Consider the following 113,693-nt stretch of genomic DNA (forward strand, 5'->3'; position numbering starts at 1 on the left):
GTCGAGATGCTTTTGCGCGACGACTTCGATGCACAATCGTTCGAGTTCGCGCAGATCCCCGATCGCCAACTGCATGGGGAAGGCCATCTTCTGCGAAAAGAACATCAGCGGGATGAGGATGTGCCCCGTCGAGATGTCCAACTTGTAAGCACAGAGCAGATGGTCATCGAGCCTTGCCTTCGGATTTCCGGATTCGATTTCGCGTAGCCAGCGCACGCCCATGCCGAGCTCTCTCGACAGTTCGCGTTGCGTCAGCCCTTCCCGTTTTCTCGCTTCCTCAATTCGCCTTCCCGACTGTTCCTTGATACGCGACAGCGGGCCTTCAGCGACGGAAGCCGCGTCTTCCAGCGACATTTCCGCGTCTCCTTCTCGGGAGATTGCCCCAGCCAAGGCCTGTAACTATTGGAATGCTAGGTGTGCATCACACCACGGTCAAACGGAACTGCCGCAATTCTTGCCGGGTCGCGTCGCGCAAGACCTTGAGAATGTGAAGGCTTCTATCCGGGCGCGCCGCTATGGGCTGTCGGCTTCACGCGCTCATAGGTCGCACGGAGCGTTTTGTGGTCGGTTCTTGTAAGTTGGTGCAGGGCGACAATGTAGATGCTCGCCAGGGTCGGCGCATCACGATCCGGCGCGACTTCAACGACGCGCTCGGCGATACGCGTCGCAATATGATTGAGGCCCTTGGACGCGCCGACATAATGATCCTCGCCGCCCTGAAGACCCGCTTTCGAAAGCGAGGCGAGTTGCTCCAGAACCTTTGGCGCCGGCATTCGGTCGAGACAATCGACTGCGACCTGGAGGGTGGTGCCCCAGGCGAGCAATGCCCGCGTGCTTCGGATCAGGTGGACATGGGAGTCGATGAGCAAATCCATGCCTGCCGGAGAAAGCCGCAATTTGAACGTGCGTGATTGCCGCGTCATCGGTCTGCCTCCCAGCACACAGAAAACCAGCGTGGTGATACCATCAGCATATTAACCATTTGCGGCGGTAAGCCGAAGTGCAATTTTCGGTCTCCCGGGATCAATTGTGACCCCGCGGACCGCCAATTGTGAATCAGGGCGCCGTTCAGGCAGCCTGGGCGCGGAATTTGCACAATCGGCACTTCAGTGCCCTCACCATTGTGCGCTCTTCGTTTCATCATCATTCCTCGCCTCGTTCCGGTTTGAGGAGACCAATGGGTCTCGGTTCATCAGGTCCGTTCCGGTCCACCGATCGCTAGTCACGGTGCAATTTGCGCCACGAGGAGACATGTCATGACGCCGTACAATCGGTGCCTTGCGGGCATCGCAATCCTGTTATCCGGCGGCACGCCGGCATCGGCCCACTCTGATGCGGGTCGCTGCGCCGAGCAGACCGAACCGTCCGCCAGACGAGGTGAACTGATCGTCACCCAGGACGCGAGCGGTTTCTCGATCGAGCGCCGTACCGTCCCGATCCTGGATCCTCGCGAGCCTTTGGCGAAAACGCCGGTCACGCTCGGCGCGACGCACCGGATCGACAGGTCGATCTTCCTCAACGCGGTCACGCCCGCCGGAGAGAAATTCGATGCGCGCCGCTAGTGCGTTGTGCTGCGCCGCCATGGCGATCGCGTCCCCTGCGCTTGCGCAAGCCTCATCGGCGGACGCTTCCGAAGAAGCGCTCGGCAACGCCGCCGTGCAGGCGGAACGGGAGCTGCGACAGACCTTCACCAACCTCCAGTTCGAGGAGTTCGGACCGGCGCCTGTAAGGGGGCCAATATATCAGGCGATCGCCGGCGGGCGAGTCCTCTATTTCGCGCCGGAAAGCGATCACCTGCTGTTCGCGGCGATTTACGACAAGAATGGCGTGAATATCACCGCGATGGCCCAGGATGCTAGTGCGCGAAAGCGGCTCGGGGCGATCGACGAACGCGATGCCCTGGTCATCGGCCCCGCCGGCGCACCCAAGGTCGTCGAGTTCACGGATCCCGATTGCCCCTATTGCCAGGCGCTCGATCGCTTCTGGGCGGCAAAAGCCGCGGAAGGCAAACCGGTCCAACGACTCGTCTATTTCGTGAGCGGCATCCATCCGGACGCGGCCGCCAAGGCCGAGCATATCCTGTGCTCCTCCGACAAGGCGGCGGCGTTCAAGGCTATCTATGCGGGCACGAGCCCTCGCGGCCTGGCAAAATGCGGGGCGGGCGCGGAGACTGTCGCACGCCACGCGGCAATGGTTCGCAAGATGGGCATTTCAGGAACCCCCACCCTCTTTGTCGATGGGAAGCTCGTGTCTGGCTTCCAGCAGGCGGAACTCGAGGCGTTCCTGAATGCGAAGAAGGGAGTCGCCGGAGCCGATCCCTGATCGGCACCCCGCCCCAAAAGCTCTGGCGGGCCCCGACCGCTCCCTGCCGCTCGCATGAGGGCGCCCGGAGGGGATCGAGGACCGGAATGCCGGCGGCATCGGCTTTCGTCGGAGGCCGTCCACCGCTGCCGTCGGCCGGAAACGATTTTCGTCGTGCCGGCAGGCAGTTTCGGACGGTCTCCCTTCAAGGAGAATGGACATGGTGACAATGTTTCGGGGAAGGACGTTCCGCACGATCGACGCGGTAGTGCTTTTCCTCCTGGCCGCAGTCGCGTTCGCTGGCGTGGCCCACGCGTTCCAGGCGCCCGCGGCCGGCGACCTCGGCTACGACATTTACGACATCGTCGTGAACAAGGGCGTGAAGGGCCCGCTGGGCTTCGTTGGCGGCGTAGCCGCCTTCCTGTTCGGCGTCTCGCGGCTCTTTTCCAACATCATGATCGGCATCCCGACGATCGTGGCGGCGGTCTGCCTCATCAAGGCGGATTCGATCCTCCAGACCTTCGGCATGGTGATCTGACATTCGGCGCGCCGCTCGCCGGTGGCCCCGGCGATCGACGCGTCATCCGGAACCGGGAGTGGTGGTCATTTCCGGGATGTCACGCCGACGCGTGATGAAGCATGGGAGAAGGACGTTGGATGAACGTCTGCCGCAGTTCCTGCATCGACCGGTCCAGATTCTCTGGTTCGACGCCCAGGAATTTGTCGTCGTCATGAGCACGATCTTCGTCGCGGTCATCGTCGGCGGCCTGATCGGCTGGGGACTCATCGGCGCCCTTCTCCTTTTCCTTCCGTGGAAGCGCACCAAACCGCGCGGTTTCATTCCGCACCTCGCCTGGCGCTGGGGTCTCATCCGCTTCCGCTTCTACCCGGGTCCGACTCAGACCCGCTTCTTCGAGTAGGTCCGATGGCAGGTTTCTTCAGACGCAAGGACAGCGCCGACATGATTGGCGACACGCGCCCGAGCTGGCATTTGCACCGCTATCTCCAGGGATCGGCCAATCTCTTCGAGGAGAACCGGTTGCTGAAGTTCGCGATCGCCGGCCTCTTCGGCGTAAGCATGGTGCTTGGCACCGTCATCTATTCGACGAACCAGGGTCAGCGCACGGTTATCGTTCCGTTCGGCGCTGCCGGTGACCTTTATGTCACCGGCAGCAAGCCCTCGGAAACCTATCTCCGCACGATCACCTTCAATATCGTCAGCCTCGCGGGAACCTATTCCGCCTATTCGGCAGACCGGCAGTTCCAGGAACTGCTGACGATCGTCCATCCAAGCGCCTACAACGCGCTTCGCGACAGTCTCAGCCATTTGCTTGGCGAGCTCGAGAATAATCCGACACTGTCGATCTCGACCTATATCCGGGGCGACCAGCCCGTCACCTACACGGCCACCGAGATATTGGTGCCCGTCGAAAAGGTCCGTGTGATCGGCGGCGTAATCCGCAAGTTCCGCGGCAATCTGCGCATTCGCTACGCGACCGAAAATGGCCGTTTCTGGCTGACCGCCCTCCAGGAGGAGAATTTCAATGCCGATATCCGGTAAGCGCCGGAGGCTCACCTGCCTCCTCGGCGTCCTGCTGACGCCGTCAGTTGCTCTCGCCCAGTCGGTCTCGGCGCTCCCCGACCAGACCAGCCGCATCCGACTCTCCAATCGCGACGTGAACCATGTCGTATGCCTCGGCGGCGAGATCGAGGATGTGAAATTCTCCACCGAAAAGGGTCTCGCGGTCGAGCGCGGCGGGTCCGACGCCTGGATCAAATTCCTCGTGCAGGAAATGGACGATGCCGGCGCCAAGACCCGCAGCTATGTGACGACGCCATCCGAGTTCTTCGTGTCCTGCAACGGTGCGATCTATCCGCTCTATGCGGAACCCGCAGACATCCCGGCGCAAACAGTGACGCTGGTTCCTGGGTCCGCCCAGCGCGCCCGCGCCAATGACGCTCTCCTCGCGCCGCTCGTCGAAGAAGAACGCGCCGTGGGCATCGCGCTCGCGATCCTGCAGGACCGTGTCCCTGCGTCCTTCACCGAGGTCGCTCCCACACGCGAGGCCATCGCCATCGGCGACCTACCGCAGGTCAAACTGACCGAGCGGCGTCGTCTCGAAATCGAGGGCGCGGGACTCTCGGCCAGTGAATATCTGCTCAACGCAGCCGACGCGGTTTCGCTCGACGAGCGCGACTTTCTCGATGGCGCTTTTGGTGCCGACATCTTCTCGGTAACGCTCGACCGGTTAACGCTCACTGCGGGAGAGACTGCGCGCCTGGTTGTTGTTCGCCGGAGTGCGCAGCCATGAGTGCGGGCACCGACAATGTCGCCCCGGGCAATGAAGCGCACGCCCGCGACACCCTTTCGACCGAGGGATCGCGTGGTCCGGCCCTGTTCGATTTCCGGGCCCAGTGGGACCGCATGACGTCGCGGCAGCAACTCCGCGCCAAGCAGGCGGGGGTGGTATCGGCCATCGCGGTGATCGGGTTCGGGCTTTACACCGCGAGTTCGTCCAAGGATGCCGAGGCACCGAAGCCGCCGGAAGCCTCGAAGCTTGACATGGGCGCGGGCCTGCGCGGCGACAGCCTCGAGGTGAAGCTCCGCGGAGACCTCCAAAAGATTCTCGACGGGCAGACGCTGCTCGGCGACCGGGTCACAGCTATCGAGGAAGGCAAGGTTGCGCCCGACAGCATGTCGGATGGCATGCCCGGGGCGGGCGGCGCGGACGATGGCCTGCCGCCCGCCCTTCCAGGCGAAGCCCCGGCCTATCCACCCGCTCCGTCCGAAGCGAATGCCGAGGCGGGCGCGATCCCGCCCCCGCCCGCGGCGCCGACCGCCCCGGCGCCGCCACTGGCGCCTCCTACCGAACGGCAGATCGGCGCGATCGGCGCCGCGACTTCGGCGCCGGTTCCCGAAGGAGGCGCGGCCAGCGGGGCTCGCTCAAAAAAAGCGAACCGGACGATTTATTTGCCGCCTGGTTTCATGCGGGCGCGGCTCCTGACCGGGATCGACGCGCTGGCGAGCAAGGACGCGACCAATAATCCAGAGCCAATCATCGCGCGCGTCCAGGCACCCGCCGTCCTGCCCAACGACGTCAAGGCGAATCTCGCGGGCTGCTTCGTGATCGGCAATGCGACCGGCAGCCTCGCCAAGGAGCGGGTCGAGGTCCAGCTCGTATCGATCTCATGCGTCGATTTCGATGAGCATGCGGTGGTCGACCAGACCATCAAGGGATTCTTCGTCGATGCCGATGGCAAGAAGGGCCTGTCGGGCAAGGTCGTGACGCGCGCCGGCGCGACGCTCGCCCGCTCCTTCATCGCCGGGACGATCGCGGGAATTTCTCAGACGGTCGAGGGCACCTTCGGCAGCCTGTCGACATCCGCGCTCGGCAGCGTCCGCAGCCTTGATGCCGGCGACGCCGCCAAGGCCGGCATCACCGGCGGCCTCTCGAAATCCTCGGACAAGCTCACCGATTTCTACCTCGACCTTGCCCGGCAAGCCGGTCCGGTCGTTGAGGTCGGCGCCGCCAAGGAGGTCGTCGTGGTCATCCAGGAGGGCATCGCGCTCGAAATCAAGCCGTCCGTGGGGAGCAAGTTCTGATGCGCCCCTCATCCAAGCCCAAGGGAGAGACCGCAATGGCCCTGAAATTCCATATCTCGTCGTCCACTCTGCCTGCCCTGGCGATGGCTGCGGCCCTCTCGGGCTGTGCCAGCGTCGGCGCTCTGATGTCGCCTTATTCGGAAAAGTTCGACTGCAAGAACGACGATCATGGCCAGTGCATCCATCCCGAACGCGCCTATGAGGATGCCGTTGCCGGGGCGCGGTCCAAGTCCGATCCGGCGGTGACCAACGACAAGAAAATGCTGCGCAGCATAAGCGATGGCGTCACAGCCGCGAAAGCGCGCGGCCGGACAGGAGCGACCGCCTATGGCAGCTACAAGGACAGCGTCTACCACGAGCTCAAGGGCCTGATCGATGCGCCCGTGACCCCGATGCTGCGGCCGGCGCGGACGGTGCGGACCTTGATCCTGCCCTATGCCGACCGGCAGCGGCCGGACCGGCTCTATATGCCGCGCTACATCTATTCCGTGCTCGACAAGCCGACCTGGGTTGTCGGCGGCGCGCTCGTCGCCTCGCCTGCTCGCGCACCCCAAACCCCCATTTTGTCGCAGGTCAAGGAGGCTTCTCATTCGGACGCTAGCACGCCCGCCATACCGGTCACCGAGCCCCGGTCATGAGCAGGCAGCCATCGCACCTCAGCTTCTCGCGGATGCGCAGCGCTGTGCAGCGGGACAGTTTCTCGAACTTTCTCCCGATGGTTGCATGGGACGCAGGCAGCGAGGCTTTCCTTTGCATCGACGATAGCTGGGGGCACGCATGGGAGATCATCCCGACCGCCTATATGTTCAGCCATGTCCAGGGTGCGCTGCAGGGATTGCTGAACATCCAGTTCCCGGACGGCACGGTTCTCCAGATCCATACCTTCGCCGATCCGCTCATCGACGAGGCGCTCGACGCTTTTCTCGACCTCAAGACCAGGGACGATCCCCTGATCCAGGCCTCGGCGCGCCGGACGCGTGATTACCTGAGCGCGGGACGCCATGGCCTCGACGCGCTGCATGGTATTCCGGTCCGGAACTTTCGGACCCTTCTCTCGATCAAGACGCGGCGACCGCTCGGCGAGGATCTGCGCCGGCAGGTCGAGGAGCAGCTCTCGAAGCTGGGTATCCGGCGCTTGGCGCCGGAAGAGGTGATTGGCTTCTATCGGCGAATCTTCAACGGTGTCGCCAACGCCGCGCCGGGCGTCTTCGCCGACGGAACCACGGTCGGGGCGCCGCCGATCGCCAAGCAGATCATTGATGCCGGTCCCGACCTCCTATTCGAAGGACCTGAGGTGTTCCTCGGCAACCAGGTCGCGCGGTGCCTTACGCCGAAGGCGCCGGCGCGGCGGATCACCGCCGAGCGCGCCAATCGTTTCCTGGGGGGGATGCGGGGCGCGTCGGAAGACAGCGACCAGATCGGCGGCCCGTTCCTTTACACGCTGAATATCCTTTTCGATCATTCGCAGTTCGAGATTCACAAGCGCGCGCAGATTCTGTCGGCGCAAAAGGCGGCGGGAAGTTTCGCCGTCGAGGTCGGCAAGCAGATCGACGAGATCGGCTGGATTCTCGATGAGGCCGGAAATTCGAAGTTCGTCCGGGTGATCCCATGCCTCTGGGTGTTCGGGCGCGACCGCGGCCACGCTCGCGAAATGGCCGCACGCGCGAAGCGTCTTTGGGAAGGTGAGCCCTTGCCCTTCTCGATGCAGGAAGAAAGCTATCTCAACCCGACACTGTTGGTGATGAGCCTGCCGTTCGGGCTCTATCCCGATCGCACGACGCTGAGGCTCCTCGAGCGCGACTTCCGGATGCCGGTTAAGGCGGCGGTGCTGCTGGCGCCGGTGCAGACGGACTTCCGGGGCGGCGGGCGGCCATCGCTGCTCTACACGGGACGCAAGGGTCAGCTCATCACGCTCGATCTCTTCGACCCAAGGATCAACAATTATAATTTCATCGTGTCGGCCGAGAGCGGCGCGGGCAAGAGCTTCCTCCTCAACAATCTCTGCCAGCAATATTATGCCGGCGGGGCGCTCATCCGCATCATCGATATCGGCGGCAGCTATCGCAAGCTCTGCACTCTGTGCTCGGGCCGCTATATCGACATCGGTGAGGAACGCCTCGTCCTCAACCCCTTCGACATGGGCCTCGCGCTCGACGGCGACGACAAGCAGTCCGCGATCAGCATGGCGGTCGCGATCGTTGCCGAGATGGCGAACGCCGCGACGCGAAAGGGCGTCACCACCTCCGAATGGAATTTGCTGAAGTCGGCGGTCCAGTGGACGATCGACACGGGCCGCGCCGATCATGGCATCGATGCCGTGCGCGATTGGCTCGGCACCTATCCGGAGCGGGTGGAGTCCGGGCTGGACCGCGTCGAGCATCTCGTGCCGACCGCGCGCGAGCTCGCCTTCAACCTGCGCGATTTCGGGTCGGACGGGGCTTATGGCCATTATTTCAACGGCCCCTCCACTCTCGACATTCGGTCCGACGAGTTTGTCGTCCTCGAGCTCGAGCGGCTGAAGGCGATGCCCGATCTCTTCAATGTCATCGTGATGGTTGTCGTCAACGCGGTGACTCAGGAGCTCTATCTCTCGGCGCGCGATCGGCCGCGTTTCGTCCTTTGCGACGAAGCCGCGCAATTCATGACGCGGACCGAGGGCCAGGACTTGTCGCGCCTCGCCGAGGCCTTCGGGCAGGGCTATCGCCGCGCACGCAAATATCGAGGATCGTTCGGAATCGTGCTGCAGAGCATGAACGACCTGGCGCTGTTCGGCGGTACCGGACAGGTGATCCTCGAAAATGCCGCAACGCGGTTCCTGCTCCAGGGATCCACCTATGATCGCGCCGTCGATAACAAGATCCTCGATTATTCAGGATTCGTTCTCGACCTGTTGAAGTCAGTCCGGAACTCGAAACCCAATTATTCGGAAGTCTTCATCGACTCGCCGCTCGGACTCGGCATCGCGCGGCTCGTGGTCGATCCCTTCTCCTATTGGATCAACACCTCGGCGCCCGACGAGGTCGCGGCGTTCGAAGCGCTGATGCGACAAGGCCTTTCGCCGCTCGAAGCGGTTTGCCGGCTGGCCGGGGTCGACCCGGATGAGATCGAGGGCGCGGCGGATAGAAGTCCATCGATGCGGGATGTCGCATGATGGCCGCCCACCCCGCCCCGCCTGCAGAAACGCTCGAACTCACCGTGGCGGACATGGAGATCGTCGACCGGCTGGTCGAGGAACGGCTAGCGGCGCGCTTCGAGACCGAATCCTTCTTTTGGCGCTTCCGGCTCATCTCAGTGGAGACCTTCATCATGGGCGCGCTCGTGCTGGTCGCGGGACTCCTGCTCAAGCAGCCGACGATGATGGTGCTGCGCGCCAGCGTGCTCGTTGCCGCGACCTGCTTCGCGACCGGCCTGACCCTGCTGCTGCTCTCGGCCTGGGCTGCCAGGACCTTGACGCGGCTGCGCCAATGGTGGCGGCGATGAACGGGCTCATCTCGGGGTCCCCGTCACAGCAGGCGGTGCGGATGGCGCTTGGCGGATTCCTCCTCCTGGTGGTGCAGAGCCTGCTTCTGCTTCTCGCGGCGGCTCCCGGATCCGACGAGCGGCAGCTCATCTGGGTGCTGACCCCGCTCGCAGTGGCGGCATTGGCCCTGTCGCTGATCGGATTTCCCGACCCGCCCGCACATCATTGGAGACGGCGCCATGGGCAATAGCCGCAAAGCTCCCGCGCGGCGGCGCACCTGGCTGCTCGTCGCTTTCGCGAGCGGCGCAATCGCGAGCGGCGCGGCTGCAGCGGTCATCGCCACGCGAAACAGCACAGTCGGGCGCACCTGGGCGATCGCGGAACCCGACGCGCTAGCCGAGATCGACGCCAAGGTGGCCACACTGCCCAGTGACATGAGCAAGAACTTCGGGCCGCGTAGCCGCTGGAGCGCCCTCAAGGCGGCCGCGCTGCCTCCGGCACCGGCGGACCGGGTGCGGAAGATGGTGCCCTTCTACACGCTCGAATTCGACATCAAGCTCCCCGATGGACGCATGGTCTATCCGAAGGGCTTCACCTTCAATCCGCTCACTTATGTGAAACTGCCGCAGCGCCTGGTGATCGTCCATCCGCGCGATTTGGATTGGGCGCTCCGGGTTGCGGGTCCGTCGGATTTCATCCTGCTTACGGCACTCGGCTCCGACAGCGGCGATGCGATCGCACTCGGCGAACGAAGCGGCCGGGCAATCTACATCCTCGAAGAGCGGGTGAAGCAGCGTCTCGGTCTTCGCGCCGCGCCAGTGATCGTCGCGCAGTCGGGCACGCAGCTGGTGCTCACCGAATTCGGCCCCAAGAGCCGGGTGCTGGATGGAGAACCCAGATGACGCGCCGCCTTCCACTATTCCTTGTTGGCCTGCTGATCGGTCTCGCCGCCTCGCTCGCCTGGCCGAGCCAAGCCCATGCCTCGAAATGCGAGGCGGGCACCATCTTCAATCCGATCACCAAGGTGCGCTGGACCTGCATCTTCCCGATCACCGTCGGCGGTGTCCGGATCGGGAGCTATGACAAGCTCGACAAGGCGCTCGACGCGCAATCGGCGTCGAAGCCGCTCTGCGCCTGCCGCAAGGGCGTGCAGTTCTGGTTCGGGGTCAAGGTCTCCTACTGGTCGCCGAACCGGATGATCGACGTGGTGACCGAACCCGGCTGCATGATGGCGCTTGGCGCCGACCTGATGCCGACCGGGGGACGCTTGCAAGGCAGCCAGTCGTCGATCGCAGACGGCACCAACACCCGGAAGATGTTCGCGCAGATGCATTATTATATCTCGCCGGTGTGGGCGATGCTCGACATGTTCACCGACCTGCCCTGCCTCGAGAATGACGGGTTCGACGTCGCGCTGATTACCGAGGTGCTGCCGACCTGGCAGTCGGGCGCGCTCGGCGCGATCATCCAGCCCGAGGGCATATTGTTCGGCAATCCCGCCGCAGGCCTCGCCTGCATGGGCGACAGCGCGGCCGCGGCAGCCGGCAAGGTGATCGATCCGCTCTTCTGGTGCATGGGAAGCTGGGGCGCGACCTATCCCGTCGCCGGCGACATCCATTTCGACGACAGCGTCGAGGCGTGGGCGGGTCTCGCCGCGCGCGGCACCTTCATGATGGGGCGCCTCGGTGCGCTGACAATCAGTTCGGCCGACGGTTGTTCCTTCGTCCCCCAGCCGATCTGGACCAAGTCGCGATACAAGCTCCAGATCATGGAGCCGGTCAAGGGCGGCAAGTGCGTCAATATCGGTCGTCCCGGCGCGCTCTGGACGAGCGCCAAGCACGCGCCCGGCAAGGACAATGCCCAGTTCATGCTCTTCGAGAAGGTCATCTGCTGCGCCGGGATACCCGTGCCATGAGGCCGCCGACCTTCCATCATTTCGCATGGCTTTCCGGCCTCGTTTGGAGGTTCGCCCGCCAAGGCCTCGACGGCCGCCGGTGGCCATGCGGAACTGGGGCGGTGCCGCCCTCCCCTCCCGGCATCGCCCCAGACCCGGCCAGCGCGGCTTCCGCGCCACGGCGGATCAGGCCCCCCTCCCTGAACCGGTCTGCTGTGGCGGCCGCGCTGGCCACCCTGATAGGTTCATCTCCAGCCCAGGCGCAGTCGATGGAGGAGCGGGCACGAAGCGCGGCCGAGGCATCGCGCGCCAAGAGCGGCGACAGCGGGGCGATCCAGCGCAATTATGTGACGCCCGGCCTCGCCGGCCAGCCCGTCAGCACCGTCGACAACAGCAAGTCCTTCACGCCGAATCTGGCGTGCCGGAAGACCGCGACCTTGATGGAAGTGCTGGTCCAGCCGGGCGCGGGCGGCGATCTCGCCAGTGTCAGTATCGCCCGCGACAGCGACCTTGATGGAATCCTCGACAACCGCTCGACCCTCGGCGTGCCGGTCTCGGGGATTTGCGCGAACGGGGTCATCTCCTGCGCGCCCGGAACCTGGAACCAGTGCCGGCCCTTCCGCTGGGACATCGACCAAAACCACGGAATCAAGCTGACCGAGGTCGACCTTCCCGAATTGGCCGGATGCTATTGCATCAACAACAGCTGCGGCGCGAACCTCGCCTGGGGCAATCTCGCGTCGGTCCTTCGCGATCTTGGCGGGGGCATGATCGGCGCGCTCACGACAGCTGATCCCCGCTATGGCGTGGCCGAGGCCGTCATCGACGGGCCGGTGATCCGCTATGTCGGCGCCGAAGCGACCGCCTGCACGGGCGCGCCCGCGCTTCCGCAGACCGCCTATCGCGCCAATCCGTCCGCGATCCAGGGCGACGCGTTCACCGCATCGCAGACCAACCCGGTTTTCCAGGCCGTGCTCGCCTCACCAGCCGGTGCCGGCAAGGTCGAGCAGACACGCGCCTGTACCATCGAACGCGAGGTAGCGGTGCAATCCTGGACCTATGACGACATCATCACCGCGTCGGGGCCGTTTGAATATGTGCAGAGCTGCGGGACGGACTGCCGGCGCTACCGGATCGCGGGCGAAGGCAATTGCTCGGCCACGCCGCCGACCTACACCGCCTTGTTCCGCGTGCTGAAGCCTGAGCGCATCGTATCCGCGCGGATCACGCGCATCGCCGGCGACGATTGGGTCCAGGCCCGGCTGAACGGCCAGGTCATCGGCTATGCCGGCAAGCGGCCCTGGCTTGGCGATGGCATCCCGTCCGGCGACTGTTCGGTCGATCTCGATCCCGTCAATACGACCCCGATCGACATGACATCCGCGTTCAAGGCGGGGGATGCCGAGGTCGCGATGCGCGTCCGGGGCGGCAATGGCAAACGCTGGGGCGCCGTCGATGTCGAGGTCCGCGTCGATACGAGCTGCGAACAGTCCGAGCGCGTCGTCGACCTCTGCTCCGGCTATGCCGCGGATCCGGCTTGCCGTCTCGTCGATGAAGATGTCGATGGCGTCTTGACCTTACGGAATGGTGTCGCGACGGGCCTGCGCCCACTTCCCCAGACGCGGCTGTTCGGGAGCGCCGCCTGTACAGTCTCGCTGACACGGCCCTTTTTTCTCCGCGAGCGGCGCTATCGCTGTGCGATCGATACCGCCAGCTTGCCCAAACCGGACATGGGCCGGGGTGCCTATATCATCGATCATTCGAGCGAGACGCTGCTCGCCGACCGCGTGCGGCAGAGCGATGGGACGTTTACGACCTCGACGACTGGCTTTTCGCTGCCCGATCGCGGCAGCGTCCCGGCCTGCGAGGCGATCTGCAAGACGCGCGCGCCCAAGGCGAACAATGGGGTGGCGCCTTCAGGCGTCGTCGGATCCTTGCAGAATGCTCCCACCGGCACCGACATCTTCTATCATAGCTGCGACGGCGCCAATCGCTGCCCGGCGGGGCCCGGTGAGGAAGTTGTATCGGCGTGCGGCTGCCTCGACGATTTTCCCGAAGCGGTCGTCATGATGCAGTCGGTGCGGCTGGCGGGGGCGGATCTCGTTTGCACGGGGACGGTGCGATGATCCCTCACCGGCCAATGACCCTGTCCGCTCTGACCGGCACGATGGCGCTCGCGTTCGCCGCGACGCTCTGGACGCCTGCAGCCTCGGCGCAATCGCTCCAGATGTGCGCCGCCGATCTTAACAATAGCGGCGATGCGTCCGACCCGGGCGAAATCTCCTATTGCCAGCCGACCGTCTCGGGCGCATTTCTGTGCCCGATCCAGGAAGTTGCCTGCGTCTCCGACACGGCCGGTCAATATAGCTGCCCGGCAGGGCCCCAGTTCGCTTGCCTCACCAAGACAAGCGGCGGCATCCCGGCCTGCTCGCCCAATCAATGTGCCGATCCCGCGGTCCATCCGATCGAGGAGGAACCGCCGATCGCCGATCCGGGCGCCGTACCCGACGGAGCGGTCGATGCCGATGGCAATTGCCTTGGCGCAATCGAGATTTTCTCCGGGCGCGGCATGCGGTGCCGCCCGCCCGGGATCAGCACGACCTTGTCCGATTGCTGCAAGGACAAGGGCAAGATCCTGAAGGATGGCATGGGCTCCTCGATCGGGTCGATCGGCACCAAGATCGCGGTCGCCAAGGGCGTGTTCACGGGTATGCAGGCGGCCTACACCGCCTTCCAGGCCGGGGCGACCGCGAGTCAGGCGGCGAGTGCCGGCGCGAACGCGCTCATCGTCGGCATCGATCCGACCTCGATCGCGATCAGCCTCGCGATCAATTTCATGATCGATTTCTTGTTCTCGGGCTGCGACCAGCAGGACATGGAAACCGCGATGCTGCGCGGCTCGGGCATGTGCCATGAGGTCGGCAGCTATTGCGTATCGAGCTTCCTTGGCGTGTGCCTCCAAAAGGCGCGCGGGCATTGCTGCTTCAACACCAAGCTTGGCCGGATCATCCAGGAACAGGGCCGCCCCCAGCTCAAGTCGTTCAACAGCAATCCTTGGGGCACGCCCAAAAAGCCGCTGTGCCGCGGCTTCACGCCGGAAGAATTCCAGGCACTCGATTTCAGCAAGATCGACCTCTCCGAATATTATGCGGACATCGAGGCCCGCGCCCAGTCCGAAATCCAGATTGACATGAAGGATCGCGTGGATGCGTATCTCAAAGCCGTTCAGCCGCAATAGCGCCGCCGCCCTTCTGTCTTTGCTCGCGGCGGGAGGCGCCCTCGCCCAGGATTCCGCCCGAACCCGAATGGAAGAGGAAGGCACCGCTGCCATGGAGCGGGTGGAGGGTGCGATCTCGCGCCAGAAGGCAGACGGGCCACAAACCGCATCTCCCTCGCTTCCGAAGAACAGTCACGATACCGAAAGGCGGCGCGCGTTCGAGAGCCTGCGAAAGCATGTGTCGGACGCCCGGATGGAGATGCGCGCTCGCGCCGCCGCGGCGGCTGGCGCCGCGAGCCTCGCAGTCGAGCGCGAGGCGCAGGCGAAACGGCTTCGCCAGGTGCTGGGACTGGAGCCATCCGAAGAGAAGGCGCTCGCAAGAGCCGCGCCGGCGGCCGAGGTCAATGCCTGGGTACCGGTTCTTTTCGTATCCTCGTCGATGCCGGTCCCTGTCCTGCGCGCCTATGCCGCGCAGCTCGAGCGAGTCCACGGCGTGCTCGCCTTTCGCGGTATGCCCGGCGGCATGCGCAAGGTTGGCCCGATGGCCAAGCTCTCGGCCGAGATCCTCCGGCTAGATCCGGGATGCGAGGGGCCGGGCTGCGCGATGCGCAATGTGCAGATCATCGTCGACCCCATCGTCTTCCGGCAGCATGGCGTCACGCGCGTACCGGCGCTGGCAATGATCCCCGGCGACCCGACCCAGGCTTATTGCGAACGCGACGATGAGAGTCCCCGTGCCGCTTTCCTGGTGTTCGGCGACAGCGCGCTTGCCGGAATGCTCGCGGAATATGCCCGCCTCGGTGGGCTGAAGGAGGTGCGCCATGCTCAGGCTCTTCTTGGCGCTCTTTAGGGCGCTCGGGGCGCTTTGGCCGCATGTGCGAAATCTACCGCGCGACGCGGCGACCGCGCTCGGCGCGCCGGCGCCGGACAGGCCAGCGGCTCCCCGGCGGCTCTGGCTGGCACTCGGCCTCATACTCCCCATCGCGCTGATCGCGGCGCTGGTCCTGCCAAGGATCGCTCTCGTCATGAGCCCGTCGATCGACGCTTGGGCGGTGCGCAAGGCACCGGGTCCCATTCACCGGGGCGACTATGTGATGTTCGAGCTGCGGCATCCGATCGCCGGTCCCGAACCGGTGTCGGTCACCAAGCTCGCGCTCTGCATGCCGGGCGACCGGCTCACCAGGATCGAGATGCCGTCACGCATGTCGCGGACAGCCATGGATGCGCGCTATTTCTGTAACGGCCACCGGCTGGGAACCACCCTCCCCTTTGCATCCAACGGGATGAAGCTCGATCATATGCAGTGGAGCGGCATCGTGCCGCCCGGCATGGTCTATGTCGGCTCACATCACCCGCAGGGGTTCGACAGCCGCTACTTCGGGCTTTTGCCGATCACGAAGCTCACGCGAATGGCCCGGCTGATTTAAGGCGTGAGCTATTAGAATGGGTGAGCTACCCGCGCCGCGCCCGTCGCTTCGCCTCGCGCGATATCGCTTCGTGCATGCCATCAATCGACAAGGGCGGCCCCTTATACGGTAGCGAACCGAATTTAGCCTCGATGCTGCAAGCGGGGAAAACCGGGACCGGCGTGAGAAGCACTCCCTCGGCAGTATCTTCGACCGTTAGCCGCGTGCCAGCAGGCCAACGGCGCTGATCGCGAATGGCCTTCGGCAGAGGGATCTGCCCCTGGGCCGAAACAATTGCGGTCAACGGTTCATGCGCACCCACGGAAACGTCCTTCAGGTAAGACGGTGATAAGATGAGAATGATCGCCGCAGTTGACAAGAAATCTCAGCCGCCAGTCAATTGGCTCAGCCTTGGGCCAACACCGCGGCTGTTCCGTTTTGTGGATCAGCAAGGAGGCAATCTTTCAGAAATCTGACCCGCTCCAACTGAGCGGTCCGATCGGTTTGGCTGCCAAGCATGGCTCAGGCGACCTTAGGAGTTCTCGCTCAAGAGGGTCTCGAAATCGCGGCCACCGTAAAAAATTCCCACGATGACCACCGCGGTTTCGTCGACCGCGAGTGCGAATGGTCACCCGGCGACGCCAAGCGGTTGTCCGCAGACCTTGGCGTAGGTCGTCTCGCATGGTACCGCGGCGAGGATAGTCGGTGAGCTTGTCGATATGCTCGAGAATGCCGTCCGTGAAACGCTGCGCAATAGCCGGGAAGGCGTTGTCTGCGATATAGACATAGATAGAATCGAGATGGTCACGCGCTTCCGGCGTGAAGACAATCGGATATCCCACGTTCAACCGGGCTTGGCGGCTTGCTTGTGTCGTTTAGCAAGGCCCGCTCGCACGTCGTCGAGCGGAATGCCCCGCGACGGGTCGGCCCGATAGGCATCATAAGCAGGAACGACCTCATTTTTGAGCCACTGCTCGACGGCCCGGTCGCGCGCCTGGAGCGCACGCAATCCGTCGCGGATCACTTCGCTTTCGCTGGCATATTCGCCTGAGGCTACCTTGGCGCGCACCTGCGCCGCCATGTCGTTCGGCAGGGTTACGCTGAACTGCTGTGTCGTTCGCATGAATCCATCACTCCTAGCGGATATGATTTAATCCTATTTGCCCGATCGTCCAAGGATGTGTGTGCCCATTTCGATCGTGCCGGCAGAGCCGGCTTGGGACTCCAATGTCGACATAAAAATCCCTATGAACTTACAGGAGTTCAAAAACGCGCGGAACGGCACCCAGGGACAAAATCTTGCCCCCATGAGAAGCGTTTTGATCTCGGCGTCCTTAGTTGATGCAAGCGGCACTTTAGTGCCCACATTCTTGTCGCGCCTTCGATCGATCTGCACGATCTCGGGATGACATATCTCACCTCGAAACACCGCGCTTTCGAAAAGCAGCCACCATCTGGGCCATGGCCGGTCCCCTCGCCGTGCGCAGTCCTGCTTCTCTGCTCCGTTGCTGGCTTGCCGACGGTCGCGGCGGCGCAAACGGCGGCCAGTGCTCCGTCGGCGAAGCAGGGCTATTGGTGGTACGAGGCGCCGAAGCAAAAGGAAGCGGAGGATAAAAATCCCGAGGCGCTCGTCAAACCGGTGATCCCGCCGATGAAGGAACTGGCTACCTGGGCGCCGCCCCGAATTCGCAAGCTGATCGAGCAGCAGCGCGACTATGCCGCGACCGTACTCACCGTCGACGCGGTCGCCGACTTCTGGCGGCTCCAGGATTTTGCCCGGCGCAAGGCGCGCGCCTTCGCCGGGGTAACGCAAATCGCTATGCTCCAGCATCCCGAACTCAATTCGAAATCCGCAAACCCGATGGTCGGCGACGCGCGCTCCGGACTCACCGCCGAGAAAGACGGGATCCGCCGCGGCTATCTGCGGGCCCATGCCGGCGAATTTGCGCTCGTCATGTTCTCGCGCTCGACCTGCGGCTATTGCCGCGTCCAATGGCCGATCATCCAGCGCTTCCAGGAGGAGATGGGCTGGCAGGTCACGCTCGTCGACCTTGGCAGTCGGCCGGAGGTCGGCCGCCGTTTCGGCGTCGAGGTGACGCCGACCACCATGGTGATCCGCCGGGGCAGCCAGCAGCGCATGATCATCGCCTCGGGCGTCGAGGCCTATCCCAACCTGTCGCAGATGGCCTACCAGGCGGTCCGGTTGCTGCGCGGCGACATCCGTCCCGAACAATTCATGACCGGGCCGGGCGAAGATTCAGGCTTCTTCGATGCGCTCGGCAATGGCCCGGTGTCAGCCACGGACCCCCGCGTCATCGGCGGCGATCTCGTCGAGACCAATGCGGGTATCGAGCCGTGACCCCCTTCCATATCCTGCTCGGTATCCCGGGTATCGTAATCGCGCTCGCCTCGGCCGCGACGGCCCAGACTATCTCGCGCGAAGACGCGATGCGTGCGGCGATCCATCCGGTTGGCGATAGTGGCGCGATGCAGGCATGGCTGTCGCGGGTTCCGGTGACCCGCGCCTTCCCGGAGGATTTCACGAGCACATTGAGGGGGCATGGTACGGCCTTCACGATCGAGATGAGCACCGCGCCCGGATGCCTTCCGTGCGCCGACCTCTGGGCCAAGCTCGTTCAAATCGGCCGACGCTATGGTTGGCAGGTCCGGACGATCGGATCCCAGGAAGCGATGCTTCGCTCCGGACGCCTCGGGCTGCCCTGGGTGGGCCATCCGGTAGCCTGGGTTCGCCCGCTAGCGGACACCCATCGCACGATCCCCATCGCGATCGGGACTGATCACGACGCGAACCTCGCCCGAAATCTCTATCTCGCGGCCAAGATGACGACGGGTGTGCGTCCAGGGGTCGGCGTCCGCGCCATGTCCAAGTTCACCGGCATCGTCGGGACGCCGGTGCATCGTCCGGTACGGCGCTGAGCAATGGCGGGCTCAGCGTCGTCCTTCCCCTGCCCTTTCGATCGGAGACCGCCATGTCCTTCGCGTTCAAGCGCGCGCGCCTGCTGTTCGGTTGCGCTATCTCGGCTCTCGCCCTGACGTCCACGCCAGCGTCCGCGCAAAGCTGGGCCGAGAGCTGGTTCGACAATGTCACCTATACCTCACCCGGCAGCTTTGAGGACCAGACGCGGGGCTATGTGACCGCCGGTGGCATGTCGGGGCGCGTCGACGTTCATAACGACTATCTCATGTCGATCAGCCTCCCCAAGGTGCGCGCGGGCTGCGGCGGCATCGACATGTTCCTCGGCGGCATGTCTTTCCTCGACCCCGAGTATCTCGTCCAGAAGCTCGAGAGCATCCTCCAGGCGGCGCCGGCGGTCGCGTTCCAATATCTGCTCGAGACGCTCGATGAGAAAATGGGCAACATCATCTCGAAGATGGAGGCGGCGACCAACTTCCTGAACTCGATCCAGGTCAACGATTGCCGCCTCGCAAACCGCATGGTCCAGATCGCCAAGGGCGACGACAATATGTCGGGGATCATCGAGGAGATGACGGGCTATCGCTCGATCAAGCAAGGTTATGCGAAGAGCTATCAGCAGAGCCGCGAGAAGATCCAGGCGAACAACAACAATCCCACCGAGGATTTGAAGGACGCGCTCGTGAATTGTCCGCGCGAGGTGACCGACATCTTCCGCACCGGCTCGCTGCTCGCCCATGCCGCCGCGCGGGTCGGTGCCGGCGAATGGACCAGCGTGATGCGCGCGCGCGTCGGCGACGTCTATATGCGCTGGGATCCGGCGGACAAGGTCCCGCTCTTCACGGCGATCCCGCAATGTCCCGCGCAGGATAGCGAGAGCGCGCAGGACTTCCTGACGGGCAAAGTCCAGCGCCGCTCGCTCAGCGTTCCGCCGACCGGCGCCGACTGTTCACAGGATGGCGGCGGCCGCGGCGCGCTCCTCCTGGCGCGCGAGCGGATGCAATCGATCGCCACCAAGATCCGGACCCGCGCGGCCCTTAGTCCCGAGGAGCGGCAGTTCGTCGCGAACGTGCGCACCCTCCCCGTCTACCGCATGCTCGAATGGGGTGTCCGCCAGGGCGTCGTCGATTCCGTCATCGCCGATACCGACGAGCTGGTGGCGTTGACCCTTGCCTACCAGATGCTCAACGACCTCACCCGGACGATCGATTATACGGTCACGAACGCCGAGCGCGGGTCGACCGCGGCGGGCGCCGCCGACGCAAGCAACGCCAATGTCTGCCAGACCAGGATTCTCTCCAAGGGCCTCGATCAACTCCGCGACCTTCGCGACGAGGTGCTGCGCCAGCGCGCGCAGATGCGGCAGAGCTACCTCGCCGCCATGTCGGCTGCGAACCTTTCTGCCAGCTATGCAGGGCTGGTGCGCGAACGCGATCGCGATGCGCGCGACGCTGCCGGTGCCGCTGCCTCGCGCAACCAATGAAGGAGATCGCGATGCGCCGCCTTCTCCGCCTGTGTGCCGGACTGCCCGCCCTGCTCGCTGCCGGTCCCGCCTGGGCGATCGACACGAGCTTCCACACCTATAATGGCTTCGCCGAGACGGTCGACGCGTTCCGGCTCGTCTCGATGATCTTCGCCGATCCGCGCTATGAGACGTTGGTCCTGATCTTCGCGACCGCCGGGATCGCGCTCGGCGCGGTGATCGCGAGCGTGCGCGGCTCGGGCACGAGCTTGGTCGGGTTCGGCTTCCAGATGCTGTTCGGCATCGGCCTCTTCGTGGGCCTTATCGCGACCACGGGCACGGTCCATGTCTATGACCGGGTGCGCAACGCCTACCAGCCGGTTGGCGACGTCCCCAATTTGCTGGTGCTGGTGGCGGGCGCCACGAACATGATCGAGCGCGCGATTGTCGAGACAATCGACGACAATACGCTCGATCCTGGTGCCAAGATCGAGTTCGGCGCCGGTGGCCACGGCTTCGACCTGCTGCTCAACGCGGTGAGCCCGCGCGGGCCGATGACCGACACCTTCCTCGATGCCACGGTCAAGGATTATGTCCGGCAATGCTATCCGGTTGCCAGGGTATCTGCGGCCTATGGCGTTGACGACGACAAATTGTTTCACACGGCGACGGATCTGCCAGCGGCCTTCGCCGCGATGGCGGGCCCAGCGACCTTCTCGACCGTCTATACCGCCGCCGACAAGGGCGGCTCGACGATGAGCTGTTCGGACGCTTGGGCCTATATCTCGGATCGCCTGTCCGACCCGACGCTTTTCGATGGGTACACAAAGCAGATTTGCTCGCGAACCGGCTATGACGTCAGCAGCGCGCAGCAGCTGGCGCGCTGCCGACAGCAGCTTGGCGATCTCGGCCAGATGATGCTCGGCCACTCTCTTACCACCCAGACACTCATGACCCATGTGCTGCTCGGCAATACGGTAGGCGATGTCCTGTTCGAGGACTCGCCCGCGAGCGCGGCGCGCGTGATGGCCAATCGCGCTGTCATGTCGAACGGACTTGCGACATTGTCGGTCGCCAATGAATGGATGCCGACAATCCGGGCGACGGTGTTCGGGATCATGCTGTTCATGATCCCGGTCGCGCTGCTCTTCATCCTGACCCCCATCAATCTCCGGGTCGCAAGCTTCGCGCTCGGGCTGTTCGTCTTTGTCGCGCTCTGGGGCGTGATCGATGCCGGCATTCATCAGCTCACGCTGGGGCGGGCTATGGCGGCGCTCGAAGAGGTGCGCGCGAACGGACTCGCGGCGAACGCCTGGTTGCTCGCGCCGTCCTCGGCCATGAAGGCGCTCGCGGTGTTCGGTACCTTCCGGACGGCCGCCGCCGGGATCGCCGGGGCCTTCGTGTTCACGATCTTCCGGTTCAGCGGGAACGTGTTCTCGTCCTTCACCCATGGCGCACAGGGGATTGCCGGCGGCGCTGCGGCCGCAGCCGCACCGATGGCCACCCCTGAAGGCCAAGCCTCGGCGCTAGAGGCGCAAGCCTCCGCGCTCGGGACACGCGCCCGCGCCTCGGCGGCGTCGAGCTTCGGCGATTTCGGCGAGCGCACGGCGTTCAGCGCCAACCGCTCGTTCGGCGAGGCGGGCCGCATCCTCGGCGAGCGCCCCGGCACCCCCGGCGGTACAGCCATGGCGCTAGGCGGGATCGAGGGATCGCGTGCGCTCGGCGGCCTTGCCCCCGCGCTTGGCGGGCGCGATCTCGCCGATCCGGACGTGGCGCGCGCGGTCCAGGCGAGCGCGGCGACCGGCGCGATCCACCAGTTCGCGCAGCAGGATGCGCTTCGTTCGCTCGGCACGACCTATTTCGGCAAGGGCGAGGCAGGTGAACGCGCCTTTGCCTCCTTTGCCCAGAACCTGGTGCAATGGCGCGCGTTCGGCGATCAGCGCGCCTATGGGATGATGCAGCAGGCCGCGACGCGTCATTTCGAACGCAACGGCTATTCGAAGGAGGATGCGGCCCTGAAGGCGTCGGGCGTCATCGGGGAGGCTCAAGCCGATCCCACCTTCGCGAAGCTCATTGCCAATGCCTATGACCAGGAGCAGATGATCACGAACGACCTCACCGCCGCACAGGTCCAGGCCGGCGCGATGGCGGGACGCAGGGACTTCGCAGGGGAAGACGTTGCGGACGTCGAGCGTGCGAATGTCGCGACCGAGCAGGCGTGGCGGACCGGCAGCAACCAGGGCCAGCGTGGAGCGGCGGGCATGCTCGGCCTTCCGCTTGACGAGACTGCCCGGCGCATCTCGTTCATCAACGCCTTATCGGGCGAGGCGCGCAGCAGCGCGATTACGCAGCTCGCGCGGTCGACGGGACGCAATGAAGCGCAGGTCATGCGCGCGCTCGAGCAATATAATGCAGCGGTTTCGGTAGGCACCGCCGACGGGGCAACGGCGGAAGCCGCACGCGAGGGCACGAGCATCTATGGCCGCACCCGCGAGGCAGCCGGCTACGACTTCGCCGAGCGGTCGGGCAAGCTCGACGCGCAGCGCGAGGTCGGGACCAGCGGTACTCGGGCGGCGGCGCGGATCGGCGAGCAGCGGCGGCAGTCGGACAATTTCGGGTTCGCGCAAGGCGCGGCCGCCGCCGGCGTTTCGACCCGCGAGGCCGCGCAGCTCGACAGCTTCATCCAGGCGCTCAGCCGCACGGCAGGCAACCAGGAGGACATGGCCGCGGGAGGAGCCGCCGGCATCGCCGATCGCGCGCGCAACGAGCGGATCACGAGCATCGTCGACAGGGAGCGGCTGACCCGCATGCAAGGGCTGCTACGCGCCCAAGGTATCACCATGTCGAAGCGCGACCTTGCGCTCGCGCAGAATGGCGATCTCGGTCTCAACCTCACGCCCACGCAGGCCGCGCAATTCCACCAGGCTGGCCTCATCAACGACAGCCAATATGGCGCACTCGCCAACGGCGGCCATGCGCGCTTCAGCTTCGCCAACAATGACCTGCTGGTGTCGAGCAGCGCGAGCTATCAGCAATCTGCGCGGAACGACACAAGCACGCGCTTCGAGGCGGGCAAACAGGCCGGACCCGACACGATCGAGCATTTCCTCGGCGGCGGCGCGGAGGGGCAGCGCGCCATGGAAGGATGGCTCAAGGGCGGATTCGAGATGGACCGCCAGGGCAATTGGCGGCTGAAACCGCAGGTTGCCGACACGCTTCAGCGCGACGTGCAGGCGATCATGGTCCAGACAGGCTGGAGCCGGTCCATCGTGCGGAGCGCGAACGACAGCATCACCATGGGTTCGACGGTTGGCGCCGAGATATCGGGGGGAGCCGCAAGCCGGGGTGCGACCGCCGCGCCGCGTGCAAGCGGCCGCCAATCGCCTCGCACCGATCAATATGGCGGATCCGGAATGAAGCTTGCCGCCTCAAGCAGCGACATGGGCAACTCGACCGAGCAAGCCAATGCCAATCTCGATATCGTGAACTATGACGTCCGCGATGCGATCGCCAAGGCCGAGCGTGCAGCTGCCAGGTCGCCCGACCCCGAGAAAGCTTTCAGTTCTGCTCTATCGCGCGAGGTCCTCGGCAGTGATGGCCTGCGGAACCGCTATCTCCGGCAGGCCGATGCGAGCCGCGGGACGGATGACATTACCGGTCCGCTGACATCGATCGAACAGAGATCGATTCTGAGCAGCGGAGGCTTCTCGACTGACCTCAATCATGGCTGGGCGGATGGTAACTCCGAATTCAAGGAGCGCAAATGAAGTAGCGAGCTTTAGTGCCGCTTGTGGCCAATCCAGAAGGGACCGGAGCGCGGGTCGAGCGGATCTGCGTAAAAGGGCAGACCGCTTGGTCCAAGTTCCGGACCAAAACGCTCGTAGGGATGATAATCGCCGGACCAATCGAACGGGCCTATCCGTTCCTGCGCAAAGCCCAGCCCGAGCACCATCAGCGCGGTGGGCGGAAAGAAGAGGACGTTGAGATAGCCGGCCAAGGCGAGGTCGTAGAAATCCGCCAGCAAGGCCACTCGCGATGAAAGGGCCATCCCGATCCAATAGACCGGGATTGAAGCCCACCAGAGCTTGGCATACCAGGGACGCCAGATATGATCGGACAGGCGCGAGCACGGAGCGGTTTCGGGCGGCGCATCCGGCTGAGCGGCCTGCACTTGGGTTTCTTGTTCCATAGCGAACATCCTCGGATGGATCGTAGCATGACGGCGGATCGACCCCAAACAAAACCTCCCCCTCCTCTCCCGCAAGGCCCGAAAATCGCCGCAAGACTTGCGGCATTTCGCATCGCGTACCGGGCGTTAGACGTCTCTATTTTCTGTCGAGAAATGCTCAGATGGCGTCGATTGCCTGGCGGGGCTGTTTCTCCATCAGCCAATGACCGAAGTCTGGAACGACAAGCTCAGTCACGTTGCTGGCGGCAAAGCGCATGATGACCGCCGTGGTCGGACGAGCGCCCTCCGTAGATGAGGTCAACCGAGGCCTTGGCTGGGCCGCAGAGGAAGGCTGTCCTTTTCGGATCTCGCTTTGCGCTCATATATATATATGATCGACATTTAGAAATTTGCTCATACATAGATGAGCGATCTTATTTTCTTTGTTCATATATATATGTGCTAGAATAGTCTAAAATGGACATATATATATGAGCGACAAGCAAGCCAAACTCGCCAGAAAGAACCTCGATAAGCGGCTTTCTCCGCTGCGAGCCGAGCGCATTTTGACGCCCTCGCGCGGCTGGACGAAAGCCATTCGGGAGGCTTTAGGCATGACGACGCGCCAGCTCGCCGAGCGCATGGGCGTGGCCCCGTCCCGTGTATCCGCAATCGAGAAGGCGGAAACCACGGGCGCGATCACCCTCAAGACCTTGCGCAAGACGGCCGAAGCGCTCGACTGTCAGCTCGTCTATGCCTTTGTCCCGACCCAGCCTCTCGACGACATTCTCGTCGAACAGGCCGAGCGCAAGGTGAGGAACGAGCTCGCGCATCTCAATCATACGATGCGCCTCGAAAACCAGGCGGTGAGCGTAGAAGACCTTGAGGGGCAAAAACGTCGCATCGTCGCCGACTATCTCGCGCATTTCTCGCGCAAGCTGTGGGACAAGGAATGAGCGGTCCGCTTTTTGAGGGTGACGATGACGGAAATACGCCGCTTGAAGCCGAGGAGCGCGAACAGCTCATTCCATCCTACATCACGACGCGCGCCGAGTTGAACGAAGCGGAACTCGCCAACATCGCCGACGCCGTCCGCTGGGTCGGACGGCGAAAGCGCATCAAACTTCGATTGCGCCTTTCCTGCCCATGACGTTGATCAACCCTATCTCTTGAATATTTTGAAGATCTATGTATATAGATATCCATCATATCCTAATGGACACGCACATGGCTACGACCTTTCCTACCGAACTGACGACAATCGGCTTCGAAACACTCGCGGGCACGGCTTCCGAGGTCCGGCGGAAACTCGACGCCGCCGGTGACGATCAGGTTGTCGCGTTCACCATGGAACATGGCAACAAAAAGCTAGCGAAAGCGGTCGAAGAGGCGATTCAGGCGATCGCACCTCTGGTGCTTGCTGCCCTTGCTCGCCGCGAGCAGCAGGCGCTGGAGACGATTGTCGACGCGCTGGTACCGCAGGTTCCGCCGCCGCAGCATCTGCTTGCGGAGGCCCGGATGACCGCCGAGGCACGCAAGCATGTGTTTGAGACTGCGGATTGGCTCACGGCCGCGCAGCTATCGGAGATCGCAGGGTTCAGCGGGCAGAATGCCAGCGCCCAGCCGAACAAGTGGAAACGCGAGCGCCGTATATTCGCGATCCGTCGCGGCGGGAGCGATTATTATCCGGGCTACGCGCTCGATCCGGACAGCGGCTATCGGCCGGCCAAGGGGCTCGCGCCGATCCTGGCGCTATTCGATAGCGAACTTGAGGAATGGGACATCGCGATCTGGTTTGCCTCGGTGAACAGCTTCCTTGGCGGCAAGATACCAAAGGATTTGCTGCTGAGCGCTCCGGATCGCGTTCTTGCGGCAGCGCAAGACGAAGTGGACGGTGTGCTGCATGGCTAGGAAGACGGCCGCTTCCTCCACGCCGCCCACTCCCCCTCCTTCACCTCCGGCGAATCTGGATGCACTCGTACGCCGGATGACCTGGCCCAAGACCGACATCATACACCGGGTCCATCCGGAGGCTTATGACGCGGACGTCTTCAATCCCGGTCCGAGGGGCAATGCACGTTTCAGCCCCATCCTTGATATCAGGGGCAAATCGATTCCGACCATTTATGGCGGCGAGACGTTCGATTGTGCCGCCATGGAAACCGTCTATCATGACGTGCCGTTCGCGCCCGGCCTCAAAAGCGTCGCCAAGCGCAAGCTCCGCGGACATCTCTATTCGCAGCTCGCGAGTTCCTCCGCGCTGACGCTGGCGGACCTGCGCGTGACCGCGCTGCGCAAACTCGGGGTCACCCGCGCCCAGCTCATCGATACCGAGAAGGATCGCTATCCCTATACCCGAAGCTGGGCGGAGGCGATCCATGCGCAATGTGCGGATGTTCAGGGATTGTGCTGGGTTTCGCGACAAGATGACCGGGCGCTTGCCATCATTCTGTTCGGCGACCGAATAGATTCCGGGCTGCTGTCACCGCTTACCCCTTCGCTCGACATCGTCAACGATCCCGCAATTTTTGCAGAGATTGTTGCGCTCGCCGACAGAATTGGCGTGAAATTGATTGGGCGATGACTAGGGTCATGCGATGAGATCGCTGCATGATCATCCTGGAACAGGGCTGGAAGTTTGAGATTTTGACGTGAAGGCCGATCTTGAACATCTCCCCGCCAACAAGCAGCGCGAGCTCGAACGCGTCGTCCAGATCCTGTTCGAGGAATTCGGCGACGCCAATGGCCAGGCGACCGGCAGCCGGCGGCTCGGCCGGATCCTCAAGGTCATTCTCTACGGCTCTTATGCGCGCGGCGGCTGGGTCGACGAACCGCATACGGCGAAGGGCTATCAATCCGATTTCGATTTGCTGGTGATCGTCAACCAGAAGGAGCTTACCGACCGGGTCGCTTATTGGGAGCGCGCGGAGGAACGGCTTAACCGTGAGCGCGCGATCACGCAGACCCTGAAGACGCCGGTAAACTTCATCGTCCACAGCCTTCAGGAAGTGAACGACGGCCTCGCCCATGGTCGCTTTTTCTTCATGGACGTCGCACGCGACGGGATCGCCCTCTACCAAGCCGACGAAAGCGAACTCCACAAACCGAAACCGAAGACGCCCCAGCAAGCGCTGGCACTGGCGGAGGAGTATTTCGAGGAATGGATGCCCACCGCGATGGGCCATCATAAGCTCGCCAACGTCGCCGCGCATGATGGATTATCAAAGCACGCTGCATTCTTATTCCATCAGTCAGCCGAAGCTCTCTATCACTGCACGCTCCTCGTGCTGACCTTCTACACTCCCCACGTCCACAATCTCAATTTTCTCCGCACGCAGGCCGAGCGCGCCTCCCCGCGCCTCTTCGACGCATGGCCGCGCGATACGCAAAAGGAACGCGCACGCTTCGAGAAGCTCAAGGATGCTTATGTGAAGGCGCGCTACTCGAAACATTTCCGGATCAGCGCGGAGGAATTGAGTTGGCTCTCCGAGCGAATCGAGGCCCTTGGTCAACTCGTCCATATGGTTTGCACGGCCCGTATCGATGAGCTTCGCCGCTCGGCTTCATCGGAATAGTCGCTCGGATCGCTACCAAGCCGATCTGAGCCGCTCAAAGCGGTTCCGTGATGCGCGGCGCGACCCGAGCGCCACGTTCCATTCTCGCTCTCATTGGGACGATGCTGACCTTAGCATACTCTCCAATGGTCCATTCCGTTCCATCTCCAATTTCCGCTTCTAGCTGCAAATATACCCTGCAGGGCATATCGTTCATCCATACCTTGCAGGGTATAATAGGCAATTATACCCTGCAAGGTATATTGCATTTTTATACCTTAGAGGGTATGTCAGCACCCGGAGACACGGCATGAATCAAATGGTACGAACCGCTACGCAGCTAGGCGCCTATATTCAGGACGCCCGTGCCCGCAAAGGCATCTCACAGCAGCAGCTTGCCGAGATGATCGGCAAGCACCAGAAAACCATATCGAGTATCGAGCAGGGCAGCAGCGGCACGAAGCTCGAGACGCTTCTCCTCGTGCTCGCCGCACTCGATCTCAACATCGCGATCAGCGCCCGCACCAAGGCAAGCCAGAATATCGGCGACATCTTCTGACATGGCGCGCACGAAGACGCACATCCCACTCGACATCCTGATAAACGGGCGTCTTGCGGGCCAGCTGGAAAAAGAGACGAGCGGCGCCATCAGCTTTCGTTACGATGAAAGCTGGCTCACCTGGGAGCATCGCTTTGCGATTTCGCTCTCTCTTCCTTTGCGCCGCGCCATCTACCGCGGCGCGCCCGTGGTCGCCGTGTTCGACAATCTCCTTCCCGATAATCCCAATATCCGGAGGCGTGTTGCCGAGCGCACCAGCGCCGCGGGAACCGACGCCTACAGCCTGCTTGAACAGATCGGCCGCGACTGCGTTGGTGCGATGCAATTCCTGCCGCACGACGAAGGCGGCGGAGATCGCACCATCCACGGCAAGCCGATCAGCGACAAATCGATCGAGAAAATGCTCGCAAATCTTAGCGGCGTGCCGCTCGGTATCGATCCCGAGCACGAGTTCCGGATTTCGATCGCCGGCGCGCAGGAAAAGACCGCGCTGCTTCATTTCGAGAAAAGATGGATGACGCCGGTCGGCATCACCCCGACCACGCATATCCTTAAGCCTCAGATCGGCGAGATACCGACCTCGACCGGCGTCATCGACATGGCCGCAAGCGTCGACAACGAGCATTATTGCCTGACCCTGCTCGAACAGTTCGGCCTCTCCGTCGCCCAGACGCGTATCGCAACCTTCGGCAAGCGCCGCGTGCTCGTCGTCGAACGTTTCGATCGCCAATGGCGCGGCGACAAGGAACTGTTGCGCATTCCGCAGGAAGATTGCTGTCAGGCGCTCGGTATCCCGCCGACCCGCAAATATCAGTCAACCGTCATCGGCCATCAGAATGGGCCGAGTGCGGTCGACATACTGAAGCTGCTTGCCGCGAGCGACGAGCCGGCGAAGGATCGCGCCGATTTCTTCAAAAGCCAGATCATATTCTGGCTGATCGGCGCGACCGACGGGCACGGCAAGAATTTCAGCGTCTATCTACGCCCCGGAGGCGGCTTTGCCCTCACCCCTTTCTATGACGTGCTGTCGGCGCAACCGGCGTTCGACAAGAAGCAGATTCCGAACAATCGCTACAAGCTCGCGATGTCGGTTGGCACCAGCCGCAAATACAAGATCCTCGACATATGGGGCCGGCATTTTGTCGAGACCGCGCGCGAGGCGGGCTTCGGCAAAACCCAAGTAAAGGCAATGATCGACGACATTCTTGCGAAGGCACCAAGCGCCGCCGAACAGGCCCTCGCCCGCATGCCCAAGGATTTTGCATACGATATCCATGAAAGCGTCGCGGGCGCGATCGGCGCGCGCCTATCGCGCCTTGAATATGCGTATCGGTAATTGGCAACGGCTGCATTGTGACGTGCTTGGGGATGGTGGTCCGGACCTATAGTGCCGCTTCGCTCGCCGCCACTCAGCTCTAACACAGCTTGCTATAGACGATAGTCAGTCGATAGTGGGTTAGTTACGGGCTGCGCATCTTCTCCGTCGCCCTCAGCGAAGAAAAGGAGCCCTCAGTCCGCGTGGTTCTTGGCCACTTCATCTTCGTCTATATTCACCCCTATATGGATGGAAATGGACGAACCGGCCGCTTTCTCATGAATCTCATGGTCGCGGCGGGCGGCTATCCATGGACCGTCATTCCCGTCGAACGGCGACAGGAATATATGGTGTCCCTCGAGGAGGCGAGCAGTAAGCAGAATATCGCACCCTTCGCCGAGTTTCTTGCTGGCCTGTCGAACGCGGACTCAAGGGCGAAGCGACCGCGAAGCTTCCTGCAGCAGGCGAATAGCCGGGCGCCATTCAATCAGCATGATCAGGGCCTGAATTATTGATTGCGCTAAAGGCCTGATCAGTCCTGCGGCCTGTCCTGCATCAGGGCCATGGCGTCGGCAAACGCGAGCTACTCGATACATTACAGGATCAGCGAGCAAGAATTGACGTGGCTCGGGACCCTCGGCCAACTCGTGCATATGGTTTGCACAGCCCTATATCGCCCGCCTCGCAATCCGTCGCCAGCGACCCGGCGTTTCTCCGGTCCGGCGCGCGAACGCGCGGCTGAAATGGCTCTGGTCGCAAAATCCGCAAGCAAGTGCGATCTCGGCGAGCGGAAGATTCGTTGACCCGAGCAATTCTTGAGCGCGATGAAGGCGTGAGCGGATGAGCCATTGGTGCGGCGTCAGCCCGGTGGATGCATTGAATGCGTCGATGAAATAGCCGCGAGAAACGCGGCAACTTCTTGCAACCTCGCCGAGATCGATCGGGTCAGCCATATGGTCAGCCATCAGCTTCATAGCTTTGCGCACTTGCCACACAGCAAGTCGCGCGGTCTTTGCGCCTTTCGACGGTCGCTGCCGAGCGCCGAAATGGGAGACTACAAACTCGTCGTGCGTGGCGTTCAACGACAACGGGCTAGTCGACGACGATCGAAAAACGGGGGGCTTGTCGAATGCGGACATTAGATGGGCCCTGGCGCCGCCGATCCGGCAGGAGATGCCAGGCAATGACCTTCGTGGCGAACGTTCAGTGGTCGCCTTGGCGATTCTTCAGTTTGCAACGCGGCCCAGCGCGACCTCGACCGGCCCCTCATGCGGCGCACCGGACCGATAGGAAGCGGAAAGCTGCCAAACCCAGGCGGGGTCGGCGCCATAGCGGCGCAAACGCTGCCGGTGGCGGCAGGTCGCAATCACAAGCATGATCAGCATGGCATAGGCCCAAACCGCGACGACGGTACCATAGGCCCAGGGAATGATCTCCAAGCGCAATCCTGCCAGGTGCGACAATGCCACACAGGCCTGCGTCCCTGCCATCCACGCGGGCCAGTATCGAGTTGTTACCAGCGACAAGAGATAGAGCGCGACGAAGGCGGCGGAGTCGATGGCGAACATAGGCCATTCCACACCGGCGAAGCGGCTTTGCATCGGCTCCACGACCCAGGCACTGAGTTGAAAGTCGACGATCAGGATGACGGCCCCTATCCTCTCCGGCGCTCCTCCGCGGATTAGCGCGAAGAGGCTGGAGACAATGTAAAGGGCGTTGAAAATCAATATCCTGATCATCAGGGCGTACGGTCAGCATTACAGGGCTCCCGGTCAACCGGCAATCGCATCCGGCTCTTCAGGATTTGCCGCCGACTGCACGGCGCTCCACGACGGGAGCGGAATCTTGTCGCCGCCAAGCGTTTCAGGAATCCGCAGATCGCGCCGTATTTCGTCGAGGTTCAGGTGTCCGCTTGTTGCCTTGCCCATAGCCTGATTGACGAGCGAGATGGACGCGACAAAATCGCTGATCACCTCCGCGCCAACGATATCGGAGACGCTGGCTCGCGACCGCGCCTCCGGCAGCAAGCCGACAAGCGCGGAACCGCTTGAAAGGGCGCGCCCAAGATCCTTTTCGAAGGTCTTCAGTCGCGAGACAATTTCTCCCGCGACTTCGTGGCGTTGAATCTGAACCTGACGTTTTTCCATAAATGACATCGACATATAACTCCTCGCGGCCCCAGGCCGTCGCCATGCTGCAATCCGATGTCAGCGTGTGAGGGCAATGGTCAGCTGCGAGAGTTCCGATGCCACGGCCATGATTGCGCCCGCTCCGATGGCGATGACGCCAAAAAGCAGAAACGGCCATGCAAGACGCCATCCAAAACTCAGATCGTTCCATGGCCTTCCTTTCGTTGCGAAAGGAAACAGGCTCGATCGCTCTACCATTACCGGCTCAAACGCCGACGGGTCGGTGGAGTTGTTCTGGACAGGAACCGCCATGGTGGACGATCCCCATTCTTTGGTATCCGAATTAGTGGTGGGGTCCTCGAGGGCGCGTAACAACTGGGCTGCGCTCCAGCTGTCGGTCGTTCCCAGCTTACGCCGCGCGGATTTCAGGTGCTCGTTGACGGTGTTGACCGATAAGCCAGTAACCCGGGCCACTTCCTTGGCACGCATGGGTTTTAGAAGAAGCCTCAGGCATTCCTTCTCACGGGGCGTGAGTTGATCGATGGTCATGGAATGACTCCGGACACGCAAACGAATGACTCAATACAAGATCAAATCAATCTACTGGACTATAAGCATTGTAGGTTTTCCTTCTGATTCCAACTAGCGCCCTCTTGCCAATGTTAAATTTTTCGGGATGGCGGGCGAACCCCGATCGAGCCTTCGCTGAACCATGCAACATGCTCGCCCCGCGGCGAGAAAAAAATCGCACCATATGGAGACCTCGACATTCACGATGACGCGGCACTCCACGGCGTGCTCGCCACTTTTTGCCGAAGGCGACCTCATGATAGCGGTGAACGGCCTGCCGGTCCTCGCCAATGTCCGGAGGGCCGGTACCGCCGAGACACCGGTCGCTTTTGAGACGTATCCCGCCGAGTATTCGCGAGCCCCTCGGCCGAACGGATCGCGCCGACGACCTGAACAGTGAAAATAGCCTGCGTTTGCCGCCGCAACGCATCGATCCTGTCTTGCGCCGTCGTACGGGTTGTTGCCGATCGCCTGATGGCTCCTGCCGTATCGTCGCAGCGCCTGTAAAGATGCCATTGCGGTCCTGATCGACCATCAGGTTGGGACAGAAAAGCCGATGATGGAAAAACGGATCAGGAGTGATGGACGACTGTAGGGCGATAAACGCACGAACAGCAGATTCAGTCGCGAAAGCCGCTCCCGGAAGTTTTCGAAAACGCAAACGATGCGGCGAAGAACCCTGGCGACGAGGTCTTGGATACGCCGGGTCTGCCCAATGCCAATCTGGGCGTTCACCTTGCTCTCTTACGTCATCCCTACGTTACTATCGGTCGTGTCTTGGACTTCACGTCTGCCTTGGAAGAACGGGCCCGACAATGCTGACTAACCGGCCGCGAGCTTAACGCTCCTTCCGGTCTTGAAGAATTCTTCGACGTCGAACCGCGGAATCTCTGGCGGCACGAAATAGTCTGTGACCATTTCCGGCCAGGTTGCGAGATAGGCGATGAAGCTTTCTCCCAGGCCTTCAGCGCGCAGATAGTCCGCAGTTACGGGGAATTTCTGGGGACTGAAATCGGGATTCGCCCTGAACAGCTTGGGGAGATCATGATGAGCGATCGCGGCGCGTCCAATGACGACGAAATCCGCCCCTTGCTCAAGGCAGCGTGTCGCGTCAGCATGCGAATTTATCTTACCTGCGAAACCAAGCCTGACGCCCTTCAGATCAAGCTCCGTGAAATAGGACATCAATGAGCGTCCTTGATATTTGGGGTCGACCGGATCTTTGAATACGTCCCAAAGCGAAATATCAAGATAGTCGATTTTTCCTTCGTCGATCAACTGCTGGGCCAGTTCGCGGGTTTCACCGACATCCTGGCCGAAACGCTCCGGCGAAACTCGAACGCCGATCTGGAAATCCTCGCCGCAGCGCGCGCGAATTCCATCGACAATCTCAAGCAGGAACCGACGTCGCTTCTCAGGGGTGCCGCCGTAATGATCCTCGCGCCTGTTATAGACGCTGCTCAGGAACGCGCTGATCAGGTAACCATGGGCTCCGTGAAGTTCCACGCCATCGAAGCCGGCGCGCTCGGCGCGCTGGGCCGCGACAATGAAGTCCTCAATTGTCGCGCGCACTTCTGCGACGGTCATCGCGCGTGCATGATCTTCCGGAGCGGCGGATGGTCCCGTGCGATCCGGAGTAATCGTGCGAATTCCGCCATGATAGAGCTGCATGCTTGATATGGCTCCCGCTCCGCGGAGGGCACCGGCGAGCTGCTCCAGGCCGGGGATCAAGGCATCAGAATACACGCCAAGTTCGCCAGGAAAGCCCTGCCCTTTCAGATGCACATGCGAGCAACAGGTCATGACCAGGCTGAAGTCACCCGTTGCGCGCATGAGCAACCAGTTCAACTCGTCGTCCGTCAGCGTGCCATCGTCACGTGCCTGCTGATTGGTCATCGGGGCGAGAAGAAAACGGTTCTTCATCGCGGGGCCGCGCGGCAGCGTCAACGGTTCAAATAGCGACACCATCGATCCATTCCTTCAATGACATACGGCCCCGAAAATCGCGGTTGATACCGGCGCAGTACGGGTAAGACATTGACCGTCTTCAGGTCTTCCCGAGCCTTCCGCGATCCGGGATTCCTGGCAATGATGCTTGGGAATCCCGGATCCGACCCACGGCCTAGAACTTGTAGGAGACATCAACGCCGAACCGGCGGAGCGCGCCACCAGCGATGAAGTCGCCTCCGAACTCCGGAGCAATCACCACGTCCTCGACATACTGCTTGTTAAACAGGTTGGTAGCGAACGCAGAAATCGAGAAGTTGCCAACATCCACACCGAGTCTTGCATTTACGGTCGCGAATGTATCCCGCGTCGAGTTGTCATAGGTTGCCGGCAACCCGAAGATGGTGGGTGTCGTATTCCGTTGAACGGTATGGAACGGCGTCGGACCGACAACTCTGAAATCAATTCGGCTGACCAGATTGACGCGGTCGGAAACCGGGGCGTTCATCTGCACGCCGCCGTTGATCGTGAAATCAGGCGTCGCAGGAGATTTGTTGCCGACGGTGTAAGGACGGCCGGAATTGGCTTTGATTTCGCTCTGCGTGTAGTTTCCGTTCACGAAAACCTTGAACACAGGCGATATCTTATAGTCGATCGAAGCATCGACGCCGTAGATCTGCACCTTGTCGATATTGGAGGTACTCCGCAGCAAACCGAAGTCGCCGACGAAGAATTCAAAGAACTGCATGTTTTTCACGTTGGTGAGGAAGCCGGCCACTTCGAAGTTCACGGCATCGAAAACACGTCCCTTCACGCCAAGCTCGAATGCGCTGTTGGTTTCCTTTTTGATCAGATCGGGAACCGAGATTCCGGCGCTAATGCCCGTCGGCGGCGGCGGATTGAAATAGCCGTTGATGATTGCCTCGGTGCCGGCCGGATTGAAGCCACCGGCCTTGAATCCCATGCCCCAGTTTCCGAAAATAGTGAGGTCACTGTTGGGCTTATAGGTGATCGTGATCTTCGGCTGAAGCTGCTTGAACGTTTCCGAAATCGGGGCAATCACGCCCGACGGGTTATAGGCCGGGTCGAGCCCTGGATTGAGGAAATAGTTCGACGGCGTGGTCGCGGTACCGATCGGATATCCTGTGCGCGGATTGCCAACCCAGCGCGTGCGAGCATTTACCGGAACGTTGTTGAAGCGGTCGCGCGCTTCGATATCGTAGCGCAGTGCGACGCCCAGCCGAAGTTTGTCAGTCGCGTCCCAGTCGGCTGCAGCAAACACGGCATATACATTGGTCCGGTAATTGTCATCGGTGAGGTTCTCTGTCGGGAATCGCGGATCCGTCGTGAAGCACTGACGCGTTCCGCCCTGACCAGTGTCGAGGGTGAGGTTCACGCAAACCCGTCGATCGATGTAGATGTAGCTACCGCCCAATTGCCAGTTCAGGGAGGTGCCTTCGCCGCCAGTGAGCCGGATTTCCGAAACCACATCTTTCTGCGTGCGACGATTGCCCTGGATACCGTCGCAGGTGGAAGGTGAGTAGGGCATGGCGAAACCGAACGCAGCATTATACTGTGTAAATGGTGCCTGGTTGACCACGCCCGCAGTGGCTGGGCGGGTGCGGATGCAGGTGGGTTCGTTGTTGAAAAATCCGAACGCCCCGCTCGTTCCGCCGGCGATATATTCATTCCTGTTGTTGTTATAAGCAACGACTCCGATCAATGTACCGAAATCCAGGTCCTGCCGAATTCTCATCGACGCCCCATATGTTTTTTGCCAGTGCTTGGCCTCGGTGTCGTCCGTGAATATGAACTTATGCTTGCTCACCGGCGCGTTGAAAATCGGGTCATTGAACGCTTGCGCGAGCGTGGGAATCTGGAAGACCGCGTTGAAACTCAAAGCGCCACCGTGGCTTCTTCCATAGTTGGCCTTCAGGTCGATTTCGGTGTCATCAGAGGGTTCAATCAGGATGCGCCCAAAGATGTTCAATTTGTTGTAGCTGTCCACCGAAGCCGGGTTGCCGCGATAGCCGTAGACACTCTGATGCAAATCCGTGCCTACAAAGGTGTTGCGATAATATCCGTCCGACTTGGTCCATTCGCCGTTCAGGACGAATCCGACGCCATCTGTGAGAGGGCCACTCAGCAGGCCGGAGACGAGATATGTGTTGTCGTTGGCGACACGGCCCTTGATCTGGCCAGACAGGTCCGGCGTCGGCTTCTTTGTCGTAATGACAATCGCGCCGGCCGACGCGTTGCGACCGTAGATCGCACCCTGCGGCCCCTTGAGAATTTCGACCTGTGCCAGCGCGCCCTGAGGTTCGTTGGTTGACGCAATGCTCGTCTTGAGAACGCCATCGACCACCAGCGCAATGTTGTTTTCCGCATCGCGCGGACTGTTTAGACCTCTGATGTTGATGGAGACGTCCGACGGATCGGTCGTGGCGGTTTGAATGGTGACACCCGAAGTCAAGCTCACGAAATCGACTGCGACGCGCGCTTTGGTGTTTTCGATTGTGTCGGTCGACAGCACGTAGACCGACGCAGGAACATCCTTCAGGGATTCATTCTTCTGCCGTGCGGTAACAATGATCTCGTCGCCATGGCCTTCTTCTGAAGCTTGATCGATCACGGCGCCGGCATCGCTCGCCACCGCCTGGGCGTTCACTTGCCCGGGCAACAGCGAAATGCCCCACGCGCAACCACATAGAAGCCGCGAAATTGCCTTCAGGTTCATTATCTCTCTCCCTCGATTGCCAAGTTCGTCTGCTCACGCCCTTGCCGCAGGTTACGGAAGGGCGAAGTCCGACTTAGTTTCACGTCAGGGCGTAGAGCCCATCGAGGGGCGGCAGTCTTGAAAATCCTTGCTCGCACGGGTTGAACAATCCTGCGAGGATGCAACCGAGATGCCCCCCCTTCGACGGCGAAGCGTCTACCGGCGCGACGCGGCGATCCACGCTCCATTCCCTGCTTTAGGGGCCCGTTAAGCTCGGCAGGCTAGCTGGACGCATGGACCGCGATATCCACAATAGGAACGATGCACTGCGCGACGGGAGTTGGGACGCGCGCATCGCAGAGGTCAACGGCTGGCGCGGCGCCTGCCTTCATCAATTTTCCGCCGCCGAAATGACGGTGACCGAGACGCTGCTGGCGCTCAGCACAGCCGAAGCGGGCGGCGGGAAGGTTCGTCTGCGGCAACTGATCGGGCAGCGCTTCGAGGATCTGGCGGCGGCAATCGGTCCTGACGGTCCCTTCGCCGAGCAGGGCAAGGCGGCCTATCCAGCGCTGGCGCGCTACCGCGAGCGGCAGGAAGTTTTCCGGGCCCTGCTTTGCCATGGCGCGATCAAGGTGCTCGTCGACCAGAGCGGCCAATGGACGCTGATCATCCGCAGCCTCTCCATCCGGAGCCGACATCCCGAGCGCGGCGTCGTCGTTCTCGATCAGCCGGAAGCCGGGATGCGGCTCGCAAGCCTGAAATCAGAAGGCCAGAAACTTGCATCGTTGCTAGGCCAGCTGAGGAGAGCGATGGCGAGCTGAAAAAGCGCCAGCGCACAACATCAATTCAACCTTGCCGCGCACGGACCCGCGAAGCCTCTCCGGATCATATCGGATTCCCTGCTTGAACGGGACCTCCACGTTGCGGACAAGGAAACCACTGTTGAGACCAGCGGTCAGTTCAAGATCGATTGTGCGCTAGCCTAAAGCAAGATCAAGCTTCGATCATTTGCGCCGAAAGGACCCTTCGCCATCGCGCAGGCAAAGCGACTGGTCTGCGGCTGGTACGATCAACCATGACGTGCGTGAAATGCCCTTCCGCGGCAGCCGAGACGCTCCGCTCGCGGAAGATTCCAACGCGATATGTCACGCTTGTTCGACCTAAATGGCTGACGCCAAACCCGAGATCGACAGCTTCGGGGTAACAGACTGCTTCTGCATATCTGCACCCCGTTTCGACAACCAGGCCAATCAGCTTGCCTCCACTTAGGCGAAGCAGGCCATTACCGATCAGCCAGCTGTTGATCGCCGTATCAAACCATCCATAGTGCACGGCGTTGTTGACATGACCATAGACGTCATTGTCTGCCCACTGCGTCTGAATCTTTGCCCACTGCGGGTAAACATCGCGGGGCAAGAGCTTCGATTTTTCCAATTTTCCTCCTTGGGCAAGATGCTCCAGCGGGAATGCCATGCAAGAGAAACTCGGCGGGCTCAGTATGCTTCCTGATATAGCGACAAGGCGTCTTGTTCTGTCATAGTCCTCGGATTATTGACCAGAAGCCGCGTCTGCAGCATCGCATCTCGAGCAAGCAAAGGTAGGCTCTCTTGTGGAACCTCCACGTCCCGAAGCCGCAATGGGCAACCGGAATCGACCAGCAGCTGGCCAATGAAGGACACAAATGCTTCAGCCCTCACAACGGTCGATGCGGTCGTAGGCCCCAAGACCGCGTCGCCAAGTTCGGCGTACAGCGGCGACGCAGTTGCCAGATTGAATTGGAGTACGGGCATCAGCATGAGTGCGTTGGACAGCCCATGCGCGATGTGAAAATGTCCGCCGAGCGGATAAGCAAGTGCGTGGACAGCCGCGACCGGTGCGTTCGCAAACGCCTGCCCCGCAAGATTTGCACCTAGCATCATGGCTTCTCGCGCGTCCCTGTCATTACCAACGCGACAGGCGGTGATCAAATTGCCCGTCATGAGTCGGAGCGCTTCGCGAGCAAACATATCGGACATCGGGTTCTTGCGGTTCTTGCTTGTATAGGCCTCGATGGCATGCACGATCGCGTCGATGCCTGTTGCCGCGGTGAGGAGCGGCGGCATGCCGCAGGTAAGTTCCGCATCCAGGATGACCTGATCGGCGTATAGCTGCTGCGCTACTATTCCTGATTTTGTCGATTCCCCCGTGGTCAGGATCGATATGTTGGTTGCCTCGGACCCTGTGCCAGCGGTAGTCGGCATCTGGACCAGCGGTAGTCTTTTGCCCTTTACCAGATCAATGCCGTATAGTTCGGACAGATGCTGCTCTGAAACAGCAAGGACTGCAACCAGCTTGGCAATATCCATCGATGAACCGCCGCCCAGGCCAAGGACGATATCCGTGCCCGCCTCACGCGTCAGCTGGACAGCGCTGGCGAGCACGGATTCAGGTGGGTCGGCAACAACTCCATCAAAAATCGTTATTGCGAAGCCGGCTCCTTCGAGCGATTGCAAAGCAGGATCTATGACACCCGCAGCGTGCAAGTGACGGTCCGTAACGATCAGGATGCGGCGCTCTGCAAAACGCTCGGAGAAGAATTGCCCCAAGCGGCGATGGACTCCCCATTCGACATGCAGGTTCGGCACTGAACGGAAAATATGCGGCGTCTCGCGACTCCCAAATCTCGTTTCTGCCGCACCTCCAGTTGGCGCGCCGAGCGATCCATCGAGCGGTCGCCGCGCAGAATTCACGTCAAAACTGCTTCGCGATCGAAAATCATTGAATCATATCCCGACTCGCGCACCGCCTGAAGTGCATCGCGGTAGTTTCCAAGCCCGCCGAGATAGAACATCACGGCATTTTTCTTGCCCGGAATATTGGCTCCGAAAATCCACGATTCAGCTTTCGGGAAGAGTGTCATGTTTGCAATTGTCCGGCACGTCTCTACCCACTCGTCTTCGGCAGCCTGCGTAGGCTCGATTGTGGATCGGCCGTCGGCTTCCATGGTGGCGATCGCTTCGGCAATCCAGTCAACCTGGCTTTCGAGACTCGGCGGAAGGTTTGTGAATGGGCCATTGGGGCCGAGGATCATGAACATGTTCGGGAAATCAGCTTCCATCATTCCGAGATATCCCAGGGGACCATCGGCCCATTTTTCGCGAATGGTTACACCGCCTCGCCCGTGAATATCGATCTTCGTATAGTTCCCGTCGACCGCATCGAATCCCGTGGCGAATATCACGACGTCAAGTTCGTGCTCGATACCACTCGCCAAACGAACACCATTTGCCGTGAACTCGGTGATAGGATCTTCCTTGACGTCTGCCAGCGACACGTTCTTCCGATTATAGACGCCGTAGTAGTCCGTTGCGCACAGGGGGCGTTTGGCATAGAGATCGCCAGGCATCAGTTTCCGGGCGATTTCCGGATCCTTTACAATTTTGGCAATTTTTCGCTTGATGAAGTTGGCGGCGGACGCGTTGACGTCATGGCTGGTTGCGACATCGGTGAATGTCTCGAACATGAAGCGGAAGCCGCCACCTCGTTGCCAGGCTTCTTCGAATACTCGGTCTCGTTCGGCTTCGGAGACTTCTAGTCCCGACGTCGTGCTCTCGGCGAAGCCGAAGGCAACCTGCGAGCCCTTAATCTGCTGCCAGATTGCGTCATAATTTGCCTTGTAATTGTCGATCGTCTCGGTGTCTTCGGGCCAGTTTCCGATGGGAACCACATATTGGGCCGATCGTTGGAACACGGTCAAATGTTGTACTACAGGCGCAAGCGCGATGATCACCTGAACACCCGTGGAGCCGGTTCCAATAATGCCGACACGCTTTCCGCTAAGATCGGCGCCTTCCGGCCATGCGCCCGTATGGTAAACCTCCCCGCGATATTTATCGATACCGGCGAATAGTGGCTTGTTTATTGCCGAAAGCAGCCCCAGGCCGGTAATCAGATACTTAGCCGATGCCGACTCCCCCTTGTCTGTCAAGACGTGCCACAAGCCGGTGGCCTCATCGAAGCGGGTTGATACGATTTTCGTATTGAATTGATAGCTGCTGCGCAGGTCAAAGCGATCCGCGACGCCGTTCAGATATTCGAGAATCTCGGGTTGCGTGAGGTATCGAGACTGCCAGCTGCCTTGATCAAGGAGTTCCTTGTCAAACGAAAAGCGGTAACAAAAGCTCTCCGTATCGGAGAGGGCTCCGGGGTAACGATTCCAGTGCCAGGTTCCCCCGACATCGCTCGCATTGTCATAAGCCTTCACGTGAAGGCCCTGCTCATTGCGAAGCTTGTGGACCGCATAGAGGCCACCGAAGCCCCCGCCGACGACAATTGCATCGAAATCGGCACCATGGGTTTTTGTTGCGGTTACGTTGCTGATCATTATTTCCTCCAGAGCGGGATTCCCGCACAAACCATTGCTGCGAAATGGATTTTCGCGCGTGTCAAAGTGAGCGATACCAAGCGGCGATCTTGAGCAGCTCCTCGTCAGCTTCAGCGGCTCGACCGGCGAGGGCTGGAAAGACATGCTGCATGCCGGGGACGACCGAGAGGGCGACTGAAACGCCTTCCCTCCCCGCCTTATCGCACAAGGCCTCGGCGTCGCTTAGCAATGTCTCGGCCCCGCCCGCATTGACGTACAGTGGAGGGAATTGCTGAAAGCTGTTCTCGAGCGGATTCGCCAGCGGATCTAGCGGACTGGTCGCGTCGCCAAGAAACATGGCGATCATACCCTCGAGTATCGGCCTGCCAACCAGAGCATCCGTTGCGGCGTTCGCCTCCAAGGTGGCACCGCGCAACGCCATGTCGAGCCAAGGCGAAAACGCAATGACGCTTCCAGGAAGCTGGTGGCCAAGTTCTCGAAGTTGGAGAACCGTGGCAATAGCGAGATTGCCGCCGGCGCTGTCACCCGCACTTGTTATGTGCCTGGGTTCTATGCCTCTTTCGATCAAGCCCAAATATGACGCAACCGCATCCTCGATCTGGGCAGGAAATGGAAATTCGGGTGATCGTCGGTAGTCCAAGATGAACGCTGATACGCCCATAGCTTTCGCAAGATGCCCCACAAGCTTGCGATGGCTATCTGCTGAACCGACCGCGAAACCTCCACCGTGGGTGTAAAGTATGACCCGAGAGAGATCTGCATCTCGCGGGAACGCCCAGATACCTGGAACACCGCCAATTTCATCTGACTTGTAGCCTACCCCTTCGGGTTCGCGCGCGGGCTTGCCCCACTCGTCGAACATACTGCGCAGCCCTGCAATGGACATTTCGGGATCGGCGGCCATTCGGTCGCTCCAATCCTCGTACAGCTCGCGCAGGAAATCTGCTTCCCGATTTTCCGCCATTTTCCTCTCCATCCAAATTCTTGCGAACGCCGTACTTCGCCGCTGCCCGTCTTATGAGGCCAACAGATGTGAGGCGTGATCAGGAGGAGATGCTAGGTTGCGCTGGTGAGGACGTCTTGAATTTCCCTGCGCGTTCCGTTGTCGTTTATTGCTACCGCCCAAATTCGCTCAAGGGGATCGTGTCCCACGAGGTGATGCAGCTGGGGATTGAGGTGGTCACCGTGATTTCCGGATAGGTTTGGGGTGCAACGCTCGAGCCTGACGGAAGGAACCACGATGACCGATTCGATGATGCACCTGCGCTCGCCGGCCGAGAAGGCGCCTGACGCTGACATTTTGCGCGACATGATTTCGTTTGCCGCCGAGCGGTTGATGGCGATGGACGTCGGCAGCCTGACCGGCCGTGAGCGGGACTAGCAGAACCGCGCCGGGACTGTCGATCTGCGCATCCCCGCTTGCGCAAAGCCAGCTACTTTCCGCGCTTTCTGGAACCGCGCCGGATGGCCGAGCGGGCGCTGACGGCGGTGATCCAGGAGACCTATATCCAGGGCATCTCGACACGCTCGGTCGATGACCTAGTCAAGGCGCTTGGCATGGATGGCATCGCCAAGAGCCAACTGAGCCGCCTGTGCGAGGAAATCGACGAGCGGGTCACCGCCCTTGTCGGACTTCGGATAATGTGAGCAGCATCGGCTATGCGTCGGGATATTCTTCAGAGGCAGCGTTCAGCACTGTCTTTCGTCACACGATGGTGCAGGCACCAAGGCATTACCGGCATTACATGCAAAATGGAGTTCCTGAATTGAAAGACGCCGGAAAGAATGACACTCATACCTGCTGAGCTTGCGTTTCCGCGGCGTTAAACCCTTATCGCCGGTCGCTGCGTTTCGCGGTCCTTGGGGAACCATCGGCGCCAGGCGCGATTGAAGCTGGCGGCGTCTTCGTAGCCAAGCCGAACTGCAATTTCGTCGCGCCTCAACCGTGCCGAACGCAAATGAACGGCGCGTTCTTTCAACTCATCGTCAAGCAGGCTGCGGAAATTTGTCCCGGCCTCTGAAAGCCGCCGCGCCATCGTACGGCGCGAAATTCCTAGGCTGCGTGCAACCGCATCTGCGCCCAAGCGCCCGTCGGGCATTGATTGCAAGAGATGCTCGACCCTACCTTTTAGAAGCGCAGAATTTTCCCGCCGCCTGCGTAGCGCCAGCTCCAGTTCGTTGATTGCGCCGCGGTGCAATATCGGATCGGCTGTGACGGGCCGCATGCTCCACCAAGAACGGGGAAATCGGACGCGATTAACTCCCGCTTCATATTCTACGCCGGGCCCGAGCGCGGCACGGGCGCGCTCGGCATAAGTCGGAATAGGGACCGAAAACGAAAACTCTAGCCCGTCGATATCGCCTCCCAGAGCCGATTGCATCATCGAACGAATGGCCAGAAAATTGACTTCCATCATCGGCAGCCATTGCGTCTGTGTAAGGGGGACGGTCACCTCCCAGTCCAGCGTATAATGGTCTCGCCCCTCCCGGATGACACCGCGCTGAAACGGCGTACGCGCTGGGCCGTAACGCGGAAGCAATTTTATGCCTTCGCCAACGGTTGCCGCCGATATCACGGCTATCGCAACCGCGCCGTGGATAGAAACATTCCAGATTTCTGGCTTTGAGAACACGATGCCGGGGCCATAGATGGCCGTAAGATTGTCGATCACGCGCGCTTGCTGAAACAAGCTGATTTCGCGGACCGGATCGGCCAGATCCTCAGGTACCAGGTCCGCACCTGCCAGAATATCGTGATCCCCCGTGCCATAAACCCGGTGAAGAAGCCGCAAATAGCCCATTGTCATCGGTAGTTGGAACAACGAATCTTGCATTGGCTCAAAATGCCACTTTTTTGGCCGGTCAGCAACTGGCCAAAATCAGCCTCACACCGTTACCCTTTGTTTGCTGACCAACTGGGCAAACGCTCGCGTGCCAGCATCTTAAAAAGAGAAGCCCGACCACGGGATCGTCAGATGCCACCCTCTGACGGCGACAGGAGAGAGACAAATGAACGAGACTGCCAATGCGAACATATTTACCGGGGCGCAACCAGTTGCGGCGAATTTCGATGTCCTCATAATTGGCGCGGGTATATCCGGCTTATGCTCGGCGGTTCGTCTCCAGCAGGAATGCCCGTGGGCCAGCTTTGCCGTACTCGAAGCGATGGAGTCGCACGGTGGGACATGGCTATCCAACAAATTCCCAGGCGCAAGATCGGACAGCGACCTGTTCACTTATGGCTATAGTTTCAAACCGTGGGAAGGCGCGCCAATTGCCCGCGGTGAGCCCATCCTCGAATATATGCGCGAGACGATCAGCGAACATGATCTGCAGGATCGCATCCGCTACGGTCACAAAGTCCTGCGGGCAGAATGGTCCAGTGCCGACGCACACTGGATTGTAACGGTAGAAATCGGTGGTGAAACGACCGCCATTTATACTGCAAACTTCCTGTGGATGTGTCAGGGCTACTATCGCCATCGCGAGGGGCATTCCCCCCAATGGCCGGGTATCGACCATTTCAAAGGTGACATATTGCACCCGCAACGCTGGCCCCAGAATTATGATTATTCTGGAAAGCGGGTCATCGTCATTGGTTCTGGCGCGACCGCCGCGACGATCGTTCCCGCATTGGCCGAAAAAGCCGAGCGAATCGTGCAGATCCAACGCTCGCCCTCTTACTATTTTCCCTCGCCAAATGAATATCCACTGGCGACACAGTTACGGCAGCTCGATATTCCGAGGGAATGGATTCATGAGATCGTCCGCCAGCAATTACTGAAAGAGCATAATGACTGGGTACGCCACTGCCTCGACAATCCGGACGTGGCGACCGAGGAAATGCTGGGCAGCGTTCGTGAGGCACTGGGTGGAACAATCCCGGACGATTTCATTCCAAAATATAAGCCGTGGCGCCAGCGGGTCTGCATGATCCCCGACAATGATTATTTCGGCGCTTTCACCAGCGGAAAGGCAAGCATCACGACCGGCGAGATCGAACAATTCACCGAAAATGGGGTGCGCCTAAAATCGGGTGAAGAGATCGAAGCCGATTTGATCGTTACGGCTACCGGGTTCAACGTCAATGTCTTTGGCGATATGGAAATCGTCAAGGACGGGGAGCCGTTGCCGATGTCCGATACTGTTACCTATCGCGGCTTGATGTTTACCCAAACACCCAATTTTGTATGGGTGGCGGGATACTTCCGTTCCGCCGCCTATACTTTGCGGGCTGAACTGGTGGCTGATCTGATGGGCAAATTGCTGAACCTGATGCATGATCGCCATTATGCGAGCGTTGTCCCTAAATTGCGGGAAGAAGACAAGGGCATGAACCTTCTGCCCTATATGGCGACAGAGGAATTTGCGCCGGGATATACCAGCCGCGCAGCTGATATCCTGCCGCGAAGCGGTGACCATGATCCCTGGCGCCATTCGCAGGATTATTGGGCCGATCGCGCGGATTTCGAAGCGCTGGATTTCTCGAAAGAGCCGCTGGTTTTTGAAGCCGCGCAACAGGCCGCAGCCCTTGAGCTGGCAAGCGGTACCTAGAGTCATCTGTGGACATCCGGCAATCGCGGCGAGTGACTGAGTCGCTGATAGTGTCGCGGTCCGGGCGTTTGGCCCGGTGGTTCGACCATTGGAGGCTATCATGATCCATTATGTCGGTCTGGACGTATCGCAGAAGATGACGGCGATTTGCGCCGTCGATGCGCAGGGACAAAGGCTTTGGCGAGACCAGTGCGGTTCGACGCCGGAGCAGATTGAAGTGGCGGTACGCCGTCGAGCCAGTGCCGATGCGCGTCTGGGGGGCGAGATGGGTCCGATGACGCCGTTGTTCAAAATGAGGAGAGAAAAAATGAGGAGAGAAAGAGTATGATCGCACGACTGAGCGACCGGGTCGCCATTATTACCGGCGCGGCGCGCGGTCAGGGCACCGCAGCCGCCAGGGCTTTCGTGCGGGAGGGTGCGAGTGTGCTCTTGACCGACGTGCAGGTCGAGCCGCTTCAAGAGGTCGCCGCGTCGCTTGGCGCTCAAGCGGATTTCGCCCAGCTGGACGTTTCGGACGAAAAGCAATGGGCGGACGCCGTGCAACAGGCGGTCACGCGGTTCGGCACCGTCGATATCCTCGTCAACAATGCCGGCTACTATAAATCCCAACCGCTCGATACTACAGACGCCGCGCTCATGGAGCGCCATTTCCGGGTGAACGTGCTTGGCCCCTTCCTGGGGATCAAAGCCGTTACGCCCATCATGCGCGGTGCCGGCCGCGGCGCCATCGTCAACACGGCGTCGGTCGCAGGGCTCCGCAATCTGCCGCAGCAACTCGCTTATGCCACCAGCAAATGGGCGCTTCGCGGTATGGGAGGGTGCCTAGCCAGCGAACTCGCGCGCGATGGCATCAGAATCAATACCGTGTGTCCCGGCGTGATCGATACCGCAATGCTCGCCGATACTCCGCCCGAACTGAAGGCGGTGTACGCGGAGATGACTCCTGCGGGAAGGTTTGGTACCGCAGAAGAGGTGGCTGAACTAATTGTGTTTCTGGCCTCCGACGCCGCATCCTTCGTAATGGGCGCAGAAGTCGCCATAGATGGCGGCGGACGCCTGTGAGGAGCGCGCGTCTCCGCCTGGCCGGCACATTGTTCGATACGGCGCACGGTTTTCCGCGATCGTCACTGTTCTGAATCGATGCGATGCGGCGTGTCACTTTTTTGAATCAGGAGAACGATGATGACGGATTTGGAGGGCCGGGTCGCGCTGGTCACCGGCGCGGGCTCAGGCATGGGGCGGGCGACGGCCCTGCAACTAGCAGCGCGGGGGGCAAGCGTTGTCTGTACCGACGTCCGCAAGTCGGCGAACCCCGACGGGTTCGAGGCCGATCTGGAAATCGATACGGACGATCTCATCGCAAGCCGCGGCGGTCGGGCAGACTTCATCGCCTGCGATGTCGGTCGCGGTGAGGACGTAGAAACAGCGGTGGCCCATGCCGTGTCGGCATTCGGCCGGCTGGACATCCTCGTGAACAATGCGGGCGTATTCACCAAGCTGGAGACGATTATCGGTCAGACCCAAGCCGATTACGACCTCACCATGAACGTGAACGCGCGTGGGGTTTGGTTCGGATGCAAATTTGCATTGACACAGATGGTGAAGCAAGAGCCCCGGGCGGACGGGTGTCGAGGACGGATCATCAACATCGCGTCCGTGGCGGCGATGGCGGGCGCGAATCTGGAACCGGCCTATTGCGCATCAAAAGGTGCGGTAACCGCGCTCACGCGCCAGCTTGCCATCGATTTCGCACCGCATTCGATCAACGTGAACGCCATCATGCCGGGTGCAATCCGAACTGCCATGACGAGGGCAGCCCTAGACGACGAAGAAGTATACGCTCGCCTTCGCGCTTGGACGCCCTTTTCGAGACTTGGCGAAGCCGAAGACATCGCCCACGCCGCAGCTTTTCTCGCTAGTGACGCAGCGTCCTTCATCACGGGTATTTCGCTGCCCGTAGATGGTGGCTTTCTAGCAATCTGACAAATCGATGCTGCTCGATTCTAGACGAGTGCTCGAACTTGCACAGTGCCGTCCGCTTTTGGCAAGTTCCAGCTGACGACGTTGATCCAGGAGGCCTATATCCAGGGCATCTCGACACGCTCGGTCGATGACCTAGTCAAGGCGCTTGGCACGGATGGCATCTCCAAGGGCCAAGTGAGCCGCCCGTGCGAGGAAATCGATGAGCGGGTTACCACCTTCCTTGATCGCCCAATCGAGGGTGACTGGACATACCTGTGGATCTACGCCACCTATGTGAAGGTCCGCCAGAACGGACGGATCGTCTCGGTCGCCGTGATCGTCGCGGTCGGCGTCAGTAGCGACGGCCTCCGCGAGGTGCTGGGCATGGACATCGGCGCATCCGAAGCCGAACCTTTCTGGATGGCCTTGCTGCGCAAGCTGGTCTGCCCAGGCCAGCGCGGCGTGAAGCTGGTCATCTCCGATTCCCAAGAAGACATCAACGCGACGGCGGCAAAGTTTGCGGCCTTGACGAACGACGCCGAACCTGACGTGCTGACCTACATGACCTGCCCCCGGGAGCACCGCGCCAAACTGTACGGCACGAATCCCATCAAGAGGCTCAACGGCGAAATCAAGCGCAGGACCGGTGTCGTCGGCATCTTCCCGAACGAAGCCGCGATCACCCGCCTCGTCAGCGCCATCCTCATGGAACAATCCGACGAATGGGCCATCCAGCGCGCCCGATACATTACACTTGGAACGATGGCCCCACTCAGCGACAATCCCATCATCATGCTGTTGGCGGTGCCAGGCATATGATCGACTCAGACTGACGCCGGAAAATGCGGGGACCGACCCCGGCTACACCACCCCGTGGGACACGATCCTCAAGGGGGCAAGGCGCTTGCCCCGCCGACGCAAACACACATCGCTCATGGGTAAACTCCCGCAAACCGCGAAACAAATTTCGTGTTGAGGTAGCCGTCAAAGGTTTCGCTACCGCCTTCCGTGCCGTAGCCGCTGTCACGGACCCCTCCGAACGGGGTTTCAGGTAATGCCAGTCCAAAGTGATTGATGCTGACCATGCCGGCCTGGAGGGCGGCGGCGGCACGATCGGCCCGCTCAAGCGAACTGGTAAAGACATAGGAAGCCAAGCCGAACGGCAATGCGTTTGCCCGATCGACAGCATCGCTGATATCACCAAAGCGGGAAATAACGGCAATTGGCCCGAATGGTTCATCCCGCATCAGTGCGATGCGATCACCCATGGTATCGACGATGGTCGGTGCGAAAAAATAGCCCGCATTTCCCTGTCGTGTGCCGCCAGCCAGGACTGCGGCTCCGCCAGCGCGCGCGTCCTCGACAAGCCGCTCCATTTCCGTAATCCGCCTTGCGTGGCACAGCGGTCCCATTTGAACATCTGCCTCCAGCCCATCGCCAACTTTGACACTCGCGAAGGCGTTCACCAAAGCATCGACAAAGCGTTGATGGACGCCTGCTTGCACGAAGAACCTGGTCGGTGAAATGCAGACCTGTCCAGCGTTTCGCAGTTTGTTGCCGGCCAGTGCCAAAGCAGCGCCCTCTGCATCAGCATCGTCGAAAACCAGGACCGGCGCATGACCGCCAAGTTCCATCGTGGTGCGCTTCATGTGGCGACCCGCGAGTTCAGCGAGATTTTTCCCAACTTCAACCGAACCGGTGAAAGTAATTTTGCGGACGTCAGGATGGGCCACCAGCGTTTGTGAAATCATCGCCGCATTGCCCCACACAAGATTGAGGCACCCATCGGGCAGCCCAGCTTCTTGAAGGTAACGGGCGATGGCCAAACATGCGGACGGAGCTTCTGCAGGGCCTTTCAGGATCATCGTGCAACCGCAAGCTAACGCGGCCGCGACCTTACGTACCGCCTGACTCAGTGGAAAATTCCAGGGCGTAATCGCCAAGCATACCCCCACTGGTTCACGCAGGACCAGCTGTTGTACGGCAGGAGAGCGCGAAGGAATCACTCGGCCATAAATGCGGCGCCCTTCCTCAGCATGCCAATCGACATGATCGGCCGAGGCCCGCACTTCAACGCGCGCTTCAGCCAGCGGCTTCCCTTCATCCAAGGTGATTGCCGTAGCAATTGATTCTTCGTTCTCACGAAGCAGGTTCGCGAACCGCCGCAAGATGGCGCTCCGATCGAGCGGCGAACGTTGCTTCCAATCATCAAAAGCCGCCTGGGCAGATCGAACCGATGCCTCAAGATCATCCGGTGTCGCCATCGCCATCAGGCCTATCTGCTGCCCCGTAGCCGGATTGATCACTGGCTGTGCCTCGCGTTCTCTTGGACCGATCCAGGCGCCGGCAATGAACAATCCGATGTCTGCATACTCATGTTGCGTCATAATGATCCTCTCCGATCCCGAGTGCCAGCGTCCTTGCGGCACGAGCATCTCAAACAATTTATTCCGCTGTGCGGAAATATATTCCGCAAACTTGACACGAGCATTACTCGCTGCTTAGAAGCATTTCAAGCCGGCAGCGACCGGAGCGAGAGGAGTATGCGGTGCGACCGCGCAAGGAACCTTCAAAAGCCGGAGATACAGACCGCGATTTCGTGGTCGCATTGGGACGTGGACTCGAAGTTTTGCGCGCTTTCCGAAAGGAGGGTGAGACCTTAGGCAATGGTGATTTTGCCGCTCGGACCGGCTTGAGCAAGTCGACGATCTCGAGGCTAACTTACACGCTGCATCGCCTTGGCTACCTGAGCTTCAATCCGGAAACGGCCCGATACCGCCTCGCTCCGCCGGTCCTTTCTCTGGGATATTCGTGCCTGGCCGGCATGCCCACCTTGCAATTGGCCAAGCCATATATGCAGGATCTGGCGAATTATTCGGGAATGCCCGTTGCGCTTGCGGGCAGAGATCGCCTCACAATGGTTTACCTCGAGCGCTGCCGCGGTCCGAATCCGGTCACACTCGCGATCGAAGTTGGGGCCCATATCAAGCTGGCGACCACGGCGATTGGCCGCGCATATCTGGCGGGTATATCCGAAGATCTCAGATCTGAAATTCTTCTTGAAATTCAAGAATATGAAGGCGCGAGCTGGCCCGCGATCGAGCGGGGGATATATGACGCTTTCGAATCCTACGCCAAATACGGATATTGCCTTTCGATTGGCGAATGGAAGACGGATGTAAACTCCGTCGCGGTGCCCTTCATCCCCTCAGACGGTTCTCCTGTCCTAGCCTTCAATTGCGGGGGGGCGGCGTCTCAGCTCTCACGCGATTGGATCGAAACCGACATTGCTGCTCGGCTAAACGACGTTGTCCGCAACATCAGCGCGATTTCGCCCTAAACTTTTGGAACCATTTGATGCCTTTGGACGACGATACACTCTCACAGTTCCTCGACACGCTGGATCGCTTTGTCCGCGAGCGGCTCATCCCGTGCGAGGCCGAGGTGGCCGAAACCGATGCAATTCCGCCGGCTCTCGCCGAGGAAATCAGGACCATGGGCCTATTCGGCATGTCGATACCTCAGGAATATGGCGGGCTCGGCCTGACCATGGCTGAAGAGGTAAAAGCTGCATTTGTACTCGGTCAGGCCTCCCCGGCGTTCCGGTCACTGATCGGAACGAACAATGGCATCGGGTCGCAAGGGATCATCATCGATGGCACGCCCGAGCAACGAGAGCGCTACTTGTCTCGACTGGCAACGGGAGAGTTGATCTCTTCATTTGCCTTGACCGAACCCGATGCGGGCTCTGATGCCGGTTCGCTTTCAACCTCCGCCAAGCGCGATGGCGATCATTACGTCATAAATGGCACCAAACGTTTCATAACAAACGCGCCGCACGCTGGCCTGTTCACAGTTTTCGCACGCACCAAACCAGGATCGACCAACTCTTCGGGCGTTACAGCCTTCCTCGTAGAGGGCAATACAGCTGGCATCACATTCGGCGCTCGGGACCGCAAGATGGGCCAGAGAGGGACGCACACCTGCGATGTAATTTTCCAGGATGTACGAGTGCACAAGACCTCGATCATCGGTGGTCCAGATCGCGAAAACCAGGGATTCAGGACGGCGATGAAAGTACTCGACCGCGGTCGTCTGCACATTTCTGCCGTATGCGTCGGCGCCGCCGAGCGGCTTATCCGGGACAGCCTTAGCTATGCCATGGAGCGCAGGCAGTTCGGTGAGGCGCTTGCCGAGAAGCAGCTCATTCAAGCGATGTTAGCCGACAGCAAGGCCGAAGCATTTGCCGCCCGTTGCATGATCGAGGAGACCGCACGTCGACGTGACTCCGGTCAAGACGTGTCGACGGAAGCGGCATGTTGCAAGATGTACGCCAGCGAGATGGTTGGCCGGGTCGCCGATCGCGCGGTCCAGATTCATGGTGGCGCAGGCTATATGTCCGAATATTCAGTGGAGCGGTTCTACCGGGATGTGCGCCTGTTTCGAATTTACGAAGGCACGACACAGATTCAGCAACTCATCATCGCACGGAACATGATCCGTGACGCAGCCTGATCGGAGACCTGAAATGAACCTCGACTTCCGTTCCTGTCCGCGCGTTATCTGCGAAGCGGGATCGCTCTCTCAAATTGGAGCACTTATGCGTGGCCTTGGCGGAAGTCGCGTTTTGCTTGTAACCGACCCTGGAATTGTTGCTTGCGGATTTGCCGAACAAGCCGTTTCCGCCCTCGCCGACATCGGAATCGCGACATCGACGTTCGATCGCGTGGCAGCGGATCCGCCCATAACTGTAGTTAACGATGCCGTGGAGTGCGCCCGGTCGTTCCGCGCCGATGCCATAATGGGCTTGGGTGGTGGAAGCTCTCTCGACACTGCGAAAGTCGTTGCTCTGGCAGCGGCGACGGGCCAGTCGGTCGAGGATATGATCGGCACCGATAAGGCAGTCGGCCAGCGGCTGCCGCTGATTCAGATCCCCACCACCGCTGGCACTGGCTCGGAAGTCACATGGGTTTCGGTCCTGACCAGCGAGAATCACGAGAAGATGGCGGTTTATGCGCCGCAATTGCTCCCGGACGTTGCACTGCTCGACGCAGAGCTTACCGTAGGCATGCCCCGCAAGATCACCGCAGCAACTGCCCTCGATGCGATGGTGCACGCTATCGAGGCTGCGACCAGTCGGACCCGCAAGAACCCGGTATCGGACGGGCTGGCAGACAAGGCGCTCGCACTTCTCGGACAAAATCTACCGCGCGTGCTTGACGCTCCTTCGGATCTGGCTGCACGCGAAGCGGTGCTGCTGGGGGCTACCCTGGCGGGCATGGCGTTCATCAACGCCAGCGTAGGCTCGATCCACGCCCTTTCCTACCCGTTGAGCAGCCATTTCCAGGTACCGCACGGCCATGGTAACGCCTTGGTTGCAGCACCGGTATTGCGCTTCAACCTCCCTTCGGCGGAGGCTGAATACGCACGACTTGCCCGCGTGCTTTTGCCTGGGAAGACGTTCACCGACGACTTTGAGGCGGCCAACAGTCTAATCTTGGCGATCGAGTCCATGTTCGTTTCAAGCGGCCTCGAAACGCGCCTTTCGCAGCTGGGCATCTCTGCCGAAGCTGTTCCGATGATGGCAAGCGAGGTAACGACCGGCCTTACCCGCCTGCAAGCGAACAATCCGCGCGACATGTCGTTTGCCGATGTCGTCTCGCTATACGAGGAAGTGCTATGATTGACGGCGCGCTCGCAGGCATTCGTGTCGTTGACCTCAGCCGCGTACTTGGCGGGCCATACTGCACGCAGGTTCTCGCCGACTACGGCGCCGAAGTCATAAAGATCGAGCCGCCGCAAGGTGACGAAACACGAGCATGGGGGCCTCCCTTCAAGAACGGGATCAGCGCATATTTTTCCGGCGCCAATCGCAACAAGCGCTCGATCTCAATCGATGTGGGCAAGCCGGAAGGACGGGACATCGTATTGAAGCTGCTGGAGGAAGCAGACGTGCTCGTCCACAACTTCAAGAGTGGTGCGCTGGAGAAGTGGGGTTTGGGCTATACCGAGGTGCTTGAAAGGCGCTTCCCGCGCCTTGTCATGTGCCATGTTACGGGCTTCGGTGCCGACGGCCCGTTAGGCGGATTCCCAGGATATGATGCGGTAGTTCAGGCAATGACGGGCTTGATGAGCATCAATGGCGACCCACAACATGGACCGGTCCGGATGGGAACGCCTATCGTTGATATCGGAACAGGCCTCATTGCCTGCAATGCCATCCTTGCCGCCTTAATCGAACGCGGCCGATCGGGGCTTGGTCAACAGATCGAAGTTCCTCTTTACGATTGCGCGATCAGCATGCTCCATCCGCAGGCGGCGAATAGCTTGATGTCGGGCAAGACTCCTGTGGCGACTGGCAACGGTCATCCCAACATCGTTCCCTATGACATGTTTGAGACGAGAACCGGAAATATCTATCTCGCGGTTGGCAACAATAGTCAGTTCGCAAAGCTTTGTGCAGTGCTCGAGCGCCCGGACATTGCCCGGGATGAGCGCTTCGCAGACAATGCTGACAGGATTGCGCATCGAGAGCAGCTTGGCGAAATTCTGGCGGAATGCCTTACTCAATTTGAGGCGGAAGATCTCGAACAGACCCTCCTGATGGCCGGTGTGCCGGCCGGGGTTGTGCGAAACGTCAGCGACGCGCTAGCGCATCCGCATACCATCCACCGCAACATGGTGGTCGAGGCTGAAGGCTATCGCGGTACAGGAATAGCTGCAAAGTTTGGCAGAACGCCGGGATCGGTCCACTCTGCACCGCCCGGCTTCGGGCAGAACAGCCGACACATATTGCTTGAATCGGGATACAGTGAAGCGCAGATTGCGGAGCTGGAAAATCAGGCCATAGTGTTTTGTACCAAGGGGGCTGACGGCGACTAGGCCAAAGGACAAAGGCCAGCTTGCGTGCCATAGATCAACGAGAGCGCCGGGTTGGGGGAGTGAGCGATGACTGACCTAATTCCACCTGAACACATCAAGGAATGGATTCCGGGGCGCAAGACGACCGACAGTTCCGCGATGGGCTGGCGCGGCATTACCTTGATGGGGTATCGATATTCCGGCCTTGAAGTCGAGATCCCGACAATGCGGGACTACATGATCGTAGTCTATCAAGAAGCGGACACTTTCATGCGCCGACGTTGCGGCGGCCCCTGGCAGGCCGAGAAGCTTGGTGCAGGGGCTGTTTCCCTCCTTACACGAGGCGCGCAGTCAACATGGCAGTGGGATGACGCTATCACCGTACAGCATATTTACCTTAGCCATGACGTCATCATCGACGCCGCAGCGCAAATCTTTGATCGGAATCTCGCGACGATAGAGATTGATGACCGCATCCGCAGCAACGACACTGTGATACCTTCATGTCTCGCGATGCTCGAGCGGGAATACCGGGGTGCAGGAGTTGGAGAGACCCTGCTGATTGACGCGCTACGAACGCAGCTCGCCGTTCACATAATCAGAAACTACGCCGATATTGAGATCAAGGAGGCCCATGGGGGAGCCTTGGGGTCGGGCTTGAGAAAGGCAGTTTCCGAATATATTGAGGAAACATTGGCGGATGGTATCCACCTTGAGGATCTGGCGTCTACCGCGGGATTGAGTCCGTTTCACTTTTCTCGCAAATTCAAATTGGAATTCGGCGTCACGCCGCATGCCTTTGTGGTTCAGCGTCGAATTGAACGGGCAAAGTCGTTGCTACTCTTGAGAAACATCCCGCTAAAAGTGGTGGCGGCCGATTGCGGCTTTTCCGACCAAAGCCATCTCAACAGAACATTCCGCAAGGCGCTAGGCGTAACCCCGGCCGAGTTCCGCCGCTGCATTTAATGGCGGCCACCTGACGCCGACTGGTTCCGCGATGCCTTGCAGGAAAAGGGCATCACGCCTTGCATCCCGGGTCGAAAAATACGGAACAAGACTGACCGGCCCCCACCGAGTGGTCCGATCGGATTGTTAGTGCATTGACGCCTCCATCGCCAGTGTCGGCCGTAGGTGGAGCGAAGCGGAACCGGAGGGCGACACTGGCGATGGAACGGCTTCTGGCGCCGGTGGTCGATATCCCAGCGAGCTGTGCGGCCGGACGGTGTTGTAATGACGCCGCCACGCCTCGATCAGGATGCGGGCCTCAGCGAGCGAGTAGAAGATTTCGCCGTTGAGCAGTTCATCGCGCAGCGACCCGTTGAAGCTTTCGCAATAGCCATTCTCCCATGGACTGCCCGGCGTGATGTAGAGCGTCTTCACGCCGACCTTCGCCAGCCACTCCTGCACGGCGGTCGCGATAAACTCCGGGCCATTGTCTGACCTGATATGCGCTGGCGGGCCGCGCGTGACGAACAGATCGGTCAGCGCTGCGAGCACGTCATCGCTCCTGAGCTTACGCGCTACCGGCAACGCCAGGCACTCCCGGCTCGCCTCGTCGATGATCGACAGGACCCGGTATTTGCGACCATCATGGGTGCGGCCCTCGACGAAGTCGTAGGACCAGACATGCCCGGGATACTCGGGCCGAAGTCGGATGCACGATCCGTCGTTCAGCCACAGACGCCCGCGCTTCGGCTGCCTTTGTGGCACCTTCAGCCCTTCGCGGCGCCAGATACGCTCAACTCGCTTGCGGTTCACATGCCACCCCGCATCGCGCAGCAACGCCGTCACCCTCCGATAGCCATAGCGACCATATTGCCGGGCAAGCGCAATGATATCATCGGTCAGAGCTGCTTCGTCATCCGCCCCGCGGGGCGCCTTGCGCTGTGTCGACCGGTGCTGCCCGAGCACGCGGCAGAGCCGTCGCTCGGACACCGGCATCATCGTCCTGATGTGGTCGATACAGCGCCTGCGGCGCGCGGGGCTCAGAAGTTTCCCCGAGCAGCTTCCTGCAGGATCAGCTTGTCCAGCGTCAGGTCGGATATCGCACGGCGAAGCCGCGCATTCTCTTTCTCCAGGTCCTTCATTCGACGCGCCTGATCGGTCTTCAGGCCGCCGTATTCCTTGCGCCAACGATAGTAGGTCTGCTCGCTGATCGCAATCCGACGGCACGCCTCGGCGGTCGTGGCGCCCTGCGCCAGCACAACCTCCGCTTCACGCAGCTTGCCGATAATCTCTTCCGGGCGATGCTTCTTGCTCGGCATTCCATGTCTCCTTCGTCATCCAAAATATCATCAATTTTGGACCACTCAGAAGGGGGCAGATCAGTGCAGGCTTTCGGTGTCCAAGCGCTGGAAGAAGGTGTTCGCCGGAGTGGCCTCAATCGAGCGAATGACCTATTGGATCAGCCGCTGATTACGCGCGCGACATGATGAGATATTCCGACGCGCCGAATAACAGCGTTAGCGCGATGAAGGAGTAACGAATGCGGATCGTCGGTTTTCTCTTCAGCCTTGGACCGATCCTGTTTGGGATCGGGTTTCTAGCGCCCGTTATCGCCTCCGTGATGGGCGCGGCCGGTCTCGACGCTCCTGTCGGCCTCAGCGCCATCCAGTTCGGACTCATAACCGGTATCATATTAGGGGTGATCGCGCGGCAGCGGAAGACCTGGCTGTGGTAACGGAAGCAACGACGCCGGGTCTGAGGACTCGCGAAAAGGCGATCGCCGAACAGTTCATCGGCGGTTTCCCATGGATCATGGTCGTCTGGCCCCTCGTCAACACAAGCCTGTGGCTCGCGCTGTGGCCGCTGGTCATGACACGTGCCCTGCCCCTATGGGCAGGATTTCTGATCGCAACGATCAATATGACCGCCGCCTATCTGCCATCGCACGAAGCCCAACATCACATCATCGTGCCGGAAGGATCGCGCTGGCACTGGTTCAACGAGTTTATCGGCTGGTACGCGCTAATTCCCATGTTCGCCCCCCTTACCGTCCTCAGGGTAACCCATTTCGAACATCATCGGCACACGAACGACCCGCTGCTCGATCCTGACATTCCGATGGCTGCAAACAGCGCTTGGGCCGCAATCGGCAGAGCGGTTGTAAAAGGGCAGCCACGCCACGACCGCTACGGCATGACATTGCAAAGGCTCGGGACATCCGCCGCAAAGACCGCCGCACTCCACGCGATGGCCGCGAAGGCCGTGCAATATTCGATCCTCGCTGCGTTGGCATGGAGCGGACATGCGCTTGACGCGCTGCTGCTTTGGTGGCTGCCGCTGAAAATCGGCTTGGCCTATATCAACTTCTACCTCAGCTGGGCGCCGCATCGGCCGATGACCGGTCGCGGACGGTACAAGGATACCCGGGCCTTCAAGAGCTTCTTTGGCAATATCGGCTCGTCGGGCATGCAGTATCACATCATTCATCACCTCTATCCGACGATTCCGCTCAATCGGCATCCGGCCGCCTTTCGCGCGCTTCGACCAATATTGGAGGAGCGCGGCTGCGATCTAGGCGGATTGTAACTTCCTTCGGTTGCTTGGCCCATCGCCTTGCCGCACTCGACACCGACCGCACTGCATTGCTCGTCGGCATTGCGCACGTTCTTCACACACCGCGGGGCTGAACCTAACTGCGAAGATTGGCCGCCTGCAAAGGGGGGAAGCCCTTCACATCCTGGCGCGCGACCCAAGCTGTCATTTGTCGGATGGTTCGATCGTCAACAGACATCCCGAGAATGAGGATGCGGTAAAGAAGCGGCGCGGCTGCCAGCTCGAGAATCACGCGCGGCGAAACATCCTTGGGAAGTTCGCCCCGCATGATTGCGCGCGTAACAATTTCACCACTGTCCGCAAAACGCTGCTCCCAGAATGCGGATCTGACGCGCGCGGCCTCGGGATCGACCCTTGAGGAAAAAAAGAAGAAAATGCTGCGGATGGCGGGATCGGTCAATATGCTGGCGATGCCCTTCAACATCTGCTCCAGATCGGTTTGGAAACGACCGGTATTGGGCGTTGGCACCCTCGCCCGCATCTCTTCGAGCATGACCGCCAAGAGAAGCGCGGCCTTCGTAGGCCATCGCCGGTATATCGTCGTCCGGTTGACGCCCGCGCGCAAAGCGATCTCAGGAATCCCGACGCCGTCAAGTCCACGCTCTGCCAGCAAATCGAACAAGGCCTGGCGGACCGCCGTAACCACTTTTGTCGAGCGGCCGCCCGGTCTGCTACGCGGCCCTCCCGTCTTCAATTCACTCGACGTCATCATATTGGTTGCCTCTCGGCACTAATGCAACCATAGTTGCCTTTATAGCATGACAGAGGGACTGGCAAGCCAATGACGATCGATCTTGAAGTCTTGATCAACGGCGAGGCCGTATCGCAAGATGCAGTCGAGAGGTGGGAGCGAAATAGCGCAGGCAGGGCGCTCCGGAGACTGGGCCTCCGGGCCAATCATATGGATCTTGAAAAACTTCGCGCAGAGCTGCGCGCCCGCAAACTGCAACTAGGCCATTCTGGCGTCCGCAAGCTGCTGCGGCGCGAGCTTGCAGTCTCGGACAAATATGCACGGCTTGTCGCGTGGCTGTCGCGTGGCGGGCGCCGCTACAGCGTGATTGAGATTGTGTCGCCTGAAGGGTCCGCGGCCGCGTTCGCTAATTGGTTCGAGGAACTCGCGCATCGGAGCCGTGAAGATGTCATGGTTGCGGCGGCGCCCGAGCATTACCTTATTGCCACCGACGCCGCGGGCCGGCAGGAAGTTATCGAGACGAATGGCGGGTCGCCAATGGCTGCTCGTTTCTTCATCGATTACGCCGATCTTTCTACCCTGCGCTCGACACCCGACCCCGATTATCCGTCAGAGGTCGCGGGTGTGGCGCGAACACCGAACGGCACGGCGATAGGGGGAGTTCGTCACCAGTTCCGCGACGAAGGGAGCGGCTTCCGCGCAAAGCTCACGGTTGAATTTCCTACCTTTATCTTGCCGTCCTATTTGGCTCCCGTTTTCTGCAAGATTTCGCCATCTCCATCTCTCCTTCATAGCAAGTAATCGGGCACTATTCGACGTGGGCTTTGGGACGTCTGCGAAGTGGTTGAGGTTTGATACGCCGTGCAGTCCTCCGGGCTCATCGACGGCGTGTTCGATCCGCATTTGAGCGGCGCGCGAACCGTCGCGGCACATGTCGCTATCGGATTTACGGGGCAACTTCACAGGCAATCGCGCGTGGTCCGCTGTGCGCGGCCACAGGCAAGATATCGTGCTTCCCGTTTCCTTGGTCTGTATCATTCCTCTGCCGCTCGCGCGGACCTCCTTGAGCTCGTGAGCCGTCAACCGGCTGTCGATATGGCCGTGTTTGTCATGAGTTCGCGCGGCTTAGCCGATGCCGTTTCGCCGCATTCATGGTGTCGATATCGTCCGCCGACGCGTTCGGATCGCCGACATAGAAGGTGCCGTCGCGCCACATCGCGTGCATGACGACGGCGAGCTTGCGGGCGACGGCGACACGCGCTTTCGCGTGACACTTCGTCTTCGCGAGCTTCAGACCCCAGGTCTTGATCATGTCGCTACCCTTGAACCGGGTGAGCATCGCCGACGCCGCCTCGTAGAGCGCGCGGCGCACATCGGGATCGCCCGCCTTGCTGATGCGACCATGCACATCGATCGACGTGCCCGATTGCCACCGCTTTGCCGTCAGTCCGAAGTAGGCCGCGACATTGCGCGATCGGCGGAACCGCTGAGGATCGTCGATCGCGCTACTGAAGCTCAGCGCTGTCACCGGACCGACGCCGGGGATCGCCATGAAGCGCCGGCAAAGCTCGTCGCGCATGGCGATCTGTACGACCAGCTTGTGCAGCGTCAGATACTCAGCCCACAACGCCGCGCGCGCCCGAAGCATGCAGTCCATGAGTCCAGCGGTCATTGCGTCGCCGGCGACAGACTCTCGAACGGCCTTTTCCATGGCGCCGCGGCCGACCTTGCCGAGCCGGATCCCGAACACCTTCAGCGAGTGTCGGATGGCATTTTCGATGTCGAGGAACTTGCGCTTCAGATTGCGGCGCTGAACGAGCAGCAGCCTGATCCGATAGCAGCCATCCGTCTTGATATGCGCTTGGCGGAACCAGCCGGTCCGCATGATATGAGCGATGCCGAGTGCATCATTGGCGTCGGTCTTGTTGCGCTGCGCCGACAGCGCCGCGCGCACATGGCGCGTTTCGAGGCAGACAGCTGGAACACCTTCCGCCAGCAGCTCGGTGTGCAGCCAAGGTGACAACGACCCGGCCTCGTGGCCGACGCGGCGCATGCGGTCCGCGTAGGGTCGCAGTGCCTCCGCGATCGCAGCGGGATCGGTTTCGACAGCGGCTTCGAACACCACTTTTCCATCATCGCCGACGACACAGATTGCGGTTTCGTCGACCGAGACATCAAGGCCGGTAAAGTATTCCATCACACGACTCCTTCGCTTCCCTTTGACCGGAGCGAGGGTCGCGCCGCTGGCGGGAACGACGCAAGGTTTCTCATCGGCGGCAGCGGCCGTGCTGGTCGGAAGCAACGGCAAGTCCTCGCCAAATACGGCGGCAGTCAGTCGTGAGCGGGCATAGATGGCACCTCGCGTGCGAATTCTCGAACTGGATCAGAACTGCTGTCGCCGAACTTCGCTAAGACCATGCGGACGGTTGCGTTGGCCGGTCGTGCGTGTTGACGTAGCACACGCAGCGCACACCGCGCGTTTCCTCAATGGCTGAGACCTGCATCGAGACGCCACGCAGCCGATCCGCGTGCTTCGAAGATGTGCGGAGATCTCCCCAGATTTGTGACCGATCGTCAAAGGGCGCGGATGCGATTTCGGTCTTGCCAGGCTGCCACACTATTTGCCGAAGCCGAAGACATCCTGCTGGAAACGTCCTTGTGCAATCAGGGCCTCAAGCCAGGCCGAGCCTTGCGCATGCTCGCCGCCGGCCTGCTGCATCCAGATGCGGATCAGTGTATCGCGGACAGCGGGTGCCATGAACTGCCCGTCGCCACACAAATATACATATCCTCCAGCTTCGAGGGCCGCCCAGACGGCCTCCTGCTTAGCCCAGAGGGCATCCTGAACAAAACGCCACGGATGACTTTCGACTGCGGAGAAAGCGAGATGCAGGAAGGCGAGTCCCGTCGTCTCCCAGCGCTCCATCTCGCCGCGGCAAAGCCAATCGTGATCAGGGTGTCGGCAACCGAAGAAGAGATGGCTGGGTTCAGTGAACGCGCCCGTCATGCGCTGCGCCTCTCGCTCCTGTAGAAAGCCACGCAAAGGCGCGAAGCCCGTTCCGGGTCCAATGAGGATCATGGGAACAGCAAGGTCAGTGGGCGGCGCGAACGGCGGATTCGGCTGACGGACGTATGCGAACACCTCGGCCCCAGCCTCCGCTCTCGCCATATAGGTCGACGCAAAACCGCGATGCTCCCCCAGCCCCGACCAAGCGGGCGCCGCGGCGGTGCCGATGATCAGGTCCACAATATCCGGCGCAATCAGGGGGCTCGAGGCAATCGAATAGAAGCGTGGCGCAATCGCCGCCGACAACTCGATGAGCTGAGCCAAGTCGGCCTCGATTGCAGGATGGCTCTCGTAAAGGTCAAGCAGGGTCAGCCGTTTGCCCGCCACCGAGGCATCATAGTCATTGGCGAGTACAGCTAGCTCGGCGCGCGTTTTCGGGCAACGTGTCGCGCCTCCCAAAACATCGAGCGCGCGTTTTGGCGCCGGGTCTGACAGCTCGACGAAGTCAGTAAGCAGTTGCCCAACGGTCAGTGTGCGGCCGAGCGGCAAATGACGAAAGCGGCCACCCTGCCCGTCCACGGTGACCTGCATGGCCGGATCGAGCGCCAACCGGGCCAGCGCGCGGTCGACCAGGTCGGCACGGTTTCGGGCATAGACCGCGACATGATCTCCCGCCCGGTAAGTCTGTCCTTCGGGCAAGCGAAGCCGGATCAACCGTGTCGAGGGCCGGGGCGGTTCTTTCGCGAAATCCCAAAGCCCGTCGGCGGGTCGGACGAGTTCGGTGTTCGACACCACCACCAAGCGCTGCGCATGCTCGGGCAGCGCCGATGCCCGAAGATCGCCGGGTTCAACCAGCCGAATTGCCAGCTGCGCATCGGATGCGACGGGTACGCTCGCAGCTCCGAGCGCCTGCCACAGATCCCGAACGAAGCCGGCGACCGCGCCGTCGAAATCTCCTTGACCATCGGCTTCCGCACGGGGCACCAGCCTCGTCGCACCCACAGCGTCGAGCGCGGCGTCGATACGCTTCGGAAAGGCCTGATAATTAGGCCACTGCGAATTGCCGATACCAAGGACGGCAAAACGCACACCCGCCCATTCCTCCACCGTGAATACCTCCGCGTCCAGCGACTTCTCGACCTCTTTGGCTGAATCGGGAGCACGGCCATTATAGGTGGCGGTGATGATCAAGATCAGCTTGTCTTCGGGCAGAGCGCCGCTTTGCAGCGCCTCGTCCATTGGTCGAACAGCGACATCAAATCCATCTGCCTCGGCGCGCTCGGCGATTTCTTCGGCAACATCGCGCGCCGTCCCGAGGGAGGAACCATAGAGGACCACGAAACGCCGGCCAGTGCCAGCAATGGAGGCGAGAGATTCCTCGGTGGCCGCCTGATTTAATGGCGCGTGCACACTCCGTTCGTGCGCGCCGCGAAGCCGAATGCGCATGCGGAAGTCATCGGGCTTGATTGACAATGTTTCCTTGATCCGGAGCTTGTAGGAGTGCGGATCGCTGATCGCGAACCGGCGCAGCAGCATTGCAAGGGCAATCTTCGCCTCGACCATGGCAAACTGTCGTCCGATACAGGCCCGTTCGCCATTGCCGAACGGCTTGAAGGCGTGGGGATGGCGTGCAGCCTCGGCATCGGGAAGCCAACGGTCGATATCGAATTCTTCGGGATCGTCCCAAGCAAGCGGACTGCGGTGCAGGCCGGGTGTGAAGATGTTGATCGGCCGGTCCTTGCGCATGTGCCATGCGCCGCCGATGATCTCGTCCTTGAACGGGGCGACCTGGAACGCCGGGGCCGTGGGCCACAGCCGGAGCGCCTCCTTGAGGATTCGTTCGATGACTTTGAGCTGCGCGACCTGCGAATAGTCGGGGCGTGCGCCACCCGGCAGCACGCGGTCAACCTCCGCATAGGCCTGGGCGAGAACCGACGGATTCCGGAGCAGGTAGCTGAAGGCGAAGGTCAACATACCCGACGTCGTTTCATGGCCGGCGATCAGGAATGTCAGGACCTGATATCGGATGTTGAGATCGTCCAGCGCTTCACCCGTTTCCGGATCGACTGCATTCAGCATGAGGTTGAGCAGATCCTTGCCGTCGGACGGTTGCCGGCGGCGGTCGGCGATAATGCCGTCGACCAGGGAATTCATCTGGGCGATATCCGCTTCGTACCGGGCCTTCGCGCGCGCTGCAAAGCGCTGCTGAATAGGAAGCCGGGTGATCATGTTGAGCGCCTCTTCGAGGGCACGGCCCAATGCGACGAGAAAGTCGTCAAGCTCGTCGCGGCCGAAGCTGTCGAAGCGATGGCCGAAACCCGCGATCGCGATGGAATCGAGCGTCAACCGCGTCATGTCGTCGGCCACGAGCACGTCGGTGCCGGCCAGCCGTTCCCACTTCGCAACAAGCTCGTCGCAGACGTCGACAATCATGTCGAAATATCCACGCATAGCGCCCTGACTGAAAGCCGGAAGGAGGATGCGGTGCGCCTTGCCCCAGTTCGGCTCGTCGCTGAACGCGGTGAAGAGACCATCGCCGGCAAATTTCCGGACGACTTGCAGCGCAGGACCCGGCATTTTGCGGAACCGCGTTTCGTCAGAGAGTTCGGCAACGAGGTCGGGGTCGGTAACAAATAGCGAGACGCGGTCACCGAAGCGGATCTTGAAGATTCCCTCGGGCGTACCGCGACTGACTTCGAGCAATCGGCCGATCAGTCCTCCACGCGCGATCTGGTGCAGATGTCCCACCAGAGGGAGGCCGGCCGGCGATGGAATGGGCCTTCGCGCTATGGGCATCATGTCTATATCCTCCCTTCGCGGGTTTGACCTTGCTGTGTCGATACACCGGCGCTCGCAGCATCGGCCGAACCGCCGCCTGCTGCGATGTATCCATCACCCAGGCCCATCAGGGCGCGCAGGGTCCGCACGAACGTCAGTTCGGGCGCCGCGCCTGTGTGGCGACGCAATGCAAGGCCGCGCCAAAGGTCAAGGAGGGCCTCGGCTGCCGCCCTCGCGGCGACAGGCGGATCGACTGAAAATCGCTTCGCGAGATCGGCCAGCAGCGCCCCGAACAAGGCCAGCATACGCTCCTCGGCCTGTTCGAACCTCTCTCCGAATAAAGGATCCCTGTTTGCATGAAGCCGCAATTCGGTTGCAAGCGCAGCCCATTCACGCTGCGCGGCGAGCGCTCGAAGCCATTCGGTCAACGCGTCAAGAGTGCGCTCGACGCTGCTTCCAGCCACGGCGTCGGCGATACACGCCAAGCTGGCATGTTGTTCGCCCATATGCCGCTCGAGAAGATCGAGGAGAAGGGCGTCCTTGCTCGCAAAGTTCGAGTAGAAAGCCCCTTGGGTATAGCCTGCGGCGCCGCAGAGCGCGCGCAATGAAAGGCCGGGTATGGACTGGCTCACGACCATGTGTTCGGCGAGATCGAGCAAGCGGGCACGCGTTGCGGCCTGGCTGTCGGCCCGGCGGACCCGCGGCGTCTGGGCGCGTGCCAATTGCATCTCGTCTCTCCCGGTCTTTCAATTTCAGATTTCATATGATATCCGAGTTGTCGCGAGTCAAGCTTTCATCGCCTGCCACAACGCATGGCGGGGAGGCAGCGAGCCTACGCCGGACGCCGGAGAGCGAGGAATTCATGATCATTGCGCGCTTTGATATCTACCATCGTCAGGGCATGGCATTGTCAGCTCCCGCCAGAGCAAGCGGGTTCGCTCCAGACCGATGATCCCTCAGCATCATGGTCAGGCGTTACGCTACCGGCACGAGATCCTCGTGACTCTCGATATGATCGACGAGCTCGGTCATGTGAACAACGCCGTCTATCTGCGGTGGGTACAGGAGGCGATTTCGCATTTTTGGCAGAATACTGCACGACGTGAAGATCTGGAGAGGATCGTCTGGGTGGCGTTCCGGCATGAGATAACTTACCGACGCCCGGTCTTCGAGGGCGAAAGGGTGGACATCGAGCTATGGGTCGCAGATTATTCGGGTCCCCGCGCCATCTTCGAACTCCGGATCGGGCAGCCAGGAGACGTGCGCGCGGAAGTGACCAGCACCTTATGCTGCCTCGACCGTTCGACCCGGAAATTGGTACGCGTGACGGGTGATTTGGCAGGTCTCTTTTTCGCCTGATCTCGATTCCTGATCTCTTCTTTGAGCAATTTTCTCCGCGTTGACGATGAACGAGGCGATGGAATCTCAGGCAAACCGGATCAGCGGCGCTACATGCGATGCGTCGGAAGATCCGAAAAGCCTAGAAAACGAACAATCGGCGCTCCTCCCGCGACCGTTCGCCAAGCACCTTGGGACGGCGCATTATTTCAGCCTCGGCGGTCGACCCTAGGAGACTAAGACATCGGCGGTCGTTGGTTCCGAGAGGAGATAGTCGACACCTCAATGAGGCACGATCTGAGTATTCTTCCGGTCCAGCGATGGCGGAAGGCCGAAGTGCCGGCGATAGGCGGCGGTGAAGGCAGCGGGGTTGGTGAAGCCGACCCGATATCCTGCCTCGGCGATGCCGACGCCATGCTCGACGATGAGGATGCGCCCCATCTCCAGCCGCCGCGCGCGCACATAACCGAAGACCGTGGTACCGAACGCGGCCTTGAAATTCGCCTGGAGCGTGGTGACGTTGATCCCAAGTTCCCTTGCAAGTTCGAGAAGCTTTGGCGGATCGACGAGATTATGATCGAGCATGGTGCGGGCATGGACCACGCGGTCATAATGGCGCCGCCCGATCCGCGCGACCAGTCGCTGCTCTTCCTGGAGCATCGACGCGGTTTCGAGAATGAACCCGAGTGCCTGTGCTTCACGGTGAATGGCTCCGAGCGCCCCGGAATAGGGTTGCCGGAGCGTATTTTCCGCGAGATCAATCAGCTTGCGCGACGGGGGTAACAGCGACGAATGGAGGCCCGGGTCGAGATAGGATCGCAGCACGTCGAGTCCGCCGTCGTCTACAAGATCGGCAAACCGGTCGAAAAAGCACGGGCGGAGGGTGACCCCGAAGGCGCGATTATGCTGCATCGCTCGCCAGGGGCGACTACACGACAGCCTCTCGCCGTACCCGACGACGATGACCCGCCGCGGTGGCGAGACGACAGGAGGATAGCCCATCACTTCGAGCGCGGCGGTCTCCCCTTCAAGCATGATCGCACATGAGATCGAGCGGTCTACTTCGACCTCGATTTGGCTATCTGCGGTATAGACAAGGTCGTACGCCGTTAGAAGCAGCCCGGGCTGCAATTCCTCACCAAAAACCGTCCCGGACATGGCCGGCGTATCGACCCGGGAATCGGGTCGCGCGACATGGCTAATCTTGACGGCGCGCTCGGCGGCGGCCCGGACGAGGTCCGACACGGAAAAGTCGCCCGAAATGGAAGGTATCAGGAAGCCCGCTTCCGATCTGCTTGTGCTCTCATGACGCATCGACCTGCCTCGTACTGTTCCCACGCGACTCATTTCTCGCAATGGAATTTTCGCCTTTCTGCATAGCGCGCGCGATGGCGCCCAGCCAGATTAAACGATAATAGGAATTAGTCGCAAGTGCGTCGCGCTATGCGATGGTCGGCGCACGGCCCGTGGGTGTTTTCAGGAAAAATGACATAAGGTCTGGCCTGTCCCATCGGCGCCAAGCGCCCAAAATGGGGCGATAATCTATATGCGGAAAAATATACTGTTTGTGATCGGCGCGGCCTCCTGTGCGCTCGGCCAGGCTGGAGCGGTGCGAGCCGAAGATGCGCCGACGGCGCCGGATGACATCATCGTTACCGGCGAGCGCGCCAATCGGACCCTGCGTGAAACCGCAGCAAGCGTTTCGGTATCGACGCGGGAAGATATCGAACGAAAATCGGGCGTCTGGTCGGTCAACGAACTGCTCGATCGCATCCCCAACATCATCGCCACCGAACCGGGCAACGACATGCCTGCGGTGCGCGGGATCGACGGCACCGGCCCGGGCGGCGGCCCGACCGCCTTCTTCGCGGGGGGCCGGCCCCGCTTCAGCTACCTGGTCGACGGGCGCACGCTGAGCTTCAACGAGGCGACCTTCGGCGACACCAGCCTCTGGGATATCGAGCAGGTCGAGGTCTATCGCGGGCCGCAGAATACGCTGCTCGGCCGTAACGCCATCGCCGGCGTCGTCGCGATCAAGACCGCCGATCCGACCTTCGACTGGCATGGCGCGGCGCGCGGGGTGGTCGGCAATCGCGACGAGATCCAGACCTCGGCGGCGATCGGCGGCCCGATCGTGTCCGACCTGCTCGCCTTCCGCGCCAGCGCCGACTGGCAGCGCAGCCAGAGCTTCGTCGATTTTCAGGGCTATCCGGGCACCGACAACCCCGGTCGCTACGACACGAAGACCTTCCGCGGCAAGTTGCTGCTGACGCCCGCCACAGGCATTCGGTCGCTCCTCACCCTTTCCTATCAGGATGGGAAGGAGCCGCAGTCGAACTGGGTGAAGCTGCCGTTCGAGCGCGCGATCTCGATCGACGCGGGTCTGCAACAGCCCGTGTTCCGGTCGCGCAATTCGACCGCGACCTCCGACACGACGATCGATCTTGCAGGCGGGCTCAGCCTGCAATTGCTGCTCTCCGCCACCGATTTCCGGATCAACCGCTACGCGCCCGCCGGCACCGGCAATGCACAGATCGACGGCGAAGAATATATGGCCCAGCCGCTGCTGCGCTACGGCACCGCAGACGGCCGCTTTTCGGGCTTCGTCGCCGCCTATATCTTCCGTGCCCGCCAGGACGACACGAACGATCTGCTCGGCGGCGGCGCCTATCGCGACAAGACCGATACGACGGCAGTGTTCGGCGAAGTCACGGTGAAGCCCGCCGATCGGCTTTCGATCATTCTCGGCGCGCGCTACGAAGAAGAGAAGCGCTATCGTGTCGGCGCGACGGGCTTCCTCGTCACCGATTTTCAGGAAACCTATAAAGAGTTCCTGCCCAAGGCGACGCTGTCGCTCGACGTCGCGCCCGATGTGACGATCGGTGTGACCGCCAGCCGCGGTTATAACGCGGGCGGCGCCAGCATCACCCTGTCCCCGCCCTTCCAGGGCTATACCTATCGGCCCGAGCATGTCTGGAATTTCGAAGGCTTCGGGCGCGCCGGCCTCGGCAACGACCTGTCGCTGACCGGCAATATCTTCTACAGCCGCTACAAGGACATGCAGCTTCCGCTCTATCTGACCTCGCTGTCGATCGAGATCCGCAACGCCGAACGCGCGACCACGCAAGGCGCCGAAGTGGGCCTCAGCTGGCGACCGTCGGACAAGAATGAAATCTTCGCGAACATCGGCCTGCTCGACACGAAGATCAATCGCTACAGCAGCGATCCGCGCGCGGTGGGGAATGAGCTGCCGCGGGCGCCCACGTTCAACTTTGCCGCTGGTTTCAGCTTTTCTCCCGACGACCGGTTCGAGCTCGGAGCCGACATCCGTTACAGCGGGTCCTATTTTTCCGAAGTGCTCAACGTCGAGCGCGCGAAGGTCGGCTCATGGGCGGTGGTCAATGCGCGCGCCGCCTACAGCATAGGGCCGGCGAAGCTGTTCCTGACTGCGCGCAACCTGCTCAACAGCAACAAGGTCGTCTCGAAGGGCCTTGGCGCAAACCCGTTCACCGGCATGGACGTGCCCGCGCTCGACAATGCCGTCCTCCTCGAACCGCGCAAGATCAGCGCGGGCATCGAACTCAGGTTCTGAAGGACGGGCGATGGCGCTTTCGCAAACCGGCATCCGGCGGTGGTATCTGGTCCATAAGTGGACCAGCCTCGTCTGCACCGCCTTTCTGCTGATGTTCTGCATCACCGGGCTGCCGCTGATCTTTCACGAAGAGATCGACGCGTTGACCCGCGCGCCGGTGATCGCGGCGACGGCCGAGGGCAGCGCCAGCCTCGACGCTGTCGCCGCCGACGCGCTGAAGGGCCATCCCGGCTGGCACAATATCTTCGTCGCCTATGACGCCGACAAGCCGGTCATCTTCGCCGCGGTCGGGCCGACGCCGCTCGCCGGCGAGGACGAGGGCAAGCTCTATCTCTATGACGCGCGCAGCGGCAAGCGCCTCGACGCGCCGCCGTTCAACGAAGGGGTGATGGCGTTCCTGCTCGATCTCCACGCCCATCTTCTGCTCGGCATTCCGGGCCAGCTTTTCCTGGGACTGATCGGCCTCGTCTTCCTCGTCGCCGTGGTGTCGGGCGTGGTCGTCTACGCGCCCTTCATGCGCAAGCTGGCGTTCGGGACGGTGCGAAAGGACCGCAGTCGGCGGCTGCGATGGCTCGACACGCACAATATGGTCGGTATCGTGACGCTCGGCTGGGTCAGCGTCGTCGGTCTTACGGGCTTCATCATCACAATGACGCTTCCGATCACGATGATCTGGCAAATGGATGAGCTTGCCGAGATGGCGGCGCCTTACAAGGACGCGACGCTGCCCGCTAAGCTGACGTCGGTCGACGCGGCGGTCGCAACGGTTCGCGCCGCGGTTCCGGACGCCAAGGTCAGCCTCGTCTCCTGGCCCGGAAGCCAGTTCAGCACAAAACATCATTATATGGTCGCGCTCGCCGGCGATACGCCGCTGACCGAGCGGCTGATCAACCCCGCGATGGTCGACGCCGAGACCGGCAAGCTTACCGATGTCCGCGACATGCCCTGGTATGTGAAAACGTTGTTCCTTTCAGCCCCCCTGCACTTTGGCGACTATGGCGGAATGCCGCTCAAGATCATCTGGGCGCTACTCGACATCGCGGCGATCGTCGTGCTGTGGACCGGGCTTCGCCTGTGGCTTGGGCGGCGGAAGGTGCCGATCGAAAAACGCGTCGCCGAACTCGAGAGCGGCGGCGTGATTGGGCCCACGGAATGAAGGCGCCGATGAAGGGCAGTCAGTCGGGCTGGCGCATCTTCCGCTGGCCGCTGCTGATGGCGCTCGCCAACGCGGTGGGGCTGGTCGCGGCGCTGGTCGGCGACGGCTGGTACGACCTTGTTTCCTGGGCGACGCTGGGGCTTACGTTGGTGGTCATCGCGGCGTGCTGGCGTGGATGGCGGGCGTCTTGACCGGCGGCCGGTCATGAGCGAGCACCCGCTCGGTACGAGCCGGGCCGTGATCACGCGCGACGGCCGCAGTCTCCATGTCATGGTGAAAGGCGAGAACGCACCCGGCGTTCCGACGATCTTGTTCGAAGCCGGTCTCGCCGCCCCACGCTCCTATTGGGGCCTGGTTGTGCCTGAAGTGGCGCGGCGCGCGCGCGTGATCGTTTATGATCGCGCTGGCCTGGGGCGCAGCGAGACGGATACCGCGCCGCGAACGGTATCGCGCATGGCTGATGACCTCGACGATCTGCTGGACAGCCTCGAAGCCACTACTGTCCTGCTCGTCGCGCATAGCGGCGGGGCGCTCGTCGTGCGCGAAACCGCAGCGCGGCGGCCTGACCGCGTCGCCGGCATGGTCCTTGTCGATCCGTCCGACGAGGGATGCGATCCTGTCTTTTCGCGCAGCTTTCGCCTGATGGAGAAATTCGTCCACCATGCCAGCTACCTGCTCGCACGCATCGGACTGCTCGGGCGGCTCTTCGACAAGCAGCTTGCACCGCTCCCCGCGCTTCTCCGCGCCGAGTTCCGGGCCGAAGCATTCACCAACGGCGCGATGCAGACCCGCGGCACCGAATTGAAGGGCATGATCGAGACGATGAACGCCTGGCGTCATCGGCCCGCAACGTCCGTCGATTTTCCCGTGACGGTGATTTCTGGAGCGAAAGCCGATCCCGGCATGTCGACGACTCTGCGCGCAGCATTCAATGCCTCACACGCGCGCCGCACCAGCCTGTCTTCGTACGGGCGTCACGTCCTTGCCGAACACTCGGGTCATTTCATTCCCCTGACCGAACCCGAAATCATCGTGTCGGAAATCAAAAATTTGGTCGAAACCCTCGAGCCGAGCCATACCCAGGATCAGGACCTACTAATTTGATGAGACGGTTGTGATTCACGCTCGCGGTGAGGAGCCTGGATGATGAGTGTTTTATAGTGGTTGACGGACGAGCAGAGGGAAAGTCTTCAGCCCTATTTTCTGAAGAGCCATGGCCGCGAGCGCGTTGATGATCGGCGTGTTTCGAGTGGTTTCATCTTCGTCAATCGCAATGGGCTGAGGTGGCTCGATGCGCCGAGGGAAACATGCAGAACACCCGAAGATTGCGCCACCGACGAGATGGTCATTGTCTGACCGCGTATCTCATTGACGACGAGCTGCACGGTTACATTCCAAATTGGGCTATCGCGGCCGAGTGGCTGCAGGCGCGGCACGGGCGACCGCGTTTCGGCGAGGAAGTCGACCGGACGCAAGAGTTCGTGGTTGTTCGCGCGGCAAGCCGGCATCACGCTCGCATTGTTCAAGCAGCATGAAAAAGTCCCTCGACCCATGCCCTTGTGCGCGGGCTGCTTCATATCGCTGACGGACGAGTGCGCTGAGCGTCATCGGCACATGATCGGAATTGGCCGAATTGATCGCGAGATCGACATCATTGATCATCTGTGACACCGTAAACGCTGGCGTAAAATCACGCCGGATGAGCATATCGCGCTTGTAGCCCAGAACCGGCGACGCGACCGCGCTTTCGCCGATGACATCGAGCATCGTCTCGACTGATAGACCGCCTTTCTCACCAAAGGTTAGCGCCTCGCCGACCAGCGCTGCGGTACCAGCCAGCATCAGGTTGAGGACCAGTTTCAGGTAGCGGGCTTCCTCCGCCGATCCGACCAGGAACTGGCGCGCCGAAAGGCAGGACAGGAGCGGCAGCACAGCGGCGTAGTCGGCACTATCGCCCGACGCGAGCACGGTGAGCTTCCCGTCCTTCGCCGCGACGGTGCTGCCGGAAACCGGAGCGCGCAGATATCGCGCGCCCGCGGCGGCGAGTGCGGATGCCACCCTCGCAGACAAAGCAGGTGACAGCGTGCTCATTTCGATGATCAGCTTCGATTCGTCGAGCGCGGGCAGAATCCCGTCCTCGCCGAAGATGATCTGTTCGAGCGCCTGGTCGTTCGGAATGGTAATAAATATCAGGTCGCTCGCGTTCACCAATTCGGCCAAGCTCGCCGCCCTCTGCCCACCTTCGGCGATGAGGCGTTCGATTTCGGTCGGTGATGGGTCGAACACCGTTACCGGATAGCCTTGTCTAGCCAACCGATAGCTCATCGATGAGCCCATCTTGCCGACACCGATCCACCCTATCCGCTCCAATCGGCTCATCATTCTTGTCTCCATCCGGCCATTTGTCCTGCCAATGGTGGCGGCCTCGCATCTTTCAACAAAAGATGCAAAATGTCCAAATTGAACATCTGTGCCGTGCTTATTGGACCCTCATATGGTTGCGCGGTCTGGTTGTGGCCAGCCAAAACGATCCCAGCGCGCGGTGTGCTAAGTTACAATTAGAACGCCACGAGCTGTTGCGGCCGGATTTTCGAACGGGGGAAGTCCGCAGGGCTGAATACGCCTCAATCCAAGTCGCCCCCCGCAATTCGCGACGCCCGGAACAACGAGCATGGGCCTACGCTGCTGAATCCACGACTATAGGTCGCGCTGAGACCGCAGCGCTACAGCAAGAGATAACGCGCTGCTCCAAGAGCGACGCCCAAGCGCGAAGGGCCTCTTTGCGCGGCTCGAACAACTCCGACTTGTTGTAGACGCGCATGATCTTGGATCGCGTAGCGGTCGCCACGTGATTGAGAATACGATCCGCTACATGGGGCGGAATTCCCAAAATTTCGCAGGCGTGAGTGTTGAAGGTGGTCCGGAGATCGTGAACTACCCAATGCGGCATCTCAGGCGCCTTTTCGTCCTCCATCCGATCGATGCGTGCATCTTGAATTGCCTTGTCCAATCTGCGCCGCCCCTTGGTGAATCCGGACACAGGCGTGTCGCCCGTCGTCGTGAAAACGAACTTGGAGTCCTTCGGTCGATCCGGATGTTCGATCGCTTCGATGATGATAGACCGCGCCAACGCGGATAGCGGCACGCGCAGTGCGTTGTTCATCTTGGTGCGAGCGCTGGGCAACAACCACACAGCTTCATCAGGTGACTGGTCGGTGGCGAGATCGAGATGCTCAATAGGCATCGCAGCGACCTCTTCGCGTCGATTGGGGAGCACGATCAGCAATCGAAAAAGCTGGTCGAAGGGATAGCCCAATGTGCCAGCCGCGGCCCATATCTCCCTGAGTTCATCAATCGTGTGGAATCGCTCGCGCTCATTTTCCCTGGACGGCTTGCGCACTTTTTTCGCAGGGTTTTCGCTAAGAACCCCTTCATCGACGCACCAGTTGAAGAAGGCCGAGGCGTAAGCCAGGTTTCTGTTCGCGGCGATAGGCGCCGTTTTGGCATGCTTCTTCACGAGATCGGAAATCTCGGCTTGCATGATCGAACCCGGTTCCCGGTTGAGCAGCGTCCGCAGAAGCCCCCTCTTTCCATCGAGCGCCCGCTTGGTTTGTGCTCCACGCCGATGGTGCGAAAGCACAGCCGCGTGATAGTCCTCAATCACTTCGGAAAGAGTCTTGCGATTGAGAGCGGCGATAGCTGCGGTTCGGCGCGCGACGCGCTTGCGTTCGTTGGGATTGCTGCCCTGGTCAATCTGGGTCCGCGCAACCCGGGCTGCGGCACGGGCTTCGGCGATCCCCATGCCCGGCCAGGTTCCAAGCTTGATCCGGCTGCGCTGGCCGTCCTGCAGGCGTACAGCTAGCGACCAGGTCGAACTGCGCTCGCCCGCGCGGAAGACGAGGCCCCCTTCTTTGTCGTCTCGAAGCTCGATCCGTTTTGTCGGGTCCGCGCGGACTTTGCCGATCGCAGCCTCAATACCGTTTTTTGTCAGTGATATAGTCATGAATCGAACTCGGCATGGGGAGAAATCAGAATGCTATGGGTGCCGTATGGGTGTCAAAATAGCCTTGACTGACGGTATTCAAAGGTACATCAAGACGGAAGAATATGGAAGAGGGCTTCTGATATTATTCATTAATGTCAGTAGGATAGTTTATATATCGCGGACTTGGGCGGACGCTGACGGAAGCAGACGGAAAGCGCTGAAAACGACTCTTAATCAGCGGGTCCTAGGTTCGAGCCCTAGTGCGTCCACCATTTTTCACCATATAAAGCAGGTAGTTAGCGGCGTCGTTCGCTGCATCCGCTAGGTGGCCACGCACGCGCTCTAGCGTATTTCTAGCCGCTTGCCGCCCCATTCTCGCGCAGTCGATATTCGATCGGTGTTTGGAACTGGGAGCGATCATGGGCTAACAAGCGAGGCGATGAAAGTTCTACTCATTTCCGTTCTTGCTTGTGCCGGTGTCGGTGCTGCGGTCGTCGCCGCTAGCAACCGTCAAAGCGAGATGCACGAGATTGCAGGACATCGTTTCGAGGTTCCGAAAGACCATATCTTCGACATGACCATTCCGTGGTTGCCGAAGTCGGAAAGTGACTCATTTACATTTCTATTCGAACCCAACCCCAATCCTGACGCCATCCCAAAGCACAGGGTCTTGGTTCAGCGCCTTAGTCGCCTTTGTCCCACCGCCTCTACGACGGATGCCACCCAAATGTTGAGAGTAGTCTGCGGTCAGGAAGCGCCCCGTGCCGACGCACGTCCTCCTTTCGTAAAGGTCCAAAATGACCTCGGTTCTTGGTCGTCAGATTTGTATGCGGTCGAGAAGGAGCCCGGCGAGGATGATATTCGGGGCAGGCAGAAGGTCGCCTATTGTCAGCTCTTCGGGCCGAACCCTGCAAAACCGAAGGAAACGACCCTTTGCACCACTTTCTGGGCGTATAAGGGAATGATGTTGCAGTTCAGCTTCGATGAAGAAGAGTCTTCTGAAATGCCTGCCATGAAAGAGAGGGCGATGGCGCTATTGGACGAATGGGAGGTGCACTAAGGCTTTCACAAGGGGCGATCCCAAGTGCCATCTTCTTCCCAACGGCGAAGGGCGGCGATCACATCAATCATGTCGGCGCGACAAAGGTGTCCCGCTTCGATTTCGGGCAGCACCATTATCTCAACGAACAGATCGAACGACCCGAACAAAACCACGAATGGGGAAGGTTTCGGCTTCCCTTCCCGCTCTATCTTAGCCACGCGGCGCGAAAGTGCCCTGACCGCGCCCATGTGGTTAGGTTAGACCGAGTGCAGTGCGCAGGCTGTCCGGTGACGGTGCAGGCGGTGCCGTTACGGCAGGGACAACAGGCTCCGTCAGTGCTGCGCATGTAGGCATCCTGTCGTCTATCAGCGCCATGACGCGAGGAAGCTCATTCAGAGCATGGTGAAACAGTGCAGCGTCAATGGCTTGGCGTTCGTGACAGACAGTGGCGTGTCGGCGCACGAGAGCTGCGCGGATCGCGCGCTGGTCGTCCTCCTCCATGCGGCGGCGCACCGCCAGTGGCAGGTCAGCTTTCATTGTAGTGTCCCTAGCTTGGCGAGCAGTTCCAGTGCCTGCTCGCGGTCTTCCTGCGTCCCGCACTCGCGCAGCACATCAAGGCAGTTGCGCACCGACTGTTCGTAAAACTCCGGATCGTCCTCCTTGAGCTTTTCGATTGGCTGCGGCGGTCCGGGCACGATGCGAAGGAAGTTCAACAGCTCGTCGCCGGTCATGGGCAGCACCTTGACCTGGCACTGATGCTCGTGGGCAAGGCGCTCCGCTGCTGAACGCCAGCGGGCATGGTCGCTAGCGTGCTGGATCGTCACGCGGCGCCCGTTGATGAGCACCAGAAGGAACAGGTCACGAGCACCCGGCTGTGGGCACATGGCGTTGTAGATGGGTTGCCAACTTCGATAATCGGACATGGTGCTGCCTCCTGCCCCTAGGGCGTCAATTCAGTGTGTGCCGGTCGCATCGCCGACCTTTTCGGTGTTTGTGCAATTTGCGGCGTTTGCACTCACCTGAGCCTCGCCTCTTCGAGAGCCGCGATCCGAGCCTCCAGCTCCTCGGTCGCCCGCACGTCCGCGAGCGCCTTGATAGATTCGATGATGAGCCTGCCGACATCGGGCGCGACAGCACCGGCGGCGATGGCGTCCAGCACCTGAGCAACCTGCTCACTGATCGGCGCGGTGCTGTCGAACTCGAAGTTCACCTTCTCGGCCTGCGCCTTCACCGAGGGTAGCACCTTCGACAGCACAATGGATGCGGCGTTGGTATCGCCTTCCAAGGCGCGCGCCACCAGCATCGCGACGATGTTGCGCATTTCGTCCAGCGCCGCCTGTGTGGCTAGCAGCCTTTTGTCAGGCACGCCCGCCGGTCGCCCCTTGGGGTTTGGCGACGGACACCCCGGCGTCCATGACGGATTACCCGGTCCGCGTGGAGGTGTGGTCACAGACTGGTCGGCGACCGGCGTGGGCTTCCAACCCTCCATCCACGGTGGCGATTGACCTTCGGTCATATGAGCGAACCCCGATTTGATTGGATCAAGCATCGAGGACGAAGGCCTGCTCGGCCGCCGATTTTTTGTCTTTTAGCTCTTTTGCGAGAATGCGCCGGGTGACGATTCCTCGGTCATTCCGCACCTCGATACACCCGACTGCCTTGGCAAGTTGGGTGTGAACGGCCCCGCCTCGGCTTTCGAGTAGGTCCAGACCGGCCTGCGCCGCTCTGAGGCGCTTCGCCTTCACCGGCTCGTGATGCTCATGGTAGATGCGGGTCAGCGTCGCCTGCATGTCCCGGTCGAGACCCGACAGGTAGGATGGCGCACCGAGGATGGCGGTAGCGGTTCGCTGGTCGCCGTCCTTGATTGCGGCCTGCACGAATGCCAACCGCTCGCCAATTTTGAGACCCTTCACATGCGAACGAATTTCAGCGGCGATCATCCCTGCCGCTTTGCTCTCGATGGGCGAAGAAAATTCCTTCTCGATCCCGGCAATAACGACCTTGAGGTTCGATGCAGCGGAATCAAAGCGCTTGGCGATCTGCGCAAATACCTTTTGCCCGAAGGCGTCGGTTTCGATGAGCTGCCGCGCTTCGTTCCACGTTGGATTTGTCGCGGCCTTCTCCTTGGCATCATGAACCCTGCCGATGCCGGTATAGGCCTCGGTAAATGCAGCGACTGTCGGACCAAGAATGGTCTCGGTGTCCTCGTCGTAACTGTCGAGAGCCTTGACCACGCCGGGATGAAGATCGGCTGCGACGCGAGTATCAATATTGTCGGACATATTAGGCTCCGATACGGCTAAGCATGGGCTAGAGCGTATTGGAGCGCGGCGAAGGTCCGCAAGCATTTTTATTATATTTCAATTGGATAGGTCAGTTCACCAAGAACCGGCCAACTAATACCCTGTTTGACGGTCGAGCGGATTTAGCCCCAAATGAGCAGGCCGTTGTGGGGCGAATACAGCCCCGGCAGCGTGCGGGTGGCACCCTAGGGGCGAGCCGAGTGCTTTCGTGCCCCAGCGCGGCGGCTAGCGGCCCGGTTTGCGGAACAGTGCGTGATGGCAGTTGTAGCCACACGCCGATCCTATGCTACGTCGGGTTTTATGGACCCGATAGAGGAAAATCTTGCGAACTGGGGTAGTTCGCTAATGGAGAAAATACCTGTTGGGGGGCTGCTGTCCCGCAACGCCGTTGCCTATAAGTGGAAATCGACGTTCCGCGCTTGGATGGTCCGAGAGCTGGCGTTTTGGCGGGAACACGACTTGATGGTCCAGTCATATGCGCTGCATCAGCAGGGACATGGGCTGGGCGCGCGGATACTTCTGCGCAGTGGGTTCGAAACGTTTGCCATGCTCACCTATCTCAACCTGCTGATGCAGCGCGTGCTGGACGGCCAGCTAGATTTTCATAAGTTTGGCGAGAAAACGTCTCGGCTGTTGCTGGGCGCGCGCGACAACGAGGAGATGCCTAATCCAATCCACATTCTCGACCTATTGAGAGACTGCGACAAACGGTATCCCGGTCTAATGAAAGTTTATGACGGCCTCTCGGAAACTGCTCATCCGAACTACGAAGGGATGATGAGCGGATACTCAAAAACAGACCATGATGAATACGAAACGACCTTCTCGAACCGTTGGGTGGAGTTACACGGCGACCGCCACGTCGATAAGATGATGTTGTGCATGGAGACGTTTCACCACGAATATAATGACGTGTGGCCAGCCCTCATGGAGAAGTTGGAGAAGTGGATCGAGGAGAACGACGAGATGCTCGAAGCGACAAAAAATAATCCGCCAGCGATCTGACACAGACCCCATGTCTGCTATCTCTGCATTACGTAGGCAGTGCACTCTTACAGGAGGGGGCATACAACCTCCCTGTAATGTGCGCGCAAGTAAGAGTTAGCAGAGATGGTGGCCAGTCCTAGAATGTGGTTAGCTCACGTCGCCGATAGCGTCCCGCACCGCCGCCCGGCGTGCCCGCCATTGCTCCCCTTCGCGGGCGAATAGCTGGAAGACCTGCGGGTGAACGGAATACTTGCGCGGCCAGCCGCCATACTGGCGAACCTGTGTCTGCGCGCATAGCCAGTCCGCATCTTCGAGAACTTGCACGCCCTCGCGGCGCAGCCGGTCGTCCGCCTTCTTGAACAACTGGCAGTGCTGCGTCATCCAGTCGCGGCTGACTGTGGTTATCGGTTCCTCCGACGCGACGATTGACCGGGCCAGCGCTTGCGCCAATTCGAACGCGGGGGCGGTGCTGAGGATGCTCGAATACAGAGTATGAGCGTGGCGTCGTGCCTTTCGCAGATAGCGAATGGCGCAGCGCATTGCGTCCTCATCGACCTCATTTTCCGATCCTCTCGATGCGGGCGAGAGGACGTGGAACACCAAAGCAATCTCGGCCAGCATACCAGGGTGCTTTCCCAAGTGGGACGCATACGCTGGCGCAAACTCGTCCGTCGCAATGACTAGTTGCCGTATCTCGCGAACCTCGGCGTCGAACAGGCTTCTGGCACCGGCGCTCAAAACAAGGTTGCGCGGCCAAGCGCTGGTCGTGACGGTATAGACCCATTCCAGCCATTCGCCCCACTTGGCTTCTGCTTCCCGCGCATCGCCAGTCGCATCCAAATTTGGGGAGCCGAGTATGCAAGGGATGAAGCGCTGAATCAGGCCGTCCTCCGGCATGTATTTCATCTGCTTCGCCAGCCCGTTCGGGGTGCACGCTGCCAATACCGAAACGCCCCAGTTGGGAACATAAACCGACCCGCGCTCAATCCGGTCAATCTGGTGCGGTCCGCCATCTCGTAGCTGCAACCAATCACCACGGTTTTTGGAAGCTTCTCCCTTGTCGGCAGCGTCGATAGCACCGATCCACGAGGCGAATTCCTCGGTGAGCATCAGCAGCCCGCGCGGGTTCCCCTGTAACTTTGTGGACAGTGCGGCGATGGTCGTGTCGCTCGTATAGAGCGCGGGGACCGGCGGCCTCTCAAATGGCTTCAGATCTTCGCAATCTGACTCCCATCGATGGTAGAGAACTTCGTGCATCCGTTTGATGGGATTGCTAGCCGCGCGCATGGACGGTGACTTGCCAGCTGCGGACGAACCGCACAGGAATGACCACTGACGGGCCGAAACGTGCCAGTTGGACTCAGGACGAACGGTCAGCTTGAAATTGTCGTCAATGACGGATGCGGCAGCGGTTACACACGACACGATGACGCCGCTTGGGTCGAACCCCGTCGCCTGCGAGTAATACCATGCGAACTCCCCTATGGGCAGCGGCACATCGTCAAACGCATACGGGGGCGGCTCCACACGCCGCAGCACGTCGCGTGGCTTTCGGAATTCGAATTCTGCGTCTCGATTGGCGACAACAGAACCCGCCTTGATCCGTGCCTGCTCCGCTTTGGCTTCCTCGATCCGCGCGAAGTCAGCAACCAGCTTAGCCTCCCGGTCTTCGTGTGCGCGTTTCTCTTCGTGGTTTTTGTAGAGGCCCAAAGTGGGGTCACGGGTTGAGGCTGACGGCTCGACCTTCCGCCAGTCAATATTCCCATTCGCATCTTTTGGCGGGTTCCACGCGCCGCTGACGTCAACCATGACGCGGCCCTCCCCCAATGGGGTCAACTCGAGGTAGCGCGGTCGCATCCGGCCGATTTTCAGCGCAGCACGATTTTTGGGAAAAAACGCTCAGCTTGCGGACCTCTGGCGAGGCCGGGTAAAGTTGCGTGGTCACATTGTTACTCCGGCGGCAGGGTTCGCGCCCTGCCGCTTTTCATGATGTTGGGGATTAGGCGGCTTCGCTCGTGCTCTGGCGGGCACCGGACGCGAGCCAGCGCAGCACATCGAGTTCGGCATACCAAACCCGACGGGTGCCAGGAGGACTGAAAAAGCGCGGACCTTCACCACGAAAGCGGTATTGCTCCATGGTGTTAGGGTGAATACCGAGCAATCCGGCGACCTCGCGGCTATCGAGGGGACGACGCTTCGGGGTGTAGGCAAACAGCTCGCAGAGCTGCTCGAAAGTCATTTCACTCACAGCAGGTCACTCCTGCAATCCAGCGTGGACCGCGAGTGACCCGGAGCGGAAATGGGGTGAACGGCTCGGAAGCCCGAACCCGATAAGGCACACCCCGCGCTGGATGGAGCGTGCTTGCCCCAGCTTATAGCACCGCCGGGGCCGTTTGTATTTGAGAAAATGCAGCCCCAGCTACGGGGCAGGCCGGGTCGGCCATGCGGCTCGATCCAAAAAATAGCAGGTGGGGGAGGCTTCACCCCCGCCGATACCCTTATCAAAAAAGCGTAGGTGGGGTGATACTTTCAGTTGCGGCTCCCGTCGCCGCAACGCGCAGCGACGATGCGCAGCCTCTCTCGCTGTAGGGCCCCGTGGGGCACGATCGCCACCCTGCCGCCCCTAACCCGGCTCAGCACCCCGATCGGGGCTGTGCGCGAGGCTACGCGGCCCCTGCCGCGTGCAACGGGATGACGTTCTTGCTAGCTGCCACCGCCGCTTGCTCCTCGATCCAGTCACCGATGCGCTGAACTTCCGGTTGCAGCCATTCGAGACGGGCAAGGTCTAAGTAGGCCCGCGCGGTGATGTCTTCCTGTGCCGGTTTGTGGCCAGTCAAAAGATCGACGCGGAATTTCTCGATGAGACATTCTCGCATGGCGTAATTGGTGAACGAGCGCCTAAGGTCATGTAAGCTAAGATGTTTACTGACAATACCGCTGATCGTCTCCATCGGAGCGCGGGCATCGCGGATGTGGCCAGCCTTTGACCACGAGGGGAACACGAACGGGCTGGTCTCCTTGCCCTCCGCAATCGCTTCATCGACTACGGCGCGGCGCGCTTTGAGCAATGCCACGGCTTGCGATGACAACGGAAGCCAAATCGGATCGCCACGCTTGCGGTCATCCAGATGCCACCAGCAATTCGACGGGTCGTGGTCATCAATATTGACGTTCGACCATTGCAGCGTCGCGCCTTCATCGCGACGGCATCCAGTGAGCAGCGCGAAAATCGTCAAGTCGATACCGGCGAGCGCGTCCCGGTTCTTCGGGTTTTGGCGGGCAGCTTGCAGCGCGTTCCACACCTCGCCAACCTTGCGGCGGTCGATGTAGCGCTCCGTGCGCGAACCGAGCGGTGCCCAGTGATCTTTCAACACTTCCACAGGGTTACGCTGAATGAGCGGCGTCCCGTCCGCGCGGCGATACTGGCGGCTGGCGTAGTTGAGCAGGATGCGCAGCGTCACCATCGAGGCATTGGCGCTGGCGGGCGCGCCACGCTTACCGTCCAGACCCTTTTCAACCATTTCGCGGTGGCGCTTGCGCACCGCATCCTCGGTAATCGCGACGATTGGCTTGTCCTTCCAAGCGGCAAACACCTTCTCAACATGGCGCTTCATTTCGGCCTTGCTGCTCTCTTTCAGCTTGCCGGGGCGCTCCACATAGGCATCGCAAACCTGTTGCAGCGTCACCTGCATGGCCTCGTCAGCACGCTTGGTGTCGCGCGGGTCGATACCCTCGCGCATGTCCTGCAAGAGCTTCTGCGCTTTCTTGCGGGCCGCGTCCTCGGTCAGCACGCCATACGGGCCAACGGTAAACTGGACCGACTTGCCCAGCACCCTTCCCATCACGATGAAAACGCGTTTGCCCTGCGACGAGACGCGCAGACCGTAGCCCTTTACGCTGTCGTCCCAATGGATTTCATAGCCCTCGGCGGGCGCATTGACCTTGTCCACGAAGGCCTTTGTAATCTTCGCCATGTTGCTCCTCCGCTGCTAGAATCTAGCATATTTCTAGCAAGGAGCTTACAGCTACGACAAAGCCCCACAAAAAAGCAACGGCTTAAATTACTGATATTTCAATGATAAATAAGCTAGAACAAACTGCCGCAAACTAGCGCAAAGACCCGATTCCCAAACTCTTAATCAGCGGGTCCTAGGTTCGAGCCCTAGTGCGTCCACCATTATCTCTTGAAATTGGTCCGACGGTTTCGCCGATAGGGAGCCGTGGGCGTCGCCTTCGACCTGAGGACGAAACCCACGCAATCACCTTCGAACATTCGCGGCCGTTCGTCCGTCACTCGGCGTCGGCCATCTTTTCGATGTCGCGGGCAAAGGCCGAGAAGCCGGCGGTCAGGATCACCGCAGCAAGGGGCAGCGCGATCCCCGTTACGAGCGCGATCGAATAGCGCAGTGCGCCATCGTCCATGAACAGATGATCGGTCAGCAATGCGATCAGCATCGGACCGAAACCCAGCCCGACCAGATTGACGACGAAAAAATAGAGCGCGGTCGCGCGCGCGCGATATTCGTTGGGCGTGATGAACTGCAGCGCCACCGTGCCGACGCCGTGCATTGTAAGCATGGGGAAAGCGACGGCGAGCAGGATGAAAGCCAGCGGCGGGTTCGGCATGAGCACAGCCGCTAAAAGGGGCGGCCCGCCCAGAAGGATAGAAAGGCGCATCACGCGCAGATGGGCGTCGGTCCGGCCCCGCGCGAACATCCGGTCAGCCAGCGTCCCGCCGAGCACGAGACCGGCCGCCCCGCCGGTCGCCATGATCAGGCCGAACCACAGGCCCGCCTGCGACACGTCCATGCCATAGGTCCGCGCGAAGAAGGTCGGCACCCACGCGATCACGCCGTACATGACGAGGCCGATCAGGGACATGCCGGCGAACAGCGCGCCAAGCGCGACCCTCTGTGCCCTGAGATGCGCCACAAAACCGGGCGCCGCCGCCTCGCGCGGCCCGGCGTCAGCCCTGGCCATGCCGCGCCGCAGCGGTTCGCGAAGCGTGAGCAGCAGCAGGCAGACGAGAATCCCCGGCGCTGCAACCCACAGGAAAATGGTACGCCAAGCCTCGACCGGACCGACCAGCGGCAGATGGACCATCGGCGCCGCAAGGACGGCCTGGACGACGAAAGAGCCGAGGATCATCGCAACCCCCGACCCCAGCGGCACGCCGATCGAATAGACCGCCATCGCGCGCGCGAGCCGATCACGCGGGAAAGTGTCGCTGAGCATCGAATAGGCGGCCGGCGACAGCGCCGCTTCGCCAACCCCCACCCCCATGCGCGCGAGGAACAGCGTCGCATAGCTTCCGGCGAAACCGCATCCCGCCGTCATCGCGCTCCACAGAGCGACGCCGATCAGGATGAGCTTCCGCCGGTTCCAACGATCGGCGATCCACGCGATCGGCAAGCCGAGCAAGGTGTAGAAAAGCGCGAATGCCAGCCCGATGAGCAGGCTGACCTGCGTGTCCGAAATGTCGAGCGCCGCCCGGATCGGCGCGACAAGCAGGGTCAGGATCATACGGTCGATGAACGACAAGGTGTAGGCGAGCAGCAGGACAGCAACGGTGTACCAGGCATAGGCGGGTCGCGGGAAATCGGCGGTATCGCCCGCGTCGGTCACGCGTCCGTGGAGATCACCCTGTCCCGCGTTTCCGCCCGCCATCGCACCCATCTCCCCGGCAGCCGCCCGCTCTTGCATCGCAAGTCAGCCTGTTATATAGAAACATATACTTAGAACACTAAGTAAATTTGTGACCGAGTCAAGCGCGATCGGGAAGCAAAATAACAAAACGGCTGGGAGAGTTGAGATGGCAAAAAACGGAAGGAAGCAGTCTGCCCTGTTTTTGACGGGCGTGGCCCTCGCCGCGATGCCCGCGGCGGCGACTGCACAGGATGCGGCAGCGGATAACAGCGGCGATATCATCGTCACCGCGCAGCGGCAGGAACAAAGGCTACAGGACGTCCCTGTGTCGGTCACCGCCTTCGGGGCCGAGCAGCTTCGCGACAACAGCATCGAGACCGTGCAGGACATCGCAATCCGCACCCCCGGCCTGGCGATCAGCGCGGTCGACCCGGTCAACACAAACTTCGCGATGCGCGGCATCGGCAGCGCGCCCGGGATCAGTCAGAATGCAGGCGGCGACCCATCGGTCGTTGTCTTCATCGACGGCGTTTACGCCGGCCGCGGCGGCACCCCCGATCTCGACGCGCTGGACCTCGAACGCGTCGAGGTGCTGCGCGGACCGCAAGGCACGCTGTTCGGGAAAAATGCAATCGGCGGGCTCGTCCAGTTCGTCAGCCGCAAGCCCACCGACGAAGAAAGTTTCCACTTCGAAGGCACCTATGGCAACTACAACCGCGTCGGGGTGATCGCGCGCGGCAACATGGCGCTCACCGACAAAATCTATCTGTCGGCGGGCCTGTCGCATAAACAGCGCGACGGCTTCGAATATAATGAAACCACGGGCAACGACGTCAACGATCTCAACCTGACGACAGGCCGCGCCGCGCTCCGCTTCGTGCCCACCGACACGCTCGACATCATCCTGCGCGCCGACGTCTCGCGTCAGGACCAGAAGGGCAACCCACGCCACAATAATTGCGATGCCACCTTTGCCGGTGGCATCCATTGCGTCGGTATCAACCCCGACCCGCGCGTCGTGAACGCCTATATCGACGGCGAGGTCAAACGGACGATCCAGACCTATTCCGGCGAGGTCAACCTCGACCTTCCGTTCGGGACGCTGACCTCGCTCACCGCGCTCCGCAAGGTCAAGTTCAACTTCGTCACCCCCTTCTTCAGCAACCCGATCAATCCGCCGGACCAGATCGAATCGACCAGTTTCGGCCAAGAAAACAACAGCCAGTTCAGCCAGGAACTGCGCCTCAGCTTCGATGCACTGGACGGCAAGCTGAAAGGCCAGACGGGCGTCTACTATTTGAAGGAAAACAATGATCGCATAGAGGGCCAGATCCAGGATTTCCCGACTCCGGCGGGATCGGGAACCGGCATCTACCCCCAGTCGGTCCATGCCCGCAGCATCGCGGTCTTCGGTCAGTTCGATTACGAAATCGTCCCGTCGCTGGTCGCGACGGTCGGAGCGCGCATGACGTGGGAGCGCAAGAGCGGCCGCTTCGCGGGCTACAAGGCCGACGACGGCCCGGGCCTTCCGCCGCCGCTCGGTTCGCTCGCCGGCTATGACGTGACCGGCAAGAAGAGCTGGAAAGCCTTCACGCCGCGGTTTGCACTCAACTGGAAAGCGACCGACGACGTGCTGCTCTATGGATCGATCGCGCGCGGCTACAAGAGTGGCGGCTTTCAGGGGCTTTCGGGCACTGCCGCGGGCGCATCGACCCCCTATGATCCCGAATTCGCGTGGAGCTACGAACTGGGTGCGAAGACCGACTGGTTCGATCGCCGCCTGCGGTTCAACGTCGCGGCGTTCCGCACGGATTATTCGGACCTCCAGATCTCGCAGCTCGTCCCGCTCTGCTGCGTCGTCGTCAGCAACGCGGCCAAGGCGCGGATCAAGGGCATCGAGGTCGAAACTGTCGTCAGGCCCTTCGACGGCTTCCAGCTTGACGGCAGCTATGCCTGGCTCGACGCGAAGTTCACCGAATATACGATCCCGGGGCAGAATTACACGGGCAACCGGCTGCCGCGCTCGCCGAAGAACAAGTTCAATATCGGCGGCCAGTATGAAGCCGCGATCGGCGACCTGTCGGCCAAGCTGCGCGTCGATTACAGCTGGGTCGACGATGCCTATTTCGAGGCATCGAATATTCCGCAGCAGCTGTGGCCCAGTCACGAAAATCTGGATGCGCGCCTCTCGCTAGGGGCGCCCGACAAGCGCTGGGAAATCTCGCTGTGGGGCAAGAATCTGACCAACGCGCTGGTCCCGACCTACGTCACCTACTTCGGCCCCTATCGCCAGACGCTCACCCCCTATGCCCCGCCGCGGACCTATGGCGTGACGCTGGCCTTCGGCATCTGAGTTCTGGCGCGGCGGGATCATCTCCCGCCGCGCCGACCGGTTCGACGAGAGGATGAACGATGGATAGTCCCGAATTCCGCTACCTTTGCTCCTACCGCGCCGCCTTTACCGAGCCGCAGCAACAGATTGGAACCGCCCATTTCGGGCGCCGGATGATCGCAGCGCTCACGGGCGGCGAAGTCGAAGGCGAGCGTTTGCGCGGCCGCGTGATGCCGAGCGGCGGCGACTGGGCGACGATCGACAGCAAGGACACGCTTCGCCTCGATGCGAGGATCACCTTCGAAACCCATGATGGGGCGTTGATCTACGTATCGTATCGCGGCGTCTTGCGACCGCTGTCGGTGGCGCATCGGCACGCCCGGAACGGCGGGCCGCAAACCGCCGACGAGCGCAAGGAAATCTATTTCCGCACGACTCCGATGTTCGAAACCGGCGACGAACGCTATGCGTGGCTCAACGACATGGTCGCCGTAGGCTTGGGCGCGAGTGTCGGCGGCGCCGTCCGCTACGACGTCTTCGAACTGCTATAATGTCCCGCGAGGCGGTGCCCGACCGAGCGCGCGCCGTCCGGCAGCGTGGCCGGAAAGCGCGCTAACCTTCGCTTTCGCTGATGTCCTCGAGCAGATCGGCGTCGAGGACGCGTACGCGCCCCTGTTCGAGCGCGATGATCCCCGATTCCTCCCAGCTGCGAAGCTGGCGGTTGATATGTTCGCGGCTCATGCCCGCGAAATTGCCAAGTTCGGTCTGGCTGAGTTCGACCTTATGCTCGGCATCGACGCTATCCTTGCGGATCAGGCGCTTGAGGTAGCGCGCCAGGCGCGGTCCCGAGGCATAGGCGCGGTCGCTTTCGATCGTCTGGTCGGCGGTGCGCAGGCGGCGCGCAAGCTGCTGGAGCAGCGACCAGGCGAAGTCGGGATGGCTGGCGGCGAAATCGCGCATCGCGTTGCGTCCGAGTTGCAGCGCGCTGCCGGCGCTGGTCGCGACCACCGACGCGGTGCGTTCGCCGCCGTCGAGTAACGCGATCTCGCCCAGGACGGCGCCCGGCTCGGCATAGGCCAGCACGATCTCGCGCCCGCCTGCGGTCAGCATCGACACGCGCGCCGTGCCTTCGGTCAGGATCAGCATGATGTCGCCCGGGTCGCCCTGGACGAGCAGTTCCTTGCCCTTGGCAAAGTTGATCTGCACCGCGCGGCTGGCGATATCGGACCAATCCTCCAGCGACAGGCCGGAAAAGATGCTGTCAGGCCCCTGAAGCTCGGCGAGTTTCGCGTGATCCATGGGCCCCCTTCCCCTGTTGATCCGTCAGACGAGCCGGCTCTGCTTCACCGCGGCCTCGATGAATCCCTTGAACAGCGGATGCGGATCGAAGGGCTTCGACTTCAGTTCGGGGTGAAACTGCACCCCGATGAACCACGGATGGTCCGGACGTTCGACGATTTCGGGTAACATGCCATCGGGCGACATGCCAGAAAAGACGAGACCGCCGCTTTCGAGCCGGTCGCGATAGGCGCCGTTGACTTCATAACGGTGGCGGTGGCGCTCGCTGATGTCGTTCGCGCCATAGATGGTCGCGACATGGCTGTTGGGCGACAGCTTCGCCTCATAGGCGCCAAGCCGCATCGTCCCCCCAAGATCGGTGTTTGCGCCGCGCTTCTGCAGTCCCTCGGCGCTCATCCATTCGGTGATCAGGCCGACGACGGGTTCGTCGGTCGGGCCGAATTCGGTGCTCGAGGCTTTCTCGATCCCGCTCGTGTTCCGCGCCGCCTCGATGCACGCCATCTGCATGCCGAGGCAGATGCCGAAGAAGGGGACGCCGCGCTCGCGCGCGAATTTGACGCTCTCGATCTTGCCTTCCGAACCGCGCTCGCCGAAGCCGCCGGGCACAAGGATGCCGTGCATCGGCTCGAGCTGCGCAGCGAGATCGTCGCCGCGCTCGAACATTTCGGCGTCGAGCCAGCGGATATTGACCTTCACCCGGTTCGCCATTCCGCCGTGCGCCAACGCCTCGTTGAGCGATTTATAGGCATCGGGCAGCGACACATATTTGCCGACCACCCCGATCGTCACCTCGCCTTCGGGGTGCCGCTTGCGGTCCATGATGTCGTACCAGGCGGTCAGGTCGGGTTCGCGCACGTCGTGCAGGCCAAACGCGCGCAGCACTTCGCTGTCGAGCCCTTCGCCATGATATTGCACGGGCACCGAATAGATCGAGTCGGCGTCGAGCGCCGGGATCACCGCTTCCTTCCGCACGTTGCAGAATTGCGCAATCTTGGCGCGTTCGCCCTCGGGCAGCGGCTTTTCGCATCGGCAGAGCAGAATGTCGGGCTGGACGCCGAGCGAAGCAAGTTCGCGGACGCTGTGCTGCGTCGGCTTGGTCTTCAATTCGCCCGCTGCGGCAATATACGGCACCAGCGTGACATGCACCGACAGCGTCTTGTCGCGACCCTCTTCGTTGCGAAGCTGACGGATCGCCTCGATGAATGGCAGCGATTCGATATCGCCGACGGTGCCGCCGATTTCGCACAGAACGAAATCGAGATCGTCGGTTTCGGCGCGCGCGAAGGCCTTGATCGCGTCGGTGACGTGCGGGACGACCTGCACGGTCGCGCCCAGATAGTCGCCGCGGCGCTCCTTAGTGATGATGTCGCGATAGATGCGGCCCGAGGTGACATTGTCGCTCTGCCGCGCAGCAACGCCGGTAAAGCGTTCATAATGGCCGAGATCGAGGTCGGTTTCGGCCCCGTCGTCGGTCACATAAACCTCGCCGTGCTGATAGGGCGACATCGTGCCCGGATCGACGTTGAGATAGGGATCGAATTTCCGAATGCGGACGCGATAACCCCGCGCCTGCAACAGAGCCGCAAGGCTAGCCGCCATCAAACCTTTGCCAAGGGAGGAGACCACGCCGCCGGTGATAAAAATGAACCGCGCCATGGGAGGAAAGACTTACTCAAAGGGTGGGTGACGGCGCAAGCCGTCGAATCGCATCCCGCGGAAAAAATTCCGCAGCATGCGGGGACGAAGCTGGAAGCCGAGCTTCCGGTTATTTCTTGGCGGGAGCCTGCTCGGCCGGAGCGTTCTGATTTGCAGCGGCAGCGGCGGCGGCAAGCGGATCGTCGCTTACCGGCGCGGCCGGAGCACCTTGAGCGGGCTGCTGCGCCGGGCCGGTCAGCGGCGCTGCGCCCCCGCTCGGCTGCTGCGCGGTCTTCGACAAAGAGGTGTCGAGCGCTGTAGTGCCGGCGCTGCCGACCGACGCCATGGCGGCCAGAACGATCGAAAGGCCGACGAACAGCGTCGCCAGCACGGTCGTCGCGCGGGTCATGAAGTCTGCGGCGCCGCGGGCCGAGAGCAGGCCTGCCGGGCTACCGCCGACACCCAGGCCGCCACCTTCCGACTTCTGCATCAGGATGACGCCGATCATCGCGGCGGCGACGAGCGCCTGAACGACGAGCAGGAAGGTAAAGAGGCTGGACATCGAATTTTCCCGAAAGCGTTGGTTGGCGCCGGATGGGCCGTGCTTGCGGCGCACATAGAGACGAAGCGCCTCCGCTTCAACCCACAGCGTGCGCCGCGCGTCAGCCGAGCGTCGCCGCCGCCGCGACGATCGGCAGGAATTTCTCCGCGGTCAGGCTCGCCCCGCCGACAAGCGCGCCATCGACGTCGCCCGCCCCAAGCAGTTCGGCGGCATTGTCGCCGTTGACCGAACCGCCGTAGAGCAGCCGCATCGCCGCCGCCGCATCGGCGCCGACCTGCGCATCGAGCTGCGCGCGGATCGCGCCGTGCATCGCCGCGACATCGCCGACCGTCGGCACCAGTCCGGTACCGATCGCCCAGATGGGTTCATAGGCGATGGCGAGCCGCGCCGGATCGAATTCGGCGGGCAGCGACCCCGCGACCTGCGCCAATACATAGTCGATCGCGCCGCCCGATTCGCGCACGCCGCGCGGTTCGCCAACACAAAGGATCACCGCAAGTCCGGCTGCCATTGCCGCCTCGGCCTTGGCCCGCACATCGACGTCGCTCTCACCAAAACCTTCGCGGCGCTCGCTATGGCCGACGATGACGAGTACGGCCCCGGCATCGGCCAGCATCGGCGCCGACACCGATCCCGTGTAGGCACCCGATGCCGCGCTGTGGCAATCCTGCCCGCCGACCGCCCCGCCCGGCGCCGCCGCCGCCATCGCGGCCACCAGCGTGAAAGGCGGGCACAGGGCGACATCGACCGCACCGTGCGCGCGCGCGCCATCGAATATCGCCCGCGCCTCGTCGATCGAGGCGGCAAGTCCATTCATCTTCCAGTTGCCGACCACATATTTGCGCCGTGCCATCATTTCCTCTCCTGCGATCGAGCCGTTGCGCCGAGCCCTAGCGGCGGTGGGGATCGAAAGGCAAGCCGCGCCTCACCACAGCGAGAAAAGGGGCTTTCCCGCCTTGATGCCCGCCGCCTCCCCGCCTAAAGCAACGCCGAAACCGCGCGCAATGCGCCACGCCGAAAGAAATGCTCCTCCATGATTACCGCAATCCGTCGCCTTTTCGGATCCCGGCTGGGCAAGGCCCTCGCATTGGGCTTCGTCATCCTCATCGGCGTCGGCTTTGCGCTTGCCGATGTGACCGGCAATTCGAGCTTCGGCGGGCTCGGCGGCGCCAATGTCGCGCGGGTGGGCAAGGAGAATATCGGCATCGGCGATCTGCGCGAGCGCGTTCGCAACGCCTATAATCAGGCGCGCCAGCAACAGCCCACGCTAACCATGGCTGCGTTCGTCGAATCGGGCGCGGTCGATCAGGTGCTCGACCAGATGATCGACGGGCTGGCGTTCGAACAATTCGCCGACAAGCTGGGCTTCGGCGTCAGCAAGCGGCAGATCGACGGGCGCATCGCCGATATCCCCGCGTTCGCCGGCGTATCGGGCAAGTTCGACCAGACCCGCTACGAAGCCTTTCTGCGCGAGAATAATCTGAACGAGGCGCAGGTGCGGACCGAGATCAAGCAGCAGTTGCTGCTCGAACAGCTGGGCGCGCCGATCGGCAAACTGCCAACGATCGCGCCGGGCGTTGCGCAGCCCTATGCCGCGCTGCTGCTCGAAAAGCGCGCCGGTCAGGCCGTCTACATCCCCTCTGCGCCCTTCGCGCCGACCGCCGACCCCGGCGATGCCGCGCTCAAGACCTTCCTGTCGAAAAACAAATCCAAATTCACCGTGCCCGAACGCCGCGTACTGCAATATGCGCTGTTCGACCGTAGCGCGGTCCCGGTTCCGGCAGTCACCGACGCCGAGATCGCCGCCGCTTACAAGGCCAATGCCGCCCAATATGCAGCGAGCGAGACGCGGCGCTTTGCGCAGGTCATCGCGCCCGATCAGGCGACCGCCAACAGCATCGCGGCGAAGGCGCGGGGCGGCGCCACATTGTCGGCAGCGGCGCAGGGTTCGGGCCTCGCGGCTTCGACCAGCGGCGAACAGACGCTGGCCGCCTTCACCAGCGCGACGTCGGACGCAATCGCCAAGGCGGCCTTTGCGGCCAAGCGCGGCGAAATCGTCGGGCCGCTGCAGTCCGGGCTTGGCTGGACCGTGCTGCGCGTCGAGGATGTCATTGCCAAGCCCGCGCGCACGCTGGCCGATGCGACCCCCGAAATTCGCGAGGAACTGGCCAAGAACAAGGCGAATGAAGCGATCGTTGATTATTACAACCAGGTCCAGGACGCCGTGAACAGCGGCGCGTCGATCGAGGAGATCGCAGCCGACCGCAAGCTCAAGCTGGTTCAAACGCCCGCCATCCTGCCGAGCGGCCGCGCGCCGAACGAACCCGGCTTCGCGCTGCCCCCTGAACTCGCGCCGATGGTTGGTCAGGCCTTCCAGGTCGCCGGCGAAGGCGAATCGCAACTTGCAACGCTGGTCGAGAATGAGAAATTCGCGGTCTATTCGGTTAAGTCGGTCGTCGCCGCGGCGCCGCCGCCCTTCGACCAGATCCGCAGCGCCTTGCTCGCCGAATGGCGCCTGTCCGAAGGCCAGAAGGTCGCGCGCGACAAGGCCCGTGCGATCGTGAAGGCGGTCGAAGGCGGCAAGAGCCTGGCCGATGCGACGCGCGCAGCCGGCCCCAATCTGGGCAATGTCCAGACCATCGGCGGGCTGCGCGGCGACATGGGCCGCGATGGCAAGCCGGTGCCGCCCGAACTCGCCCTGCTCTTCTCGATGGCGAAGGGCAGCGTCAAGACGCTCGAAATCCCCGGCAACCGCGGCTGGATGGTCCTGTCGCTGACCGAGGTGAACCGCCCCGATCCCAAGCAGATCGAACCCGCGCGCATCGCCGCGATGGCGCAGCCGCTGTCGCAGGCCTTCGGCAACGAACTGGTCGAACAGCTCGCTGCCGAGGCGAAGCGCCGCATCGGCGTGAAGATCAACAAGGATCTCGTCACCCAGCTCACCAGGGAGCTGACCGGCGCGTCGCCGGTCGGCGAATAACCCCGGTGGCGCTGGAAGGCAGGGCCGCCGCGCTCGAAGCGCTGGCCGCAGGGCGCGGCGCCGTCGTCTGGCAACGGATGATTGCCGACGTCGAAACCCCGGTATCGGCGGCGCTCAAACTTATCGAGCCCGGCCGCGGCGACTGGGTGCTCGAATCGGTTGAAAGCGGCGAGACGCGCGGACGCTACAGCCTGATCGGCCTCGACCCCGACCTGCTTTTCGAAGTCACCGGCGACGCGGCGCGGATAAACCGCGAATGGCGCCATGACCGCGAGGCCTTTTGCCCGGTCGAGGCGGGGGCGCTGCAAGCGCTACGCGATCTGGTCGCCGAATGTCGCTTCGACGTTCCCGAAGCGCTGCCGAAGGCGCTCGCAACGCTCGTCGGCTTCTTCGCCTATGAAACGATCGGCCTCGTGGAGCGCATCCCGCGCGCCGCGGGGGCGGGGCTCGACCTGCCCGACATGGTGTTCGTGCGCCCGACGACGATCCTCGTCTTCGACCGCTTGGCCGACGAGCTGTTCCTGATCGCGCCGATCTGGCCCGATCCCGACGCGCCGATCGACCGGATGATCGACGGCGCGCAGGACCGGCTCGACACCATTGCGGCCCGCCTGTCGAGCGCGAACGCGCACAGCGCGAAGGCAGAAACGGCACTGACCCCCGACATGGTCGCGGCGCAGCCGGCAACGACGCCCGAGCGCTTCGCCGAAATTGTCGCGGCGGCGAAGGAATATATCGCGGCGGGCGACATTTTTCAGGTGGTGCTGTCGCAGCGTTTCTCGACGCCCTTCGACCTGCCGCCTTTCGATCTCTACCGGGCGTTGCGGCGTATCAACCCCTCGCCCTTCCTCTATTTCCTCGACCTGCCGGGCTTTGCGCTGATTGGTTCATCGCCCGAGATATTGGTGCGCGTGCGCGATGGTGAGATCACCATTCGCCCGATCGCGGGCACGCGACCGCGCGGCCGGACCAGCGCCGAGGATGCCGAAAATCGCGAAAGCCTGCTCGCCGACCCCAAGGAGCGCGCCGAGCATCTGATGCTGCTCGATCTTGGCCGCAACGATGTCGGCCGCGCCGCGGTCGGCGGCAGCGTGACGGTCACCGACAGCTATACCGTCGAATTCTACAGCCATGTGATGCACATCGTGTCGAACGTCATCGGCCGCATCGCGCCCGACAAGGATGCGATCGACGCGCTGTTCGCGGGCTTTCCGGCGGGAACCGTCAGCGGCGCGCCCAAGGTGCGCGCGTGCCAGATCATCGCCGAACTCGAGGCCGAAGCGCGCGGGCCCTATGCCGGCGGCGTCGGCTATTTCGCGCCCGACGGCAATATGGACAGCTGCATCGTGCTGCGTACCGCGATCGTTCAGGACGGGACGATGTACGCGCAGGCTGGCGCGGGCATCGTCGCCGACAGCGATCCCGCCTATGAACAGCGCGAATGCGAGGCCAAGGCGGGCGCGCTGTTCGCCGCCGCGCGCGAGGCGGTGAAGCTGGCCGGCACGCCGGGTTACGGACAATAGCTTGACCGGCGGGTGCGGTGCGTTAGCGTCGCGCTCATGCTGAAACGCCTCCTCCCGCTCGCCCTGCTGCTCGCCGCTTTTCCCGCTCAGGCCCAGATGGTCGAGGGCGCGACCGACGGCGATGCAGTACTGAAGGATTTCACCTTCCGTTCGGGCGAAAAACTACCCGAACTCAAGATGCATTATACGACGCTCGGCAAGCCGCAGCGCGACGCGACCGGCGCAATCGTCAATGCGGTGATGATCCTCCACGGCACCGGCGGCACGGGAAAACAATTTCTCCAGCCCCAATTTGCGGGCGAATTATTCGGTCCCGGCCAACCGCTCGACACCGCAAAATATTACATCATCCTGCCCGACAATATCGGTCATGGCGGATCGTCGAAGCCGAGCGACGGGATGCGCATGGCTTTTCCCAGATATGACTATGACGACATGGTGGCGGCGCAGCACCGGCTGCTCACCGAAAAGCTGGGAATCGGCGAGCTCCAGCTCATCCTCGGCACCTCGATGGGGTGCATGCACGCCTTTGTCTGGGGCGAAAGCTGGCCGGGCTTTGCAAAACGGCTCGCGCCCTTCGCTTGCCTGCCCGTCGAAATAGCGGGCGAAAACCGGATGTGGCGGACGCTGATCATCGATGCGATCAAGGCCGACCCGGAGTGGAACGGAGGCAATTACGCGCAGCAGCCTGCCGCGGGTCTGCGGACCGCCGCCTCGATCGGCCTGATTGCGGGATCGAACCCCTATGCGCTGCAGGCGCAATATCCGACCCGCGCCGCCGCCGAAGCCTATAAGGATGCCGCCTTTGCGCGCAGCTATGGCCGCAACGATGCCAATGACGTTATTTATCAGTTCGATGCCTCGCGAACCTATAATCCCTGGGCGGGGATCGAAAAGATCGACGTGCCCCTATTGTGGGTCAATTCGGCCGACGATTTCATCAATCCCCCGGGCTATGGCATCGCCGAACAGGCGGCCGCGCGCATGCCCAGGGCCCGCTATGTCCTGATCCCCGCGTCACCCGAAACCAAGGGGCACGGCACGCATAGCTGGGCGAAATTCTGGAAGGATGATCTCGCGAAGCTGATGGCCGAATAAAGCCGGCTTTTTGGCCGCCGAAGCTTCTATCCCTTCCCCCCGCTACGCAAAAGCATTAGGGCCGCGCCATGATCCTGGTCATCGACAATTACGACAGCTTCACCTTCAACCTCGTTCATTATCTGATCGAGCTCGGCGCCGAGGTGCGCGTGGTGCGCAACGACGATCTGACCGCCGCCGAGGCGCTGGCGACCGGGGCCGAAGCGATGCTGATCTCGCCGGGGCCGTGCACGCCGAACGAAGCCGGGATCAGTCTCGACCTCGTTGCCGCCTGCGCCGCCGCGCGGCGACCGCTGCTCGGCGTCTGCCTGGGGCATCAGGCGATCGGCCAGCATTTCGGCGCAACCGTCCAGCGCGGGCATCTGATGCACGGCAAGACCTCGCCGGTCTGCCACGATGGCACGGGACTGTTCGCCGGCCTGCCCTCGCCCTTCACCGCGACCCGTTATCACAGCCTCGAGGTCGTCGACATTCCCGACTGCCTCGCGATCAATGCGACGAGCGACGATGGGACGGTGATGGGGTTCCGGCACGTCGACCTGCCGATCCACAGCGTGCAATTCCACCCCGAAAGCATCGCGACCGAGCATGGTCATGCGATGCTCGCCAACTTTCTCACGATCGCCGGGCTGCCGGTTCGCGCCCGCCAGGCGGCATGAGCCGCTTCGGTCCCTTTCCCGACCCGACGGGACAGCTCGCGCCCGATGAGGCGGCGCGCGCGTTTGCGACGATGCTCGATGGCGGCGGCAGCGACGAGGAGGTCGCGGCCTTTCTGGTTGCGCTGTCCGACCGCGGCGAGACGACGGTCGAAATCGTGGCCGCCGCGCAGGCGATGCGCGACCGGCTGATCCCGATCGCCGCGCCCGAGGGCGCCATCGACGTCTGCGGCACCGGCGGCGACGGCCACCACACGCTCAACGTCTCCACCGCCGTATCGCTGGTCGTTGCAGCATGCGAAGTACCCGTTGCAAAGCACGGAAATCGCGCGGCTTCGTCAAAGGCAGGTGCCGCCGACACGCTCGAGGCGCTCGGCCTCGACATGGCGCGCGCGGGCCGGATGGCCGAGGCCCAGCTCGCCGACCTTGGCATCTGCTTTCTGTTCGCGGCGAACCACCATCCCGCGATGGCGCGCATTCAGCCGATCCGCAAAGCGATCGGCCGCCGCACCATCTTCAACCTGATGGGGCCGCTCGCCAATCCGGCGCGCGTCACGCGCCAGCTCGTCGGCATCGCGCGTCCCGCCTATGTCCCTGTCTATGCCGGCGCGCTGCACCAGCTTGGCACCGATCATTCGCGGGTCGTCTCGGGCGACGAGGGGCTCGACGAACTGTCGCTCGCGGGCGGCAACGAGGTGGCGGTGGTCACACGCGCCGGGGTGCAGATGCAGCGCAGCAGCGCCGCCGACGCCGGACTGCCGACGCATCCGATCGCGGCGATCCGTGGCGGTGACGCAAGCTATAATGCCAAGGCGCTGCGCGCGCTGCTCCAGGGGGAACCCGGCGCCTATCGCGATGCCGTTCTCTACAATGCCGCCGAAGCGCTCATGGTCGCGGGCGCGGTCAACACGCTGGCGGACGGGGTCGAGGAGGCCGCCGAAGCCATCGAAAAGGGGCTCGCCAACGCGCTGCTCAACTGCTGGATCGCATATAAATGAACAAGCTCACCCAGATCCTCGAAACCAAGGCCGGCGAAGTCGCCGCGCGCCGTGCGCAGCGCACGCTCGCCGATCTCGATGCCGTCGATGCCGGCCCGGTGCGCGGCTTTGCCGCCGCGCTGCGCCGCAAGATCGACGCGGGCGGCTACGGCCTGATTGCCGAAGTCAAGAAAGCATCGCCGTCCAAAGGGCTGATCCGCGAAGATTTTTCTCCCGCCGACCATGCCCGCGCCTATGCCGCCGGCGGCGCGGGCTGCCTGTCGGTGCTGACCGACGCCCCCTATTTTCAGGGGCATGAGGATTATCTGATCGCCGCGCGCGCCGCCTGCCCGCTACCCGTGCTGCGCAAGGATTTCATGATCGATCCGTGGCAGGTCGCCGAAGCGCGCGCGATCGGCGCCGATGCAATCCTGATCATCGTCGCGGCGCTCGATGACGGCGCGATGCGCGAGATCGAGGCGGCGGCGGTCGAACGCGGCATGGACGTGCTTGTTGAAGTGCATGACGAGGCCGAACTCGACCGCGCGTTGACGCAGCTCAGGTCGCGGCTCATCGGCGTCAACAATCGCGACTTGCGCAGCTTCGAAACCGATCTTGGCGTCTCCGAACGGCTGGCGAAACTTGTTCCCGCCGGAACCCTGCTCGTCGGCGAAAGCGGCATCGCGAGCCACGCCGATTGCGCACGGCTTGCGCAGAGCGGCGTTCGCGCCTTTCTGGTCGGGGAAAGCCTGATGCGCCACGCCGATGTCGAAGCGGCGACGAGGGCGCTGCTGCTCGGCTAAGCTTCGCGCGCGGGCAGGCTCAAGGTGAAGCGGGCGCCCTGGCCGGGGGCGCTGTCGACGGTGAGGTCGCCGCCCATCGCGCGCGCCAGGCGGCGCGCAATATAGAGGCCAAGCCCCGATCCGCCGCTCTCGGTGCGGCCAAGCCGTTCGAATTTTTCGAACACCACCGCCTGCTGGTCGGTGGCAATCCCCTGCCCCTGATCGGCGACCGTCACCATGGCGCGGTCGCCTTCGCGGTCGACGCGAATCCAGATTTGCGACTGTTCGGGCGAATAGCGGATCGCATTGCCGAGCAGATTGAGCAGCACCTGAAGCACGCGGCGGAACTCGCCATAGGCGGGCATCCGGTCGTCGGTACGCGGCGCGTCGATACGGATACCCTTTTCCTCCGCTTTCATGCCGAGCAGGCCGACTGCGCGGCGCGCCAGATCGCCCAGGTCGATTTCATCGCGCGCCGCCTTGAACCCCGGGCGTTCGATATTCTGCAAGTCGGCAAGATCGTCGACGAGACCGAGCAAATGCCGGCCCGCATGCGCGATATCGCCGGCATAACGGGCATAGTCGGCGCGGATCGGGCCGTCGAACTGGCCATGGATCGTCTCCGCAGTCGCGATGATGCGGCTGAGCGGACCGCGCAGCGCGCCGTCGATCCGCCGCCCGAATTGCGGATCCGACAGCGGCAGCGAGCCGAAGGCGGGATCGATGGTGCCGGACGTCGGCGCAGCGCCCGCCGTTTCGGGATCGCGTGTCGCCATGCCGCGAAAACCGGTAAAGCCCCCCGCCGCGTCGAAGAGCGCCTCGCCCGCCACGGTCATCGTCAGCGGCGCGCCGCCGATCTCGACGCGAACGCGCTGGCCTTCGAAGCTTGCCTGCCGCGCAAGCGCGCGCAGCACCGCAAAGCGCCCGTCGGCATCGGGCTGAAGCTCGAACAATTCGGACAGCGACCGCCCCTCCCAACCGGCGGGGATCGACGGAGCCTCCGCCCCGGCGCGCAGCGCCACGACGCGCAGATGCTGGTCGCATTCCCACGCCCATCCGTGCGGAACAATTCCCACGTCAGCGACCGGCGGCGTCTGCGGCATCACGACCGGGCGTGTGCGCCAGTCGCTGATCTCGATCGCCGCGCCATCGGCATCGGGGGCAATGCGCACCAGCGCATGAATGTCGCTATGATCGTCCGCGGCATAGAGCGGCCGGCTGATGTCGCGCTGGAGCCGCTGCGCCAGCGCGACGAGCCGCGCGAGCTGCGGCAGCGCCAGCGGACGGCCAAGCCCCGCCCCGGCGCGCTGTTGCAGCCGCAGCAGCGACGGATCGGCGCTGACGAGCGCCCCGCTGGCGTCGACGCGGCCGCGAATGATGCGTTCGCCGCTCATACCGCGGTCCCTGAACCGGCATCATCGCCGGCCAGCGCCCGCGCCGGCAGCATCGCGAGCGACGCCTCGAGCGGCGCCAGCGCAGCCGAATCGAGCCGCAACGGTGAAAGAAGGACCGGCAGTGCGGCCGCCTCGGCAGTGATCAGCGCCAGTGCCATGTCGGCATAGCGCCGTTTGCCCGCCGCCGCGGCCAGCGCAACAAGCGTCGGCCAGTCGTTTCGCGCGATGGCTCCCGCCGCCACTGCGGACAAATCTCCATTCGCGATCAGTAGGGCGTGATAAGCCTTTGCTTCGGCGTCGATTCCTATGGCACTCTGCTGTGCCTCGCCGGTCGTCCTTACCGCGTCGCCGAGCGCCGCCGCGCGATCGCCGTCGCCTTCGTCCCGCGCCAGCCACCACGCCGCAATATCGAGCAGCAGCGCGCGGAGCAGGTCGGGATCGAGATCGGCGACCGCGATCGCCGGGTTTCCGAGCGCGTCAAAGCGGCGCCCGTCCGCAATCCGCAGCGCAAGAAAGGCCCGATCGGTATCGCTGAGCTCGCTTTCGTCCGCAGCCGGCGCAGCCTCAGCGGTTTCGGCTGCGCCCGGCGACACCGTCGGCGCGCGCTGCGCCGATTGCTGCCGCCAGCGATGTTCTTCGGCGCGCGCGAAACAGGCCGGGGCCAGTCGCTCGGCCGAGGGAATTCCGCCCGCAAGCCAGTCGTCCCACAGCGCCGCGCCATCGATCCCGACATCGAGTTCAGCCGCCAGCGTCGTGACGAGCCGCCGGGCAATTCCCAGCGACAGCGCGCGCTGTTCCTCGGTCAGATGCCCCGCGGTCGGCGCCGCCAGATAGGCTGCCAGTTCGCGCAGCCGCGCCGACAGCGTCGGCGACGGCAGATCGAGACCGGTCGAGGGGAAGGATTCAGCCATGCACGCTCGCGGATAGCAGCATGTCGTTAATAGGCATTAAACCTTGAAGGCCTTTGTTCTACTTGGCCTCCGGTCGCCGCGCGAGGCGCATCCAGAGCAAAATCTGGAACAGCGCCAACAGCGGAAGGATCGCGAACATCAGCGGCGCCGCGCCGAAAACCAGCGCGGGGGCGAGCATGATCCATGCCTGATCGGCGTCGGGAAGCAGCCAGTGAAAGCGCCGCTTTTCGCCCGCATCCTCATAGAGCAGGCGCGCGAGCAGGATCGTCGCGGCAAGGCATGGTGCAAGCGCCGCTTCCGAAAAGCGCGGCATCGCGTGCCCCGCCCCGCCGAGCGAGAGCAGCCAGGGAAAGGCCGCCAGCAACAGCCACGCAAAACTGCGGATGGTCGCGCGTACCCGGTCGTGCGCCGCGCTCTGGGCGCGAAAGGAGGCAAGAAAGCGCATCGCGGCGAGGCAGAGGCCGCCGAACACCGCGACGAGCGCCCCCGCCGCCGCCAGCCCGCTCGCGGCGAGCAGCGCAACGCCGATCCAGAGCAGCGCGGTGACATAGGGCAGATAGCGCGCAGTTTTCGGCGATCGCACGAGCAGCGGCCCCGCAAGCCGGATCAACGGCATCATGACCGCCGAGCGGCCGAGCCCCATGCCGCCATAATCGACCTGTTGCAGGCTCGATTGCTCGATCAGCGCTGCCGTCGGCCGGTCGGTGACGATCGCGATGTCGCCCTGTTCGAACAGCGCGGGTTCGCAATAGAGGCGGCGCGCGCCGGTCTGCACCGCCATGCGCAGCAGCGTCAGCATTACGTCCCACTCGCCGGGCATCTCGGCGAGATCGCGCACCATCGCATCCGAAATACAGGCAAGCCCGCCCCAGCGCCGGGTCGCGTCGATGCGTTCGAACCCCTGCGTCAGCAGCGTATCGGCGGTGACGAGGATCGCCGGCGAACCGGGCTTGGCGATCGCGGCATAATGGGCGCTGCCCGCGCGCAAACCGTCGGCGACGAGGATGATGCGATCGTCGCCCTCGACCAGCGCCATCAGGTCGCTCGCCTCGCGCACCGGCGTCACCTTCATCCCGCGGCGGCGGATCCGGTCGCACGTTGCCAGCAGGTCGGCCGGCACCGCCGCGACGGCCACGGCGATATGCGTGACCCCGACGTCGGCAAGCCGCGCCGCCTGCCGCTCGATCAGTGTCTCGCCCGCAATCGCGACGAGCGCGCGCAGGCCGCCGTCGGGCAGCATTTCGCTGGCGCCGACCAGCGCGATCAAGGCCATCGGCGCCCCCCATTTGCAGCACAGCTCATCGCCGCCGACCTTTAGGCGCGAAGGATCGATTGGCAAGCGATCATCTGCGCAAGCACCGCCATGACGTCATCCTTCCCGCCCCGCGCAAAAACGTTGCCGAGCCACGAAAAAATCACGCTGAAAGGCACCGAATCGCTGGCAAAGACACCGGTCATGGGCTAGGCCCGAAGCATCTCCCGATAGCGCAACAGAAGGCCGGGCTTTGACCGAAGAAAATACGCATTTGCCGCCGTCCGACGACGGCATTTCGCCGATCAACATCGTCGACGAAATGAAGACGTCTTACCTCGATTACGCGATGAGCGTAATCGTCAGCCGCGCGCTGCCCGACGTGCGCGACGGGTTGAAGCCGGTGCATCGCCGCATCCTCTACGCGGCGCAGGAAGGCGGCTTCATTCCCGGCCGCCCCTACAAGAAATCGGCGAAAATCGTTGGCGACGTCATGGGTAACTACCACCCGCACGGCGACAGCGCGATCTACGACGCTCTCGCCCGCATGACGCAGGACTGGTCGCTCCGCGTGCCGCTGATCGACGGCCAGGGCAATTTCGGCTCGATGGACCCCGATCCGCCGGCGTCGATGCGCTATACCGAAGCGCGCCTTGCCAAGACCGCGATGGTGCTGCTGAACGACCTCGACAAGGATACCGTCGACTTCCAGCCCAACTACGACGCGAGCCGCGAAGAGCCGACGGTGCTCCCGGCGCGTTTCCCGAACCTTCTCGTCAACGGCGCGGGCGGCATCGCGGTCGGCATGGCGACCAACATCCCGCCGCACAATCTTGGCGAAGTCGTCGATGCGACGCTCGCGATGATCGACCGCCAGCTCGAGGGCGGTCCGGACATCACCCTCGAAGAACTGATGGCGATCGTCCCTGGCCCCGATTTCCCAACCGGCGCGATGATGCTCGGCCAGGGCGGCGCGCGCAACGCCTATGCCACCGGCCGCGGCTCGATCATGATGCGTGCGACGCATATCATCGAGGAAGGCAGGAACGACCGCCAATCGATAGTTCTGACGTCCATTCCTTTTCAGGTCGGCAAGTCGGGACTCGTCGAGAAGATCGCCGAGGCGGCGCGCGACAAGCGCATCGAGGGCGTCGCCGACATCCGCGACGAATCGAACCGCGAGGGCGTTCGCGTCGTTATCGAGCTGAAGCGCGACGCCACCGCCGAGGTCGTCCTGAACCAGCTCTGGCGCCACACCCCGGCGCAGTCGAGCTTCCCCGCGAACATGCTCGCGATCCGTGGCGGCCGCCCTGAAATGATGGGGCTGAAGGATATTCTTTCGGCCTTCATCGCCTTCCGCGAAGAGGTCATCACCCGCCGCTGCAAATTCGAACTCGCCAAGGCGCGCGACCGGGCGCACATCTTGCTCGGCCTTGTCGTCGCGGTCAGCAATCTCGACGAGGTTGTGCGCATCATCCGCGGCTCGAACTCGCCCGCAGCGGCCCGCGAAGCGCTGCTCGCGCGCGAATGGCCGATCGGCGAAATCGCGCCCTATATCCGCCTCGTCGAAGCGATCGAGGGCGAGATGGAGGACACCGCGACCTATCGTCTTTCCGAAATTCAGGTGAAGGCGATCCTTGACCTCCGCCTGCATCGTCTGACCGCGCTCGGTCGAGACGAAATCGGCAAGGAACTCGGCGAGTTGGCGACCGAGATTGAGGAACTGCTTTCGATCCTCGCCGACCGCGTCAAACTCTATGGCGTGATGCGGGAAGAGCTGGTCGCGGTGCGCGACGAATTCGCCACCCCGCGCAAGACGCTCGTCGCCCCCGCCGCCGATGGCATCGACGACGAGGATCTGATCGAGCGCGAGGAGATGGTCGTTACCGTCACCCTCGACGGCTATATCAAGCGCACCCCGCTCGACACCTTCCGCGCCCAGCGTCGCGGCGGCAAGGGCCGCGCCGGCATGGCGACGAAGGACGAGGATGTCGTCACCGAATTGTTCGTCACCTCGACGCACACGCCGGTGCTGTTCTTCTCCACCGCGGGCAAGGTCTATCGCATGAAGGTATGGCGCCTGCCCGAAGGCGGGCCGGCCACGCGCGGCCGACCTATGATCAACCTGCTCCCGCTGGCGCAGGGCGAGACGATCTCGACCGTCCTCCCATTGCCCGAGGACGAGGGTGAATGGGGCAAGCTCCACGTCATGTTCGCGACCGCGAAGGGGAGCGTGCGTCGCAACAGCATGGACGCTTTCACCAACGTTCCGTCGAACGGCAAAATCGCGATGAAGTTCGAAGGCGAGGACGAAGACGACCGCTTGATCGGCGTCGCGCTGCTGGACGAAAGCGACGATGTGCTGCTCGCGACGCGGCAAGGCAAGGCGATCCGCTTCGCCGGTGACGATGTGCGCGAATTCCAGAGCCGTAATTCGACCGGCGTGCGCGGTATGCGTCTGGCGGACGGCGACGAGGTGATCTCGCTCTCGATCCTCCACCGCGTCGGCACCAGCAGCGAGGAGCGCGAAGCCTATCTGCGCGCCGCCCCGTGGAAAGACAATGAAAACGCGCCGACGCTGCCGGTCGACCGGATGGACGAGCTCGCCGCACGCGAACAGTTCATCCTGACGATCTGCGCCAACGGCTATGGCAAGCTGTCCTCCGCCTATGAATATCGCCGCACCGGTCGCGGCGGCCAGGGGATCACCAATATCGACAATATCGGCCGCAACGGCCCCGTCGTGGCGAGCTTCCCGGCAACGCAGGCGCATCAGCTGATGCTCGTGACCGATCAGGCGAAGCTCATTCGCATGGGGCTCGACAGCCTGCGCGTCATCGGCCGCGGATCGGCGGGCGTGCGGCTGTTCGACGTTGCCAAGGACGAACATGTCGTATCGGCGGCGCTGATCGAGGATAGCGAGGACGAAGCACTCGATGCGGCCGACGCCCCGGCGGAGGCAACGGAAGCGGTCGCCGGCGGGACCACCGACGCGGGACCGGACGGCGCCGGCGAATGACCGCCGGCACCGCCTTCAAGGTGCTGACCGCCGACCAGTGGATGGATTTCGAGCGCGAAGGCCTGTTCCACGGCGCCCCCGTGGACCATGCCGACGGCTATATCCACATGTCGACCGCCGAGCAGCTTGCCGAAACGCTCGCCAAACATTTTGCCGGGCAGCAGGGGCTGGTGATCGCCGAGGTCGACCTCGCGCAGCTCGGCAAGGCGGTGCGCTGGGAAGAGTCGCGCGGCGGCCAGCTTTTCCCACACCTGTACGGCACGTTGCCGATGACGGCGGTCATCCGGGTCGAGAGCCGCGACTGACGGCAGCGCTCGCGGCGAGCCTCAGGCCATGCCGCGCGCCAGGTCGAGCCGCGATGCGTCGCCCACCTGGCTACCGCCATCGCAGTCGAGGATCGTTCCGGTGATATAGCTCGCGGCGGGCGAGCAGAGAAAAACCGCCGATTCGGCGACCTCCGAAACCTTGCCCCAGCGCTTCATCGCGATGCGGGCATAATGCGCCTCGCGCGTCGCGTCGTCGGGCGCGAGCCGTTTCATGCCCTCGGTGTCGGCGATCGGTCCCGGCGAGATGCCGTTGACGCGCACATCGGGGCCCCATTCGAGCGCCAGCACCCGCACGAGCTGGTTGATCCCCGCCTTCGCCGCACAGGCATGCGCCTGCAGCGCCGAGGCATTGACCGCCTGCCCTGCGGTGATCGCGATCAGCGAGGCACCCGGCTTGTTGAGCAGATCGTGGCAGCCGCGAAACACGTTGAAGGTGCCATTGAGATCGATATCGACCACGGTGCGAAAGGCGTTGGCCGACATGCCGAGCACCGGCGCGAGGAAATTGCCCGCGGCGCCCGATATGACGATGTCCATCGGGCCGAACTTGTCCGCGACCGTCTCCATCACCCCGCGAATCGCGCCATAATCGCGCACATCGCCCGACAGCCCGATCGCGTCATGGCCGATTTCGTCGGCGGCGCGGCGCGCCTTGTCGGGATCGCGCCCCGCGACGGCAACGCGCGCGCCCAATTCGGCAAAACGCTTGGCAATGCCAAGGTTGATGCCGCTCGTGCCGCCCGCGACGAAAGCGGTCTTGCCGGCGAGCAGATTGTCGCGAAAACTGGTCATGGCCTCACTCTTCCCTTCGCTGTTTCAGCGCCTTCGCCCCGCGCCGCCGCCCCATGCGGGGTTGACGGATCGGATTCGGTCGCCTTTTGAAACGCAACCAGACAGCAAGGATGATCAGATGGCAAGTGGCCCCACGTCGCACTCCTACATCTCGCAGCGGTTGAAGCTGCACTATGTCGATTGGGGCAATGCCGACGCGCCGCCCTTGCTTCTCGTGCATGGCGGGCGCGATCATTGCCGCAACTGGGACTGGGTCGCCGAAAAGCTGCGCGATCGCTATCATGTCATCGCGCCCGACCTGCGCGGCCATGGCGACAGCGCCTGGTCGCCCGACGGCAATTACGACATGGACGCCTTCGTCTATGACCTGGCGCAGCTCATCCACCAGCTCGATTTGTCGCCGGTGACGATCGTGTCGCATTCGATGGGCGGCAATGTCGCATTGCGCTACACCGGGCTCTATCCGGACACCGTATCCAAGCTCGTCGCGATCGAGGGGCTTGGCCCCTCGCCCAAGCTGATCGCCGAACGCCTCGCAACCCCGGTCGCCGACCGGTTCCGCAAATGGATCGACGACAAACGACAGGCGGCGGGCCGTTCGCCGCGCCGTTATCCGACGCTCGACGATGCGCTGGCGCGGATGATGGGCGAAAATGCCTATCTGACCCCCGAACAGGCGCGTCACCTGACCATCCACGGCGTCAGCCGCAACGAGGATGGGACGTGGAGCTGGAAGTTCGACAATTATCTCAACATCTGGTCGGTTTTCGATCTGTCGCACGACGAAATCGCGTCGCTGTGGGCGGAAATCACATGCCCGACGCTACTGCTCTATGGCGCCAACAGCTGGGCGTCGAACCCGGCGAAGGACGGTCGGATCGCACATTTCAAGTCCGCGCAGGTCATCGAGTTCGAGAACGCCGGCCACTGGCTGCACCACGACCAGTTCGAGCGGTTCATGTCCACGCTAGACGATTTCCTTTAATATTGGCCCCGAAGCCGCGCGATGGGCGCGCGCCGGGATCGGGCGATGGCATATAGCGGACAGCTTCCGGCGCGGCAGCGCGCCCTGGCAGGCGGCGGCGCGGCCCTGGCCGCGCTGCTGGTCGGCTCGGCGCTCGTCAGCAGCCTCGACATTGCGGTAATCCGCAAGGCCGGCGAGGCGATCAGCGCCATCGCGCTCCCCGCACCGAAACCTCCGCCGACACCCGCGACCCCCGCTCCGGCGAAAAGCGACGCGGCGAGCGGCAAGGCGTCGGCGGCGAACCGCTTTGCCAAGGCCGCGGCGGTCGCAGCGCCCAAGCCCCGGATCGTCCCGCCCGAGCCGCCTCCGGTCGCGGCGGCACCGCAGCCCGGCAGCGGCAGCGATCCATCGGCGGGCGCGACCCCAACCCCGGGCCCCGGATCGGGCGCTGGCGGACGCGGCGACGGCACCGGGTCCGGCGGTGCAGGCAGCGGAACCGGCGGCGGCACGCGCGCCGTGTGGCGCAGCGGAACGATCGAAGATAATGACTATCCCCGTGAGGCGCGCCGCGCGCATATCGGCGGGGTCGTCGAAGTACGCTTCACCATCGAGGCCAGCGGCCGCGTCAGCGGATGCCGGGTCAGCCGATCGAGCGGCGATGCCTCGCTCGATTCGACCACGTGCCGGCTGATCGAGGCGCGCTTTCGCTTCCGGCCCGCGACCAATGCGCGCGGCGAACCCGTCGCCAGCCCTTATGGCTGGCGGCAGAGCTGGTGGCTCGAGCCACGGCGCTAGTCACCGCCCCGCAGGCGTAGCCACACCCCGATCACTACCACCACCTGCGACAAAGTCGCGACATTATCGCGAACGATTCGCATTATTGTTGACTCTGCGAACGACTCTCAATAGCGGACTCCCTACAACAACCATAAGGGGGTAACACCGTGAAGCCTGTTTCTTTCCTCGCTCTCTCCTGCGTCGGCAGCCTCGTCAGCGCGCCCGCGCTTGCCGCGACCGCCGACGATGCGCAGGATGCGCCCGGCTATCGGGAAAATATCATCGTCACCGGCACCAATGGCGTCGCGGTGGAAACGCCCAAATCGACCGCGCCGATCGTCGACACGCCGCAGACGGTGACCGTGGTGTCGGAGGAACAGATCAGGCAGCAGAATCTGCTCACGCTGCGCGACGCGCTTTCGACGATTCCGGGCATCACCTTCGGCGCGGGCGAAGGCGGCGGCGGCTATGGCGATTCGATCAACCTGCGCGGCTATTCGGCGAGCAACGACATCACCTTCGACGGCGTGCGCGACAGCGCACAATACAGCCGGACCGACCCGTTCAACCTCCAGCAGATCGAAGTCTACAACGGCGCCAACTCGGTCTTCAACGGATCGGGCAGCGTCGGCGGGACGATCAATCTCGTCAGCAAGATTCCCTTCGCGCGCGATGCGACGACGGTGCAGGCCGCGGTAGGCACCGACAATTATTATCGGGCGGCGGTCGACAGCAACTGGCGACTCAGCGAGCTGATCGCGGTGCGCCTCAACGCCATGTATCATGAAAATGACGTGCCCGGCCGCGACGTCGAATCCTATCAGCGCTGGGGCGTGGCGCCATCGATCACCATCGGCGTCGACAGCGACACCAGCCTGACCCTCGCCTATATTCACCAGGATGATGACAACACGCCGATCTATGGCGTCCCCTATTTCCTGAGCGGCGTGAACGATGGCCCGCTGCCGGGGGTCGATGACAGCTCCTATTTCGGCATCGTCAATCTGGACGAACAGAAGACCAAGGTCGACCGCTTCACCGCAACCTTCCGCCACGCGTTCAGCGATGCCGTGTCGATCCGTAACCTCACGCGTTGGCAGCGCGTCCACCAAGATAGCCAGACGAGCGCGCCGCAGGGTGTCTTCTGCCTGGCCAGCGGCCTGCAGCCGATCGGTGCGGCGCCCGATGCGACCGTCGGCGTCCCCTGCCCCAGCGGCCAGGATATGCCGGGCAATTATTACCCCGCCGGACCGCGCGGACTGGTCCGCGATCAGCTAAACGAACTGCTCTACAACCAGACCGACCTCACCATCGTCAGCGGTACCAAGGGCGGCATCCACAACACGCTGGTCATCGGCGGCTCGCTGAGCCAGGAGGATTATTCGATCGAGGTTGCGCAATTGCTGCGCAACGCGGGCGGCGCCACGCCCAATCCCGTGCAGGGACCGATCAGCTTGTCGAACCCCGACACCTATTGGTCGGGCCCGGTCAATTATGTCCGCACCGGCAACAGCTATGGCGATACGCGCGGCTGGGCGATTTACGCCTTCGACACGCTCGAGCTGTCGCCGATGTTCGAACTGAACGCCGGGCTGCGCTATGAAAATTCGCGCGCCAAATTCCGCGCGGACACCATAACGACGCCCGCAACCGGCGCGGTCTACACCCGCGGCGCCGACCAGATAAGCGACGAAAATCTCTTTTCCTATCGCGTCGGCGCGGTGTTCCACCCGGTCGAAAATGTCAGCCTCTATGCTGCCTATGGCAACAGCAAGACGCCGTCGTCGGCGACGGTCCGGCTCGGCTGCGGCACCAATTGCGATGTCGCGCCCGAAAGCGGCCGCACTTACGAGATCGGGGCGAAGGCCGAGCTCATGGACAAGAAGCTGCTGCTCACCGCCGCTCTGTTCCGTAACGAACGCAGCAATTACCGCGTGCCGTCGAACGACGCCTCACTGCCCAGCTCGCTGCAGGTGCTCGACGGCAAGTCGCGCGTCGACGGCTTCGCGCTCGGCCTGACCGGCGCGATCACGCCCAACTGGTCGATCTTCGCCAATTACACCTATCTCGACGGAACGGTGCGGCAGAGCGTGTCGGACTATTGCATCGCCAACCCCGGCGGCGGCACCTGCACCAACAGCGCCGCGCTGCCCGATCCGCAGGCGGGCGACCGGCTGATCCAGACCCCGAAACATTCGGGCAGCCTGTTCACCACCTACACGCTGCCGTTCGGGCTGCAGATTGGCTATGGCCTGACCTATCAGGGCAGCTTTGCGACCAGCCAGCGCAACATGGCGCAGCGCTCGCAATATTTCGTCGACGATTATCTGATCCACCGCGCGTTCGTGTCCTATGAATTCGGCAACGGCCTGGTGGCGCAGCTCAATGTGTCGAACCTGACCAACGAGGATTATTACACCGGCGTGCGCAACAATGTGAACAGCACCACCGGCATCGTCACCGGCGGCTGGGCGACGCCCGGCGAGGAACGCTCGGCGGTCCTCAGCCTCTTCTACAAATTCTGATTGCAACCCCGGGCGCGGCGATTGCCGCGCCCGGGCTTTTCGGCTTAGTAACGCGCATGATCCGCATCATTCCCGACCTCATCGATGCCGAGGGCGTCAAGGCGCTCCGCACCATCCTCGACCGCGCCGACTGGATCGACGGCAACGAGACGTCGGGACCGCAGGCGGCACTGGCCAAGCGCAACCAGCAGCTTCCCGAATTCGGCGACGCGGCGGTCGAGGCGGGCCGAATGGTGATCGACGCGCTCGGCCGCTCGCCGCTGTTCATGGCGGCGGCGCTGCCGCTCAAAATCTATCCGCCTTTCTTCAATCGCTATTCGGGCGGCGAGGCGTTCGGCGATCATATCGACAATGCCGTGCGGATGCGCCGCGGCACCGATTTCCGGATTCGCAGCGACCTGTCGGCGACGCTGTTTCTGGCCGACCCAGACAGCTATGAAGGTGGAGGCCTGGTCATCGACGGCATGGCCGATGCGCCCGGCGTCAAGCTCCCCGCCGGCCACCTCATCCTCTATCCGTCGAGCACCGTTCACCGCGTCGAACCGGTCACGGGCGGCGTCCGTGTCGCCAGTTTCATGTGGATTCAGTCGATGATCCGCGATCAGGCGCAGCGCAACCTGCTGTTCGACCTCGACCTGGGGGTTCAGGGCGCCGCCGCGGCAATGGGTCAGGGCGATCCGACCGTCGTCCGTCTGACCGGCGTCTATCACAATCTGCTGCGCCAATGGGCCGACGCCTGAAGGCCTGGCGTTCCTAATCCAGCATCGCGCGCCACTCACGCGAGACATATTCGCGGCCGTCCGCGATCATCTGCATCGCAAGACCCTGCGCATCGGCAAGCGCCATGCCCTGCTCAGGACCAACGACGGTGAGCGCGGTCGCCCAGCCGTCGGCGATCATGCAGCTGCGATGCACCACCGTCACCGATGCCACGCCGTTGACGAGCGGGCGCCCGCTGCGCGGATCGAAGCTGTGCGAATAATGGCGGCAGCCGTCGGTAAAGCCGCGCCGGTAATTGCCCGAGGTCGCGACCGACAGGTCGTGTAGCGCGAGCCGCCAGGGCGCGAGCGACTGGCCGGGCGGCGGCTCGACATCGACCCACCAGGGCTGTGCGTCGGGCTGCAGCCCCTCGCCGCGCAATTCGCCCCCGACTTCGATCAGGAAATGGCGCACCCCGCTCGCGAGCAGCTGCTCGGCAGCAAGATCGGCGCCGAATCCCTTGGCGATCCCCGACAGGTCGAGCGCCGCCCCCGTCCCGCGCCGGACGCGCGCCGCCGCGGCATCGAAGGCAATGTCAGGCGGTGCATCGGGCGGTGCGATCTCGGGCACCGCAGCGACCGGCCCCGCCGCACCGAAGCCCCAGCGTTCGGTCAGCAGCCCCAGCGCCGGATTGAACGCGCCGCCGCTCGCTTCGGCGATCGCGGTCGCCGCAGCCATCACGCGCGCAAATTCGGGCGGGATCGCGTGCCATTCCCCCGCGGGCGCGCGGTTCAGGCGCGACAGGTCCGATTCCGCTTCCCACTGGCTCATCTGCCGCACGACGCGATCGAGCGCGCGCCGGACGCTTTCGCCCGCCGAAGCCGGTGCGTCGACCGCCTGCAACGACCAGCTCGTGCCCATTGTCCGTCCCGAAAAGCTCCGGACCGGCACCCCCGGACGGCGCGCCGCAAAGGCGGCGGGCGTCAGCGCCCGGGGGATCAATATCCGGTCGGTCAGGGCGCCATGACCTCGAGCGTCGTCACATAGCTTGCGCGGCGGGCAAGCGGCGGCGGGCCGCCCGCGCCCTCTTCGCGCTCCGCCTGCGGCGTGGTGACGTTGAGCCAGTACATACCCGGTTCGAGCCAGCTGATCGCGACCTTGCCGTCAGCACCGGTCTTGAGGACCATCTGGCCCAGCTGGTCGCGGTAGCGGATACCGCCCGGGATCACCGTGACGGGCAGGCCCGCCGCGGGCTTGCCGTCGAGCAGGAACTGAAAGGTCGCGGTTTCGCCCGCGAACAGATCATTGGGGTGCGTCACCGGTACCAGCTCGATCCCCTTGCCGGTCGGGGCGAACAGCGTCGTCGTCGGCTCACCCACCGTCACGAAAATCTCGTTGCGGTTGTTCGCCTCGGCGGTTCGCACATTGGTCGCCCCGGCGGGCAGGCGCTCGGCCAGATTGGCCGCCGTCGTCCCGCGCGGCAGGCGTTCGGTCTTGCCGTCCAGATCATAGCTTCCCATCAGCATGTCGGCGACCGAGGCGATGCGCCACGTCCCCTTCTGCGTCAGATGAACGTCGAAGGTGCTGCGATAGCGGCCGGTCGCCTTGTTCGCGATCGGCGCTTCGCTGCCGTCGGGCGCCCATGCCTTCATCGCGTCGAGCCGCAGCGGCTGATGCTCGAAATAGAACAGGTCGTTCGAAACGGCGGCATCGACCGTCACCCACGCATCGTCGCCCGACAGCACGGTCGAGGACGGCAGCATCCATTGGCGGTGCGCCTGCGCGGGCGCTGCGGCGAAAAGGGCCAGCGCGGCACTCGCGGCGATCAGCAATCGGGTCTTCATGATCGGTCCTCTCTGGATCAACGGAAGGAAATCGAAACGGTGCCAAGTTCGGCCTTGCCCGCCGCGCGCCCCCCGGCGCCGGCCTTGGCGGGCCAGCGGAACGGAATGCGCAGCAACTCGCGCCCGCCGACTTCGCGCGCAGCCTCGATCACCAGGACATAGTCGCCGGACGCCTGCGCGCCGAGCTGCGCGCGGCTGAAGGATATCCTGTGCGTGCCCGGCGCGCGCGTCGCACCCGTCACGCCATTGGCCGGAAAACGCATCGAACGGCCCGAGGCGCGCCACC

General features: G+C 62.2%; 109 protein-coding genes, 1 tRNA gene and 4 pseudogenes (2 of these 114 cut by a window edge). 68 read left to right on the forward strand and 46 right to left on the reverse strand.

The window, feature by feature from the left end:
- Positions 1–354, reverse strand: the 5' portion of a protein-coding gene (locus P1IM2_RS08390; RefSeq protein ID WP_186402139.1) for a multiprotein-bridging factor 1 family protein. Its footprint begins 63 nt before the window's first position; the window shows 354 of its 417 coding nt (coding positions 1–354); its start codon is at positions 352–354; its stop codon lies off the left edge, out of view.
- 143 nt (positions 355–497) lie between these two features.
- Positions 498–875, reverse strand: coding sequence for a hypothetical protein (locus P1IM2_RS08395; protein WP_186402140.1), 378 nt, complete (start codon positions 873–875; stop codon positions 498–500).
- A 381-nt stretch (positions 876–1,256) separates the two neighbouring features.
- On the opposite strand from P1IM2_RS08395, the gene P1IM2_RS08400 reads away from it, so the two are divergent.
- From P1IM2_RS08400 to P1IM2_RS08480, 17 genes are all read left to right on the forward strand, one after another.
- Positions 1,257–1,562, forward strand: coding sequence for a hypothetical protein (locus tag P1IM2_RS08400; protein WP_186402141.1), 306 nt, complete (start codon positions 1,257–1,259; stop codon positions 1,560–1,562).
- A 19-nt stretch (positions 1,563–1,581) separates the two neighbouring features.
- Positions 1,582–2,322, forward strand: coding sequence for a DsbC family protein (locus P1IM2_RS08405; protein ID WP_186402142.1), 741 nt, complete (start codon positions 1,582–1,584; stop codon positions 2,320–2,322).
- A 199-nt stretch (positions 2,323–2,521) separates the two neighbouring features.
- Positions 2,522–2,839, forward strand: a complete 318-nt coding sequence (locus tag P1IM2_RS08410) for a hypothetical protein (RefSeq protein ID WP_186402521.1) — start codon at positions 2,522–2,524, stop codon at positions 2,837–2,839.
- A gap of 115 nt (positions 2,840–2,954) precedes the next feature.
- Entirely contained in the window at positions 2,955–3,221 is a 267-nt protein-coding gene (locus tag P1IM2_RS08415; RefSeq protein WP_058539826.1) for a hypothetical protein, read from the forward strand.
- Between the two features lie 41 nt (positions 3,222–3,262).
- A complete protein-coding gene (locus P1IM2_RS08420; RefSeq protein ID WP_222103009.1) occupies positions 3,263–3,862 on the forward strand; it encodes a type IV conjugative transfer system protein TraE in 600 nt (199 codons plus the stop codon).
- Complete coding sequence (locus tag P1IM2_RS08425; protein WP_186402144.1) at positions 3,846–4,613, forward strand: type-F conjugative transfer system secretin TraK; 768 nt, start codon at positions 3,846–3,848, stop codon at positions 4,611–4,613. Before P1IM2_RS08420 ends, P1IM2_RS08425 begins: the two co-directional genes overlap by 17 nt.
- Positions 4,610–5,905 carry a TraB/VirB10 family protein gene (locus P1IM2_RS08430; RefSeq protein WP_186402145.1) on the forward strand — a complete coding sequence of 432 codons (1,296 nt, stop codon included), beginning with the start codon at positions 4,610–4,612 and terminating at the stop codon, positions 5,903–5,905. Before P1IM2_RS08425 ends, P1IM2_RS08430 begins: the two co-directional genes overlap by 4 nt.
- A 35-nt stretch (positions 5,906–5,940) precedes the next feature.
- A complete protein-coding gene (locus tag P1IM2_RS08435) occupies positions 5,941–6,543 on the forward strand; it encodes a TraV family lipoprotein (RefSeq protein ID WP_186402146.1) in 603 nt (200 codons plus the stop codon).
- Complete coding sequence (locus tag P1IM2_RS08440; protein ID WP_186402147.1) at positions 6,540–9,056, forward strand: TraC family protein; 2,517 nt, start codon at positions 6,540–6,542, stop codon at positions 9,054–9,056. Before P1IM2_RS08435 ends, P1IM2_RS08440 begins: the two co-directional genes overlap by 4 nt.
- A complete protein-coding gene (locus tag P1IM2_RS08445; RefSeq protein ID WP_260833960.1) occupies positions 9,053–9,385 on the forward strand; it encodes a hypothetical protein in 333 nt (110 codons plus the stop codon). Before P1IM2_RS08440 ends, P1IM2_RS08445 begins: the two co-directional genes overlap by 4 nt.
- Positions 9,382–9,615, forward strand: a complete 234-nt coding sequence (locus P1IM2_RS08450; protein ID WP_186402148.1) for a hypothetical protein — start codon at positions 9,382–9,384, stop codon at positions 9,613–9,615. Before P1IM2_RS08445 ends, P1IM2_RS08450 begins: the two co-directional genes overlap by 4 nt.
- Complete coding sequence (locus P1IM2_RS08455) at positions 9,605–10,267, forward strand: conjugal transfer protein TraW (protein WP_222103010.1); 663 nt, start codon at positions 9,605–9,607, stop codon at positions 10,265–10,267. Before P1IM2_RS08450 ends, P1IM2_RS08455 begins: the two co-directional genes overlap by 11 nt.
- On the forward strand, positions 10,264–11,280 hold the full coding sequence (locus tag P1IM2_RS08460; RefSeq protein WP_186402149.1) for a TraU family protein: 1,017 nt from the start codon (positions 10,264–10,266) through the stop codon (positions 11,278–11,280). Before P1IM2_RS08455 ends, P1IM2_RS08460 begins: the two co-directional genes overlap by 4 nt.
- 248 nt (positions 11,281–11,528) lie before the next feature.
- Positions 11,529–13,385, forward strand: coding sequence for a hypothetical protein (locus tag P1IM2_RS08465; RefSeq protein ID WP_186402150.1), 1,857 nt, complete (start codon positions 11,529–11,531; stop codon positions 13,383–13,385).
- Between the two features lie 41 nt (positions 13,386–13,426).
- Positions 13,427–14,497 carry a conjugal transfer protein TraN gene (gene traN / locus P1IM2_RS08470; RefSeq protein WP_260833980.1) on the forward strand — a complete coding sequence of 357 codons (1,071 nt, stop codon included), beginning with the start codon at positions 13,427–13,429 and terminating at the stop codon, positions 14,495–14,497.
- A 232-nt stretch (positions 14,498–14,729) separates the two neighbouring features.
- The gene (locus P1IM2_RS08475; RefSeq protein WP_313906812.1) at positions 14,730–15,326 is read left to right on the forward strand and encodes a type-F conjugative transfer system pilin assembly protein TrbC; all 597 of its coding nucleotides are present in this window, start codon (positions 14,730–14,732) and stop codon (positions 15,324–15,326) included.
- Positions 15,298–15,903 (forward strand): S26 family signal peptidase, encoded by a 606-nt coding sequence (locus P1IM2_RS08480; protein ID WP_186402153.1) that lies wholly within the window; start codon positions 15,298–15,300, stop codon positions 15,901–15,903. Before P1IM2_RS08475 ends, P1IM2_RS08480 begins: the two co-directional genes overlap by 29 nt.
- Positions 15,904–15,928: 25 nt before the next feature.
- Here P1IM2_RS08480 and P1IM2_RS08485 read toward each other — a convergent pair whose 3' ends face one another.
- From P1IM2_RS08485 to P1IM2_RS08495, 3 genes are all read right to left on the reverse strand, one after another.
- Positions 15,929–16,204 carry an AbrB/MazE/SpoVT family DNA-binding domain-containing protein gene (locus tag P1IM2_RS08485; protein WP_186402524.1) on the reverse strand — a complete coding sequence of 92 codons (276 nt, stop codon included), beginning with the start codon at positions 16,202–16,204 and terminating at the stop codon, positions 15,929–15,931.
- A gap of 142 nt (positions 16,205–16,346) precedes the next feature.
- Positions 16,347–16,724 (reverse strand): type II toxin-antitoxin system RelE/ParE family toxin, encoded by a 378-nt coding sequence (locus P1IM2_RS08490; protein WP_260833961.1) that lies wholly within the window; start codon positions 16,722–16,724, stop codon positions 16,347–16,349.
- A 2-nt stretch (positions 16,725–16,726) separates the two neighbouring features.
- A complete protein-coding gene (locus tag P1IM2_RS08495) occupies positions 16,727–17,005 on the reverse strand; it encodes a type II toxin-antitoxin system ParD family antitoxin (protein ID WP_186402154.1) in 279 nt (92 codons plus the stop codon).
- A gap of 282 nt (positions 17,006–17,287) precedes the next feature.
- Here P1IM2_RS08495 and P1IM2_RS08500 point away from each other — a divergent pair, with 282 nt between their 5' ends.
- The 4 genes from P1IM2_RS08500 to P1IM2_RS08515 all read left to right on the forward strand — a co-directional run bounded on the left by P1IM2_RS08500 (position 17,288) and on the right by P1IM2_RS08515 (position 24,046).
- Positions 17,288–18,241, forward strand: coding sequence for a conjugal transfer protein TraF (locus P1IM2_RS08500; RefSeq protein WP_186402155.1), 954 nt, complete (start codon positions 17,288–17,290; stop codon positions 18,239–18,241).
- Between the two features lie 89 nt (positions 18,242–18,330).
- Positions 18,331–18,819, forward strand: a complete 489-nt coding sequence (locus tag P1IM2_RS08505) for a hypothetical protein (RefSeq protein WP_260833981.1) — start codon at positions 18,331–18,333, stop codon at positions 18,817–18,819.
- A gap of 53 nt (positions 18,820–18,872) precedes the next feature.
- Positions 18,873–20,300, forward strand: a complete 1,428-nt coding sequence (locus P1IM2_RS08510; RefSeq protein WP_186402156.1) for a conjugal transfer protein TraH — start codon at positions 18,873–18,875, stop codon at positions 20,298–20,300.
- Between the two features lie 11 nt (positions 20,301–20,311).
- A complete protein-coding gene (locus P1IM2_RS08515) occupies positions 20,312–24,046 on the forward strand; it encodes a conjugal transfer protein TraG N-terminal domain-containing protein (protein ID WP_186402157.1) in 3,735 nt (1,244 codons plus the stop codon).
- 11 nt (positions 24,047–24,057) lie between these two features.
- Here the strand turns inward: P1IM2_RS08515 and P1IM2_RS08520 are convergent, their stop codons facing one another.
- Positions 24,058–24,468, reverse strand: a complete 411-nt coding sequence (locus tag P1IM2_RS08520; protein ID WP_260833962.1) for a hypothetical protein — start codon at positions 24,466–24,468, stop codon at positions 24,058–24,060.
- A 470-nt stretch (positions 24,469–24,938) separates the two neighbouring features.
- Here P1IM2_RS08520 and P1IM2_RS08525 point away from each other — a divergent pair, with 470 nt between their 5' ends.
- From P1IM2_RS08525 to P1IM2_RS08560, 8 genes are all read left to right on the forward strand, one after another.
- Positions 24,939–25,403 carry a mobile mystery protein A gene (locus P1IM2_RS08525; RefSeq protein WP_186402158.1) on the forward strand — a complete coding sequence of 155 codons (465 nt, stop codon included), beginning with the start codon at positions 24,939–24,941 and terminating at the stop codon, positions 25,401–25,403.
- Positions 25,400–25,597 carry a hypothetical protein gene (locus P1IM2_RS08530; RefSeq protein ID WP_260833963.1) on the forward strand — a complete coding sequence of 66 codons (198 nt, stop codon included), beginning with the start codon at positions 25,400–25,402 and terminating at the stop codon, positions 25,595–25,597. Before P1IM2_RS08525 ends, P1IM2_RS08530 begins: the two co-directional genes overlap by 4 nt.
- Before the next feature lie 77 nt (positions 25,598–25,674).
- Positions 25,675–26,358, forward strand: coding sequence for a hypothetical protein (locus tag P1IM2_RS08535; protein WP_186402159.1), 684 nt, complete (start codon positions 25,675–25,677; stop codon positions 26,356–26,358).
- Between the two features lie 76 nt (positions 26,359–26,434).
- Positions 26,435–27,031, forward strand: coding sequence for an RES family NAD+ phosphorylase (locus P1IM2_RS08540; RefSeq protein ID WP_260833964.1), 597 nt, complete (start codon positions 26,435–26,437; stop codon positions 27,029–27,031).
- A gap of 67 nt (positions 27,032–27,098) precedes the next feature.
- Complete coding sequence (locus tag P1IM2_RS08545; RefSeq protein WP_186402161.1) at positions 27,099–28,022, forward strand: nucleotidyltransferase and HEPN domain-containing protein; 924 nt, start codon at positions 27,099–27,101, stop codon at positions 28,020–28,022.
- Positions 28,023–28,320: 298 nt separating this feature from the next.
- Entirely contained in the window at positions 28,321–28,560 is a 240-nt protein-coding gene (locus P1IM2_RS08550) for a helix-turn-helix domain-containing protein (protein WP_222103012.1), read from the forward strand.
- Position 28,561: 1 nt separating this feature from the next.
- Positions 28,562–29,896, forward strand: coding sequence for a type II toxin-antitoxin system HipA family toxin (locus P1IM2_RS08555; RefSeq protein WP_186402163.1), 1,335 nt, complete (start codon positions 28,562–28,564; stop codon positions 29,894–29,896).
- A 137-nt stretch (positions 29,897–30,033) separates the two neighbouring features.
- Positions 30,034–30,390 carry a Fic family protein gene (locus P1IM2_RS08560; protein ID WP_260833982.1) on the forward strand — a complete coding sequence of 119 codons (357 nt, stop codon included), beginning with the start codon at positions 30,034–30,036 and terminating at the stop codon, positions 30,388–30,390.
- A 153-nt stretch (positions 30,391–30,543) separates the two neighbouring features.
- Here P1IM2_RS08560 and P1IM2_RS18920 read toward each other — a convergent pair whose 3' ends face one another.
- From P1IM2_RS18920 to P1IM2_RS08595, 7 genes are all read right to left on the reverse strand, one after another.
- Complete coding sequence (locus P1IM2_RS18920; protein ID WP_186402164.1) at positions 30,544–30,840, reverse strand: helix-turn-helix domain-containing protein; 297 nt, start codon at positions 30,838–30,840, stop codon at positions 30,544–30,546.
- A 261-nt stretch (positions 30,841–31,101) separates the two neighbouring features.
- Positions 31,102–31,614 (reverse strand): hypothetical protein, encoded by a 513-nt coding sequence (locus tag P1IM2_RS08570; protein WP_186402165.1) that lies wholly within the window; start codon positions 31,612–31,614, stop codon positions 31,102–31,104.
- 33 nt (positions 31,615–31,647) lie between these two features.
- Complete coding sequence (locus tag P1IM2_RS08575) at positions 31,648–32,037, reverse strand: hypothetical protein (protein ID WP_186402166.1); 390 nt, start codon at positions 32,035–32,037, stop codon at positions 31,648–31,650.
- A gap of 45 nt (positions 32,038–32,082) precedes the next feature.
- On the reverse strand, positions 32,083–32,553 hold the full coding sequence (locus P1IM2_RS08580; RefSeq protein ID WP_186402167.1) for a helix-turn-helix domain-containing protein: 471 nt from the start codon (positions 32,551–32,553) through the stop codon (positions 32,083–32,085).
- 555 nt (positions 32,554–33,108) lie between these two features.
- The gene (locus P1IM2_RS08585; RefSeq protein WP_186402168.1) at positions 33,109–33,309 is read right to left on the reverse strand and encodes a hypothetical protein; all 201 of its coding nucleotides are present in this window, start codon (positions 33,307–33,309) and stop codon (positions 33,109–33,111) included.
- An 87-nt stretch (positions 33,310–33,396) separates the two neighbouring features.
- Entirely contained in the window at positions 33,397–34,542 is a 1,146-nt protein-coding gene (locus P1IM2_RS08590) for an NADH:flavin oxidoreductase (RefSeq protein WP_186402169.1), read from the reverse strand.
- Positions 34,543–34,696: 154 nt separating this feature from the next.
- A complete protein-coding gene (locus P1IM2_RS08595) occupies positions 34,697–37,258 on the reverse strand; it encodes a TonB-dependent receptor (protein ID WP_186402170.1) in 2,562 nt (853 codons plus the stop codon).
- Positions 37,259–37,653: 395 nt separating this feature from the next.
- Here P1IM2_RS08595 and P1IM2_RS08600 point away from each other — a divergent pair, with 395 nt between their 5' ends.
- Complete coding sequence (locus tag P1IM2_RS08600) at positions 37,654–38,058, forward strand: hypothetical protein (RefSeq protein ID WP_222103014.1); 405 nt, start codon at positions 37,654–37,656, stop codon at positions 38,056–38,058.
- 172 nt (positions 38,059–38,230) lie between these two features.
- On the opposite strand, the gene P1IM2_RS08605 is transcribed toward P1IM2_RS08600, so the two are convergent.
- The 4 genes from P1IM2_RS08605 to P1IM2_RS08620 all read right to left on the reverse strand — a co-directional run bounded on the left by P1IM2_RS08605 (position 38,231) and on the right by P1IM2_RS08620 (position 42,564).
- Entirely contained in the window at positions 38,231–38,710 is a 480-nt protein-coding gene (locus P1IM2_RS08605) for an acyl-CoA thioesterase (RefSeq protein WP_186402172.1), read from the reverse strand.
- Between the two features lie 20 nt (positions 38,711–38,730).
- Complete coding sequence (locus P1IM2_RS08610; RefSeq protein ID WP_222103015.1) at positions 38,731–39,861, reverse strand: iron-containing alcohol dehydrogenase; 1,131 nt, start codon at positions 39,859–39,861, stop codon at positions 38,731–38,733.
- A 101-nt stretch (positions 39,862–39,962) separates the two neighbouring features.
- On the reverse strand, positions 39,963–41,600 hold the full coding sequence (locus tag P1IM2_RS08615; RefSeq protein WP_186402173.1) for an NAD(P)/FAD-dependent oxidoreductase: 1,638 nt from the start codon (positions 41,598–41,600) through the stop codon (positions 39,963–39,965).
- 61 nt (positions 41,601–41,661) lie between these two features.
- Complete coding sequence (locus tag P1IM2_RS08620) at positions 41,662–42,564, reverse strand: alpha/beta hydrolase (RefSeq protein WP_186402174.1); 903 nt, start codon at positions 42,562–42,564, stop codon at positions 41,662–41,664.
- A 276-nt stretch (positions 42,565–42,840) separates the two neighbouring features.
- On the opposite strand from P1IM2_RS08620, the pseudogene P1IM2_RS08625 reads away from it, so the two are divergent.
- Positions 42,841–43,229 (forward strand): annotated as a pseudogene (locus tag P1IM2_RS08625) (transposase); the annotation flags it as partial.
- A gap of 194 nt (positions 43,230–43,423) precedes the next feature.
- Here P1IM2_RS08625 and P1IM2_RS08630 read toward each other — a convergent pair.
- Complete coding sequence (locus P1IM2_RS08630) at positions 43,424–44,407, reverse strand: AraC family transcriptional regulator (RefSeq protein WP_186402175.1); 984 nt, start codon at positions 44,405–44,407, stop codon at positions 43,424–43,426.
- 202 nt (positions 44,408–44,609) lie between these two features.
- On the opposite strand from P1IM2_RS08630, the gene P1IM2_RS08635 reads away from it, so the two are divergent.
- The 5 genes and pseudogenes from P1IM2_RS08635 to P1IM2_RS08655 form a co-directional block, all read left to right on the forward strand.
- Positions 44,610–46,154, forward strand: a complete 1,545-nt coding sequence (locus P1IM2_RS08635; RefSeq protein ID WP_186402176.1) for an NAD(P)/FAD-dependent oxidoreductase — start codon at positions 44,610–44,612, stop codon at positions 46,152–46,154.
- Between the two features lie 100 nt (positions 46,155–46,254).
- Positions 46,255–46,482 carry a hypothetical protein gene (locus P1IM2_RS08640; RefSeq protein WP_186402177.1) on the forward strand — a complete coding sequence of 76 codons (228 nt, stop codon included), beginning with the start codon at positions 46,255–46,257 and terminating at the stop codon, positions 46,480–46,482.
- A complete protein-coding gene (locus P1IM2_RS08645; protein WP_186402178.1) occupies positions 46,479–47,216 on the forward strand; it encodes an SDR family NAD(P)-dependent oxidoreductase in 738 nt (245 codons plus the stop codon). Before P1IM2_RS08640 ends, P1IM2_RS08645 begins: the two co-directional genes overlap by 4 nt.
- 117 nt (positions 47,217–47,333) lie before the next feature.
- Positions 47,334–48,137, forward strand: a complete 804-nt coding sequence (locus P1IM2_RS08650) for an SDR family NAD(P)-dependent oxidoreductase (protein WP_222103016.1) — start codon at positions 47,334–47,336, stop codon at positions 48,135–48,137.
- A gap of 72 nt (positions 48,138–48,209) precedes the next feature.
- Positions 48,210–48,935 (forward strand): annotated as a pseudogene (locus tag P1IM2_RS08655) (transposase); the annotation flags it as partial.
- Positions 48,936–49,048: 113 nt separating this feature from the next.
- On the opposite strand, the gene P1IM2_RS08660 reads toward P1IM2_RS08655, so the two are convergent.
- A complete protein-coding gene (locus P1IM2_RS08660) occupies positions 49,049–50,551 on the reverse strand; it encodes an NAD-dependent succinate-semialdehyde dehydrogenase (protein ID WP_260833984.1) in 1,503 nt (500 codons plus the stop codon).
- 113 nt (positions 50,552–50,664) lie between these two features.
- On the opposite strand from P1IM2_RS08660, the gene P1IM2_RS08665 reads away from it, so the two are divergent.
- The 6 genes and pseudogenes from P1IM2_RS08665 to P1IM2_RS08690 all read left to right on the forward strand — a co-directional run.
- A complete protein-coding gene (locus P1IM2_RS08665) occupies positions 50,665–51,456 on the forward strand; it encodes an IclR family transcriptional regulator (RefSeq protein WP_186402179.1) in 792 nt (263 codons plus the stop codon).
- A 17-nt stretch (positions 51,457–51,473) separates the two neighbouring features.
- Entirely contained in the window at positions 51,474–52,631 is a 1,158-nt protein-coding gene (locus tag P1IM2_RS08670; RefSeq protein ID WP_186402180.1) for an acyl-CoA dehydrogenase family protein, read from the forward strand.
- A 13-nt stretch (positions 52,632–52,644) separates the two neighbouring features.
- Entirely contained in the window at positions 52,645–53,799 is a 1,155-nt protein-coding gene (locus P1IM2_RS08675) for an iron-containing alcohol dehydrogenase (protein ID WP_186402181.1), read from the forward strand.
- The gene (locus P1IM2_RS08680) at positions 53,796–54,998 is read left to right on the forward strand and encodes a CaiB/BaiF CoA transferase family protein (RefSeq protein ID WP_186402182.1); all 1,203 of its coding nucleotides are present in this window, start codon (positions 53,796–53,798) and stop codon (positions 54,996–54,998) included. The genes P1IM2_RS08675 and P1IM2_RS08680 overlap by 4 nt, the downstream gene beginning before the upstream one ends.
- 66 nt (positions 54,999–55,064) lie before the next feature.
- Positions 55,065–55,943, forward strand: coding sequence for a helix-turn-helix transcriptional regulator (locus P1IM2_RS08685; RefSeq protein ID WP_186402183.1), 879 nt, complete (start codon positions 55,065–55,067; stop codon positions 55,941–55,943).
- A 12-nt stretch (positions 55,944–55,955) separates the two neighbouring features.
- A pseudogene (locus P1IM2_RS08690) lies at positions 55,956–56,036 on the forward strand (IS5/IS1182 family transposase); the annotation flags it as partial.
- 33 nt (positions 56,037–56,069) lie between these two features.
- On the opposite strand, the gene P1IM2_RS08695 reads toward P1IM2_RS08690, so the two are convergent.
- Positions 56,070–57,241 (reverse strand): IS3 family transposase gene (locus P1IM2_RS08695; protein ID WP_186402184.1). Its coding sequence is split into 2 segments (ribosomal slippage): positions 56,070–56,977 and positions 56,977–57,241, totalling 1,173 coding nucleotides; the frame shifts between segments, so codons are not numbered across the junction.
- Between the two features lie 221 nt (positions 57,242–57,462).
- On the opposite strand from P1IM2_RS08695, the gene P1IM2_RS08700 reads away from it, so the two are divergent.
- Together P1IM2_RS08700 and P1IM2_RS08705 are read left to right on the forward strand one after the other, a co-directional pair.
- Positions 57,463–57,657, forward strand: coding sequence for a hypothetical protein (locus P1IM2_RS08700; protein WP_186402185.1), 195 nt, complete (start codon positions 57,463–57,465; stop codon positions 57,655–57,657).
- Positions 57,658–57,734: 77 nt separating this feature from the next.
- Positions 57,735–58,508 carry a fatty acid desaturase gene (locus P1IM2_RS08705; RefSeq protein ID WP_186402186.1) on the forward strand — a complete coding sequence of 258 codons (774 nt, stop codon included), beginning with the start codon at positions 57,735–57,737 and terminating at the stop codon, positions 58,506–58,508.
- Positions 58,509–58,611: 103 nt separating this feature from the next.
- On the opposite strand, the gene P1IM2_RS08710 is transcribed toward P1IM2_RS08705, so the two are convergent.
- A complete protein-coding gene (locus P1IM2_RS08710) occupies positions 58,612–59,247 on the reverse strand; it encodes a TetR/AcrR family transcriptional regulator (protein WP_186402187.1) in 636 nt (211 codons plus the stop codon).
- 69 nt (positions 59,248–59,316) lie between these two features.
- On the opposite strand from P1IM2_RS08710, the gene P1IM2_RS08715 reads away from it, so the two are divergent.
- Complete coding sequence (locus tag P1IM2_RS08715) at positions 59,317–60,027, forward strand: hypothetical protein (RefSeq protein WP_186402188.1); 711 nt, start codon at positions 59,317–59,319, stop codon at positions 60,025–60,027.
- A gap of 307 nt (positions 60,028–60,334) precedes the next feature.
- On the opposite strand, the gene P1IM2_RS08720 is transcribed toward P1IM2_RS08715, so the two are convergent.
- The 3 genes from P1IM2_RS08720 to P1IM2_RS08730 form a co-directional block, all read right to left on the reverse strand.
- Positions 60,335–61,423 (reverse strand): IS110 family transposase, encoded by a 1,089-nt coding sequence (locus tag P1IM2_RS08720; RefSeq protein WP_186402189.1) that lies wholly within the window; start codon positions 61,421–61,423, stop codon positions 60,335–60,337.
- Between the two features lie 420 nt (positions 61,424–61,843).
- Positions 61,844–65,032, reverse strand: coding sequence for a bifunctional cytochrome P450/NADPH--P450 reductase (locus P1IM2_RS08725; protein WP_186402190.1), 3,189 nt, complete (start codon positions 65,030–65,032; stop codon positions 61,844–61,846).
- 2 nt (positions 65,033–65,034) lie between these two features.
- Entirely contained in the window at positions 65,035–65,739 is a 705-nt protein-coding gene (locus P1IM2_RS08730) for a TetR/AcrR family transcriptional regulator (protein ID WP_186402191.1), read from the reverse strand.
- A 220-nt stretch (positions 65,740–65,959) separates the two neighbouring features.
- Here P1IM2_RS08730 and P1IM2_RS08735 point away from each other — a divergent pair, with 220 nt between their 5' ends.
- Positions 65,960–66,370, forward strand: coding sequence for an acyl-CoA thioesterase (locus P1IM2_RS08735; protein WP_409574531.1), 411 nt, complete (start codon positions 65,960–65,962; stop codon positions 66,368–66,370).
- A gap of 261 nt (positions 66,371–66,631) precedes the next feature.
- On the opposite strand, the gene P1IM2_RS08740 is transcribed toward P1IM2_RS08735, so the two are convergent.
- Entirely contained in the window at positions 66,632–67,696 is a 1,065-nt protein-coding gene (locus P1IM2_RS08740; RefSeq protein ID WP_186402193.1) for a helix-turn-helix transcriptional regulator, read from the reverse strand.
- 199 nt (positions 67,697–67,895) lie between these two features.
- Between P1IM2_RS08740 and P1IM2_RS08745 the strand changes: the two genes are divergently transcribed.
- From P1IM2_RS08745 to P1IM2_RS08765, 5 genes and pseudogenes are all read left to right on the forward strand, one after another.
- Complete coding sequence (locus P1IM2_RS08745; RefSeq protein ID WP_186402194.1) at positions 67,896–69,941, forward strand: TonB-dependent receptor; 2,046 nt, start codon at positions 67,896–67,898, stop codon at positions 69,939–69,941.
- 10 nt (positions 69,942–69,951) lie between these two features.
- Positions 69,952–71,097: a PepSY domain-containing protein gene (locus P1IM2_RS08750; protein WP_186402195.1), complete on the forward strand. Its 1,146-nt coding sequence runs from the start codon at positions 69,952–69,954 to the stop codon at positions 71,095–71,097.
- An 8-nt stretch (positions 71,098–71,105) separates the two neighbouring features.
- Positions 71,106–71,288 (forward strand): hypothetical protein, encoded by a 183-nt coding sequence (locus P1IM2_RS08755; RefSeq protein ID WP_186402196.1) that lies wholly within the window; start codon positions 71,106–71,108, stop codon positions 71,286–71,288.
- A gap of 13 nt (positions 71,289–71,301) precedes the next feature.
- Positions 71,302–72,201, forward strand: a complete 900-nt coding sequence (locus tag P1IM2_RS08760) for an alpha/beta fold hydrolase (RefSeq protein WP_186402197.1) — start codon at positions 71,302–71,304, stop codon at positions 72,199–72,201.
- A gap of 60 nt (positions 72,202–72,261) precedes the next feature.
- Positions 72,262–72,402: pseudogene (locus tag P1IM2_RS08765) on the forward strand (transposase); the annotation flags it as partial.
- 99 nt (positions 72,403–72,501) lie between these two features.
- Here the strand turns inward: P1IM2_RS08765 and P1IM2_RS08770 are convergent.
- Positions 72,502–73,479 carry an NAD(P)-dependent oxidoreductase gene (locus P1IM2_RS08770; RefSeq protein WP_186402198.1) on the reverse strand — a complete coding sequence of 326 codons (978 nt, stop codon included), beginning with the start codon at positions 73,477–73,479 and terminating at the stop codon, positions 72,502–72,504.
- 295 nt (positions 73,480–73,774) lie between these two features.
- Positions 73,775–75,100 carry a site-specific integrase gene (locus P1IM2_RS08775; RefSeq protein ID WP_186402199.1) on the reverse strand — a complete coding sequence of 442 codons (1,326 nt, stop codon included), beginning with the start codon at positions 75,098–75,100 and terminating at the stop codon, positions 73,775–73,777.
- A 171-nt stretch (positions 75,101–75,271) separates the two neighbouring features.
- On the opposite strand from P1IM2_RS08775, the gene P1IM2_RS08780 reads away from it, so the two are divergent.
- Positions 75,272–75,354, forward strand: a tRNA-Lys gene (locus P1IM2_RS08780).
- Positions 75,355–75,521: 167 nt separating this feature from the next.
- Positions 75,522–76,142 carry a hypothetical protein gene (locus P1IM2_RS08785; RefSeq protein ID WP_186402200.1) on the forward strand — a complete coding sequence of 207 codons (621 nt, stop codon included), beginning with the start codon at positions 75,522–75,524 and terminating at the stop codon, positions 76,140–76,142.
- A 5-nt stretch (positions 76,143–76,147) separates the two neighbouring features.
- On the opposite strand, the gene P1IM2_RS08790 is transcribed toward P1IM2_RS08785, so the two are convergent.
- From P1IM2_RS08790 to P1IM2_RS08805, 4 genes are all read right to left on the reverse strand, one after another.
- The gene (locus P1IM2_RS08790) at positions 76,148–76,342 is read right to left on the reverse strand and encodes a hypothetical protein (protein ID WP_186402201.1); all 195 of its coding nucleotides are present in this window, start codon (positions 76,340–76,342) and stop codon (positions 76,148–76,150) included.
- Between the two features lie 315 nt (positions 76,343–76,657).
- Complete coding sequence (locus P1IM2_RS08795; protein WP_186402202.1) at positions 76,658–77,047, reverse strand: hypothetical protein; 390 nt, start codon at positions 77,045–77,047, stop codon at positions 76,658–76,660.
- Positions 77,048–77,139: 92 nt separating this feature from the next.
- On the reverse strand, positions 77,140–77,445 hold the full coding sequence (locus tag P1IM2_RS08800) for a hypothetical protein (protein WP_186402203.1): 306 nt from the start codon (positions 77,443–77,445) through the stop codon (positions 77,140–77,142).
- A gap of 220 nt (positions 77,446–77,665) precedes the next feature.
- Positions 77,666–78,406: a hypothetical protein gene (locus P1IM2_RS08805; protein WP_186402204.1), complete on the reverse strand. Its 741-nt coding sequence runs from the start codon at positions 78,404–78,406 to the stop codon at positions 77,666–77,668.
- Between the two features lie 276 nt (positions 78,407–78,682).
- On the opposite strand from P1IM2_RS08805, the gene P1IM2_RS08810 reads away from it, so the two are divergent.
- On the forward strand, positions 78,683–79,432 hold the full coding sequence (locus tag P1IM2_RS08810; protein ID WP_222103018.1) for a hypothetical protein: 750 nt from the start codon (positions 78,683–78,685) through the stop codon (positions 79,430–79,432).
- A gap of 129 nt (positions 79,433–79,561) precedes the next feature.
- On the opposite strand, the gene P1IM2_RS08815 is transcribed toward P1IM2_RS08810, so the two are convergent.
- From P1IM2_RS08815 to P1IM2_RS08830, 4 genes are all read right to left on the reverse strand, one after another.
- Positions 79,562–81,223, reverse strand: coding sequence for a DUF3987 domain-containing protein (locus tag P1IM2_RS08815; protein ID WP_186402205.1), 1,662 nt, complete (start codon positions 81,221–81,223; stop codon positions 79,562–79,564).
- A gap of 190 nt (positions 81,224–81,413) precedes the next feature.
- Positions 81,414–81,662: a helix-turn-helix transcriptional regulator gene (locus P1IM2_RS08820; protein ID WP_186402206.1), complete on the reverse strand. Its 249-nt coding sequence runs from the start codon at positions 81,660–81,662 to the stop codon at positions 81,414–81,416.
- Between the two features lie 415 nt (positions 81,663–82,077).
- The gene (locus P1IM2_RS08825) at positions 82,078–83,388 is read right to left on the reverse strand and encodes an integrase family protein (protein WP_186402207.1); all 1,311 of its coding nucleotides are present in this window, start codon (positions 83,386–83,388) and stop codon (positions 82,078–82,080) included.
- Positions 83,389–83,704: 316 nt separating this feature from the next.
- The gene (locus P1IM2_RS08830) at positions 83,705–85,081 is read right to left on the reverse strand and encodes an MFS transporter (RefSeq protein WP_186402208.1); all 1,377 of its coding nucleotides are present in this window, start codon (positions 85,079–85,081) and stop codon (positions 83,705–83,707) included.
- A gap of 190 nt (positions 85,082–85,271) precedes the next feature.
- On the opposite strand from P1IM2_RS08830, the gene P1IM2_RS08835 reads away from it, so the two are divergent.
- Positions 85,272–87,413: a TonB-dependent receptor gene (locus tag P1IM2_RS08835; RefSeq protein WP_234179097.1), complete on the forward strand. Its 2,142-nt coding sequence runs from the start codon at positions 85,272–85,274 to the stop codon at positions 87,411–87,413.
- 59 nt (positions 87,414–87,472) lie between these two features.
- The gene (locus P1IM2_RS08840) at positions 87,473–87,943 is read left to right on the forward strand and encodes a DUF3237 domain-containing protein (protein WP_186402210.1); all 471 of its coding nucleotides are present in this window, start codon (positions 87,473–87,475) and stop codon (positions 87,941–87,943) included.
- Between the two features lie 61 nt (positions 87,944–88,004).
- Here the strand turns inward: P1IM2_RS08840 and P1IM2_RS08845 are convergent, their stop codons facing one another.
- The 4 genes from P1IM2_RS08845 to tpiA form a co-directional block, all read right to left on the reverse strand.
- Positions 88,005–88,691, reverse strand: coding sequence for a Crp/Fnr family transcriptional regulator (locus P1IM2_RS08845; RefSeq protein ID WP_003043848.1), 687 nt, complete (start codon positions 88,689–88,691; stop codon positions 88,005–88,007).
- Between the two features lie 24 nt (positions 88,692–88,715).
- Positions 88,716–90,347: a CTP synthase gene (locus P1IM2_RS08850; protein ID WP_040589978.1), complete on the reverse strand. Its 1,632-nt coding sequence runs from the start codon at positions 90,345–90,347 to the stop codon at positions 88,716–88,718.
- A gap of 109 nt (positions 90,348–90,456) precedes the next feature.
- Positions 90,457–90,888, reverse strand: coding sequence for a preprotein translocase subunit SecG (secG, locus tag P1IM2_RS08855; protein ID WP_040589980.1), 432 nt, complete (start codon positions 90,886–90,888; stop codon positions 90,457–90,459).
- Between the two features lie 100 nt (positions 90,889–90,988).
- On the reverse strand, positions 90,989–91,741 hold the full coding sequence (gene tpiA, locus P1IM2_RS08860; RefSeq protein ID WP_186402532.1) for a triose-phosphate isomerase: 753 nt from the start codon (positions 91,739–91,741) through the stop codon (positions 90,989–90,991).
- Between the two features lie 180 nt (positions 91,742–91,921).
- On the opposite strand from tpiA, the gene P1IM2_RS08865 reads away from it, so the two are divergent.
- From P1IM2_RS08865 to trpC, 6 genes are all read left to right on the forward strand, one after another.
- Positions 91,922–93,868: a peptidylprolyl isomerase gene (locus P1IM2_RS08865; RefSeq protein ID WP_186402211.1), complete on the forward strand. Its 1,947-nt coding sequence runs from the start codon at positions 91,922–91,924 to the stop codon at positions 93,866–93,868.
- Between the two features lie 5 nt (positions 93,869–93,873).
- Entirely contained in the window at positions 93,874–95,391 is a 1,518-nt protein-coding gene (trpE, locus tag P1IM2_RS08870) for an anthranilate synthase component I (protein WP_186402212.1), read from the forward strand.
- A 36-nt stretch (positions 95,392–95,427) separates the two neighbouring features.
- Positions 95,428–96,489: an alpha/beta fold hydrolase gene (locus P1IM2_RS08875; RefSeq protein ID WP_186402213.1), complete on the forward strand. Its 1,062-nt coding sequence runs from the start codon at positions 95,428–95,430 to the stop codon at positions 96,487–96,489.
- A gap of 68 nt (positions 96,490–96,557) precedes the next feature.
- Positions 96,558–97,148 (forward strand): anthranilate synthase component II, encoded by a 591-nt coding sequence (locus P1IM2_RS08880; protein ID WP_186402214.1) that lies wholly within the window; start codon positions 96,558–96,560, stop codon positions 97,146–97,148.
- Positions 97,145–98,143, forward strand: coding sequence for an anthranilate phosphoribosyltransferase (gene trpD / locus P1IM2_RS08885; protein ID WP_186402215.1), 999 nt, complete (start codon positions 97,145–97,147; stop codon positions 98,141–98,143). Before P1IM2_RS08880 ends, trpD begins: the two co-directional genes overlap by 4 nt.
- Positions 98,140–98,925: an indole-3-glycerol phosphate synthase TrpC gene (trpC, locus tag P1IM2_RS08890; RefSeq protein ID WP_186402216.1), complete on the forward strand. Its 786-nt coding sequence runs from the start codon at positions 98,140–98,142 to the stop codon at positions 98,923–98,925. The genes trpD and trpC overlap by 4 nt, the downstream gene beginning before the upstream one ends.
- Here trpC and P1IM2_RS08895 read toward each other — a convergent pair.
- From P1IM2_RS08895 to P1IM2_RS08905, 3 genes are read right to left on the reverse strand one after another with little or no spacing between them, the layout of a single operon-like run.
- Positions 98,922–100,298, reverse strand: coding sequence for a sensor histidine kinase (locus tag P1IM2_RS08895; RefSeq protein ID WP_186402217.1), 1,377 nt, complete (start codon positions 100,296–100,298; stop codon positions 98,922–98,924). The genes trpC and P1IM2_RS08895 overlap by 4 nt on opposite strands.
- Positions 100,295–101,209 carry a hypothetical protein gene (locus tag P1IM2_RS08900; RefSeq protein WP_186402218.1) on the reverse strand — a complete coding sequence of 305 codons (915 nt, stop codon included), beginning with the start codon at positions 101,207–101,209 and terminating at the stop codon, positions 100,295–100,297. The genes P1IM2_RS08895 and P1IM2_RS08900 overlap by 4 nt, the downstream gene beginning before the upstream one ends.
- Before the next feature lie 58 nt (positions 101,210–101,267).
- Complete coding sequence (locus tag P1IM2_RS08905) at positions 101,268–102,482, reverse strand: hypothetical protein (protein ID WP_186402219.1); 1,215 nt, start codon at positions 102,480–102,482, stop codon at positions 101,268–101,270.
- A gap of 232 nt (positions 102,483–102,714) precedes the next feature.
- Here P1IM2_RS08905 and gyrA point away from each other — a divergent pair, with 232 nt between their 5' ends.
- A complete protein-coding gene (gene gyrA, locus P1IM2_RS08910; protein ID WP_260833965.1) occupies positions 102,715–105,480 on the forward strand; it encodes a DNA gyrase subunit A in 2,766 nt (921 codons plus the stop codon).
- Positions 105,477–105,785, forward strand: a complete 309-nt coding sequence (locus P1IM2_RS08915) for a DUF952 domain-containing protein (protein ID WP_058811416.1) — start codon at positions 105,477–105,479, stop codon at positions 105,783–105,785. The genes gyrA and P1IM2_RS08915 overlap by 4 nt, the downstream gene beginning before the upstream one ends.
- Before the next feature lie 21 nt (positions 105,786–105,806).
- On the opposite strand, the gene P1IM2_RS08920 is transcribed toward P1IM2_RS08915, so the two are convergent.
- Positions 105,807–106,598 carry an SDR family oxidoreductase gene (locus P1IM2_RS08920; RefSeq protein ID WP_062902648.1) on the reverse strand — a complete coding sequence of 264 codons (792 nt, stop codon included), beginning with the start codon at positions 106,596–106,598 and terminating at the stop codon, positions 105,807–105,809.
- A 118-nt stretch (positions 106,599–106,716) separates the two neighbouring features.
- Here P1IM2_RS08920 and P1IM2_RS08925 point away from each other — a divergent pair, with 118 nt between their 5' ends.
- From P1IM2_RS08925 to P1IM2_RS08940, 4 genes are all read left to right on the forward strand, one after another.
- Entirely contained in the window at positions 106,717–107,583 is an 867-nt protein-coding gene (locus tag P1IM2_RS08925) for an alpha/beta fold hydrolase (RefSeq protein ID WP_186402220.1), read from the forward strand.
- 45 nt (positions 107,584–107,628) lie between these two features.
- A complete protein-coding gene (locus tag P1IM2_RS08930; protein WP_260833966.1) occupies positions 107,629–108,357 on the forward strand; it encodes an energy transducer TonB in 729 nt (242 codons plus the stop codon).
- A gap of 149 nt (positions 108,358–108,506) precedes the next feature.
- Positions 108,507–110,864, forward strand: a complete 2,358-nt coding sequence (locus tag P1IM2_RS08935) for a TonB-dependent receptor (RefSeq protein WP_186402222.1) — start codon at positions 108,507–108,509, stop codon at positions 110,862–110,864.
- Positions 110,865–110,920: 56 nt separating this feature from the next.
- Entirely contained in the window at positions 110,921–111,604 is a 684-nt protein-coding gene (locus P1IM2_RS08940; RefSeq protein WP_062902651.1) for a Fe2+-dependent dioxygenase, read from the forward strand.
- 13 nt (positions 111,605–111,617) lie between these two features.
- On the opposite strand, the gene P1IM2_RS08945 is transcribed toward P1IM2_RS08940, so the two are convergent.
- The 3 genes in view from P1IM2_RS08945 to P1IM2_RS08955 are tightly spaced (at most 17 nt apart) and all read right to left on the reverse strand, a layout consistent with a single transcriptional unit that may run on beyond the window.
- Positions 111,618–112,565, reverse strand: a complete 948-nt coding sequence (locus P1IM2_RS08945) for an FAD:protein FMN transferase (RefSeq protein WP_186402223.1) — start codon at positions 112,563–112,565, stop codon at positions 111,618–111,620.
- 11 nt (positions 112,566–112,576) lie between these two features.
- The gene (locus tag P1IM2_RS08950; protein WP_186402224.1) at positions 112,577–113,407 is read right to left on the reverse strand and encodes a DUF4198 domain-containing protein; all 831 of its coding nucleotides are present in this window, start codon (positions 113,405–113,407) and stop codon (positions 112,577–112,579) included.
- A 17-nt stretch (positions 113,408–113,424) separates the two neighbouring features.
- Positions 113,425–113,693: the 3' portion of a DUF2271 domain-containing protein gene (locus P1IM2_RS08955; protein WP_062902654.1), read on the reverse strand. Its footprint extends 262 nt past the window's final position; only the last 269 of its 531 coding nucleotides appear in the window; the start codon falls outside the window, past its right edge; its stop codon occupies positions 113,425–113,427.

It is taken from the genome of Sphingopyxis sp. P1IMeth2, assembly GCF_900185685.1.
GTDB classification, from domain to species: domain Bacteria; phylum Pseudomonadota; class Alphaproteobacteria; order Sphingomonadales; family Sphingomonadaceae; genus Sphingopyxis; species Sphingopyxis terrae_A.

Excerpts from the sequence above, each read along its gene's own strand:
- P1IM2_RS08715 (WP_186402188.1), top strand. The coding sequence starts at position 59,317 with ATGACGATCGATCTTGAAGTCTTGATCAACGGCGAGGCCGTATCGCAA.
- P1IM2_RS08840 (WP_186402210.1), top strand. The coding sequence starts at position 87,473 with ATGGATAGTCCCGAATTCCGCTACCTTTGCTCCTACCGCGCCGCCTTT.
- P1IM2_RS08675 (WP_186402181.1), top strand. The coding sequence starts at position 52,645 with ATGAACCTCGACTTCCGTTCCTGTCCGCGCGTTATCTGCGAAGCGGGA.
- P1IM2_RS08475 (WP_313906812.1), top strand. The coding sequence starts at position 14,730 with ATGGAGATGCGCGCTCGCGCCGCCGCGGCGGCTGGCGCCGCGAGCCTC.
- P1IM2_RS08650 (WP_222103016.1), top strand. The coding sequence starts at position 47,334 with ATGATGACGGATTTGGAGGGCCGGGTCGCGCTGGTCACCGGCGCGGGC.
- P1IM2_RS08455 (WP_222103010.1), top strand. The coding sequence starts at position 9,605 with ATGGGCAATAGCCGCAAAGCTCCCGCGCGGCGGCGCACCTGGCTGCTC.
- P1IM2_RS08580 (WP_186402167.1), bottom strand. The coding sequence starts at position 32,553 with ATGACCATCGATCAACTCACGCCCCGTGAGAAGGAATGCCTGAGGCTT.
- P1IM2_RS08620 (WP_186402174.1), bottom strand. The coding sequence starts at position 42,564 with ATGGCGGAAAATCGGGAAGCAGATTTCCTGCGCGAGCTGTACGAGGAT.
- P1IM2_RS08725 (WP_186402190.1), bottom strand. The coding sequence starts at position 65,032 with ATGATGCCCATAGCGCGAAGGCCCATTCCATCGCCGGCCGGCCTCCCT.
- P1IM2_RS08505 (WP_260833981.1), top strand. The coding sequence starts at position 18,331 with ATGCGTGCGGCGATCCATCCGGTTGGCGATAGTGGCGCGATGCAGGCA.
- P1IM2_RS08770 (WP_186402198.1), bottom strand. The coding sequence starts at position 73,479 with ATGATGAGCCGATTGGAGCGGATAGGGTGGATCGGTGTCGGCAAGATG.
- P1IM2_RS08660 (WP_260833984.1), bottom strand. The coding sequence starts at position 50,551 with ATGCTCGTGCCGCAAGGACGCTGGCACTCGGGATCGGAGAGGATCATT.
- P1IM2_RS08785 (WP_186402200.1), top strand. The coding sequence starts at position 75,522 with ATGAAAGTTCTACTCATTTCCGTTCTTGCTTGTGCCGGTGTCGGTGCT.
- P1IM2_RS08755 (WP_186402196.1), top strand. The coding sequence starts at position 71,106 with ATGAAGGGCAGTCAGTCGGGCTGGCGCATCTTCCGCTGGCCGCTGCTG.
- P1IM2_RS08550 (WP_222103012.1), top strand. The coding sequence starts at position 28,321 with ATGGTACGAACCGCTACGCAGCTAGGCGCCTATATTCAGGACGCCCGT.
- P1IM2_RS08815 (WP_186402205.1), bottom strand. The coding sequence starts at position 81,223 with ATGGTTGACGTCAGCGGCGCGTGGAACCCGCCAAAAGATGCGAATGGG.
- P1IM2_RS08430 (WP_186402145.1), top strand. The coding sequence starts at position 4,610 with ATGAGTGCGGGCACCGACAATGTCGCCCCGGGCAATGAAGCGCACGCC.
- P1IM2_RS08410 (WP_186402521.1), top strand. The coding sequence starts at position 2,522 with ATGGTGACAATGTTTCGGGGAAGGACGTTCCGCACGATCGACGCGGTA.
- P1IM2_RS08710 (WP_186402187.1), bottom strand. The coding sequence starts at position 59,247 with ATGATGACGTCGAGTGAATTGAAGACGGGAGGGCCGCGTAGCAGACCG.
- P1IM2_RS08500 (WP_186402155.1), top strand. The coding sequence starts at position 17,288 with ATGACATATCTCACCTCGAAACACCGCGCTTTCGAAAAGCAGCCACCA.
- secG (WP_040589980.1), bottom strand. The coding sequence starts at position 90,888 with ATGTCCAGCCTCTTTACCTTCCTGCTCGTCGTTCAGGCGCTCGTCGCC.
- P1IM2_RS08775 (WP_186402199.1), bottom strand. The coding sequence starts at position 75,100 with ATGACTATATCACTGACAAAAAACGGTATTGAGGCTGCGATCGGCAAA.
- P1IM2_RS08405 (WP_186402142.1), top strand. The coding sequence starts at position 1,582 with ATGGCGATCGCGTCCCCTGCGCTTGCGCAAGCCTCATCGGCGGACGCT.
- P1IM2_RS08865 (WP_186402211.1), top strand. The coding sequence starts at position 91,922 with ATGATTACCGCAATCCGTCGCCTTTTCGGATCCCGGCTGGGCAAGGCC.
- P1IM2_RS08845 (WP_003043848.1), bottom strand. The coding sequence starts at position 88,691 with ATGGATCACGCGAAACTCGCCGAGCTTCAGGGGCCTGACAGCATCTTT.
- P1IM2_RS08700 (WP_186402185.1), top strand. The coding sequence starts at position 57,463 with ATGCGGATCGTCGGTTTTCTCTTCAGCCTTGGACCGATCCTGTTTGGG.
- P1IM2_RS08950 (WP_186402224.1), bottom strand. The coding sequence starts at position 113,407 with ATGAAGACCCGATTGCTGATCGCCGCGAGTGCCGCGCTGGCCCTTTTC.
- P1IM2_RS08530 (WP_260833963.1), top strand. The coding sequence starts at position 25,400 with ATGAGCGGTCCGCTTTTTGAGGGTGACGATGACGGAAATACGCCGCTT.
- P1IM2_RS08875 (WP_186402213.1), top strand. The coding sequence starts at position 95,428 with ATGCTGAAACGCCTCCTCCCGCTCGCCCTGCTGCTCGCCGCTTTTCCC.
- P1IM2_RS08540 (WP_260833964.1), top strand. The coding sequence starts at position 26,435 with ATGACCTGGCCCAAGACCGACATCATACACCGGGTCCATCCGGAGGCT.
- P1IM2_RS08630 (WP_186402175.1), bottom strand. The coding sequence starts at position 44,407 with ATGACAATGGGCTATTTGCGGCTTCTTCACCGGGTTTATGGCACGGGG.
- P1IM2_RS08920 (WP_062902648.1), bottom strand. The coding sequence starts at position 106,598 with ATGACCAGTTTTCGCGACAATCTGCTCGCCGGCAAGACCGCTTTCGTC.
- trpC (WP_186402216.1), top strand. The coding sequence starts at position 98,140 with ATGAACAAGCTCACCCAGATCCTCGAAACCAAGGCCGGCGAAGTCGCC.
- P1IM2_RS08795 (WP_186402202.1), bottom strand. The coding sequence starts at position 77,047 with ATGTCCGATTATCGAAGTTGGCAACCCATCTACAACGCCATGTGCCCA.
- P1IM2_RS08940 (WP_062902651.1), top strand. The coding sequence starts at position 110,921 with ATGATCCGCATCATTCCCGACCTCATCGATGCCGAGGGCGTCAAGGCG.
- P1IM2_RS08435 (WP_186402146.1), top strand. The coding sequence starts at position 5,941 with ATGGCCCTGAAATTCCATATCTCGTCGTCCACTCTGCCTGCCCTGGCG.
- P1IM2_RS08515 (WP_186402157.1), top strand. The coding sequence starts at position 20,312 with ATGCGCCGCCTTCTCCGCCTGTGTGCCGGACTGCCCGCCCTGCTCGCT.
- P1IM2_RS08810 (WP_222103018.1), top strand. The coding sequence starts at position 78,683 with ATGGCAGTTGTAGCCACACGCCGATCCTATGCTACGTCGGGTTTTATG.
- P1IM2_RS08830 (WP_186402208.1), bottom strand. The coding sequence starts at position 85,081 with ATGGCGGGCGGAAACGCGGGACAGGGTGATCTCCACGGACGCGTGACC.
- P1IM2_RS08705 (WP_186402186.1), top strand. The coding sequence starts at position 57,735 with ATGGTCGTCTGGCCCCTCGTCAACACAAGCCTGTGGCTCGCGCTGTGG.
- P1IM2_RS08465 (WP_186402150.1), top strand. The coding sequence starts at position 11,529 with ATGGAGGAGCGGGCACGAAGCGCGGCCGAGGCATCGCGCGCCAAGAGC.
- tpiA (WP_186402532.1), bottom strand. The coding sequence starts at position 91,741 with ATGGCACGGCGCAAATATGTGGTCGGCAACTGGAAGATGAATGGACTT.
- P1IM2_RS08915 (WP_058811416.1), top strand. The coding sequence starts at position 105,477 with ATGACCGCCGGCACCGCCTTCAAGGTGCTGACCGCCGACCAGTGGATG.
- P1IM2_RS08510 (WP_186402156.1), top strand. The coding sequence starts at position 18,873 with ATGTCCTTCGCGTTCAAGCGCGCGCGCCTGCTGTTCGGTTGCGCTATC.
- P1IM2_RS08605 (WP_186402172.1), bottom strand. The coding sequence starts at position 38,710 with ATGGCATTCCCGCTGGAGCATCTTGCCCAAGGAGGAAAATTGGAAAAA.
- P1IM2_RS08640 (WP_186402177.1), top strand. The coding sequence starts at position 46,255 with ATGATCCATTATGTCGGTCTGGACGTATCGCAGAAGATGACGGCGATT.
- P1IM2_RS18920 (WP_186402164.1), bottom strand. The coding sequence starts at position 30,840 with ATGGCTGACCATATGGCTGACCCGATCGATCTCGGCGAGGTTGCAAGA.
- P1IM2_RS08445 (WP_260833960.1), top strand. The coding sequence starts at position 9,053 with ATGATGGCCGCCCACCCCGCCCCGCCTGCAGAAACGCTCGAACTCACC.
- P1IM2_RS08800 (WP_186402203.1), bottom strand. The coding sequence starts at position 77,445 with ATGCGCAACATCGTCGCGATGCTGGTGGCGCGCGCCTTGGAAGGCGAT.
- P1IM2_RS08760 (WP_186402197.1), top strand. The coding sequence starts at position 71,302 with ATGAGCGAGCACCCGCTCGGTACGAGCCGGGCCGTGATCACGCGCGAC.
- P1IM2_RS08750 (WP_186402195.1), top strand. The coding sequence starts at position 69,952 with ATGGCGCTTTCGCAAACCGGCATCCGGCGGTGGTATCTGGTCCATAAG.
- P1IM2_RS08730 (WP_186402191.1), bottom strand. The coding sequence starts at position 65,739 with ATGCAATTGGCACGCGCCCAGACGCCGCGGGTCCGCCGGGCCGACAGC.
- P1IM2_RS08590 (WP_186402169.1), bottom strand. The coding sequence starts at position 34,542 with ATGGTGTCGCTATTTGAACCGTTGACGCTGCCGCGCGGCCCCGCGATG.
- P1IM2_RS08440 (WP_186402147.1), top strand. The coding sequence starts at position 6,540 with ATGAGCAGGCAGCCATCGCACCTCAGCTTCTCGCGGATGCGCAGCGCT.
- P1IM2_RS08425 (WP_186402144.1), top strand. The coding sequence starts at position 3,846 with ATGCCGATATCCGGTAAGCGCCGGAGGCTCACCTGCCTCCTCGGCGTC.
- P1IM2_RS08900 (WP_186402218.1), bottom strand. The coding sequence starts at position 101,209 with ATGGCTGAATCCTTCCCCTCGACCGGTCTCGATCTGCCGTCGCCGACG.
- P1IM2_RS08895 (WP_186402217.1), bottom strand. The coding sequence starts at position 100,298 with ATGAGCGGCGAACGCATCATTCGCGGCCGCGTCGACGCCAGCGGGGCG.
- P1IM2_RS08615 (WP_186402173.1), bottom strand. The coding sequence starts at position 41,600 with ATGATCAGCAACGTAACCGCAACAAAAACCCATGGTGCCGATTTCGAT.
- P1IM2_RS08740 (WP_186402193.1), bottom strand. The coding sequence starts at position 67,696 with ATGAGTCGCGTGGGAACAGTACGAGGCAGGTCGATGCGTCATGAGAGC.
- P1IM2_RS08635 (WP_186402176.1), top strand. The coding sequence starts at position 44,610 with ATGAACGAGACTGCCAATGCGAACATATTTACCGGGGCGCAACCAGTT.
- P1IM2_RS08720 (WP_186402189.1), bottom strand. The coding sequence starts at position 61,423 with ATGGAATACTTTACCGGCCTTGATGTCTCGGTCGACGAAACCGCAATC.
- P1IM2_RS08850 (WP_040589978.1), bottom strand. The coding sequence starts at position 90,347 with ATGGCGCGGTTCATTTTTATCACCGGCGGCGTGGTCTCCTCCCTTGGC.
- P1IM2_RS08520 (WP_260833962.1), bottom strand. The coding sequence starts at position 24,468 with ATGGAACAAGAAACCCAAGTGCAGGCCGCTCAGCCGGATGCGCCGCCC.
- P1IM2_RS08925 (WP_186402220.1), top strand. The coding sequence starts at position 106,717 with ATGGCAAGTGGCCCCACGTCGCACTCCTACATCTCGCAGCGGTTGAAG.
- P1IM2_RS08905 (WP_186402219.1), bottom strand. The coding sequence starts at position 102,482 with ATGGCCTTGATCGCGCTGGTCGGCGCCAGCGAAATGCTGCCCGACGGC.
- P1IM2_RS08400 (WP_186402141.1), top strand. The coding sequence starts at position 1,257 with ATGACGCCGTACAATCGGTGCCTTGCGGGCATCGCAATCCTGTTATCC.
- P1IM2_RS08685 (WP_186402183.1), top strand. The coding sequence starts at position 55,065 with ATGACTGACCTAATTCCACCTGAACACATCAAGGAATGGATTCCGGGG.
- P1IM2_RS08535 (WP_186402159.1), top strand. The coding sequence starts at position 25,675 with ATGGCTACGACCTTTCCTACCGAACTGACGACAATCGGCTTCGAAACA.
- P1IM2_RS08595 (WP_186402170.1), bottom strand. The coding sequence starts at position 37,258 with ATGAACCTGAAGGCAATTTCGCGGCTTCTATGTGGTTGCGCGTGGGGC.
- P1IM2_RS08735 (WP_409574531.1), top strand. The coding sequence starts at position 65,960 with ATGATCCCTCAGCATCATGGTCAGGCGTTACGCTACCGGCACGAGATC.
- P1IM2_RS08450 (WP_186402148.1), top strand. The coding sequence starts at position 9,382 with ATGAACGGGCTCATCTCGGGGTCCCCGTCACAGCAGGCGGTGCGGATG.
- P1IM2_RS08680 (WP_186402182.1), top strand. The coding sequence starts at position 53,796 with ATGATTGACGGCGCGCTCGCAGGCATTCGTGTCGTTGACCTCAGCCGC.
- P1IM2_RS08930 (WP_260833966.1), top strand. The coding sequence starts at position 107,629 with ATGGCATATAGCGGACAGCTTCCGGCGCGGCAGCGCGCCCTGGCAGGC.
- P1IM2_RS08395 (WP_186402140.1), bottom strand. The coding sequence starts at position 875 with ATGGATTTGCTCATCGACTCCCATGTCCACCTGATCCGAAGCACGCGG.
- P1IM2_RS08745 (WP_186402194.1), top strand. The coding sequence starts at position 67,896 with ATGCGGAAAAATATACTGTTTGTGATCGGCGCGGCCTCCTGTGCGCTC.
- P1IM2_RS08460 (WP_186402149.1), top strand. The coding sequence starts at position 10,264 with ATGACGCGCCGCCTTCCACTATTCCTTGTTGGCCTGCTGATCGGTCTC.
- P1IM2_RS08570 (WP_186402165.1), bottom strand. The coding sequence starts at position 31,614 with ATGATCAGGATATTGATTTTCAACGCCCTTTACATTGTCTCCAGCCTC.
- P1IM2_RS08805 (WP_186402204.1), bottom strand. The coding sequence starts at position 78,406 with ATGTCCGACAATATTGATACTCGCGTCGCAGCCGATCTTCATCCCGGC.
- P1IM2_RS08525 (WP_186402158.1), top strand. The coding sequence starts at position 24,939 with ATGAGCGACAAGCAAGCCAAACTCGCCAGAAAGAACCTCGATAAGCGG.
- P1IM2_RS08645 (WP_186402178.1), top strand. The coding sequence starts at position 46,479 with ATGATCGCACGACTGAGCGACCGGGTCGCCATTATTACCGGCGCGGCG.
- P1IM2_RS08480 (WP_186402153.1), top strand. The coding sequence starts at position 15,298 with ATGCTCAGGCTCTTCTTGGCGCTCTTTAGGGCGCTCGGGGCGCTTTGG.
- P1IM2_RS08880 (WP_186402214.1), top strand. The coding sequence starts at position 96,558 with ATGATCCTGGTCATCGACAATTACGACAGCTTCACCTTCAACCTCGTT.
- P1IM2_RS08420 (WP_222103009.1), top strand. The coding sequence starts at position 3,263 with ATGATTGGCGACACGCGCCCGAGCTGGCATTTGCACCGCTATCTCCAG.
- P1IM2_RS08575 (WP_186402166.1), bottom strand. The coding sequence starts at position 32,037 with ATGTCGATGTCATTTATGGAAAAACGTCAGGTTCAGATTCAACGCCAC.
- P1IM2_RS08555 (WP_186402163.1), top strand. The coding sequence starts at position 28,562 with ATGGCGCGCACGAAGACGCACATCCCACTCGACATCCTGATAAACGGG.
- trpD (WP_186402215.1), top strand. The coding sequence starts at position 97,145 with ATGAGCCGCTTCGGTCCCTTTCCCGACCCGACGGGACAGCTCGCGCCC.
- P1IM2_RS08670 (WP_186402180.1), top strand. The coding sequence starts at position 51,474 with ATGCCTTTGGACGACGATACACTCTCACAGTTCCTCGACACGCTGGAT.
- P1IM2_RS08495 (WP_186402154.1), bottom strand. The coding sequence starts at position 17,005 with ATGCGAACGACACAGCAGTTCAGCGTAACCCTGCCGAACGACATGGCG.
- traN (WP_260833980.1), top strand. The coding sequence starts at position 13,427 with ATGGCGCTCGCGTTCGCCGCGACGCTCTGGACGCCTGCAGCCTCGGCG.
- P1IM2_RS08825 (WP_186402207.1), bottom strand. The coding sequence starts at position 83,388 with ATGGCGAAGATTACAAAGGCCTTCGTGGACAAGGTCAATGCGCCCGCC.